The organism is Mesorhizobium ventifaucium (assembly GCF_935822925.1).
Taxonomy (GTDB): Bacteria; Pseudomonadota; Alphaproteobacteria; order Rhizobiales; family Rhizobiaceae; genus Mesorhizobium; species Mesorhizobium ventifaucium.
Map to the genome: position 1 here is coordinate 158,781 of NZ_CAKXZS010000011.1, position 113,062 is coordinate 271,842.

105 protein-coding genes, 1 tRNA gene and 5 pseudogenes (1 of these 111 running past the window's edge) are annotated in these 113,062 nt (G+C 62.5%); 54 read left to right on the plus strand and 57 right to left on the minus strand.

All coding sequences use genetic code 11. The annotated features are described in order from the left end of the window. The first annotated feature begins 202 nt into the window (after positions 1 to 202). Both NMG70_RS32865 and NMG70_RS32870 read left to right on the plus strand, forming a co-directional pair. Positions 203 to 616: an alcohol dehydrogenase catalytic domain-containing protein gene (locus NMG70_RS32865; protein WP_367185509.1), complete on the plus strand. Its 414-nt coding sequence runs from the start codon at positions 203 to 205 to the stop codon at positions 614 to 616. Then, a complete protein-coding gene (locus NMG70_RS32870) occupies positions 529 to 1,170 on the plus strand; it encodes a zinc-dependent alcohol dehydrogenase family protein (RefSeq protein WP_436798362.1) in 642 nt (213 codons plus the stop codon). The genes NMG70_RS32865 and NMG70_RS32870 overlap by 88 nt, the downstream gene beginning before the upstream one ends. A gap of 81 nt (positions 1,171 to 1,251) precedes the next feature. On the opposite strand, the gene NMG70_RS09050 is transcribed toward NMG70_RS32870, so the two are convergent. The 12 genes from NMG70_RS09050 to puuE all read right to left on the minus strand — a co-directional run bounded on the left by NMG70_RS09050 (position 1,252) and on the right by puuE (position 13,603). Then, the gene (locus NMG70_RS09050; protein WP_254024182.1) at positions 1,252 to 2,091 is read right to left on the minus strand and encodes an alkaline phosphatase family protein; all 840 of its coding nucleotides are present in this window, start codon (positions 2,089 to 2,091) and stop codon (positions 1,252 to 1,254) included. 8 nt (positions 2,092 to 2,099) lie between these two features. Next, on the minus strand, positions 2,100 to 3,752 hold the full coding sequence (locus NMG70_RS09055; protein WP_254024183.1) for an ABC transporter ATP-binding protein: 1,653 nt from the start codon (positions 3,750 to 3,752) through the stop codon (positions 2,100 to 2,102). Next, a complete protein-coding gene (locus NMG70_RS09060; protein WP_254024184.1) occupies positions 3,752 to 4,576 on the minus strand; it encodes an ABC transporter permease in 825 nt (274 codons plus the stop codon). Before NMG70_RS09060 ends, NMG70_RS09055 begins: the two co-directional genes overlap by 1 nt. A 10-nt stretch (positions 4,577 to 4,586) precedes the next feature. Then, positions 4,587 to 5,546 (minus strand): ABC transporter permease, encoded by a 960-nt coding sequence (locus tag NMG70_RS09065; RefSeq protein WP_254016287.1) that lies wholly within the window; start codon positions 5,544 to 5,546, stop codon positions 4,587 to 4,589. A 16-nt stretch (positions 5,547 to 5,562) separates the two neighbouring features. Continuing rightward, positions 5,563 to 7,149 (minus strand): ABC transporter substrate-binding protein, encoded by a 1,587-nt coding sequence (locus NMG70_RS09070; protein WP_254016286.1) that lies wholly within the window; start codon positions 7,147 to 7,149, stop codon positions 5,563 to 5,565. Positions 7,150 to 7,305: 156 nt separating this feature from the next. After that, on the minus strand, positions 7,306 to 9,291 hold the full coding sequence (locus NMG70_RS09075; RefSeq protein ID WP_254024185.1) for a CocE/NonD family hydrolase: 1,986 nt from the start codon (positions 9,289 to 9,291) through the stop codon (positions 7,306 to 7,308). An 86-nt stretch (positions 9,292 to 9,377) separates the two neighbouring features. After that, entirely contained in the window at positions 9,378 to 9,803 is a 426-nt protein-coding gene (locus NMG70_RS09080) for a type II toxin-antitoxin system MqsA family antitoxin (RefSeq protein ID WP_254024186.1), read from the minus strand. A gap of 2 nt (positions 9,804 to 9,805) precedes the next feature. Further along, the gene (locus tag NMG70_RS09085) at positions 9,806 to 10,111 is read right to left on the minus strand and encodes a type II toxin-antitoxin system MqsR family toxin (RefSeq protein WP_254024187.1); all 306 of its coding nucleotides are present in this window, start codon (positions 10,109 to 10,111) and stop codon (positions 9,806 to 9,808) included. 53 nt (positions 10,112 to 10,164) lie between these two features. Then, entirely contained in the window at positions 10,165 to 10,758 is a 594-nt protein-coding gene (locus NMG70_RS09090) for a nucleoside deaminase (RefSeq protein WP_254024188.1), read from the minus strand. Next, positions 10,758 to 11,261 (minus strand): ureidoglycolate lyase, encoded by a 504-nt coding sequence (locus NMG70_RS09095; RefSeq protein WP_254024189.1) that lies wholly within the window; start codon positions 11,259 to 11,261, stop codon positions 10,758 to 10,760. Before NMG70_RS09095 ends, NMG70_RS09090 begins: the two co-directional genes overlap by 1 nt. After that, positions 11,258 to 12,106, minus strand: coding sequence for a bifunctional allantoicase/(S)-ureidoglycine aminohydrolase (locus NMG70_RS09100; protein WP_254024190.1), 849 nt, complete (start codon positions 12,104 to 12,106; stop codon positions 11,258 to 11,260). Before NMG70_RS09100 ends, NMG70_RS09095 begins: the two co-directional genes overlap by 4 nt. A 63-nt stretch (positions 12,107 to 12,169) precedes the next feature. Then, on the minus strand, positions 12,170 to 13,603 hold the full coding sequence (puuE, locus tag NMG70_RS09105) for an allantoinase PuuE (protein ID WP_254024191.1): 1,434 nt from the start codon (positions 13,601 to 13,603) through the stop codon (positions 12,170 to 12,172). A 174-nt stretch (positions 13,604 to 13,777) separates the two neighbouring features. Between puuE and uraH the strand changes: the two genes are divergently transcribed. From uraH to xdhC, 4 genes are all read left to right on the plus strand, one after another. Next, positions 13,778 to 14,152 (plus strand): hydroxyisourate hydrolase, encoded by a 375-nt coding sequence (gene uraH, locus NMG70_RS09110; RefSeq protein WP_254024192.1) that lies wholly within the window; start codon positions 13,778 to 13,780, stop codon positions 14,150 to 14,152. A gap of 3 nt (positions 14,153 to 14,155) precedes the next feature. Beyond that, a complete protein-coding gene (gene xdhA, locus NMG70_RS09115) occupies positions 14,156 to 15,637 on the plus strand; it encodes a xanthine dehydrogenase small subunit (protein WP_254024193.1) in 1,482 nt (493 codons plus the stop codon). Next, positions 15,637 to 17,985 (plus strand): xanthine dehydrogenase molybdopterin binding subunit, encoded by a 2,349-nt coding sequence (xdhB, locus tag NMG70_RS09120; protein ID WP_254024194.1) that lies wholly within the window; start codon positions 15,637 to 15,639, stop codon positions 17,983 to 17,985. The genes xdhA and xdhB overlap by 1 nt, the downstream gene beginning before the upstream one ends. Before the next feature lie 76 nt (positions 17,986 to 18,061). After that, the gene (xdhC, locus tag NMG70_RS09125) at positions 18,062 to 19,051 is read left to right on the plus strand and encodes a xanthine dehydrogenase accessory protein XdhC (protein ID WP_254024504.1); all 990 of its coding nucleotides are present in this window, start codon (positions 18,062 to 18,064) and stop codon (positions 19,049 to 19,051) included. Between the two features lie 21 nt (positions 19,052 to 19,072). Here xdhC and NMG70_RS09130 read toward each other — a convergent pair whose 3' ends face one another. Further along, positions 19,073 to 19,993: a LysR family transcriptional regulator gene (locus NMG70_RS09130; RefSeq protein ID WP_254024195.1), complete on the minus strand. Its 921-nt coding sequence runs from the start codon at positions 19,991 to 19,993 to the stop codon at positions 19,073 to 19,075. Positions 19,994 to 20,132: 139 nt separating this feature from the next. Here NMG70_RS09130 and NMG70_RS09135 point away from each other — a divergent pair, with 139 nt between their 5' ends. Genes NMG70_RS09135 through NMG70_RS09150 form a run of 4 tightly spaced genes read left to right on the plus strand, consistent with a single transcriptional unit; the run spans position 20,133 to position 24,507 of the window. Further along, positions 20,133 to 21,350: a urate hydroxylase PuuD gene (locus NMG70_RS09135; protein WP_254024196.1), complete on the plus strand. Its 1,218-nt coding sequence runs from the start codon at positions 20,133 to 20,135 to the stop codon at positions 21,348 to 21,350. A gap of 2 nt (positions 21,351 to 21,352) precedes the next feature. Further along, on the plus strand, positions 21,353 to 22,729 hold the full coding sequence (gene guaD, locus NMG70_RS09140; RefSeq protein ID WP_254024197.1) for a guanine deaminase: 1,377 nt from the start codon (positions 21,353 to 21,355) through the stop codon (positions 22,727 to 22,729). A gap of 12 nt (positions 22,730 to 22,741) precedes the next feature. Further along, positions 22,742 to 23,245, plus strand: a complete 504-nt coding sequence (locus NMG70_RS09145) for a heme-degrading domain-containing protein (RefSeq protein ID WP_254024198.1) — start codon at positions 22,742 to 22,744, stop codon at positions 23,243 to 23,245. Further along, positions 23,242 to 24,507: a glycerate kinase type-2 family protein gene (locus NMG70_RS09150; RefSeq protein WP_254024199.1), complete on the plus strand. Its 1,266-nt coding sequence runs from the start codon at positions 23,242 to 23,244 to the stop codon at positions 24,505 to 24,507. Before NMG70_RS09145 ends, NMG70_RS09150 begins: the two co-directional genes overlap by 4 nt. A gap of 3 nt (positions 24,508 to 24,510) precedes the next feature. Here NMG70_RS09150 and NMG70_RS09155 read toward each other — a convergent pair whose 3' ends face one another. From NMG70_RS09155 to NMG70_RS09175, 5 genes are all read right to left on the minus strand, one after another. Next, positions 24,511 to 25,233, minus strand: a complete 723-nt coding sequence (locus NMG70_RS09155; RefSeq protein ID WP_301555145.1) for a UdgX family uracil-DNA binding protein — start codon at positions 25,231 to 25,233, stop codon at positions 24,511 to 24,513. Positions 25,234 to 25,319: 86 nt separating this feature from the next. Continuing rightward, positions 25,320 to 26,741 (minus strand): glutamine synthetase family protein, encoded by a 1,422-nt coding sequence (locus NMG70_RS09160; protein ID WP_254024201.1) that lies wholly within the window; start codon positions 26,739 to 26,741, stop codon positions 25,320 to 25,322. Between the two features lie 13 nt (positions 26,742 to 26,754). Beyond that, positions 26,755 to 28,137: an aspartate aminotransferase family protein gene (locus NMG70_RS09165; RefSeq protein WP_254024202.1), complete on the minus strand. Its 1,383-nt coding sequence runs from the start codon at positions 28,135 to 28,137 to the stop codon at positions 26,755 to 26,757. A gap of 91 nt (positions 28,138 to 28,228) precedes the next feature. Beyond that, positions 28,229 to 29,203 carry a WD40 repeat domain-containing protein gene (locus NMG70_RS09170; protein WP_254024203.1) on the minus strand — a complete coding sequence of 325 codons (975 nt, stop codon included), beginning with the start codon at positions 29,201 to 29,203 and terminating at the stop codon, positions 28,229 to 28,231. 257 nt (positions 29,204 to 29,460) lie between these two features. Continuing rightward, a complete protein-coding gene (locus NMG70_RS09175; RefSeq protein ID WP_254024204.1) occupies positions 29,461 to 30,510 on the minus strand; it encodes a CobW family GTP-binding protein in 1,050 nt (349 codons plus the stop codon). 197 nt (positions 30,511 to 30,707) lie between these two features. Here NMG70_RS09175 and NMG70_RS09180 point away from each other — a divergent pair, with 197 nt between their 5' ends. Then, a complete protein-coding gene (locus NMG70_RS09180) occupies positions 30,708 to 31,433 on the plus strand; it encodes an intradiol ring-cleavage dioxygenase (RefSeq protein WP_254024205.1) in 726 nt (241 codons plus the stop codon). 220 nt (positions 31,434 to 31,653) lie between these two features. Continuing rightward, a complete protein-coding gene (locus NMG70_RS09185; RefSeq protein ID WP_254016266.1) occupies positions 31,654 to 32,124 on the plus strand; it encodes a MarR family winged helix-turn-helix transcriptional regulator in 471 nt (156 codons plus the stop codon). Positions 32,125 to 32,140: 16 nt separating this feature from the next. Here the strand turns inward: NMG70_RS09185 and NMG70_RS09190 are convergent, their stop codons facing one another. Beyond that, positions 32,141 to 33,019 carry an AraC family transcriptional regulator gene (locus tag NMG70_RS09190; RefSeq protein WP_254024206.1) on the minus strand — a complete coding sequence of 293 codons (879 nt, stop codon included), beginning with the start codon at positions 33,017 to 33,019 and terminating at the stop codon, positions 32,141 to 32,143. Positions 33,020 to 33,054: 35 nt separating this feature from the next. Here NMG70_RS09190 and NMG70_RS09195 point away from each other — a divergent pair, with 35 nt between their 5' ends. The 5 genes and pseudogenes from NMG70_RS09195 to NMG70_RS09215 all read left to right on the plus strand — a co-directional run bounded on the left by NMG70_RS09195 (position 33,055) and on the right by NMG70_RS09215 (position 36,228). Continuing rightward, positions 33,055 to 33,462: a DUF2000 family protein gene (locus NMG70_RS09195; RefSeq protein ID WP_254024207.1), complete on the plus strand. Its 408-nt coding sequence runs from the start codon at positions 33,055 to 33,057 to the stop codon at positions 33,460 to 33,462. 37 nt (positions 33,463 to 33,499) lie between these two features. Continuing rightward, a pseudogene (locus NMG70_RS09200) lies at positions 33,500 to 33,622 on the plus strand (EamA/RhaT family transporter); the annotation flags it as partial. Between the two features lie 122 nt (positions 33,623 to 33,744). Beyond that, positions 33,745 to 34,767 carry a LacI family DNA-binding transcriptional regulator gene (locus tag NMG70_RS09205; RefSeq protein ID WP_077375012.1) on the plus strand — a complete coding sequence of 341 codons (1,023 nt, stop codon included), beginning with the start codon at positions 33,745 to 33,747 and terminating at the stop codon, positions 34,765 to 34,767. Continuing rightward, complete coding sequence (locus tag NMG70_RS09210; protein ID WP_254024208.1) at positions 34,764 to 35,747, plus strand: 2-hydroxyacid dehydrogenase; 984 nt, start codon at positions 34,764 to 34,766, stop codon at positions 35,745 to 35,747. The genes NMG70_RS09205 and NMG70_RS09210 overlap by 4 nt, the downstream gene beginning before the upstream one ends. An 85-nt stretch (positions 35,748 to 35,832) precedes the next feature. After that, positions 35,833 to 36,228, plus strand: a complete 396-nt coding sequence (locus tag NMG70_RS09215) for a hypothetical protein (RefSeq protein WP_254024209.1) — start codon at positions 35,833 to 35,835, stop codon at positions 36,226 to 36,228. Positions 36,229 to 36,249: 21 nt separating this feature from the next. Here NMG70_RS09215 and NMG70_RS09220 read toward each other — a convergent pair whose 3' ends face one another. Further along, positions 36,250 to 37,023 (minus strand): gamma-glutamyl-gamma-aminobutyrate hydrolase family protein, encoded by a 774-nt coding sequence (locus tag NMG70_RS09220; RefSeq protein ID WP_254024210.1) that lies wholly within the window; start codon positions 37,021 to 37,023, stop codon positions 36,250 to 36,252. 287 nt (positions 37,024 to 37,310) lie between these two features. On the opposite strand from NMG70_RS09220, the gene NMG70_RS09225 reads away from it, so the two are divergent. Continuing rightward, positions 37,311 to 38,420, plus strand: coding sequence for a TRAP transporter substrate-binding protein (locus NMG70_RS09225; protein ID WP_254024211.1), 1,110 nt, complete (start codon positions 37,311 to 37,313; stop codon positions 38,418 to 38,420). 61 nt (positions 38,421 to 38,481) lie between these two features. On the opposite strand, the gene NMG70_RS09230 is transcribed toward NMG70_RS09225, so the two are convergent. From NMG70_RS09230 to NMG70_RS09245, 4 genes are all read right to left on the minus strand, one after another. Then, the gene (locus NMG70_RS09230; RefSeq protein ID WP_254024212.1) at positions 38,482 to 39,504 is read right to left on the minus strand and encodes a zinc-dependent alcohol dehydrogenase family protein; all 1,023 of its coding nucleotides are present in this window, start codon (positions 39,502 to 39,504) and stop codon (positions 38,482 to 38,484) included. A gap of 19 nt (positions 39,505 to 39,523) precedes the next feature. Next, the gene (locus NMG70_RS09235; protein ID WP_254024213.1) at positions 39,524 to 41,296 is read right to left on the minus strand and encodes a TRAP transporter large permease; all 1,773 of its coding nucleotides are present in this window, start codon (positions 41,294 to 41,296) and stop codon (positions 39,524 to 39,526) included. Further along, the gene (locus tag NMG70_RS09240; RefSeq protein ID WP_254024214.1) at positions 41,293 to 41,877 is read right to left on the minus strand and encodes a TRAP transporter small permease subunit; all 585 of its coding nucleotides are present in this window, start codon (positions 41,875 to 41,877) and stop codon (positions 41,293 to 41,295) included. Before NMG70_RS09240 ends, NMG70_RS09235 begins: the two co-directional genes overlap by 4 nt. Positions 41,878 to 42,224: 347 nt before the next feature. Further along, entirely contained in the window at positions 42,225 to 43,130 is a 906-nt protein-coding gene (locus tag NMG70_RS09245) for a branched-chain amino acid ABC transporter permease (RefSeq protein WP_254024215.1), read from the minus strand. 100 nt (positions 43,131 to 43,230) lie between these two features. Here NMG70_RS09245 and NMG70_RS09250 point away from each other — a divergent pair, with 100 nt between their 5' ends. From NMG70_RS09250 to NMG70_RS09300, 11 genes and pseudogenes are all read left to right on the plus strand, one after another. After that, positions 43,231 to 43,839 (plus strand): CGNR zinc finger domain-containing protein, encoded by a 609-nt coding sequence (locus NMG70_RS09250; RefSeq protein WP_254024216.1) that lies wholly within the window; start codon positions 43,231 to 43,233, stop codon positions 43,837 to 43,839. Next, positions 43,832 to 44,371 (plus strand): hypothetical protein, encoded by a 540-nt coding sequence (locus NMG70_RS09255; protein WP_254024217.1) that lies wholly within the window; start codon positions 43,832 to 43,834, stop codon positions 44,369 to 44,371. Before NMG70_RS09250 ends, NMG70_RS09255 begins: the two co-directional genes overlap by 8 nt. A 219-nt stretch (positions 44,372 to 44,590) precedes the next feature. After that, positions 44,591 to 48,070 carry an indolepyruvate ferredoxin oxidoreductase family protein gene (locus NMG70_RS09260; RefSeq protein ID WP_254024218.1) on the plus strand — a complete coding sequence of 1,160 codons (3,480 nt, stop codon included), beginning with the start codon at positions 44,591 to 44,593 and terminating at the stop codon, positions 48,068 to 48,070. A gap of 117 nt (positions 48,071 to 48,187) precedes the next feature. After that, positions 48,188 to 50,498 (plus strand): annotated as a pseudogene (locus NMG70_RS09265) (putative bifunctional diguanylate cyclase/phosphodiesterase). Between the two features lie 135 nt (positions 50,499 to 50,633). Further along, positions 50,634 to 51,425, plus strand: coding sequence for an N-acyl amino acid synthase FeeM domain-containing protein (locus NMG70_RS09270; protein ID WP_254024505.1), 792 nt, complete (start codon positions 50,634 to 50,636; stop codon positions 51,423 to 51,425). A 123-nt stretch (positions 51,426 to 51,548) separates the two neighbouring features. Further along, positions 51,549 to 51,698: a DUF3096 domain-containing protein gene (locus tag NMG70_RS09275; RefSeq protein ID WP_065006071.1), complete on the plus strand. Its 150-nt coding sequence runs from the start codon at positions 51,549 to 51,551 to the stop codon at positions 51,696 to 51,698. A gap of 199 nt (positions 51,699 to 51,897) precedes the next feature. Then, positions 51,898 to 52,122: an aa3-type cytochrome c oxidase subunit IV gene (locus NMG70_RS09280; RefSeq protein WP_127315826.1), complete on the plus strand. Its 225-nt coding sequence runs from the start codon at positions 51,898 to 51,900 to the stop codon at positions 52,120 to 52,122. An 84-nt stretch (positions 52,123 to 52,206) separates the two neighbouring features. Continuing rightward, positions 52,207 to 53,478: a Re/Si-specific NAD(P)(+) transhydrogenase subunit alpha gene (locus tag NMG70_RS09285; protein WP_254024219.1), complete on the plus strand. Its 1,272-nt coding sequence runs from the start codon at positions 52,207 to 52,209 to the stop codon at positions 53,476 to 53,478. Continuing rightward, positions 53,478 to 53,903, plus strand: coding sequence for a proton-translocating transhydrogenase family protein (locus NMG70_RS09290; protein ID WP_436798363.1), 426 nt, complete (start codon positions 53,478 to 53,480; stop codon positions 53,901 to 53,903). The genes NMG70_RS09285 and NMG70_RS09290 overlap by 1 nt, the downstream gene beginning before the upstream one ends. A gap of 6 nt (positions 53,904 to 53,909) precedes the next feature. Further along, positions 53,910 to 55,307 (plus strand): NAD(P)(+) transhydrogenase (Re/Si-specific) subunit beta, encoded by a 1,398-nt coding sequence (locus NMG70_RS09295; protein ID WP_254024221.1) that lies wholly within the window; start codon positions 53,910 to 53,912, stop codon positions 55,305 to 55,307. A 157-nt stretch (positions 55,308 to 55,464) separates the two neighbouring features. Continuing rightward, on the plus strand, positions 55,465 to 56,970 hold the full coding sequence (locus NMG70_RS09300; protein ID WP_254024222.1) for a hypothetical protein: 1,506 nt from the start codon (positions 55,465 to 55,467) through the stop codon (positions 56,968 to 56,970). 101 nt (positions 56,971 to 57,071) lie between these two features. Here NMG70_RS09300 and NMG70_RS09305 read toward each other — a convergent pair whose 3' ends face one another. Beyond that, entirely contained in the window at positions 57,072 to 57,989 is a 918-nt protein-coding gene (locus NMG70_RS09305; RefSeq protein ID WP_254024223.1) for a hypothetical protein, read from the minus strand. A gap of 245 nt (positions 57,990 to 58,234) precedes the next feature. Beyond that, entirely contained in the window at positions 58,235 to 60,706 is a 2,472-nt protein-coding gene (gene gyrB, locus NMG70_RS09310) for a DNA topoisomerase (ATP-hydrolyzing) subunit B (RefSeq protein WP_254024224.1), read from the minus strand. 336 nt (positions 60,707 to 61,042) lie between these two features. Between gyrB and NMG70_RS09315 the strand changes: the two are divergent. Then, positions 61,043 to 62,412, plus strand: a pseudogene (locus NMG70_RS09315) (cytochrome P450). A 145-nt stretch (positions 62,413 to 62,557) separates the two neighbouring features. Here the strand turns inward: NMG70_RS09315 and NMG70_RS09320 are convergent. From NMG70_RS09320 to NMG70_RS09350, 7 genes are all read right to left on the minus strand, one after another. Beyond that, on the minus strand, positions 62,558 to 63,532 hold the full coding sequence (locus NMG70_RS09320; protein ID WP_254024225.1) for a complex I NDUFA9 subunit family protein: 975 nt from the start codon (positions 63,530 to 63,532) through the stop codon (positions 62,558 to 62,560). Positions 63,533 to 63,683: 151 nt separating this feature from the next. Continuing rightward, complete coding sequence (locus tag NMG70_RS09325; RefSeq protein WP_254024226.1) at positions 63,684 to 64,136, minus strand: DoxX family protein; 453 nt, start codon at positions 64,134 to 64,136, stop codon at positions 63,684 to 63,686. 232 nt (positions 64,137 to 64,368) lie between these two features. Then, the gene (locus tag NMG70_RS09330; RefSeq protein WP_254024227.1) at positions 64,369 to 65,370 is read right to left on the minus strand and encodes an Ldh family oxidoreductase; all 1,002 of its coding nucleotides are present in this window, start codon (positions 65,368 to 65,370) and stop codon (positions 64,369 to 64,371) included. 35 nt (positions 65,371 to 65,405) lie between these two features. Further along, positions 65,406 to 66,218 carry an ABC transporter permease gene (locus NMG70_RS09335; protein WP_254024228.1) on the minus strand — a complete coding sequence of 271 codons (813 nt, stop codon included), beginning with the start codon at positions 66,216 to 66,218 and terminating at the stop codon, positions 65,406 to 65,408. Next, positions 66,218 to 66,883 carry an ABC transporter permease gene (locus NMG70_RS09340; protein ID WP_254024506.1) on the minus strand — a complete coding sequence of 222 codons (666 nt, stop codon included), beginning with the start codon at positions 66,881 to 66,883 and terminating at the stop codon, positions 66,218 to 66,220. The genes NMG70_RS09335 and NMG70_RS09340 overlap by 1 nt, the downstream gene beginning before the upstream one ends. A 191-nt stretch (positions 66,884 to 67,074) precedes the next feature. After that, on the minus strand, positions 67,075 to 67,869 hold the full coding sequence (locus tag NMG70_RS09345) for a transporter substrate-binding domain-containing protein (RefSeq protein ID WP_254024507.1): 795 nt from the start codon (positions 67,867 to 67,869) through the stop codon (positions 67,075 to 67,077). Between the two features lie 55 nt (positions 67,870 to 67,924). After that, positions 67,925 to 68,737: an ABC transporter ATP-binding protein gene (locus NMG70_RS09350; RefSeq protein ID WP_301555146.1), complete on the minus strand. Its 813-nt coding sequence runs from the start codon at positions 68,735 to 68,737 to the stop codon at positions 67,925 to 67,927. Positions 68,738 to 68,955: 218 nt separating this feature from the next. Here NMG70_RS09350 and NMG70_RS09355 point away from each other — a divergent pair, with 218 nt between their 5' ends. The 3 genes from NMG70_RS09355 to NMG70_RS09365 all read left to right on the plus strand — a co-directional run bounded on the left by NMG70_RS09355 (position 68,956) and on the right by NMG70_RS09365 (position 72,250). After that, entirely contained in the window at positions 68,956 to 69,804 is an 849-nt protein-coding gene (locus NMG70_RS09355) for a dimethylarginine dimethylaminohydrolase family protein (RefSeq protein WP_254024509.1), read from the plus strand. Beyond that, entirely contained in the window at positions 69,801 to 71,381 is a 1,581-nt protein-coding gene (locus tag NMG70_RS09360) for a 5-guanidino-2-oxopentanoate decarboxylase (protein ID WP_254024229.1), read from the plus strand. Before NMG70_RS09355 ends, NMG70_RS09360 begins: the two co-directional genes overlap by 4 nt. 161 nt (positions 71,382 to 71,542) lie before the next feature. Then, entirely contained in the window at positions 71,543 to 72,250 is a 708-nt protein-coding gene (locus NMG70_RS09365) for an SDR family NAD(P)-dependent oxidoreductase (protein ID WP_254024230.1), read from the plus strand. 129 nt (positions 72,251 to 72,379) lie between these two features. On the opposite strand, the gene rpsA is transcribed toward NMG70_RS09365, so the two are convergent. From rpsA to aroA, 3 genes are all read right to left on the minus strand, one after another. Further along, complete coding sequence (rpsA, locus tag NMG70_RS09370; protein ID WP_027151507.1) at positions 72,380 to 74,077, minus strand: 30S ribosomal protein S1; 1,698 nt, start codon at positions 74,075 to 74,077, stop codon at positions 72,380 to 72,382. A 203-nt stretch (positions 74,078 to 74,280) separates the two neighbouring features. Next, the gene (cmk, locus tag NMG70_RS09375) at positions 74,281 to 74,931 is read right to left on the minus strand and encodes a (d)CMP kinase (protein WP_254016239.1); all 651 of its coding nucleotides are present in this window, start codon (positions 74,929 to 74,931) and stop codon (positions 74,281 to 74,283) included. 290 nt (positions 74,932 to 75,221) lie between these two features. Further along, the gene (aroA, locus tag NMG70_RS09380; RefSeq protein ID WP_254024231.1) at positions 75,222 to 76,580 is read right to left on the minus strand and encodes a 3-phosphoshikimate 1-carboxyvinyltransferase; all 1,359 of its coding nucleotides are present in this window, start codon (positions 76,578 to 76,580) and stop codon (positions 75,222 to 75,224) included. Between the two features lie 195 nt (positions 76,581 to 76,775). On the opposite strand from aroA, the gene NMG70_RS09385 reads away from it, so the two are divergent. The 3 genes from NMG70_RS09385 to NMG70_RS32875 all read left to right on the plus strand — a co-directional run bounded on the left by NMG70_RS09385 (position 76,776) and on the right by NMG70_RS32875 (position 78,244). After that, positions 76,776 to 77,162 (plus strand): TIGR02300 family protein, encoded by a 387-nt coding sequence (locus tag NMG70_RS09385; RefSeq protein WP_254024232.1) that lies wholly within the window; start codon positions 76,776 to 76,778, stop codon positions 77,160 to 77,162. Positions 77,163 to 77,333: 171 nt separating this feature from the next. Further along, positions 77,334 to 77,409, plus strand: a tRNA-Ala gene (locus NMG70_RS09390). A 733-nt stretch (positions 77,410 to 78,142) separates the two neighbouring features. Further along, positions 78,143 to 78,244 carry an excalibur calcium-binding domain-containing protein gene (locus tag NMG70_RS32875; RefSeq protein ID WP_367185511.1) on the plus strand — a complete coding sequence of 34 codons (102 nt, stop codon included), beginning with the start codon at positions 78,143 to 78,145 and terminating at the stop codon, positions 78,242 to 78,244. A 264-nt stretch (positions 78,245 to 78,508) separates the two neighbouring features. On the opposite strand, the gene NMG70_RS09395 is transcribed toward NMG70_RS32875, so the two are convergent. Next, positions 78,509 to 79,090: a hypothetical protein gene (locus NMG70_RS09395; RefSeq protein WP_254024233.1), complete on the minus strand. Its 582-nt coding sequence runs from the start codon at positions 79,088 to 79,090 to the stop codon at positions 78,509 to 78,511. Continuing rightward, the gene (locus NMG70_RS09400; protein ID WP_436798364.1) at positions 79,087 to 80,025 is read right to left on the minus strand and encodes an ATP-dependent DNA ligase; all 939 of its coding nucleotides are present in this window, start codon (positions 80,023 to 80,025) and stop codon (positions 79,087 to 79,089) included. The genes NMG70_RS09395 and NMG70_RS09400 overlap by 4 nt, the downstream gene beginning before the upstream one ends. A 252-nt stretch (positions 80,026 to 80,277) precedes the next feature. Here NMG70_RS09400 and NMG70_RS09405 point away from each other — a divergent pair, with 252 nt between their 5' ends. Continuing rightward, positions 80,278 to 80,466, plus strand: a complete 189-nt coding sequence (locus NMG70_RS09405) for a hypothetical protein (RefSeq protein WP_254024234.1) — start codon at positions 80,278 to 80,280, stop codon at positions 80,464 to 80,466. Here the strand turns inward: NMG70_RS09405 and NMG70_RS09410 are convergent. From NMG70_RS09410 to NMG70_RS33250, 3 genes and pseudogenes are all read right to left on the minus strand, one after another. Continuing rightward, entirely contained in the window at positions 80,427 to 80,711 is a 285-nt protein-coding gene (locus NMG70_RS09410; RefSeq protein ID WP_367185512.1) for a KTSC domain-containing protein, read from the minus strand. The two genes, NMG70_RS09405 and NMG70_RS09410, sit on opposite strands and share 40 nt — an antisense overlap. 280 nt (positions 80,712 to 80,991) lie before the next feature. Next, positions 80,992 to 81,240, minus strand: a complete 249-nt coding sequence (locus tag NMG70_RS32880) for a DUF982 domain-containing protein (protein ID WP_367185513.1) — start codon at positions 81,238 to 81,240, stop codon at positions 80,992 to 80,994. A gap of 8 nt (positions 81,241 to 81,248) precedes the next feature. After that, positions 81,249 to 81,365 (minus strand): annotated as a pseudogene (locus tag NMG70_RS33250) (DUF982 domain-containing protein); the annotation flags it as partial. Positions 81,366 to 81,872: 507 nt separating this feature from the next. Here NMG70_RS33250 and NMG70_RS09420 point away from each other — a divergent pair. After that, complete coding sequence (locus NMG70_RS09420; protein ID WP_254024235.1) at positions 81,873 to 82,061, plus strand: hypothetical protein; 189 nt, start codon at positions 81,873 to 81,875, stop codon at positions 82,059 to 82,061. A gap of 1 nt (position 82,062) precedes the next feature. On the opposite strand, the gene NMG70_RS09425 is transcribed toward NMG70_RS09420, so the two are convergent. The 9 genes and pseudogenes from NMG70_RS09425 to NMG70_RS09460 form a co-directional block, all read right to left on the minus strand. After that, positions 82,063 to 82,272, minus strand: coding sequence for a hypothetical protein (locus NMG70_RS09425; RefSeq protein WP_077379297.1), 210 nt, complete (start codon positions 82,270 to 82,272; stop codon positions 82,063 to 82,065). 218 nt (positions 82,273 to 82,490) lie between these two features. Beyond that, positions 82,491 to 82,790, minus strand: a complete 300-nt coding sequence (locus tag NMG70_RS09430; protein ID WP_254024236.1) for a DUF982 domain-containing protein — start codon at positions 82,788 to 82,790, stop codon at positions 82,491 to 82,493. 84 nt (positions 82,791 to 82,874) lie between these two features. Continuing rightward, the gene (locus NMG70_RS09435) at positions 82,875 to 83,105 is read right to left on the minus strand and encodes a hypothetical protein (protein WP_254024237.1); all 231 of its coding nucleotides are present in this window, start codon (positions 83,103 to 83,105) and stop codon (positions 82,875 to 82,877) included. A gap of 74 nt (positions 83,106 to 83,179) precedes the next feature. Beyond that, positions 83,180 to 83,479 (minus strand): DUF1236 domain-containing protein, encoded by a 300-nt coding sequence (locus tag NMG70_RS09440; RefSeq protein WP_254024238.1) that lies wholly within the window; start codon positions 83,477 to 83,479, stop codon positions 83,180 to 83,182. A 465-nt stretch (positions 83,480 to 83,944) separates the two neighbouring features. Next, positions 83,945 to 84,229: a DUF982 domain-containing protein gene (locus NMG70_RS32885; protein ID WP_367185514.1), complete on the minus strand. Its 285-nt coding sequence runs from the start codon at positions 84,227 to 84,229 to the stop codon at positions 83,945 to 83,947. Between the two features lie 346 nt (positions 84,230 to 84,575). Continuing rightward, a pseudogene (locus NMG70_RS09445) lies at positions 84,576 to 84,870 on the minus strand (PRC-barrel domain-containing protein). Between the two features lie 122 nt (positions 84,871 to 84,992). Next, positions 84,993 to 85,289, minus strand: coding sequence for a hypothetical protein (locus tag NMG70_RS09450; RefSeq protein WP_254024239.1), 297 nt, complete (start codon positions 85,287 to 85,289; stop codon positions 84,993 to 84,995). A 68-nt stretch (positions 85,290 to 85,357) separates the two neighbouring features. Next, on the minus strand, positions 85,358 to 85,687 hold the full coding sequence (locus tag NMG70_RS09455; protein WP_254024240.1) for a hypothetical protein: 330 nt from the start codon (positions 85,685 to 85,687) through the stop codon (positions 85,358 to 85,360). Positions 85,688 to 85,760: 73 nt separating this feature from the next. After that, positions 85,761 to 85,907: a hypothetical protein gene (locus tag NMG70_RS09460; protein ID WP_254024241.1), complete on the minus strand. Its 147-nt coding sequence runs from the start codon at positions 85,905 to 85,907 to the stop codon at positions 85,761 to 85,763. A 426-nt stretch (positions 85,908 to 86,333) separates the two neighbouring features. On the opposite strand from NMG70_RS09460, the gene NMG70_RS09465 reads away from it, so the two are divergent. The 9 genes from NMG70_RS09465 to NMG70_RS09505 all read left to right on the plus strand — a co-directional run bounded on the left by NMG70_RS09465 (position 86,334) and on the right by NMG70_RS09505 (position 97,935). Next, on the plus strand, positions 86,334 to 86,933 hold the full coding sequence (locus tag NMG70_RS09465) for an ANTAR domain-containing response regulator (protein WP_254024242.1): 600 nt from the start codon (positions 86,334 to 86,336) through the stop codon (positions 86,931 to 86,933). A gap of 2 nt (positions 86,934 to 86,935) precedes the next feature. Beyond that, positions 86,936 to 88,174 (plus strand): CmpA/NrtA family ABC transporter substrate-binding protein, encoded by a 1,239-nt coding sequence (locus NMG70_RS09470; protein WP_254024243.1) that lies wholly within the window; start codon positions 86,936 to 86,938, stop codon positions 88,172 to 88,174. 355 nt (positions 88,175 to 88,529) lie between these two features. After that, positions 88,530 to 89,846: a CmpA/NrtA family ABC transporter substrate-binding protein gene (locus NMG70_RS09475; protein ID WP_254024244.1), complete on the plus strand. Its 1,317-nt coding sequence runs from the start codon at positions 88,530 to 88,532 to the stop codon at positions 89,844 to 89,846. A 65-nt stretch (positions 89,847 to 89,911) separates the two neighbouring features. Next, entirely contained in the window at positions 89,912 to 90,808 is an 897-nt protein-coding gene (ntrB, locus tag NMG70_RS09480) for a nitrate ABC transporter permease (protein ID WP_254024245.1), read from the plus strand. Between the two features lie 10 nt (positions 90,809 to 90,818). Next, the gene (locus NMG70_RS09485; protein ID WP_077376831.1) at positions 90,819 to 91,616 is read left to right on the plus strand and encodes an ABC transporter ATP-binding protein; all 798 of its coding nucleotides are present in this window, start codon (positions 90,819 to 90,821) and stop codon (positions 91,614 to 91,616) included. Positions 91,617 to 91,620: 4 nt separating this feature from the next. Continuing rightward, positions 91,621 to 94,071 carry a nitrite reductase large subunit NirB gene (gene nirB / locus NMG70_RS09490; RefSeq protein WP_254024246.1) on the plus strand — a complete coding sequence of 817 codons (2,451 nt, stop codon included), beginning with the start codon at positions 91,621 to 91,623 and terminating at the stop codon, positions 94,069 to 94,071. A 5-nt stretch (positions 94,072 to 94,076) separates the two neighbouring features. After that, positions 94,077 to 94,406: a nitrite reductase small subunit NirD gene (nirD, locus tag NMG70_RS09495; RefSeq protein WP_254024247.1), complete on the plus strand. Its 330-nt coding sequence runs from the start codon at positions 94,077 to 94,079 to the stop codon at positions 94,404 to 94,406. A 2-nt stretch (positions 94,407 to 94,408) separates the two neighbouring features. Further along, entirely contained in the window at positions 94,409 to 97,246 is a 2,838-nt protein-coding gene (locus NMG70_RS09500; RefSeq protein ID WP_254024248.1) for a nitrate reductase, read from the plus strand. Between the two features lie 50 nt (positions 97,247 to 97,296). After that, positions 97,297 to 97,935, plus strand: a complete 639-nt coding sequence (locus NMG70_RS09505) for a hypothetical protein (RefSeq protein WP_254024249.1) — start codon at positions 97,297 to 97,299, stop codon at positions 97,933 to 97,935. A gap of 29 nt (positions 97,936 to 97,964) precedes the next feature. Here the strand turns inward: NMG70_RS09505 and NMG70_RS09510 are convergent, their stop codons facing one another. Further along, on the minus strand, positions 97,965 to 98,996 hold the full coding sequence (locus NMG70_RS09510; RefSeq protein ID WP_254024250.1) for a hydroxyacid dehydrogenase: 1,032 nt from the start codon (positions 98,994 to 98,996) through the stop codon (positions 97,965 to 97,967). A gap of 264 nt (positions 98,997 to 99,260) precedes the next feature. Between NMG70_RS09510 and NMG70_RS09515 the strand changes: the two genes are divergently transcribed. Then, positions 99,261 to 100,697 carry an aldehyde dehydrogenase family protein gene (locus NMG70_RS09515; protein ID WP_254024512.1) on the plus strand — a complete coding sequence of 479 codons (1,437 nt, stop codon included), beginning with the start codon at positions 99,261 to 99,263 and terminating at the stop codon, positions 100,695 to 100,697. A 103-nt stretch (positions 100,698 to 100,800) separates the two neighbouring features. Here the strand turns inward: NMG70_RS09515 and NMG70_RS09520 are convergent, their stop codons facing one another. Together NMG70_RS09520 and NMG70_RS09525 are read right to left on the minus strand one after the other, a co-directional pair. Further along, positions 100,801 to 102,144, minus strand: coding sequence for a glucoamylase family protein (locus tag NMG70_RS09520; RefSeq protein ID WP_254024251.1), 1,344 nt, complete (start codon positions 102,142 to 102,144; stop codon positions 100,801 to 100,803). A 50-nt stretch (positions 102,145 to 102,194) separates the two neighbouring features. Further along, complete coding sequence (locus tag NMG70_RS09525) at positions 102,195 to 102,947, minus strand: SDR family NAD(P)-dependent oxidoreductase (RefSeq protein WP_254024513.1); 753 nt, start codon at positions 102,945 to 102,947, stop codon at positions 102,195 to 102,197. Positions 102,948 to 103,368: 421 nt separating this feature from the next. Here NMG70_RS09525 and NMG70_RS09530 point away from each other — a divergent pair, with 421 nt between their 5' ends. Further along, a complete protein-coding gene (locus NMG70_RS09530; protein ID WP_254024514.1) occupies positions 103,369 to 104,631 on the plus strand; it encodes an O-antigen ligase family protein in 1,263 nt (420 codons plus the stop codon). 108 nt (positions 104,632 to 104,739) lie between these two features. On the opposite strand, the gene NMG70_RS09535 is transcribed toward NMG70_RS09530, so the two are convergent. The 4 genes from NMG70_RS09535 to NMG70_RS09550 form a co-directional block, all read right to left on the minus strand. Beyond that, the gene (locus tag NMG70_RS09535) at positions 104,740 to 105,498 is read right to left on the minus strand and encodes a class I SAM-dependent methyltransferase (RefSeq protein WP_254024252.1); all 759 of its coding nucleotides are present in this window, start codon (positions 105,496 to 105,498) and stop codon (positions 104,740 to 104,742) included. 202 nt (positions 105,499 to 105,700) lie between these two features. Then, positions 105,701 to 106,909, minus strand: a complete 1,209-nt coding sequence (locus NMG70_RS09540; RefSeq protein ID WP_254024515.1) for a polysaccharide biosynthesis/export family protein — start codon at positions 106,907 to 106,909, stop codon at positions 105,701 to 105,703. 175 nt (positions 106,910 to 107,084) lie between these two features. Further along, on the minus strand, positions 107,085 to 107,759 hold the full coding sequence (locus tag NMG70_RS09545) for a sugar transferase (RefSeq protein ID WP_254024253.1): 675 nt from the start codon (positions 107,757 to 107,759) through the stop codon (positions 107,085 to 107,087). Continuing rightward, on the minus strand, positions 107,756 to 107,977 hold the full coding sequence (locus NMG70_RS09550) for a hypothetical protein (RefSeq protein ID WP_254024254.1): 222 nt from the start codon (positions 107,975 to 107,977) through the stop codon (positions 107,756 to 107,758). Before NMG70_RS09550 ends, NMG70_RS09545 begins: the two co-directional genes overlap by 4 nt. 297 nt (positions 107,978 to 108,274) lie before the next feature. Between NMG70_RS09550 and NMG70_RS09555 the strand changes: the two genes are divergently transcribed. From NMG70_RS09555 to NMG70_RS09575, 5 genes are all read left to right on the plus strand, one after another. Further along, entirely contained in the window at positions 108,275 to 108,634 is a 360-nt protein-coding gene (locus tag NMG70_RS09555) for an exopolysaccharide production repressor protein (RefSeq protein WP_254024255.1), read from the plus strand. Between the two features lie 424 nt (positions 108,635 to 109,058). After that, positions 109,059 to 110,072 carry a glycosyltransferase family 2 protein gene (locus NMG70_RS09560; protein WP_254024256.1) on the plus strand — a complete coding sequence of 338 codons (1,014 nt, stop codon included), beginning with the start codon at positions 109,059 to 109,061 and terminating at the stop codon, positions 110,070 to 110,072. A gap of 259 nt (positions 110,073 to 110,331) precedes the next feature. After that, positions 110,332 to 110,730, plus strand: a complete 399-nt coding sequence (locus NMG70_RS09565) for a hypothetical protein (RefSeq protein ID WP_254024257.1) — start codon at positions 110,332 to 110,334, stop codon at positions 110,728 to 110,730. A 143-nt stretch (positions 110,731 to 110,873) separates the two neighbouring features. Beyond that, complete coding sequence (gene exoK / locus NMG70_RS09570) at positions 110,874 to 111,743, plus strand: endo-1,3-1,4-beta-glycanase ExoK (protein WP_254024516.1); 870 nt, start codon at positions 110,874 to 110,876, stop codon at positions 111,741 to 111,743. A 61-nt stretch (positions 111,744 to 111,804) separates the two neighbouring features. Further along, positions 111,805 to 113,062, plus strand: partial view of a UDP-glucose dehydrogenase family protein gene (locus tag NMG70_RS09575; RefSeq protein ID WP_254024258.1) — the 5' portion only. 74 nt of this gene lie beyond the right edge of the window; only the first 1,258 of its 1,332 coding nucleotides appear in the window; it begins with the start codon at positions 111,805 to 111,807; its stop codon lies beyond the right edge, outside the window.

Genomic DNA, 113,062 nt, shown 5'->3' on the forward strand with positions numbered 1-113,062 from the left:
GTCCCGATTCGCAACCACAACCCAGCTGAAGAAGCGAATGTCATGACCAACAACAGCTTTGCGGCCGGGATTCTCGTGGATCGATCGCCAATGCCGGTGTTCGACGGCTCAAAGCGTCCGTGCGACTGGTGGGGCGCATGAGGCCTTGCGCGGTCGGAAGGAGCTTTCCATGAGACTGATTAGGCTGAAAGCGCCGGGAGGCTTGAAAAATCTCAAGCTGGTCGAGGAAGATTGCCCGGAACCAGGGCCGGGTGAGTTGCTTGTCAGGATACGGGCGTGTTCGTTGAATTTCCACGACAGCATGGTGGCGCTGGGAAAGAAACCGTGCGCCGATGGCCGCATCCCGCTGTCCGATGGCGCTGGAGAAGTGGTTGCGGTCTCAGACGATGTCCAAGAATTCAAGGCCGGAGATGCCGTCGTCAGCACCTATTGGCCCCGTTGGCTGGCAGGCGAACCGACGCCAGCCAACAAGAGTGGCGAATTGGGAGATGATGTTGACGGCTATGCCCGCGAATATGTGTGCATGCCGTGGCATTCACAAGGGCACCGGCAGACTTCACGCATATGGAGGCGGCAACGCTTACCTGTGCCGGCGTCACCGCCTGGAAAACCCTGATGGTGTGCGGCCAGGTGAAGCCTGGCGACACAGTGCTGGTCCTTGGCACGGGCAGTGTATCGCTGTTCGCGCTGCAGTTCGCAAAGATTGCGGGCGCTCGGGTTATTGCCACCTCTTCATCGGAGGAGAAGCTGGAAAAGCTCAAGCGGTTTGGAGCCGACATTGTCGTCAATTACAAGGCAGTGCCGGATTGGGGCCAGAAGGCAAGGGTTTTGACGGACGGACGCGGCGTCCATCATGTGATCGAGGTTGGCGGGCCCGGCACGTTGGCGCATTCGATAGCGGCTTGCAGGATGGGCGGCCACATCGCACTGATCGGTGTCTTGACTGGCTTTGCCGACAAGTTTCGATCCCGGCCCCTGTTTTCCAATCAGATTAGGGTCAGCGGAATCTCGATTGGCAGCAGGGCAGACCAGGAAGACATGATTCGTGCCATAGAGGCCAACCGTTTGAAGCCTGCTATCGACCGCGGTTTTCCCCTGCAGGAGATCGCCAATGCCTTCAAGCACTACGAGTCCCAAAAGCATTTTGGCAAGGTCTGTCTCGAACTTTGACTGCTGTATCTGGCCTCCATTGGGCGTCGCGCATTCGCCCCTGGGCTTCATGTTCTCCGCAAGCAAGCGCCAGGCACCAAATCAGTCGAGAAATGGTCTGGCCTTCATGGTCGCCGGCACCGGCAAACCGAGGCGCGCAAGCACCGTAGGCGCGAGCTGCAGCTGGTCGAGCAGCGTGTCGGCCTCCGGACCCTTGCCCTGTCCGAAATAATACAGAGCAAAATCCTGCATCTCGTCGTCATGGCCGCCATGATGGCCGCGATCGGTCTGGCCGTGATCGGCGGTGACGATCACCTCGTAGCCGGCTTTCCGCCAGCCCGGCAGGAAGGCGGCCAGCATGCCGTCCATCGCATAGACGGCATGGTCCATCTCGTGGCAGTCGTGGCCGAAGCGGTGGCCCATCGAGTCCAGCGTGCAGGTGTGCAGGATGCCGTAGTCGATGCCGTGGCGTCTGGTCAGCATGGTCAGCGTCGCGAACAGGTCGACGTCGCTCGGCGTCATCTGGTTGCGGGCATTGTAGCCGGTCATGGTGTGGAACCGGCCATGCGTGATCGGCCCGCCCGGCTCGTCGAACTCCATGTCCTCGACCAGATCGAAAGGATAGGCGCGGAAGAATTCGGACCAGTAGGAATGGGTGACCGCGCCGGTCTTGCCACCGGCTTTGCTGACCTCGGAGAAGATATCCGGTTGCTCGACGCGGAACCGGTTCTCGTTGGTCAGGATACCATGCACCTGCGGCGCCACGCCGGTGTGGATCGAGGCATAGCAGCAGGCCGAGGTCGATGGCAGCACAGAACGCATCTTCCAGATGTGCGCTTCGCCCGATTGCACCCAGCCTTCGAGATTGCCCATCAGCCGGCGCCAGTTGCGGTAAGGCACGCCGTCGAGGACGATCAGCAGAAGTTTTGCCTTCAGCGCCACCGGGGTGTCTAATTGCCGGCGCTGGCCATGCGCCGTCCCTTGATCGCCTTTTCCAGCCAGCCGATCTCCATTTCGGGGACTGAGGACAAGAGAAGGTCGGTGTAGGCGTCGAAGGGCGGCGCCAGCACCTGGCTCTTCGCGCCGTAGCGAACCACCTCGCCGCGATACATCACCGCGATCGAATCAGCGATCGACTTCACCGTGGCGAGATCGTGGGTGATGAACAGATAGGCGACGTTTTCCTCCTTCTGCAGCTCGAGCAGCAGCTTCAGGATGCCGTTGGCGACCAGCGGGTCGAGCGCCGAGGTCACCTCGTCGCAGATGATCAGCTTCGGCTTGGCGGCGAGCGAGCGGGCGATGCAGACGCGCTGCTTCTGGCCGCCGGAAAGCTCGGCCGGGTAGCGGTCGATGAAGCCCTTGCCCATTTCGATCTTGTCGAGCAGTTCGGCGACGCGGGCGTCACGTTGCCTTCCACGCAGACCGAAATAGAATTCGAGCGGCCGGCCGATGATGGTGCCGACGGTCTGGCGCGGGTTCATCGCCACGTCGGCCATCTGATAGATCATCTGCAACTGGCGCAGATCCTCCTTGGGCCGGTCGGCAAGCCGGTTGGCGAGCGGCCGTCCGTCGAAGGTGACGGTGCCCTCTTCGGGTGGCAGAAGGCCGGTGATGGCGCGCGCCAGTGTCGACTTGCCCGAACCGGACTCGCCGACGACAGCCAGCGTCTGGCCCGGATAGATATCGACCGAGACGTTCTTCAGCACCTTGATATGGCTGCGGCCATAGGCGGCGGTGATGTTCTTGACCGACAAGAACGGTGTCGTGCCGGGCTTCTGTTCCTGGTGCTCGATCTCATGCACCGAGACCAGCGCATTGGTGTATTCCTGGCGCGGTTCCTTGATGATCTGGCGGGTGCCGCCCCATTCGACCAGCCGGCCATGGCGCAGCACCATGATCTCATCCGAGACCTGGGCGACGACGGCAAGGTCATGAGTGATGTACAGCGCCGCGACATGGGTGTCGCGGATGGCGTCCTTGATCGCCGCCAGCACGTCGATTTGCGTCGTCACGTCGAGCGCAGTGGTCGGCTCATCGAAGACGATCAGGTCGGGCTCGGAACACAGCGCCATGGCCGTCATCACACGCTGCAGCTGGCCGCCGGACACCTGGTGTGGAAAGCGCTCGCCGATGCTTTCGGGGTTCGGCAGGCTGAGCTTCTTGAACAGCGCGATGGCGCGCTTTTCGGCCGCGGCCCGCGTCGCCGTGCCGTGCAGCAGCGTCGCCTCGACCACCTGGTCCATCAGTCTGTGCGCCGGGTTGAAGGCGGCGGCAGCCGATTGCGCGACATAGCAGACCTCGCGGCCGCGCAGCTTGCGAAAGCCCTCCTTGCCGCCCTTGAGGATGTCGCGGCCGTTGAGGATGACCTCGCCGCCGGTGATGCGCACGCCGCCGCGGCCATAGCCCATCGACGCCAGGCCGATGGTCGACTTGCCGGCGCCGGACTCGCCGATCAGGCCGAGCACCTTGCCCTTCTCGAGGGTCAGCGAGACGTCGTGGACAAGCACGATGTTCTTGGGCGCCTCGCCCGGCGGGAACACCGTGGCCTCGATGCGCAGATTGCGGATGTCGAGCAGCATGGACTTTGCTCGCTGGTCAGCCATTACCCGCGCCCTCCCTTAAGGCTTGTCGTGCGGTTGAGCACCCAGTCGGCGACAAGGTTGACGGAAATCGCCAGCATGGCGATCGCCGCCGCGGGGATGAGCGCCGCCGCGATGCCGAAGACGATGCCGTCCTTGTTTTCCTTGACCATGCCGCCCCAATCGGCGCTAGGCGGCTGGACGCCAAGGCCGAGGAAGGACAGCGTCGACAGGAACAGCACCGCGTAGATGAAGCGCAGGCCGAGTTCCGAAACCAGCGGCGACAACGCATTGGGCAGGATCTCGCGGAAGATGATCCACACGCTGCCTTCGCCGCGCAGCTTGGCCGCCTCGACAAAATCCATGACGTTGATGTCGACGGCGACCGCCCGCGACAGGCGGTAGACGCGGGTCGAGTCGAGGATGCCCATGACCAGGATCAGCGTCACCAGATTGGTTGGCAGCACCGAGAGCACGACGAGGCCCATGATCAGCGTCGGGATCGACATCAGGAGATCGACGAGGCGCGACAATAGCGTGTCGAACCAGCCGCCGAAAACCGCCGCCGAGAAGCCGAGGATGGCCCCAAGCGAGAAGGACAGCGCGGTGGCCAGCACCGCGATGAACAGCGTGATGCGCGCGCCGTAGATCATGCGCGAAAGGAGGTCGCGGCCGAGATTGTCGGTGCCCAGCCAATGTGTCGCCGACATCGGCCCCCAGACATCGCCAACGATCTCGCCATTGCCGTAGGGCGCGATCCACGGCGCGAAGATCGCCGCCAGAACGAACAGCGCCGTCAGCACCAGGCCGATCAGCGCCGGGATGGGGATGCGTTTTATGTCGAGCATGCCCGCTCCCCTATTTCGGATGTCTGAGACGCGGATTGGCGACGATCGCCGCTATGTCCGCAATGATGTTCAGGCTGATGTAGACGGCGGCGAAGATCAGGCCGACCGCCTGCACCACCGGCACGTCGCGCTTGGTGACGTGGTCGACGAGATATTGCCCCATGCCGGGATAGACGAAGATCACTTCGACCACGACGACGCCGACGATGAGGTAGGCGAGGTTGAGCATGACGACGTTGATGATTGGCGCGATCGCATTGGGAAAGGCATGCCTGCGAATGACGGCGAATGCCGAAAGCCCCTTGAGCTCGGCGGTTTCCACATAAGCCGACTGCATGACGTTGAGGATCGCGGCGCGCGTCATCCGCATCATATGGGCGAGCACTACCAGCGTCAGTGCTGCCGCCGGCAGCATGATCGCCTGCATGCGCTCGCCGAAAGGCATTCCGTCATAGACCGTCGAGATGCCGGGGAAGATCTGGTACTTCACGGCAAAGAAATAGACCAGCACGTAGCCGATGAAGAATTCGGGAAACGATGTCGAGGCAAGCGCCAGTCCGGAGATCAGCTTGTCGACCCAGCCATTGCGGTAACGCACCGCGATCAGGCCGAGGATGATCGCCAGCGGCACGGCCACGACCGCCGCCCAGAAGGCGAGGAACAGCGTGTTCCACAGCCGTCCCTTGATCGACGTCGCAATATCCTGCCCGCTCGACATGGCAGAGCCGAGGTCGCCGGTCACGACGCCGCCGAGCCAGCGGAAATAGCGGATAAGGGCCGGATCGTTGAGGCCGAGCTGCTCGCGCAGATTGGCGAGCGATTCCGGTGTCGCCGACTGTCCGAGAATGGCTTGCGCGACATCGCCGGGCAGGATCTGGGTGCCGGCGAAGATCAGGACCGATACGGCCAACAAAAGGAGGATGCCCAGCGCAATGCGCTGGGCCACCAGTTTCACGATGGGTGAGGACATGTCCGCAAGGCCGGGCTCAGGCTTCGAGCCAGCACTTTGCCAGCGCGTATCCGTTCATCAGTTCCTGATGCGGATCGTCCACCCAGCCGGCGACCTTGGCACCCGTCGCGTCGATGAACTGATTGAACATCGGCAGGATCAGGCCGCCCTCGTCGCGCACCATGACAGCCATGTCGTGATACATCTGCTTGCGCTTGGCCTCGTCGAGCTCGGCACGCGCCGCCAGCACCAACTTGTCGAAGTCGGGACGCTTGAATCGCGTGTCGTTCCAGTCGGCCGTCGACAGATAGGCGGTCGAATACATCTGGTCCTGCGTCGAGCGTCCGCCCCAATAGGAGGCGGAGAAGGGCTGCTTGTTCCAGACTTCGTTCCAGTAACCGTCGCCGGGCTCGCGCTTGAGCTCGATCTTGATGCCGGCCTTGGCCGCGCTCTGCTGGAAGAGCTGGGATGCGTCGACGGCGCCGGGGAAGGCGACATCCGAGGTCCTGAGCAGCACGGTGCCGTCGTGCCCCGACTTCTTGTAGTGGAACTTGGCCTTGTCGGGGTCGTATTTGCGCTGCTCGATCTCGGTAAACAGCGGATAGGACGCGTTGATCGGGAAGTCGTTGCCGAGCGAACCATAGCCACGCAGGATCTTGTCCAGCATCTCCTCGCGGTCGATCGCCAGCTTCAGCGCCATCCTGAGGTCGTTGTTGTCGAACGGCGCCGTGTTGCAATGCATGATGAAGACGTAGTGGCCGGGTCCGGCATGGTTGCGGATGGTGACGCCGGGCAGGCGCTTGATCAGGTCGACGATCTTCGGCTCGACACGGTTGATCATATTGACCTGGCCGCCCTGCAGCGCCGAGGTGCGCGCCGTGGCGTCGTTGATGACGATGATCTCGATCTGGTCGGCATGGCCCATCTTGTCGCCCTGCCAGTAATTGGCGAAACGCTCGCCGCCATGACGCACGCCAGGCTCGTTGGTGGTGATCTTGTAAGGCCCGGCGCCGATGCCGGCATCGGCCTTGTCCTTGCCGCCATTGGGCTGGACGATCAGATGGTAGTCGCTGAGCAGATAGGGCAGGTCGGCATTCGCTTCCTTCAGCGTCAGCACGACTTCCTTGCCGCTGGCCTTGATGCTCTCGATGCCCTTCATGTAGCCGAGCGCGCCCGACTTCGACTTCTCGTCCGAATGGCGTTCGAGGGTGGCAGCCACGTCCTCGGCGGTCACCGTCTTGCCATTGTGGAATTCGACGCCGTCGCGAATCTTCAGCGTCCACACCTTGGCGTCGTCCGACGAGCCGATCTCCTCGGCGATACGGTTCTCGAGAGTGCCTTCCGGTGAAAGCTCGACGATCAGTTCGCCCCACATCTTGCCGAAGGCGAACGGCACCTGGGTCATGAACAGGGCCGGATCGAGGCTGTTAGTGGACTCGCCGCCGACCAGGCCGGCCTTCAGCGTGCCGCCCTTGACCGGACCCGCGGCGCGCGCCGCACTTGAAAGCAGCGAGTTGGCAAAGGTCGCGGTGACACCGAGCGCTGCCGCCCGGCCGAGAAAATCACGACGGCTCAGTTTGCCGGATGCGACGCGCCGGCTAAGAAATTCCAGTTCGTTCGACATGTTGAGTTCCTCACTCTGTTGGTTTCGACCTTATGGTCTTTTTTATGGTTTCTTGTGGGGAGAATAATGACCGCAAGGGAACGCCGTAAGCAAGACCGAATGCGACATGCCGTGGCGTAAATCGTACGTCGCAATTGGACCAATCCGCATAAGCGCTCAAAGCAGATCGCGCGGAATGCTCTCCTCGAAATTACGCTCGAAAACCAGTTTCTCGCCTTCATAGGCTTCGATTCTGGCGTGAACGATGAAGCTTTGCGCGTCGGACCGCATTTCGGCTGACGTTTCGGTGCGCACCGACCATCCGTTTCGCGACAGCGTCTGCGTCCAATGCGTCTTGCCCGACGCCGACAACGGATCGTCGGGGTGGATCGCCCATGTCTCTCGCGCGATGCTGCCATTGGCGAGGCCATGCTGCAGATCGCGCACCTCGCCGAAATCGTCTGTTATGGAAAGCGTGACGATTCCGGTTTTTTCGTCGCGATCAACATGACGTTCGGAATTGGTGGCGCGGATCGTTTCGGTTGCCCGCGGCGCGGCTGCCTCGGGCGCGGGAAAGGTGACTTCGTCGCCTTGCGCCGGCGGGCGCAACGGCAGCATCAGCGTCGCGGCAGAAAGGTCGAGCCGGACCGGCTCCGGCGATGGCCAGATCATTGGCCAGTAGGCGTTCGAAACGGCAATGCGCAGGCGATGGCCTGATGGCACGCGATAGGCGCATTGGTCGAGCACCACCAGCGCTCTGACTGTTTCGCCCGGCACCAGCGCTTGCGGGAATTCGTGCGAATTGTGGTGCGTCAGGTTGAGCACGCCATAGGAGATCAGCTCCGACGCGCCGTCGGGATGCACGTCGCACAGCCGGATCGCGATGTTCGCCTGCGGTCTGTCAGACGAAACCCTGACCAGCACTTCCGGCGCGCCGACAATGTCGATCGCCTCCGTCAGCACCGGCTGGTCGAAGCACACCGACAACGCATCGTCGGGGCGCTGATCGCCGGGCAATTCCGGGCCGAAGGTGAAGGGAAAATATTCGCCGCCGGTGAGGCCGCAGCTTTGCGGTGAAGCGACGATGGCCGGCTTGCTGCCTTCGGGGATCAGCTCGATTTCCTGCGTCTTGATATTAGGCGACGGCCACACCCGTTCCGCCACCCAGCGGCCCGGCCGTTCGGGATGCCAGCGCGCGGGGCGCACGCTGTCCATGACATACGCGCGGTAGGCGGGGTCGGCCTCAACGCCGGTGTCGATGCCCTTCAGCCAGCGGTCCCACCAGCGCAACGCCTCCTGCAGGAAGCCGATGCGCGGTTCGGGCGCCGCATAATGCGGGTATTTATGGATCCACGGGCCGACAATGCCTTTGACCGGCGCCTCGATATTGGCGGCGAGATGGGAAATGGTGTTGCGATAGCCGTCATGCCAGCCGCCGATCGACAGCACGGCGGATTGGATGGCGGAATAGTCCTCGCAGATAGAGCCGCGCTTCCAATAGGCGTCGCGGTGCTGATGCTTCAGCCACAGCGGCGCCAGGAAGGGCTGGTTCTCTAGCCGGGTCAGCCACAGGTCGCGCCAGCTGTTGTCGCCGGCCAGCAGCGGATCCGGCGGCCGCGACGAGTAGGACAGCATGGTCGAGGCCCAGCCGAAATTCTCGATCAGCAGGCAGCCGCCCTTGTAGTGGATGTCGTCGGCGTAGCGGTCGACAGTCGAGCACAGGCTGATCACCGCCTTCAGCGCCCGCGGCCGCTTGGCTGCCGTCTGCAGGCAGTTGAAGCCGCCCCAGGAGATGCCCATCATGCCGACATTGCCGTTGCACCAGGGCTGGGCAGCCGCCCAGGCGATCACGTCGCAAGCGTCCTGCAATTCCTGCTCGGAATATTCGTCGTCCATCAGCCCTTCGGAATCGCCATTGCCGCGCATGTCGACGCGGATCGAGGCGTAGCCGTGGCCAGCGAAATAGGGATGCGTCAGCTGATCGCGAAAGATGGTGCCGTCGCGCTTGCGGTAGGGCAGATGCTCGAGGATCGCCGGCACCGGATCGTCGCCCGCATCGTCCGGCATCCACACCCGCGCCGACAGCCGGCAGCCATCCGGCATGACGATGCCCATGTCCGGAAACTCGACGACCTTGCGGGGAAATTCAGTGATGGTCTTCATGCGGGATATAACGCCCCGCAGCGAGGCGACTTTCAATCGCCATTCGCGACTGGAGCAAAAAAATGTGCGACCTGTCAGGGAGCGCGCTATCGCAACTCGTCCAGCAGTTCGGGATGTTTTTCCAACAGCGTCATCAACTGAATGGTCGGGCCACTCGGCTCAATCAAACCCCGCTCGTATTTGTCGAAGGCGTACTCGCCGACGCCGACCTTGAACAGGGATCCTGCCTCGCGCTGCGACAGTTTGAGCTTTGTGCGCACGCGACGGATGGTGGCCGGTGCCGGAACGCCGTCGATCTTTTCCTTGAGGATGCGGAGCGCTGCGTCGACGACAGTCATGTCCTCCCCGACGTGCACGCCCTCATCTCCCGACGGCGGATAATACCCCGGCAGATCGACGACCATGCTCTCGCCCTTGTAAGTCACAGTGAACGGACGCGCTCCACGCGTCAGCGTTTCTCCTGTTTCGGGGGAGATCATCGTGTTCGTTTCATTATTTCCCTTCGTCGCCATAGTCACTTTTCCTTGAACGACATGACTGTGAATCCGATCACCACGTCCGCCTGAAATTTCACGTAGAGAACCAGGTCGCGTGCTCGCACGTGATAGACATCTTGCCAGACACGATGGTCGGCGAATGTCGTCATCGACTTTACAAACATCTTCCGAGTGATGCCGCTGATCACCCCGACGACACCGGCGCGATCAAAGCCTAGAGCAATGGCATCCCGCAGAGCGGACGTTTGTGATTGCCAGCGTGTCGACAGAACCCAATTCGGCCTTGATTCATCAAGATCGTAAGTGGGCCTGCCTTTCTCCATAACCACAATATGCCACCATAAAGGGGGCATTCAAGCGTTGAACTTTGCAGCATTCAGCTCAGCGGAATGTCGTTTTCGGCCTTGCTTGCCTGATAGGTGCTGGACAATTCGTCATAGCGCGCGGCGATCTCGCCGATCCGCGTTTCCAGTCGCGGGCGCTCGGTCTCGGGCAGCGACCACACCAGTTTGCGGATCGAAAAACTCTTCCAGTAGGCGTTCTCGGCATTATAGCCGCCGGGGTCGAGGGTGAACACCTCCTTCAGGATCTTCAGGTCGTGCGGGATGGCAAAGCTGTCGCGCGAGTCCTCGTGGCTGAACAAATAGTAGAAATTGTCGAAGCCGGTCCAGGTGATCGCCGACAGACAGAGCGAGCAGGGTTCGTGCGTGGCGAGGAAGATCGCGTCCTTGGTGTCAATGCGCTCGGCCTTGGGCATTTCGTAGAACCGCTTCAGGCAGTGCACTTCGCCATGCCAGAGCGGATTTTCGGTCTCGTTATTGGTTTCGGCGAGCACCAACGAGCGGTCGTCCTTGCGCAGGATCGCCGCGCCGAACAGCTTGTTGCCGTGGGCGACGCCTTCGGCCGTCTTCGGCACAATGTCACGCTCGATGACGTCGAGCAGTCGGTCGATCAGCGAAATGTCGGTCATCATGCGGTCCCGTCGGGGAGATCGATCTCGTAAGCTTGCGAGAAATGGAACTCTTCGAGATTGGAGCCGTCGCCCCCGCCGTCGACAACGAGAAAATCCTGGACCTCGCCGATCGGCGTCAGCACACTATGCCACCGATTGCGCGGATAATTGACGCCTTGCCCGGGCGCGGTGATGAAGGCGTGCGGCTCGCCCGGGCCGTCGTCGCCATCATGGCAAACGATGATCAGGAACGCCCGTGGCGACAGCGGGATGAAAGCCTGGCTGCCGAACGGATGACGCTCGACCATGGTCAGCTTCAGCGGAAAATCGTAAGGCGTGCCGCGCACCATGGAGATCAGCACACGCCCATTCGGCCCCAGCGCCTGCGCCGTGGCGAGGTCATGGTAGCGCTCGGCCTTGCCGCCATTGATCGGGTAGTGGTTGTCGCCGCCCATATCGATGACGTCGCCGAACTCGGCAAAATTTTCGCGGGTCAGCGGCCGCGCCACGATGCGGGTCATCGCGCGCGACCCTCGAAGCCCACCCCGCCGAGCTTGGCGTGCCGGTTGACGTCCTTGTAGAGCAGGTAGCGGAATTTTCCGGGACCGCCGGCATAGCAGGCCTGCGGACAGAAGGCGCGCAGCCACATATAGTCGCCGGCCTCGACCTCGATCCAGTCCTGGTTGAGGCGGTAGACGGCCTTGCCCTCCAGCACGTAGAGACCGTGCTCCATGACATGCGTCTCGGCGAAGGGGATGACCGCACCCGGCTCCAGCGTGACGATGGTGACATGCATGTCGTGGCCCATGTCGGCCGGGTCGATGAAGCGCGTCGTCGCCCAACGGCCCTCGGTGCCGGGCATCGGCGTCGGCGCAATGTCCTGTTCATTGGCAAAGAAGGCTTGCGGGGCATCAATGCCTTCGACGGCGTCGTAAGCCTTGCGGATCCAGTGGAACCGGACAGCAGCACCGCTCTCGTTGCGAACAGTCCATCCGCTGGCCGGCGGCAGAAAGGCAAAGCCGCCCGGCCGCAGGACATGCTTCTCGCCAGTCAGCAAAACGCTGAGCTCGCCCTCGACTACGAACAGGGCGCCCTCGGCGCCGGCATCGGGTTCTGGCCGGTCGCTGCCGCCGCCGGGCGCGACCTCGACGATGTATTGCGAAAACGTCTCAGCAAAGCCAGACAGTGGGCGCGACAGCACCCAGACGCGGGTCTTGTCCCAGAACGGCAGGGCGCTGGTGACGATGTCCTGCATTACCCCCCTTGGAATGACGGCATAGGCCTCGGTGAAGACAGCGCGGCCAGTCAGCAGCTCACTCTGGCCGGGGTGGCCGCCATGTGGCGCGTAATAGGTTTGGTCGGCCATTTTCATCGTATCCTTCAGTTCAAAGCCGTTGCGGAAGCCAGAGCCCATTGCGGAAGGCAAGGCCTATTGCGGGAGCATGTCCTTGAGGCGAAACAGCGCGATGCGCTCGACCTGTTTGCAGGCGGTTTCAAATTCAACGCCGCGGCTGTTGCCGATCCGCGCCTCGAACTCCGCCAGGATTTCCGCCCTGGTTTTGCCTTTCACCGCGACGATGAAGGGAAAGCCAAAGGAAGTAACGTAGGCGGCATTGAATTTTGAGAACAGCTCGCGCTCCTTATCGGTCAGCGCATCGAGCCCGGCGGAAGCCTGTTCTCTGGCCGATTCCGGCGTCAGCCGCTTGGCTTGCGCCAGTTTGCCGGCAAGGTCGGGATGGGCGTTGAGCACCGAGAGCCGCTCGGCCTCGCTGGCGCCGCGAAAGACACGGCACAATGCATTATGCAGACCGCCGGCACTGTCATGCGCCGGACCAAGTTCCAGCCCGTAGGCGCGCTCGGCGATCCACGGCGAATGCTCGAACACGCCGCCGAAAGCCTGGACGAAAGCCTCAAATTCCATTCTCGACGGGCGCAGCGCCGGCGGTCGGAACGGATGGGTCTCTTGCCAGTGTTTGGCAATGTCGATGCGCCGCGCCAGCCATACCCTGTCGTGCGATTTGACGTAATCGACGAAGCGTTTGAGCGCTGCGACGCGGCCGGGGCGCCCGATGAGACGGCAATGCAGGCCGATATTCATCATGCGCGGCCGCCCTGCCTTGCCCTCGGCATAGAGCGTATCGAAACTATCCCTGAGATAGGCGAAGAACTGGTCGCCCGAGTTGAAGCCTTGCGGCGTGGCGAAGCGCATGTCGTTGGCGTCGAGCGTATAGGGGATGATGAGCTGCGGTTTTGCCGACCCGTCCGGCCCAGCGTGCTCGAACCAGTAAGGCAGCTCGTCGTCATAAGTGTCCGACACATAGTCGAAGCCGCCCTCTTCCGCCGCCAGCCGCACAGTGTTGATCGATGTGCGGCCGGTGTACCAGCCGGTCGGCCGCGCCCCGGTCACCTCGTAGTGCAGGCTAACAGCCGCTTTCATATCGCGGCGCTCGTCCTCCGGCGCGTGGTCGCGGTAGTCGATCCATTTCAGCCCGTGCGAGGCGATCTCCCAGCCGGCCTCCTGCATCGCCGCGACCTGGTCGGGCGACCGCGCCAGCGCTGTGGCGACGCCGTAGCAGGTGACCGGCACCTCAGCCTCGGTGAACAGGCGCAGCAATCGCCAGAAGCCGGCGCGCGCGCCATACTCGTAGATCGATTCCATATTCCAGTGGCGCTGCCCGGGCCAGGGTGCAGCGCCGACGATCTCGGACAGGAAGGCTTCCGAAGCCGTGTCGCCATGCAGGACGCAATTTTCGCCGCCCTCCTCGTAATTGACGACGAACTGCACCGCGACATGCGCCCCACCGGGCCATTTCGGATCCGGCGGATTGGCGCCGTAGCCGCGCATGTCTCGTTCGTAACGCATTTTCGCTCCTGCCGGACAGTGTGATCAGAATAGTCGAAAGGGCCGCTTGCGCATTCCCCCGAAAATTTTTGAAAGTGTTTTTGCAGTACTTCGCTCGACCGGGACTTATGCATCGCCTTTAATGGGCGCACAATTCGTCAAACGTGTTCGACCGTACCGGAATGGGAGCAGCCAGTGGCGGAAACGTCGAAAGCCGAAGGCGGACGTCTGACGACCCATGTCCTCGACACCGCGACCGGCCGGCCGGCGGCAGGCCTGTCGATCGAACTCTATCGCATCAACGGCGACATGCGGACGCATCTGAAGACGGCGGTCACCAATGCCGACGGCCGCTGTGACGCGCCGCTGCTTGCCGACGCGGAGTTCCGCACCGGCGAATACGAGCTAGTCTTCGCTGCCGGCGACTATCTGCGCCGGCAGGGGCTGAGACTGCCGGAACCGGCCTTCCTCGACAGCGTGCCGATCCGCTTCGGCATGGCCGAGCCGATGCACTATCATGTGCCGCTGCTCATATCGCCCTACGGCTATTCGACCTATCGCGGGAGCTGAGGCATGGCCACGCTCAAAATACGCAATGAGATACGCTTCATCCTCAATGGCGAGCAAATTGTGCTGACCACGGTAGCGCCCGACGAGACCTTGCTCGACTGGCTGCGGCTCGATCGCTCGCTGCGCGGCACCAAGGAAGGTTGCGCCGAGGGCGACTGCGGCGCTTGCACCGTGCTGGTCGGAAGGCTGTCAGGCGGCCGGCTGGTCTACGAAAGCGTCAATGCCTGCATCCGCTTCCTTGGCTCGCTTGATGGCACGCATGTCGTGACCATCGAGCATCTGCGCGGCGACGGCGAAAAACTGCATCCGGTGCAGCAGGCGCTGGTCGATTTCCACGGCTCGCAATGCGGCTTCTGCACGCCGGGCTTCGTCATGTCGCTTTATGCCCTGTGGATGCGGTCGCCTGAGCCTTCGGATGCAGCCATCGAAAAGGCGCTGCAGGGCAATCTCTGCCGCTGCACCGGCTACGAGGCAATCATGCGGGCGGCACGTGCCATCTCCAGCTACGGCAAGGCGGCAAAGGATCCGCTGGCGGCGGAGCGCAAGGCCATCACGGACAAGCTCGAAGCGATGAAGGATGGTTCGCGCATCGAGATCGGCGCCGGCAAGCAGCGCCTGGTCGTGCCGGTCGATGCCGACGACCTCGCCGCCGTGCTCGACAAGGAGCCGGGCGCCACCATCGTCGCCGGTTCGACCGATGTCGGCCTGTGGGTGACCAAGCATATGCGCGAGATCTCGCCGGCGATCTTCATCGGGAATCTCGACGGGCTGTGCGCGATTTCCGAAGACAACGGCATCATTTCGATCGGCGCTGGTGTCACCTACACCGAGGCTTTCTCGACGCTGGCGAGACGCATCCCGGCGCTGGGGCCGCTGTTTGACCGCATCGGCGGCGATCAGGTGCGCAATATGGGCACGATCGGCGGCAACATCGCCAACGGCTCGCCGATCGGCGACACGCCGCCGCCGCTGATCGCACTCGGCGCGCGGCTGACGCTGCGCCGCGGCAGCAAGCGGCGGACGATCTCGCTTGAAGACTTCTTCATCGCCTACGGCAAGCAGGATCGGCAGCCGGGCGAGTTCGTCGAGGCAGTGCATGTCCCAGTGCCGGGCAGGGATACCAAATTCGCCGTCTACAAGATCACCAAGCGCCGTGACGAGGACATCACCGCAGCGCTTGGCGCGTTTTTCATGACACCGGCTAGCGACGGCACCGTGGCGGATATCCGCATCGCCTATGGCGGCATGGCGGCAACGCCGAAGCGGGCTTTTAGCGTGGAAAAGGCGTTGCTCGGCAAGCCTTGGACGGAGGCGACGGCCGAGGCGGCGATGGCCGAGTACGCCAGGGATTTCACACCGCTGACCGACATGCGGGCGAGCGCCGAATACCGGGCGCTGGCGGCGAAGAACCTGCTGTTGCGCTTCTTTGCCGAGACCAGCGGCACCAAGGCGCCGATCCAGGTATCGCGCCACGAGGCGGCGTGATGACCACGCACGCTCCCAACCTCAAGGCGCAAGAAATCTCCGGTGGCGTTGCCACCGATCAGCGCCATGATTCCGCGCATAAGCATGTCCGCGGCACGGCCGTCTATATCGATGACATGCCGGAACCATCCGGCACGCTGCATGGCTGCCTTGGGCTTTCGACGGCCACGCATGCCACCATCACCAGCATGGACCTGTCGGCGGTGCGCGCCGCGCCCGGCGTCGTCGACGTGCTGACGGCTAGCGACGTGCCGGGCGAAAACGATATTTCGCCGACCGGCCGCCACGACGAACCGGTGCTGGCCGCCGGCAAGGTGCAGTTTTTCGGCCAACCGATCTTTTGCGTCATCGCCGAAACCCGCGAGAAGGCGCGCCGCGCCACAAGGCTGGCCAAGGTCGAATACAAGGAATTGCCTTTCGTCACCGACATCGCCGTCCTCGATCCCAGGAAGGACAAGCTGGTCACGCCGCCGCTAACCCTGAGGCGCGGCGATGCCGCGGCTGCGATCAACGCCGCGCCGCGCCGGCTGAAGGGAAAAATGCGCATCGGCGGCCAGGACCATTTTTATCTTGAGGGCCAGATCGCCATGGCCATTCCCGGCGAGGATCAGGACGTCACGATTTATTCCTCGACCCAGCATCCGAGCGAGGTTCAGCACATGGTCAGCCATGCGCTCGGCGTGCCGAGCCATGCCGTCACGGTCGAGATCCGCCGCATGGGTGGCGGCTTTGGCGGCAAGGAAACGCAAGGCAACCAGTTTGCCGCGCTGGCGGCGATTGCTGCGAAAAAACACCATCGCGCCGTGAAAATCCGGCCCGACCGTGACGACGACATGATCGCCACCGGCAAGCGCCACGACTTTCTGGTCGACTACGAGGTTGGCTTTGACGACGACGGCAATATCCTCGGCGTCGACTTCATGTTCGCGGCGCGTTGCGGATTCTCGGCGGACCTCTCAGGACCAGTGACCGATCGCGCGCTGTTCCACTGCGACAACACTTATTTCTGGCCGGCGATACACGCGCAATCGGCGCCGCTCTACACCAACACCGTGTCGAACACCGCCTTCCGCGGCTTCGGCGGTCCGCAAGGCATGGTCGGGGCCGAGCGCGTCATCGAAGAGGTCGCCTTTGCCGTCGGCAAGGATCCGCTCGAAATCCGCAAGAAGAACTTTTATGGCACCAGCGACCGCAACGTCACGCCTTATCACCAGACGGTCGAAGATAACATCATCCACCGCATCGTCGCCGAGCTGGAGGCGAGTTGCGACTATGCGAGGCGCCGCCGCACCATCGAAGCCTTCAACGCCAACAGTCGCTTCATCAAGCGTGGATTGGCGCTGACGCCGGTCAAGTTCGGCATCTCGTTCACCGCCACCCACTACAACCAGGCCGGCGCGCTTGTGCATGTCTACACCGACGGTTCGGTGCATCTGAACCATGGCGGCACCGAAATGGGGCAGGGCCTCTACGTCAAGGTGGCGCAGGTGGTGGCGGAAGAATTCCAGATCGACCTCGACCAGGTCAAGATCACCGCGACGACGACCGGCAAGGTGCCGAACACCTCGGCGACCGCCGCCTCGTCCGGTTCCGACCTCAACGGCATGGCGGCGCAGAACGCGGCCCTGCAGATCAAGGAGCGGCTGACCAACTTCGCCGCCGAAAAATACCAGGTGCCGCGCGATCAGGTGCTGTTCCTGCCCAACCGGGTGCGCATCGGCAACCAGGAGATCGCCTTCGCCGATCTCGTCAGGCAGGCCTACATGGCGCGCGTCCAGCTTTCGGCAGCGGGCTTCTACAAGACACCGAAAATTCACTGGGACCGTGACAAGGGCGAGGGCCGCCCCTTCTATTATTTCGCCTATGGCGCTGCGTGCTCGGAAGTCTCGGTCGACACTCTGACCGGCGAATATGTCGTCGAGCGTACCGACATCCTGCACGAGACCGGCCGCTCGCTGAACCGCGCCATCGACCTCGGCCAGGTCGAGGGCGGCTTCATCCAGGGCATGGGCTGGCTGACGACGGAGGAACTTTGGTGGGACGACAAGGGCCGGCTGCGCACCCATGCACCGTCGACCTACAAAATCCCCTTGGCCTCGGACCGACCGAAGATCTTCAACGTAACGCTGGCCGATTGGCCGGAAGCGAGCGAGCCGACGGTGCACCGCTCCAAGGCGGTCGGCGAGCCGCCGCTGCCGCTCGGCATCTCGGTGCTGCATGCGCTGTCGGATGCGGTGGCGAGCGTTGCCGACCACCGGATCTGCCCGCGCCTCGACCCACCGGCGACGCCGGAGCGGGTGCTGATGGCGATCGAGCGGCTGAAGCGGGAAGCCAAGACTGGCATGTGAACCCGACCCCGGAAATCCTTGAAAGCGTGCAATTCAGGCCGAAAAACTCTATATTTCCCGATAGGAAATGCGAATGATGAACGCGAAAGTGCAAAGCCTGAAAGCCTTTCTTGCGCGCGCCGGCCGGGTCGCCCTGGTCGAGGTGGCCGGGACCAAAGGCTCGACGCCCCGCGAGAAGGGCGCCTTCATGCTCGTCTCGGGAGCGGCGATTTTTGGCACGATCGGCGGCGGCCAGCTCGAATATATGGCGATCGACAAAGCACGGCAGCTGCTTTTCTCTCCCCTTGAGGGGGAGATGGCCTCGGAGCGGCCAGAGGGGGTCGTCTCAGAAGGCACCGCCAGAGCGTCGAGCACTGCCGCGGCGACCCCACCCGGCGGCTTCGCCGCCACCCTCCCCTCGAGGGGGAGGGATGTCAGCGCCACGCTCGATGTCCCGCTCGGGCCGGAGATCGGCCAGTGTTGTGGCGGCAGGGTCGAGGTGCTGATCCGGCTGGTCGACGCGGCCCTCGAAGCCGAGCTTGTTGCGGCGGCGGAAGCCGAGGCAGCGCAGCAGCCGCATGTCTACATCTTCGGCGGCGGCCATGTCGGCCAGGCACTGGCATCGGCGGTGGCCTTGCTGCCCGTGCACGTGGTCGCTGTCGAGATGCGAGCCGAGGCGCTGGAGGGCATGCCGGAAGCGGTCGAAACCAGTCTTACGCCGATCCCCGAGGCATTGGTACGCAACGCTCCGGCTGGCGCCGCGTTCGTCGTCCTCACTCACGACCACGCACTGGATTTCCTGATCGTCGCCGAGGCACTGAAACGTCGGGATGCCGCCTATGTCGGGATGATCGGTTCCAGAACCAAGAAGGCGACCTTCAGGAACTGGTTCCTGAAGTCGACGGACGGCAGCGAGGCGGAATTTGCCCGCCTCGTCTCGCCGATTGGCGGCGAAACGGTCAAGGACAAGCGACCGCCCGTGATTGCGGCCTTGGCGACGGCCGAGATCATGACGGCGCTGGCCGCCCATGCTGGCGCGCGAGCCGCTCCGCACCCCGCCTCTTGTGGCAAGGCAATGGCCGGCTGACGGCCAGAATTCGAGCAACGCTCACTTGCCGGCCAGAATATCCTTGATCAGCCGTTGGCAGCGCTCGGCCATGAAATCGAGCAGCAGCCGCACCTTCGGGTCCTGCAGCTTCTTGTGCGGGTAGACGGCGGCGAACTGGACCGGCGTCGGAGGCGTGTCGGGCAGGATCACCTTCAGCCGCCGGTCGCGGATGAACGGCTCGACCTCGAAGCGCGGCTTGTTGATGATGCCGCGGCCCGACAGCGCCCAGCCGGTCAGAACGTCGCCATCGTCGGTGTCATAGGGTCCGTGCACCTCGAATTTTCGCGGGCCGTCGGCCGTCTGCAGCGTCCACACATATTCGCGCGCGCCGGAATAGCGCAGCATCAGGCAGTCGTGCTTCTTGCCGATCAATTCCTGCGGCTCGGCCGGCTCACCGCGCGCCTCCAGATATTTCGGCGCCGCCACCAGCACCCGCTCGCATTCCATGATGCCGCGCATTCTGAGGCTGGAATCCTCGATGATGCCCAGCCGGAAGGCGACATCGATGCCTTCCTTCATGATGTCGACATTGTGGTCTGAAAGCCTCAGCCGAACCTCGATATCAGGATATTTGTCGTGGAAATCGGGGATTCCCGACGCTACCAGTCGCCGGCCAAGGCCGAGCGGCGCTGTCACCTTGATGGTGCCGCGCGGCTGGCCGGACAAAGCGCTGACCGCGGCTTCGGCCTCGGTGACCGCCTCGAGCACCTGCTTGGCGCCGGAGTAGAACACCGTGCCGTGCTCGGTTGGCATCAATTGCCGCGTCGTGCGGTTGAACAGCCTGACACCAAGATGTTTTTCGAGCTCCTTGATACGGTTGGACGCGACGGCCGGAGAAATGCGCATGTCGCGGCCCGCCGCCGACAGGTTGCCAAGCTCGACGACGCGGACGAAAACGGCGATGTTGTCGAGGTAGGCCATGCGGCTTAGGGCTCTCATACGGCAGCGTAGGGATAACCCTAGTATTTTCCATTTTTTTTTGAAAGTCATCGTGCAGCTCGGCCCTTTCCGTTTGCGCTCCAGTCCGTAAAGTCAGCCGATCGGCAGGGACGACTTTTCAATGTTGGATTTCGCGATATTCTGGGACTGGCTGAGTTTCGCCGTGCGCTGGCTGCATGTCGTCACCAGCATAGCCTGGATCGGTTCGTCCTTTTATTTCGTCGCGCTCGATCTTGGCTTGCGCCAGCGTCCGGGCATGCCTGTCGGCGCCTTCGGCGAGGAATGGCAGGTGCATGGCGGCGGCTTCTATCACATCCAGAAATATCTGGTGGCTCCGGCCGAAATGCCCGAGCACCTGACCTGGTTCAAATGGGAATCCTACGCCACCTGGCTGTCCGGCTTTGCCATGCTGTGCGTCGTCTACTATGCCGGGGCGGACCTCTTCCTGATCGATCCCAACGTGCTTGCCATGTCGGTGCCTACAGGCATCTTGCTGTCGCTGGCGACGATCGGGGTTGGCTGGGTGCTCTACGATCTCTTATGCCGTTCGCCGCTTGGCAGGAGCGACACCGGCCTGATGCTGGTGCTCTATGGAGTGCTGGTCTTCATCGCCTGGGGTCTTACCCATCTGTTCACCGGCCGCGCCGCTTTCCTGCATCTTGGCGCCATCACCGCGACGATCATGTCGGCCAATGTCTTCATGGTCATCATTCCGAACCAGAAGATCGTCGTCGCCGACCTGATCGCCGGTCGCAAGCCCGACCCGAAATACGGCAAGATCGCCAAGCAGCGCTCGCTGCACAACAATTACCTGACGCTGCCCGTCCTGTTCCTGATGCTGTCGAACCACTACCCGCTGGCGTTTGCTACCCAGTTCAACTGGGTGATCGCCTCGCTGGTTTTCATCATCGGCGTGCTGATCCGGCACTATTTCAACACCATGCATGCGCGCAAGGGTAACCCGACCTGGACCTGGCTGGCTGCCGCCGTCCTGTTCGTCGTCATTATCTGGCTGTCAACGGTGCCGAAAGTGCTGACCGGCGACGTCAAGGCGTCCTCGGCGGCGCAGGTCTATGTCGCTTCGGCGCATTTTCCCGCAGTGCGCGATACGGTGCTAGGCCGTTGTTCGATGTGCCATGCGCAGGAGCCGTCCTACGAGGGCGTCTATCACGCGCCGAAAGGTGTGATGCTCGACACGGACGCCGGTATCGCCGCGCAGGCCCGCGAGATCTACTTGCAGGCCGGCCGCAGCCACGCCATGCCGCCAGCCAATGTCACCCATATCACCGACAAGGAGCGAGCGCTGCTGGTGGCATGGTTCGAGGAGGCAGGGAAATAAGCATGACCAGCACGCTCCTGCGCGGCCGCACGCTGTCATTCCTGCGCTGGCCTGAGACCGTCGACGACCATCCCGCCTGGCGCTACGAGGACGACGGCGGCCTGCTGCTCCGCAACGGCAGGATCGTTGCCGCGGGCGCCTATGCCGACGTCGAGAAAAAGGCTGATGAAGGCGCAAAGAAGATCGACCATCGCCCGCACTTGCTGCTGCCTGGTCTCATCGACGCGCATGCGCATTTTCCGCAGATGCAGGTGATCGCCTCCTACGGCGCCGAGCTGCTCGACTGGCTGAACACCTACACCTTTCCCGAGGAAACCAAATTCCAGAACGCCCAGCATGGCCGCCGCATCGCCAGGCTGTTTCTGGATGAGGTTGTGCGCCACGGCACGACGACAGTCGCCGCCTATTGCTCGGTGCACAGGGAATCGGCCGAAGCGTTCTTCGCCGAGTCGCATGACCGCAACATGCTCAACATCGCGGGCAAGGTGATGATGGATCGCAACGCGCCGGAGGGCGTGCTCGACACGCCGCAATCGGCCTATGACGACAGCAAGGCGCTGATCGCCGAGTGGCACGGCAAGGGCCGCCAGCACTATGCCATCACACCGCGCTTTGCCATCACCTCGTCACCCGAGCAGTTGGAAATGGCGAGCGCGCTGTGCCGCGAACATCCCGATTTGCACATGCAGACGCATCTGTCGGAAAACCACGCTGAGATCGCCTTTACGCTGCAACTCTATCCAAAGGCCAGCGACTATACCGATGTCTACGAGCACTATGGGCTGCTCGGGCGCAAAAGCCTGTTCGGCCACTGCATCCATCTTTCGGAACGCGAGGCGGATGCGCTTTCGGACACGGGCTCGGTCGCCGTGTTCTGTCCGACCTCGAACCTGTTCCTCGGCTCGGGCCTGTTCGACTATCAGCGTTACCGCCGCCGCGAAAAACCACTCCGCATCGCCACCGCCACCGATGTCGGCGGCGGCACCAATTACTCGATGCTGCGCACCATGGATGAGGGCTATAAGGTGATTGCGCTGAACGGCGAGAAGCTCAATCCGTTCCAGTCGTTCTGGCAGCTCACCCGCGGCAATGCCGAGGCGCTGTCGATCGTGGAAAGGATCGGCACGCTCGACCCAGGCAGCGATGCCGACATCGTCGTCCTCGACGCGCGCGCTACGCCGGCGATGCGGCTGCGGATGGAGACGGCGGACACGCTGGCGGAGGAGCTGTTTCTGCTGCAGACGCTGGGCGATGATCGTGCCGTGCGCGAGGTCTACGTCGCCGGGCGGGCGGCCAAGACGGATATGGCGATTTGGCTATCCCACACGTCCCGGCTTGACCCGGCGGCAGCCATCGGTCAAAGCCTGCAGCGAAGTTGACAGGGGAACGACATGGCCTTTGCGGACGACATCGCTCTGATCAAGAAACAGGAAGCCGAGCTTGTCTTCCCCGTCTTCGACGAGGCTGTCGCCTTCAAGATCGGCTCGGCGATCCGCGACCGGGCACTGGCCCAGAACCTACCGATCATCGTCGACATCAGGACCTTCGACCGGCCGCTGTTCTATGCAGCGATGCCGGGCTCGAACGCCTCCAACCCGGACTGGGCGCGGCGCAAGACCAACGTCGTGCGGCGGTTTTTGAGAAGCACCTACCGCCTGGTGCTGGAGCAACAGCGCCCCGACCGCAGCTTCAAGCCGGGCGAGGGGCTCGACATGTCAGACTATGTGCTGGCCGGTGGTGGCTTTCCCGTCACGGTCAAAGGCGCCGGTGTGATCGGTGTGATCGCGGTCTCGGGCCTGCCGGAGCGTGAGGATCACGGCGTCGTCGTCGACGCGCTCTGCAGCCATCTCGGCGTCGACGGCCGTGAGCTGGCACTGCCGCCGGAAGCAAAATGACCGCGCTCGATCCCAAGCCCTTCCTCGCCGCCATCTTCAATGCCGCCGTCGCCGCCGCCGATCCACAGAGGACCATCAGGGATCATCTGCCGGCACCGCCGAAAGGACGCACCATCGTCATTGGTGCAGGAAAAGGCTCGGCGCAGATGGCGGCCGCTTTCGAAAAAGTGTGGGACGGCCCGATTGAAGGGCTGGTCGTCACCCGCTACGGCTATGGCGCGACCTGCCAGCGCATCGAGATCATCGAGGCGGCGCATCCGGTGCCGGATGCCGCCGGACTCGAAGCGTCGCGCCGGCTGCTCGAAAAGGTGCAGGGGCTGACCGCGGACGATCTGGTCGTGGCGCTCATCTCCGGCGGCGGCTCGGCGCTGCTGCCGGCGCCCGCCGAAGTTCTGACGCTGGCCGACGAGATCGCCGTCAACGAGGCGCTGCTCGCCTCCGGCGCGCCGATCGCTGCCATGAACACCATCCGCAAGCATGTTTCCACGATCAAAGGCGGCAGGCTGGCGGCAGCCGCCCATCCGGCGAAGCTGGTATCCTTGGTGGTCTCCGACATTCCGGGCGACAACCCGGCGCTGGTGGCTTCCGGCCCGACCGTTGCCGATTCCGGCAACCGCCAAGAGGCGCTGGCATCGATCGCCGCCTATGGCATGAAACTGCCGGCCTCTGTCATGGCGCATATCAATTCGCCGGCCGCCGATGCGCCGCGCGTCGATGATCCGCGCTTTTCGCGCAACGAAGTGCATCTGATCGCCTCGGCCGGCGTATCGCTGGAAGCGGCCGCAGCCGAAGCCAGGCGCCAAGGTATCGAGGCGGTCATCCTCTCCGATTCCATCGAGGGCGAGGCGCGCGAGGTCGGCGGTTTTCATGCGGCGATCGCCCGTGAAGTCGCGACGCGCAACCGGCCTTTCCGAAAGCCGGTGTTGGTCTTGTCGGGTGGCGAGACGACGGTGACCTTGCGGGCAAAGGGCAAGGGCGGCCGTAACTCGGAATTCCTGCTCGCCTTCGCCATCGGCATCAGCGGCATGGAGGGCGTCCATGCACTGGCCGCTGACACCGATGGCATCGACGGTTCGGAGGACAATGCCGGCGCCTTTGCCGACGGCTCGACGGTGTCGCGGATGCGGGCGGCAGGCGTCGATGCCAAGGCGATGCTTGCCGGCAACAATGCTTGGACGGCATTCAACGCCGTCGGCGATCTCTTCGTGCCCGGCCCGACCGGGACGAACGTCAATGATCTGAGGGCAATCCTGATCAGTTAGGGATCAGGCGGCCATCAGCTTTTTCACCGCCTTCATGTCCTGCAGGAACCGCTCGCGTTCGGCCTGTTTGTCCGCCGGCTCGCGAATACGCAGGATGAAGGACGGGTGGATGGTGACGAACACAGGCAAGCCATCGTCCCGCTCCACGACCGCGCCGCGCATCTTCATGATCGGCACGACCTTGCCGAGCAGCGCCTGCGCCGCCGTCGCGCCGAGCGCCACCGCCAGACTGGGCTTGATCAGAGCGAGCTCCTTGTCGAGCCACCAGCGGCAGGCCTGCACCTCGCCGGCATTCGGCTTCGAGTGGATGCGCCGCTTGCCGCGCGGCTCGAACTTGAAATGCTTGACCGCATTGGTGACATAGACTTTCAGCCGGTCGACGCCGGCATCGTCCAGGATGGCGTCGAAGACCTTTCCGGCCGGACCGACAAAAGGTTTACCGGCCAGATCCTCCTGGTCGCCTGGCTGTTCACCGACGAAAACCACCTTGGCCCTGTCAGGCCCTTCGCCGAACACGGTCTGCGTTGCGTTGCGCCACAGCGGACAGCGGCGACAGGCCTTCGCCACTTCGCTGAGTTCGGAAAGGGTGCTTGCGCCATCGTCTTCCGCCGTCTCAGGCAATTCAGGCTTGGGCCAGCGTCTTGCCTGTACCTTGGCATGGTGTGGAGAATTTGTCTGCATCCTGGCGATCATGGCTGATGCGGCCTTGCCCGCTGCTGCGATCAGATGCGCAATGAGCGAAGCCCCCGAAAGGTTCCTTCAAATAGCCGAGACCCGGCTTTCGCCGAGCGCATGACCGGCGATGCGATGCCTCACACCTCATGCAGATAGAGATGATAATCCAGTTCGCTGACCGTGCGCGCCACCCGCAGATATTCGGATTGCTTGATCGCCACGAAGGTCCGGTGCAGGTCTTCCCCCAGCGCGCCCTTGAGGAATGTCGAGGCCCTTGCCGCCTCGATCGCTGCGCGCCAGTCCACCGGCATGGTGGTGCGCGTGATTGCTGATTCGTAGCCATTGCCGGTGGTTTCGGGGCCTGGATCGAGGCCCTCATCGAGACCTTTGACGATGCCGGCCAGCACGGTTGCCGCGACCAGATAAGGGTTGGCGTCGACGCCCGACGGCCGGTGCTCGATGCGCCGGTTTTTCGCATCGCCCGCCGGCACGCGCAATGCCACCGAGCGGTTGTTGACACCCCAGGTCGGCGCCACCGGCGCATAGGATTGCGAAACGAAACGCCGCCATGAATTGGCGTGCGGTGCAAACACCAGCATCGATTCGGCCATGGTCTGGATGAGGCCGCCCAGTCCGCGCAGCAGCGGCAAGGACCAGGTCTCGCCGCTGGCTTCGGCAAAGACGTTGTTGCCGGCTTTGTCCTGCAGCGAGACATGGAAATGCATGCCGGAGCCGGCATACTTCTCGATCGGCTTGGCCATGAAGCATGCAGTGACGCCGTGGCGGCGCGCCTGTGCCCGCACCAGCCGCTTCAGCATGACGAGATCGTCGGCCGCCCGCATCACGTCCTTGCGATAGTTCAGCGTCAGTTCGTATTGGCCGGGCGCATATTCGGAAATGACCGTCTCGGCCGGGATACCTTCCACGCTGGCCGCGGCATAAATGTCGGAAAACAGCGGCTCCATGCCGTGCAGATGGTCGACGGAATAGACCTCTGTCTTGGCCGAGCGGCGGCCGTCGAGCACCGCGTGCGCCGGCTGCACCTTGCCGTCGGCGTCGCGCTCGTTGGCGAGCAGGAAGAATTCGAGCTCGAAGGCGCCGGCCGGATGCAGGCCCTTGGCCGCCAGTATCTCCACCTGCCGGCCCAGCGCCAGGCGCGGGTCGGAGGACATGGGCTGACCATCGAGATGGTACATCGCCATCAGCACCTGGCCGCGCGGCGGCTGTGTGCCGAACAGCGGCACCAGCGTGCCGGGGATCGGCCATGCCCGCAGGTCGCCGTCGCCCGTCGTCCAGATCAGTCCGGTCTCGTGCACGTCCTCGCCGGTGATGTCGAGGCCTAGGATCGAGATCGGCATATGCCTGCCGCCCTCGAAGATGCTCATCAACTCGTGCCGGCGCACGATCTTGCCACGCCCGACGCCATTGGCGTCGGTCAGCACGATGTCGAACGCTTCGATCTCGGGATGGGCGTCGAGAAAGGTTTGCGCCTCGGCGGGCGTCGAGCCCGAAGGGGAGGCGATGATGGCGTTCAAAATTTGCTTGTGCGCTTCTCTCATGTGCAAGCTTGTCTCATGCCGCGAGCCTTGCCGCAACCGCGCCGAAGGCGGTGATCAGGCGGTTCACCTGGGCAGCGCTGGTCGCCGGCGAGATCAGCATCATGTTGTGGAACGGCGCGATCAGTACGCCGCGATTGACCAGCGCGACATGGATCGCCGCTTCGAGCGCCGGTGCGTGCGCTGTTTCCGCCTCGCCGCCATTCCTCAGCGGGCCTGGCGCGCAGATGAACTCGACGCGGGCTCCGACCCGGGCAACATGCCAAGGCAGGCGGTAACGGTCGATGACGGCGGTCAGCCCGGCGTCGAGCCGCCGCGCCAGATGGTCCATATGGCTATAGTTCTCGTCGGTCATCACCTCTTCGAGCGTGGCGCGCATCGCCGCGAACTGCAGCGGATTGGCTGAGAGCGTCGTGCCCATGCCGGAATAGCCTGGTTCCTTGGTCCTGACATAGTCGGCATAGCGGGTGGCGACGTTTTCGCTCATCCCCCACACACTGGCCGGCACACCGCCGGCGATCGGCTTGCCGAGCACGAACAGGTCCGGCTCCAAGCCGTGTTTCCTGGTGTAGCCGCCGGGACCGGTCGAGATCGTGTGCGTCTCGTCGATCAGCAGCAGGGTGCCGGCAGCGCGGGTGAGACGGCGCAGCGCGTCGTGGAAGCCAGGGTCGGGCAGCACCATGCAGGAATTGGTCAGCACCGGCTCGGTGACGACACAGGCGATTTTCTGGTCCCGGAGTGCTGTCTCAAGCGCCGGCACATCGTTGAACTCGACGACATCGGTCGCCCGGGTCAGGTCGCGGAATTCGCCGGCCAGTCCCGGCCGGTTGGCCGGTCTGCCGTCGACCAGGCGCACCATCGTCTCGTCGACCGAGCCGTGATAGCAGCCGTTGAAGACCAGGATCTTTTCCCGGCCGGTGATGGCGCGGGCGACGCGCAGCGCAAAGCGATTGGCATCGGTCGCCGTCGTCGCAATCTGCCAGAACGGCAGGCCGAAGCGCTGTTGCAGCAGCGGGCCGATGGCGAGTGCATCTTCCGAAGGCAGCATGTAGGTCAGGCCGCGTCCGGCCTGCCTACGGATGGCGTGGGCGACCGGCGGCGGCGAGTGGCCTAACATCGAGCCGGTGTCGCCGAGGCAGAAATCGTCGAGCCGATTGCCGTCGATGTCAGTGATAGTGGCGCCTCTGGCGCTGTCGACCAGGATCGGGAACGGCGTCGGCCAGTCGTTCATCCAGTGCATCGGCACGCCGCCGAAGAAGCCCGGCAGGCCATTGCCGCCCTTCGCTGCCGATTTCGGTCGCGCCTTGCGGAAGGCTTCGGCCTCGGTCTCGCACAGATCGGCGATCCGGGCAGCGCTGATGCCACCTATGGCCGTCTTTGAATGGTCGATTGCATGCATGAAGAGCCCTCTCATGCGTTACTCGAATAGGGGAATAAGGGAAAAGGGGAATAGGTGCCCTACTGCCCTACTGCCCTACTCCCGTACTCCCCTAGGCCGAAATATCAATGACGCCGCAATCGCCGGCGGCACTGCCGAAGGCAACGCGGCGTTCTTGCCTGTCCCACATCATCGAGGTGATGGCGCCCTTGCCCGGTCGGCGCAGAAGAACTTCCTTGGCGTCGGCGAAACGCACCGCCATCACCATGCCGTCGTCATAGCCGACGGCGACGACATCCTGGCTCGGGTGGCAGGCGACCGAGGTCACCATGGCGTTGCCGCGCGTGCCGAGTTCCAGCGGCGCCTTGCCCATCGGCCCGTCCTTGCCCGAAAACGGCCAGACGATCGCCGCCGGGGCTCCGGAACTGGCCAGCCATTTTCCCTTGGGCGCCCACGACAGGCTTTTGACCTTGCCGGGATAGCCGCTCATCCGCATGTGCTTGCCATCGGCGAGCTTCCAGCCATGCAGCGCGTTCTCCTGCATGGTGGTGACGAGGAAGGCGCCATCCGGCGAGAAGGTGATGCCGGTGTGGGCGCCGGCCCATTCCAGCTCGACCGGCTTGCCGTCGGTTGCCGGGAAATGCAGCGTCGCGCCATTGTAGCGGGCGACGCCGAAGCGCATGCCCTTGGGCGAGAACGCCAGCCCCTCGACCGAACGCGGATGCAAGAATTCCCTGGTCTTGCCGTCGGCGAAATGCACGAAGGCGATCTTGCCCGAGGCATAGGCGACTGTGCCTTGTGGTCCAGCGGCGACGCTGGTGATCCATTTCTTCCCGGCGCTTGCCAATTCTGCCGCATTGCCGCCGGCGGTAACCGAAAAGATCTTGCCGTCCTCGCCGCCGGTGATCAGCCGGTCGTTGGCCGCATCGTGGAAGGCGGCGAGCAGCCCGTCATTGGCCTGCGCCGTCTTGTGGCCATGGTCCAGCCGATGGATTGTGCCGTCGGCCAGCGCGAAATGCGGCACGTCGCCAAGGAAGACGGCGGCGACGCAATGGCCATCGAGATCAAGCGGGGCGACTGTGGGCATGGGAGATTCCATTCAAGATCGGTGTGGTCGCCCTGCCGCTGCGGAGGAATCGTTAGCGGCTAGCTGCGACGCGACCTTTTCCCCTTGTGGGAGAAGGTGGATTGGCGCGTAGCGCCAAGACGGTTGAGGGGTGTTGGACGAAGCGCGGTTGGCGCCAGGCTGGAACACCCCTCATCCGACCCAGCTTCGCTCGGCCACCTTCTCCCACAAGGGGAGAAGGAAAGAACGTGCAGCGCTAGCGTTACAAGGCCCGAAAATCAAGCTGCCTGGCAGGCCTCAAAACTCTTCTTCAGCCGCTCGGCGTCGAGCTCGCGACCGATGAACACCAGCCGGCTCTCGTGCTTCTCGCCGTCCTTCCAGGCGCGCTGGTGGTCGCCCTCGATAATCATGTGCACGCCCTGGATGACGTAGCGCTCGTCATCGCCCTTGAGCGCAATGATGCCCTTCAGCCGCAGGATGTTCGGGCCTTCCATCTGGGTGATCTTCTCGATCCACGGGAAGAATTTCTTCGGGTCCATCTCGCCGCCGCGCAGCGACACCGACTGCACCGTCACGTCATGGATATCGGACGGGTGCGCGTGATGATGGTGGTCATGCCCGTCATGGTCGTGATGGTCATGATCGTGGTCGTGATGGTCGTGGTCGTGATGCGCCTCGAGGAAATGCGGGTCGTTCTCCAGCGCCCGCGAAAGATCGAAGGCGCCGCGGTCGAGCACCTCGGACAGCGCCAAGCCTGCGCGCGTGGTGCGATGGATCCGGGCCGCCGGGTTGATCGCGCGGATCGTCGCCTCGACCTTGCTCAGTTCCTCCGGCGTGACGAGATCGGTCTTGTTGAGCACGACGACGTCGGCAAAGGCGATCTGGTCCTCGGCTTCGCGGGAATCCTTCAGCCGCAACGGCAGGTGCTTGGCGTCGACCAGCGCCACCACCGCGTCGAGCCTGGTCTTGGAGCGCACGTCGTCGTCCATGAAGAAGGTCTGCGCCACCGGCACCGGATCGGCGAGGCCGGTCGTCTCGATCACGATGGCGTCGAAGCGGCCTGGCCGGCGCATCAAGCCCTCGACGACGCGAATCAGGTCGCCGCGCACCGTGCAGCAGACGCAACCATTGTTCATCTCGTAGATTTCCTCGTCGGATTCCACGATCAGCTCGTTGTCGATGCCGATCTCGCCGAACTCATTGACGATGACGGCGTAGCGCTTGCCGTGGTTTTCCGAGAGGATGCGGTTTAGTAGCGTCGTCTTGCCGGCGCCAAGATAGCCGGTGAGAACGGTTACGGGGATCTGCGTCGTCTGTGCATCGCTCATGTTGGGCCTCGAAAAGGATTGTTGGCTCCATATAGGATGCACGCCGTGCTTTTGCACGTGGCAACCGATGGGCCAAACAGGTCGCCAGCATTGCCGGGCTTTCCCAACATTGCCGCGTTTTCATTGGCGTTGGCTGGTCTCACTGCCTAGATAAGACCAAGGCAGCTTGCTCGAAAGAAACCGAAAAGATGCGCCGAATGTCCGATAAACCATTCCCGTTGAGCCGGCGCCAGGCGCTCGGCCTCATTGCCGTCAGCGCGGGCGGCGGTGTCTTTCTGCCGGGCATCGCGCTGGCTCAGCAGGCCTCGCCCTATGCCGGGCTTGCCCTGTTCGATAGCGGCGCCGGCGTCTGCGCGATCACGCCGGAGGCGACCGAGGGCCCGTTCTATTTCGACCCGAAGCTCGAACGCGCCGATATCACCGAAGGCAAAGCGGGCATTGCCCTCAATGTGCGGCTGCAGGTGGTCGACGCGGCCTGCCGGCCGCTTGCCGGCGCGCGCGTCGACATCTGGCATTGCGACGCGCAAGGCCATTATTCGGGCTATCCCGGACAAGGCGACGGCCAGGATGTCGACACCTCAGGCCAGAGTTTTCTGCGCGGCTGGCAGAAGGCGGATGACACCGGCATCGTTTCGTTCGCCACCATCTATCCCGGCTGGTATCGCGGCCGCACCACCCATATCCACTTCAAGGCCTTCCCGAACGACAATTCGGTGATGACCGGCCAGCTGTTTTTCCCCGATGGCCTGAGCGAACAGATATTCACCACTGTCGCGCCCTACGCCGACCGTTCCGGTAAGCGGGATACGTCGAACGCCAGGGACGGTATCGCGCGGCGCGCCGGGCCGCTTTCGCAGGCGGCGCTGCGCGAGGTGGCGGACGCCTACCAGGCCTTGATGATCGTCGCGGTGAGGGCTGATTGAGTCCCGCATCGGGTGTGCGGCGCTCCTGCCGAACGCGTCCACCTGCGCTGAAAAGTCGTTTGTCATCTAACTGAAATAAACATCTGGCATTAGCCACGGCGGACACCGCATTGCTTGCCGGCAAAGCTGTTTTGCAAAGCCGGATCTTTTTGATTGTCGATTGCCAACCGGGCGGCGGCCTCTATGCTGTCCACACCGGTTCGGCCGATGAGGGATAACCATGGCCAAGGCGGACAAGACTGCGACAATGAGCCGGCTGCATTCGGCGGCGCGGCTAGCGCGTACGGCACTCGCGGCGCGGCTTTTGGCGCACGGCTTCTATGCCGGCCAGGACCAGATCATGCTGGCGCTCGACCGTGAGGACGGGCAGACGCCCGGCAATCTCGCCGGTCGCCTCGGTGTTCGCCCGCCGACCATCACCAAGACCATCAACCGGCTGCAGGCGCAGGGTTTTCTGGAAAAACGCGCCTCTTCCGCCGATGCCCGCCAGGCCCATATCTTTCTGACCGACACTGGCCGCGAAATCATTCATGCCATCGAGAGATCGGTGAAGAAGACCGAGAAGCAGGCGCTGAAGGGGCTCGATAAAAAGGACCAAAAGGCGTTGTTCAAGCTGCTCGCCCGCGTTGAGGCGAACCTCTCGAACGGAGAGATGGTTCTCGTCGATGATGAGATCGACGCCGACGAATGATCCGCGGCTGACGCCATCAGGCAGCGGCTGCTGACGATCCATGGACCAATTCCGACCAGCGGCCCGGCGTGACGCCGAACGCCCTCTTGAAGTGCCTGCTGAAATGACTTTGGTCGTTGAAACCGGCCGCTATTGCGATCTGTGCCAATGGCTCGCTTGCCTCGATCATGCGGCGTGCTCGTTGAAGCCGGCGCATCAGGAGAAAGCGGTGCGGACTGGTGGAGAAAGCGGCACGGAAATGCCGCGATAGAGCGTAGCGATCCAGCCCGGTGATTGCCTCCAGCTCCTCCGAACGGACGGTACGGAAAACATTTTCTTCCAGATAGTCGCGTGCCAGGCTGGCAGCCCGCCACGCTGTCCTTGGGATCGGTTTCGCCGGCAGGCCTGAGTGCCGTGCCAGGCTTTGCATCAATTGCGCCACGAAGTCGGCGACAAACAGATCGTCAAGCTTCTGGTCCAACGGGCTCAGCGCCGAAAGCAGCCGCGTGCGGAAAACCGGATCCGTCACCACGGCATTCCTGACGAAAGGCAGCGACGCGCCTATGTGACCGAGGCAGTCCAGCACGATGGACGGCTCCAGATAAAGCATCCTGTAACGCAAACTGTCTTCAGTGCCGGCGCCGCCATCGTGCAATTCGTCGGGATGGAGTACGATAATCTGGCCGGGCAGGCTGTGATGTGTCGCGCCGCGATAACGGAAGGTTTGGACGCCATGCAGCGTCACGCCGATGGCGTAGGTATCGTGACGATGGAGATCGAAGACGCTGCCGTGGAACCGGGCCTCGATACGCTCCATTCCGACGCAGTCGGGCGCCGAGATGACGCAGTTCTCAGCCGCGTCAACGCACAAACGTCCAAGACCCTGAAAGGCCTCGCGATCTAAACCGTGTGACATCGCTTCATTCACAAACCCCGAATGGCAAATGTCTCATGTTCGACACGAAATTTGCAATCGTGCTGCAGGACGACCTTCCCGTCTGGCAAAAGCTCAACGTCACCGCGTTCCTGACCAGCGGCATCGTGGCGCAGCATAGCGACATCATCGGCCAACCCTATCGCGACCGCGCCGGCAATATCTACAATCCGCTCTCGATCCAGCCGATCATCGTGCTTTCGGCCGATCGCCCGACGCTCAGTGCGATCCACCGGCGGGCGCTGGAGCGCGGTGTGACGATCTCGCTCTACGTCGACGAAATGTTTTCGACCGGCCACGATGCGGCGAACCGCGCCGTCTTTGCCGAATTCGCACCCGACGACGCGAAGGTCGTCGGCATCGCGCTGCGCGCCGAAAAGAAGCTTGTCGACAAGATCACCAAGGGTGCCCGCATGCATCCCTGATGCATATCGACACTGGTTCATCCTGTTGATGCTTGGTGTCCTCGGCGCTGCCGTCATCGTCGCCGGCGGCTTTTATATCGTTCATCGCGAGCACCGACTTCGCGTGCGCAACGGCGCTGCCATCGACGTCGAGGTGGAGGCGCTGGCAAAAAAACCTTGATTTGTTTCGGAAGGGTGGCATAAGGCCGCGTTTAAACTGTTTAGACCATGATCCCGAAAACTGCATCCGGTTTTCGCTGGAGATCGTGGATCAGCTCTAGATCGTCGGGGGAGCGCAAGGCGCTGGCACAGAAGATCAAGCTTTCGACGATCGCGGATGCGCTCGGTGTGTCCACGGCCACGGTTTCGCTGGCCCTGCGCGACAGCCCGCTGGTTGCTGGAATCACCCGCGACCGCATCAAGGAACATGCCCGCGCCATCGGCTATATCTACAATCGCCGCGCCGCCAGCCTGCGCACCTCGCGTTCGGGCATCGTCGGCGTCGTCGTCCACGACATCATGAATCCCTTCTTCGCCGAGATCCTGCGCTCGATCGAAAGCGAGCTCGACCGCAGCCGGCAGACCTTCATCCTGTCGAACCATTACGACCAGCTCGAAAAGCAGCGCACCTTCATAGACACGCTTCTGCAGCTTGGCGCCGACGGCGTCATCATGTCGCCGGCCATCGGCACGCCGCCCGAAGACATCTTCATGGCCGAGGAAAACGGCCTGCCGGCGGTGCTGATCGCACGCACCGTCGAAGGCGCTGACGTGCCGGTGTTTCGCGGCGACGATGCCTATGGCACCGGGCTAGCCACCAACCATCTGATCTCGCTCGGCCATAAGCGCATTGCCATGATCGGCGGCACCGACCAGACCTCGACCGGCCGCGACCGCTACCAGGGCTACCTCAACGCCATGGAGGCGGCAGGGCTGGAGGTCAGGCCGTCCTGGCGCATCCCCGGCCCGCGCACCAAACAGGCTGGCTTCGAGGCCGCCGGCCAGTTCCTGGCGCTGAAGGACAAGCCGACTGCGGCCTGCTGCTGGAACGACCTCGTCGCCATTGGCCTGATGAACGGCATTGCACGCGCCGGGCTGGTGCCGGGCATTGACATATCCGTGACCGGCTATGACGATCTCGAGGAAGCGGCGATCGCGACGCCGGCGCTGACCACCGTGTGGAATGGCCAGCGTGAAGTCGGTCGCCGCGCCGCCAGCGCGCTGCTCGACAAGCTCAATGGGCAGATGGTGCGGCCGTCGCAGGAACTGATCAAGCCGGAACTGCATGTGCGCCAGTCGACCGGCAAACCAGTGGAACGTGCATGACAAAAGCCGAACAGCAGCAAGCAGTCGCCATTCTGGTGCCGGGCCAGTTCAACGACCACGCGGTCGGCCGCATCGACCGGACGTTCAGCCGCGTCTGGATCGAACGGCCTGATGCGTCGCTGGTCACCGACGAGATGCGCCGGGCGGTGCGCGGCATTGCCGCCTTTGGCGGGATCAACGCAGCCCTCATCGACGCGCTGCCGAATCTCGAGATCATCGCCAATTTCGGCGTCGGCTATGATTCTGTCGATGCCCGTCACGCAGCACAGCGCGGCGTCATGGTCACCAACACGCCGGATGTGCTGACCGAGGAGGTCGCCGACACGGCGATCGGGCTTTTAATCAACACCGTTCGCGAGTTGCCGCGCGCCGAGACCTGGCTGCGCGACGGCAGTTGGGCACGCAACGGCAACTATCCGCTAAGCCGGCTGACCTTGCGCGGCCGTCGTGCTGGCATTTTCGGCATGGGCCGCATCGGCCTTGCCATTGCGCGCCGGCTGGAGGCCTTCGGGCTGCCGATCTCCTATCACAACCGGCGCCCGGTCGAAGGCCTGCCCTACGAATACCACGGCACGCTGAAAGGCCTTGCCGAGGCGGTCGACACGCTGATCTCGGTGGCGCCCGGCGGCGCCTCGACCGAAAAGGCGGTCAACGCCGAGATCCTGTCGGCGCTCGGCCCGAATGGCGTCTTCGTCAACATCGGTCGCGGCAGCACGGTGGACGAGACAGCTCTTGCCGCGGCGCTTGCCGGCGGCACCATCGCCGCTGCCGGGCTCGACGTCTTCGCCGACGAGCCGAACGTGCCGCCGGCGCTGCTCGCCGCCCCCAACACCTCACTGTTGCCGCATGTCGGCTCGGCTTCGGAACATACCCGCCGCGCCATGGCCGATCTGTGCGTCGACAATCTGATTTCCTGGTTTTCGGAACGGAGGGCGCTGACGCCGGTGCCGGAAACGGAAAAGGTCAAGGCGCGCAGCTGAGCGGCACGTTTCCAATTTGTTAACGATTAACGACGGCTTAACGTTTTGAGTTCAGTCTTCATCGCCAAACATGCGGAGAACGCAGATGAAAGTACTCGCTGCATTGATAGCAGTGGCCGCGCTGTTCGGCAGCGTTCAGCTGTTTTACAGCGGCGGAGGCGAAGGCGGCACAGCCGATGAGTCAGCGCGGTCGCCCGGCGACTACCGGCTGGTGGCCAATGGCGACGAAGCGTCCTGCGCGGTCAAGCGCGGCACTGAGGTTGCGCATGGCCTGTCGCTGTTGACGGTCACTGCGAATTGCCGCCGGGTCTTGCCCGGCATCGAGCGCGCGAAATTCTGGCGTGAGCAGGATGACGGAACGGTCACCTTCAGCGCGAACGGCATCGACCCGATTGTCACTTTCGGCGTCGCCGACGGCGACGGTTATGAATCCTACGCACCAGCCCTGCCGCTGCTGTCGCTGGCGGCCAGCAGCGATTGACGTTGACGTCCGACGGCTGAACTATTCCGCGGCGGCCCGCGCGCAGGATTTCGCCGCGGCGTGCAGGCGCACCGCGTCGCCGAAGGCGCGGAATATCCTTGCTGAGACGCTGTCCGACTTGACCCAGTATTCGGGATGCCACTGGACGCCGACGGCGAAAGCGCGGGCGTCGTGTACCGAAACCGCCTCGACCGTGCCGTCGGTGGCGAGCGCCTCTATCTGCAGCTTCGGGCCGAGTCGGTCGATGGCCTGGCGGTGCACCGAATTGACCATGATGTCGCCTGCCCCAAACACGCCGGCGAGGCAGCTTCCGGGCTTAATCGAAATGGTCTGGCGGATGGCGAAGCGTTCGTCCTGATTGTCGCTCGCCGGTGCGCGATGGTCCAGCGATCCCTCGCGCTCCTGGATTTCTGTGGCCAGAGTGCCGCCCAGCGCCACATTCATCTCCTGGATGCCGCGGCAGATGGCGAGTAACGGCACGCCGCGCTCCACTGCTTTGCGGATCAGCGGCAGCGTCGTGGCGTCGCGGGCCGGATCGTAGGGGCCGTTGGCCTCGCCGGCATCGCCGCCATAGAGCGAGGGATACACATTGGACTTCGAGCCGGTGATCATGACGCCGTCGACCGATGACAGAAGTTCATCGAAATCGAGCCGGTCGCCGAAGGACGGCACCAGCACGGGGAACACGCCGGCGGCCGAAAGCGCCGCCTCCAGATATTGCTGCGGAGCGGCATGCCAGGTGTAGTTGTCGAACGGGCGGACGTCGGTCGATATGGCGACTAGCGGCTGCTGCATTTTGATCCGGGTCCATTCAGTGCAAGGATATATTCTACCTTTAAAATAGGCGATCCGAAGGCGCTTTGCCATGACAGGTTCGGCATGTCGCATGGGCCACGGAAAGGGCGTTAGACTTAAGTTGTAGGAGGTGCGTTCGCGCCGCGTATTTCGCGAAAACGCCGCCGGCAAAACCGGCTCCGATGGCTGGACTCGACTCCTTGCCCGTGTATTGTTTGCCGCGAAGCCGATCCGGGGCACAGAGCATCTCCCGAACGTCGGTCTGTTGATCCAATAGGGAGGACTTCATGGATCGTCGATCATTCATCCGCAAGGCCGGTGTGACCGGTGTGGGCGCTGCGGCGGCTACGGCGGCGCTTGCCGCGCCGGCTATCGCCCAAACCAATCCGAAAGTGACATGGCGCCTGGCGTCGTCCTTCCCGAAATCCCTCGATACGATCTATGGTGGCGCCGAGGTCTTTTCCAAGATGCTTTCGGAGGCGACCGACGGCAACTTCCAGGTTCAGGTCTTCGCTGCCGGTGAACTGGTGCCCGGCCTGCAGGTCGCGGATGCCACCACCGCCGGCACCGTCGAGGCCTGCCATACGGTGGCATATTATTATTGGGGCAAGGACCCGACATGGGCTTTGGGTGCCGCGGTTCCGTTCTCGCTTAACGCGCGCGGCATCAATGCCTGGCATTACCACGGCGGCGGCATCGACCTGTTCAACGAGTTTCTGGGCACGCAGGGCCTTTTTGGCTTGCCGGGCGGCAATACTGGGGTGCAGATGGGCGGCTGGTTCCGCAAGGAGATCAACACCGTCGCCGACCTTTCGGGACTCAAGATGCGCATCGGTGGCTTTGCCGGCAAAGTAGTGCAAAGGCTCGGTGTCGTACCGCAGCAGATCGCCGGTGGCGATATCTATCCAGCGCTGGAAAAAGGCACCATCGACGCCGCCGAATGGGTCGGCCCTTATGACGATGAGAAGCTCGGCTTCTACAAGGTCGCGCCCAATTATTATTATCCCGGCTGGTGGGAAGGCGGGCCGACCGTCCATCTGATGTTCAACAAGGCGAAATACGAAGAGCTTTCGCCGGCCTACAAGTCGCTGGTGCACACCGCCGCGCAAGCCGCCGACGCCAACATGCTGCAGAAATACGACCTTCTGAATCCGGCGGCCGTGAGGCGGCTGGTGTCCGGGGGCGCCAAATTGCGCCCCTTCAGCCCGGAAATCTTGGCAGCCTGCTTCGAAAAGGCGAACGAGGTCTACGCCGAAATGGAAGCCTCGAACGTGCCCTTCAAGAAGATCTGGGACTCGATCAAAGCCTTCCGAAAGGAGCACTATCTCTGGGCGCAGGTGGCCGAGTACAATTACGACACCTTCATGATGGTCCAGCAGCGAACCGGCAAGCTCTGACAACAGTTGCGGCGCCACGCATTCTTCGGACGCGTGGCGCCGTCACACTTCGGTTTGCCGATCAGCGCGGCACCACCAGCACCTTGACCTCGCCTGGCGCAGGCGGGTTGGCGATCACCGCAGCCGCCTCCTCAAGCGTCACCTGCCGGGAGATGAGCTTGTCGATCTCGATCGCACCCGAGGCGATGAGATCGGCAGCCCGGCGATGCGTAAACGGATTGAGGAAAGAGCCCAGCACCCTCAATTCCCGGAACAACAGGTCGAAAGGTTCGAACTCGGCCTTCATGCCTTGAGGCATCACGCCGACGACGACAACCGTACCGCCGGCTTTGGCCAGCCGCATCGATTGCTCGACCGTCTCTTTTACGCCAGCACATTCGAACACCACATCGACGCCGCCCGGCATCAGGCCCAAAGGACCGACAACCGTGTCGGTGATATCGCAAGCGCGGGGATCGACCGTCGCCGTCGCGCCCAATTCTTCGGCGAGGGCGCGCCGAGAGGCCTGGCGCGTCGACAGGATGATTGTCGTCGCGCCCGCAAGCCTCGCCAGTTGCACGGTGAGCAGGCCGATAACGCCGCCGCCAAGCACAGCGACCGAGGAGCCGGGTCTGATCTGCGCCAGGTCCAAGCCATGCAGGCAGCAGCCAAGCGGCTCGCAGAACGCGCCATGCGTCGGCTTCAGGTCTTTCGGAAGGGAGAAGGCCTGCTTCTGAGGCAGCACGACATATTCGGCGAAGCCGCCGTCGCGGCGGATGCCGATGGCAATCAGATTATGGCAAAGATTGATGCGACCGGCATGGCAGTGCGGACAGCGCCCGCAGGCGATGTTGGGATCGCCGGTGACGCGATCGCCGACCGAAAAGCCGGACACAGCAGTTCCAATCGCCTCCACCATCCCGGAGAATTCATGTCCGAGCGTCACCGGTGGCGTACAGGGAAATTCGCCATGGAAAAGATGCCGGTCGGTGCCGCAGACGCCGCATGCTTCGATCCGCACCAGGAGATCGTCCGGCCCGGCCACGGGCTTGTTGACCTCCCGAAGGACGATGCTGCCCACGCCCTCCAGCCGCACCGCTTTCATGTCTGTTGAGCCTCCGGCATCAATTGAAACTCGGTGGTTGGGACAGATCGGGTGCTGGCGCTGCTGGCTTGGCAGGCGGCGTTTCACCGAAACTCGGCGGCTGCGATAGGTCCGGTGCAGGCGCGGTCGGCGCCGTGCCGCCATCCGCCGGCGGTGTGCCAAGCGGCGACAGGCCCGGCGTTTCCGGTACCTGGTAATCGATCGTGCCCGGATCGACTGGCGTGCCCTTGTAATGCATCACCATCTGCGGGAAGGCGATGGTCAACCCGATCATGATGACCTGGATGCAAACGAAGGGAACCGCGCCCCAATAGATCTGGCCGGTGGTCACCGGCGCGATCTTCTTGCCGGTGAGGCGATCGAGATAGGGCACCCGGGCGGCGACCGAACGCAGATAGAACAGCGCGAAGCCGAAGGGTGGATGCATGAAGCTGGTCTGCATGTTGACGCCGAGCAGCACGCCGAACCAGATCAGGTCGATGCCGAGCTTGTCGGCGGCCGGCGCCAAAAGCGGCACGATGATGAAGGCGAGCTCGAAAAAATCGAGGAAGAAGGCGAGCAAGAAGACGAGGATGTTGACGCCGATCAGGAACCCGATTTCGCCGCCCGGCAGCGATGTCAGGAGGTGTTCGACCCAGATCTGGCCATTGACGCCGTAGAAGGTGAGCGAGAACACCCGCGCCCCGATCAGGATGAACAGCACGAAGGATGACAGCCGCGTCGTCGCCGCCAGCGCCTGCTTGACCACGTCCAGCGACAGCCGTCCCTTCATCGCCGCCATGATCAGCGCGCCGACAGCGCCCATGGCGCCGCCCTCGGTCGGCGTGGCGATGCCCAGGAAGATGGTGCCTAACACCAGGAAGATCAGCGCCAGCGGCGGGATCAGCACGATGATCACCTGCTGCGCCAGCCGCGACATCATGTTGATCTTCAGACGCTGGTCGGCGATTGCCACGACGTAGATGGAGATCACGCCGATGGTGGCACCGAGAATATCGGCGTTTTGGCCCTGCGAGGGCGCAAGATAGCGATACGCCGCGTAGGAAACCACGACTGCCGCCAACACCGCGAACAGCAGCGACAGGACACCGTGGCCGAGCGTGCGGGCCTCCAGCGGCAGCGCCGGCATCGACTTCGGCCGGACGATCGACATGATCAGGATGTAGAGCGTATAGAGGCCGGTCAGAACCAGCCCCGGGATCAACGCGCCCGCATACATGTCGCCGACCGAGCGGCCGAGCTGATCGGCCAGAACGATCAGCACCAGCGACGGCGGAATGATCTGGGCGAGCGTGCCCGACGCTGCGATGACGCCGGACGCTACACGGCGGTCATAGCCGTAGCGCAGCATGATCGGCAGCGAGATCAGGCCCATGGCGATGACAGAGGCAGCCACCACACCCGTGGTTGCGGCAAGCAGCGCGCCGACGAAGATCACGGCATAGGCGAGGCCGCCGCGGATCGGTCCGAACAATTGGCCGATCGTGTCGAGCAGGTCTTCGGCCATGCCCGATCGTTCGAGCACGATGCCCATGAAGGTGAAGAACGGGATGGCCAGTAGCGTGTCGTTCGACATCACCCTGCTTCCATAGAAATTTTCCGGAAGCGCATAGAGAAGTGGCCAGGCGAGGTTGATCGATCCGCCCGAATAGGGTGACAGCACAACCCCGATGAAGAAGAAGACCAGGCCATTGGCGGCGAGCGAGAAGGCGACCGGATAGCCGATCAGCAGGAAGATAACCAGCGAGGCGAACATGATCGGCGCCATGTTCTGGGCGATGAACTCGATCACGAGCGCACCTCTTCGGCGAGCGCCTTCGCTTCGAGTTCGGCCTGCTCATGCACCGATATGAATGGCGTCGGATCGTCCATGTCGCCTCGCATGATGGCGATCTTCTTGATGATCTCGGAGATGCCCTGGAGCGCGAGCAGGAAAAAGCCGGCCAGCAGGATTGCCTTTGCCGGCCAGATGATTAGCCCGCCGGAATTGTTCGACATTTCGCCACTGCGAAACGACAGCGACACATAGGGAACGAAATAGATCACCATCAGCGTCACGAACGGCATCAGGAAAAAGAGGTGACCGAGAAGGTCTATCCAGTGCTGCAGACGGCGCGAGAACATGCCGTAGACGATGTCGATGCGGATATGGTCGTTCTGCCTCAGCGTGTAGGCGGCGGCCAGCATGAAGGCGGCGCCGAACAAATACCACTGCAGTTCCAGCCAGGCGTTCGACGACATGTCGAACGTCTTGCGGATGACGGCATTGGCGGCACTGACCAGGATTGCCAGCAGGATCAGCCACGACACCCATTTGCCGATGAATTCGTTCATCCGGTCAATGGTTCTGGATAGAGCGAGCAGCCCTGCCATGCATTCCTCCCTTTACGCATCGCCCCGAAAATCGGTGTCGATTTTCGGAAAGCACGATGCTTGACTCAAAGTATCAGCGGCGCGCCAATTCCCGCTTGTTTTCCGCCGCTTCGATGTGGCCCAACGGTATGCCGTGCGTGGCCCGGCGGGTCAACACAGGGCAGACCGAGTAAAACAATCTTCTTAAGTGAGGAAGGGGGCTTGTGAAGTGAGGAAGGGGCCAAACAGCGCCTGACGCAGCGCATGGACCCCGACGATCGGAATCGATTTTCGCTGCGATCATCCGCAAAATCAAAGTGCTACAGCATCCTTTACGTGCAACCAAAGCCTATCCAGGTCTGATGCAGTCAGGCAATCTTGCTCTGGTCTCGCCCGCCGCCGATCAGCACCAGCATGGCGACGAGAAACAGATACATCCAGGCGTCGCGCCACTCGACCGGGAAATAGCCGGCCCACAGCGATTCGGCTATGCCGAAAGCGGCAGCGCCAAGTGCTGCCCGCAACGGCGAGAGATAGCCGCCCACCGCCGTCACGAACAGGATTTTCAGCCCGTAGACCAAGCCGGAGCCGAAGCTGATGTTGCCATAGTAAAGGCCGGCGAGGACACCGGCCAGCGCGGCGCAAAGGCCGCCGGCGAGCACCGCGTGCCGAAACACCGCGCGCACGTCGACGCCGCACATGGCGGCGGCTTTGGGGTCGTCGGACACGGCGCGCCAGCGCCGGCCGAAACTCGAGCGGGCGAACGCCCAGGAGGCGAGCGCAATGGTTGCCACGGCGATCCCGCAGTCGAGCAACTGGATGAGCGTCAGCGTGGCATTGAAATTTGCCCCCCGCGCGAAAATGATGGGCTCGGCCAGCATTGGCGGCAGCCACAGATCATGCGTGTCGGCGGCGATGCGGCTTGCCTCCGACAGCAGCAGCAATATGCCCAGCGTTGTCACCACGATCGCATTGGGCGTGCTGCCGGCCAGCGGCTCGAAGATGCTGCGCGACAGGACATGGCTGATGAACCCCGCATACAGGAACGCCGCGACAATGCCGAGCGCGACGGCCGCCAACAGGGTCAGCCACAGGGCCTGATAGCCGAAGGCCGCGGTGAGGATCATCGTCTGTCCGCAAAAGGCGAACAGCGCGCCATAGGCGAGGTTCGTCCGGTGCAGGATGCCGTTGGTCAGCACATAGCCGAAGGCGAGCAGGGCATAGAGCGCGCCGGAATGCAGCCCGTTCAGGACCTGCTGGAAGAAATAGAGCATGCGAATGTCCTTGGATCGCGGAGAACCGCGTCCGTGCGGAGCAGATTTGCATCGGTAATCTAACTTGTCAAACGCGCCTTAACGGTTAGAAATGGCGCCCATGACGGTTTCCTGGACCCCGCACCGCTTCACCGGCGGCCTTCTTGCGCTCGACACGGCGAACACCGTCGTGCTGCGCGGCGATCCCGAGAAAACCTTCGACCGGTTCAAAGATTTGGCGGAGATCGCCCGTTTCGCCGACGCGGCAAGCGTCTCTCGCGCCGCCGAACTTGGCGGCAGGCGGCTCCAAGCGCCGTTCCCGGACAAGATCGCGCCGGTCGTGCTGGCGATCCGCGAGACGACAGACCGGCTGTTTCGTCGTGCGGTGTCGAAGGGCGCGGTCACCACAGGCGATCTGCCTGGCTTCCTGAAGGCCTGCGCCGAGGGTCTCGCGGACAGCCGCACCGAGATCGGTGCGCCGGGACGGCCGTTCGGCGATCCGGCGACGCCCATCGCCTTCGAGGCGGCACTGGCGGTTTCCGCACTGTCGCTGCTGCAGGCTGACACCGTCGCAAGGCTGAAGATCTGCCCCAATTGCACCTGGTTGTTTCTCGACCGAAGCCGCAATTCCAGCCGTCGTTGGTGCGACATGGCGGTGTGCGGCAACCGCCAGAAGGCAAGTCGCCACTATCGCCGCCGAACGGCAGCCAGAGGGACCGCCAATGTCTAGGAAAATCTTGTGCCTGGTCGTTGTCGGCGCCATGCTCGTCGCCGCGACAACGCTCGGCGCCTGCCGCGATACCGGCAAGGACGGCGAGGGCAGATTGTTCGAGATTTCCGGCAAGCTGGTCGTCTTCAATTATCGCCTCGCAAGGGCAACCTTCGTCGTCACGCTGAGACCGTTGCAGCCGATGGGAGAAGGACAGGTTGCGGTCGCCAACTTCCAGAATCCGGCAGGCGGCGAGCCGCTGATCGTCGAACAGAAAGTCTGGCCGAAACTCGGCAAGGTGTCGCTGGAGAGCCCGGCGCTTTCCTGCATCGCTAGGGACAAGCCCTATGCGATATCAATCAGCATCAACGATATCCACGGTGCAATCCTCCAGAAGATCGACACCACGCTGATGTCGACGCAGGACCAATCGGTCCTGCCCGACCGGCCGCTGGTCATCGATCAGCTCTATACGCCCAATCCAGAGCTTGCCGGCCATCCGGACGGCAAGCTGCCGGGCGCGCCAAAGCCCGACTGTTCGAAGGCCGGCTGACGCGACATCGCCGGTATCGGTCGCGGCCGGATTTTTCGTACGCTGACGGACCAACGGGTGCACGTTTCTTACACCATCGGGCGTGGACCGGATCGTTTGTTGCGCCTCGCCTGGCATCTTCGATTTTGTTTGACCTGCCCGGCAAGGGGAGAAACACTGCAGCCTTCAACTCCGACGTTGGCTGCGCTCGAACTGCGGCCTCCGCAGAGGAAATGCCTGATGACACTGCATGATGTCGCGCTCGACGACAAGTTCGACCTCCGAAAGGAGCGTATCTTCCTTTCGGGTGCGCAGGCGGTCATCCGCATGCTTTTGATTCAGCGCGAGCGCGACCGCCGGGCTGGCCTGAACACCGCCGGCTTCGTCTCCGGCTATCGCGGCTCGCCGCTTGGCGGCCTCGACATGCAGCTTTGGAAGGCCAGGAAGCAGCTCGCCCGGTCGGACATCGTCTTCCAGCCCGGCCTCAACGAGGAACTCGCGGCCACCGCCTGCTGGGGATCGCAGCAGGCCGAATTGCTGGGTGAGGGCACACATGACGGCGTCTTTTCGGTCTGGTACGGCAAGGGACCGGGCGTCGACCGCTCCGGCGACGTGTTCCGCCATGCCAATCTCGCCGGCTCGTCAAGACATGGCGGCGTGCTCGCCCTGATGGGCGACGACCACATGGCCGAATCCTCGACCAACGCGCACGCGACCGAGTTCCTGTTTGTCGACACCATGGTGCCGATCCTCAATCCGGCCGGGGTCCAGGAGATCATCGACTATGGGCTCTACGGCTTTGCCATGTCGCGCTTCGCCGGCACCTGGGCGGCGATCAAATGCGTCAAGGACAACATCGAATCGACGGCTTCGGTCGATGCCGCGCTCGAACGGCTTGATATCGTCAACCCGGACTTCGACATGCCGCCCGGCGGCCTCAACATCCGCAACGAGATCGACATGCTCGGCCAGGAGGAGCGACTGCATGAATACAAACGCGCCGCCGCTTCGGCCTTTATCCACGTCAACGGGCTGAACCGGATCATCTATTCCGGCGGCAGTGGCCCGAAGTTTGGCATCGTCACCATCGGCAAGAGCTATCTCGACGTCCGCCAGGCACTGGAAGACATTGGCGTCGACGAAGCCGCCGCCAACCGCATCGGTATAAGGCTGTTCAAGGTTGGCTGCCCGTGGCCGCTCGACCTGCAGCACATCGCCGACTTCGCTCGCGGCCTCGACACCATTGTCGTCGTCGAGGAGAAACGCTCGCTGATCGAGGTGCAACTGCGCGAAAACCTTTATGGCACCGCCATGCAGCCGGTCATCGTCGGCAAGAGGGACGAGCGCGGCGACGGGCTGTTCCCGGCCAAGGGCGCGCTCGATCCCAACGACATCGCCATCGCGCTCGGCGAGAGAATCTTGCGGACGATCGGTCCGTCGGACGAGATCGCCGCGCGGGTGGCGAAACTTCGCCAGTTCCAGGCGATGCTCGCCGAGACAACAGACATCGCCTCGCGCACGCCCTTCTTTTGCTCCGGCTGCCCGCACAATTCCTCGACCAAGGTGCCCGACGGCTCGCTCGCCGCCGCTGGCATCGGCTGCCATTTCATGGCGCTGTGGATGGATCGCAACACCGTTGGTTTCACCGCCATGGGCGGTGAGGGCGCGCAATGGGTCGGCCAGGCGCCGTTCTCGAAGCGCGACCACATCTTCCAGAACCTCGGCGACGGCACCTACAACCACTCCGGCGCGCTGGCGATCCGCTTCGCGCTGTCGACTGACGCCAACATCACCTACAAAATCCTCTACAACGACGCCGTCGCGATGACCGGCGGCCAGCCGCACGAGGGTGGCCTGACCGTGGACATGATTGCCAGGCAGGTGCGGGCCGAGGGCGTCGAGCGGATCGCCATCGTCACCGACGAGCCGGCCAAATATACCGGCAAGGTCAAATTCCCCGCCGGCGCCACCATCCATCACCGCGACGACCTCGACCTCGTGCAGCGCGAATTGCGCGCGGTCAGGGGCACATCCGTGCTGATCTACGACCAGACCTGCGCCGCCGAAAAGCGCCGCCGCCGCAAACGCGGCACCTTCCCCGATCCCGACAAGCGCGTCTTCATCAACGAACTGGTCTGCGAAGGCTGCGGCGATTGTGGGGTGCAGTCGAATTGTGTGTCGATCCAGCCGGTCGAGACCGAATTCGGCCGCAAGCGCAAGATCGATCAGTCGAGCTGCAACAAGGATTTCTCCTGCATCAACGGCTTCTGTCCGTCCTTCGTCACCGTGCATGGCGCCAAGATCAGGAAGGCCGAGGGTATGGCCGGCACGACCGATCCGCTCGACGGCGTGCCCGCGCCCGCGGAATTCCCGCTCGGCGACCAAGGCTGGGCGGCGATCATCGACGGCGTCGGCGGCACCGGCGTCGTCACAATCGGCGCAGTGCTTGGCATGGCGGCTCATCTCGAAGACAAGGGCTGCGGCATGATCGACATGGCAGGCCTTGCCCAGAAGGGCGGCTCGGTGTTCACCCATGTCCGCATCGCGCGCAGCCCGGGCGATATCCATGCCATCCGCGTTTCGGCCGGCAAGGCAGACCTTGTGCTTGGCTGCGATCTCGTCGTGTCGGGCGCCCAAAAGGTGCTCGCCGCGGTGCGCGAAGGCCACACGATCTTCCTCGCCAACACCGCCGAGATCATGCCCGGCGAGTTTACCCGGTCGGCGGATTTCTCGCTGCCTGTCGAGCGGCTGAAAAGGGCGATCCGCACTGCCGCCGGCGACGACAAGGCGCATTTTTTCGACGCCACCCGCACCGCCACCGCGCTGTTCGGCAGCTCGCTCGGCGCCAACATGTTCATGCTCGGCTTCGCCTTTCAGCATGGCGGCTTGCCGCTGTCGGCCGAGGCAGTCGAAAAGGCCATCGAGCTCAACGCCCAGTCGGTGGCGATGAACGTCTCAGCCTTCCGCTGGGGCCGCCGCGCCGCCCACCAGCCGGATTTCGTGCGCGCCCTCGTCGTCCAGCCGGGCACGGCTGCACAGAACGCCGCTGTCGCCGAAACGCTCGATGACGTCATCGCCCGCCGCGTTGCCTTCCTCACCGCCTATCAGAACGGCGCCTATGGCAAGCGCTACGCGGACAGGCTGGCAGCGCTGCGCAAGGCCGAAGACAGGGCAGTGCCCGGTTCGACTGATGTGACCGAGGCCGCTGCGAGGAACCTGTTCAAGCTGATGGCGATCAAGGACGAATACGAGGTGGCGAGGCTCTACACCGACGGCTTCTTCGCCACCGAACTGGGCAAGCAGTTCCAGAGCTACGACAAACTCGAATTCCATCTCGCGCCGCCGATCATGGCCAGGCGCGGCAAGGACGGCAAGCCGAGGAAGTCGAGCTTCGGTCCCTGGATGATGAAGGGGTTCCGGCTGCTGACAGCTATGAAAGGCTTGCGCGGCACGGTCTTCGATGTGTTCGGCTACAGCTCCGAAAGGCGTATGGAACGGCAACTTCTTGCACAGTACGAGGCGGATCTGGAGCTTGTCGCCGACGCGCTGGCGCCAGGCAAGGTCGAGGCCGCGGCAGCGCTTGCCTCGGTGCCGGCGCTCATTCGCGGCTATGGTCACGTCAGGCAGGCCAGCGCCGAAAAGGCCGCCGGCGAGCGCCTAAGGCTGCTCGATCGCCTGGCGAAGACACCGGCTCGGCCGGAACTCCAGGCCGCCGAGTGATCGATGCGGCTTATCTGAAGAAGCTCAACAGGCTTGACGCAGGCCTCAAGATGGCCCTTCTAAACCTTTCTTAAGGCGGTTGTGACATGACTGCGGTTCGCGCGACACCGCAAGGTCATGAACATAGATCGACCCGACGACATATCCGAGGACGTATACGTTGGCTTCGTTCGCTCGCTGTTTCGCGACGCAGGCATCTTGCTCGTTGGCGCCTTCACGCAAGGCGCTATGGGCCTGCTCGTGTATTGGAAAACGTCTGCGGCAATCTATGTCGCGCTCGCCATCCTGATGGTTGCCGCTAGCATCGGCCGTTATCTTGCGATCCGGAGGGTCAGTCCCGACACCATCGTCACCTACGAATCCGCGCTTGCCTGGGAACGCTACTACATCGTTGCCGGGACGATTCATGGGTCGGCGGTCGGACTTTTCGCGTTCGTATGCCTCCACGTGGTTCCGGACCTGTTTGGCGAGATTGCAGCGGTGTCGCTGGTGTTGGCAAGCACCATCACCATCGCCGGCCGCAATTTCGGCTCCCGAAGGATGGTCGCCATCCTGTCCGTGTCCGTGGTCGCGCCGATTGCGGTCGGCTTGATGCTGAAGGGCGACGTCTACAACGTCATTCTGGGCCTCTTTGTGATCCCGTTCATGTTCACTATCAACAAGATGGCGCATCTTGTGCGAAAGGTGCTGTTTACAGCAATCAGCGAAGAAAAGAAGGCGAACCGCATCGCCCAGCGCTTCAATCGCGCCCTGAACACCATGTCGCATGGTCTTGTCATGCTCGGCCCCGACGGCCGGGTAGCGGTGGCCAATGCCGAAGCCGCGCATCTGATGTCGCTCAAGTCGCCCGACGCGCTGCTCGGGCGATCGATCCACGGCCTGCTGATGCGCGGCGTTGCCGGCGGCATGCTGGCGCCGAAGGACTGCCGCTACATCGAAGCCCAGCTTACGCGCGCCCTGCGCGAGGGCCGCGATCGCAAGGTTCTCGTCTCGCTTGCGAACGGTCAGCACTATGAGTTCTCGGCACGCGAAGGGAGCCAGGAACTGGGTGTCATCACCTTCGAGGATGTGACGGCCCGCGTCGAGGCGGAGGACAAGATCCGCTTCATGGCGCGTTATGATAGCCTCACCGGCCTGCCCAACCGCGCCTATTTCCAAGAGTTGATCGGAGAGGCGATGGCATCCGGTGACCTCGAGCGTCTCTGCGGGCTCACCGTGCTCGACCTCGACGACTTCAAGAGCGTCAACGACACGCTTGGCCACCCGGTTGGCGACGGATTGATCTATGCCGTCGCTGAACGGCTGGCGGCGGTCACCGGACCAGGCGTCACCGTCAGCCGTTTCGGCGGCGACGAGTTCATGATCTTCTTCGACCGCGTCGAAGACGAGAGCCATCTGACCAGCCAGATCGACGAGATTTTTCATTGACCTGCAGGGCGAGGTCGACGTCGCCGGCCATGGGCTGCGCATCCAGGCCAGCGGTGGCGCGGTGCTGTCGCGGGTCAGGGACGCCGATGTCGACACCATGATCGTCAAGGCGGACCTCGCGCTCTACAAGGCCAAGGAACTCGGCAAGAACACTTGGCGGCTGTTCCAGGCATCGATGGATGCGGCATTTCGCGACCGTCAGCTGATGAAGGCGGATCTGCGCACCGCGGTGGAAAGCAAGGGGTTGCGGGTGGTCTATCAGCCGATCGTCGCGATGAACACGATGCGGATCGCCAGTTGCGAGGCGCTGTGTCGTTGGGATCACCCCGATCTCGGACCGATCTCGCCCAGCATCTTCATTCCGCTGGCGGAAGAAATGGGCATCATTTCCGAGATCAGCACGTTTGTCCTGCAGGTGGCATGCGCCGAATGCGTCAAATGGCCCGACCCGACCAGCGTCTCGGTCAACCTTTCGGCCAAGGATTTCCGCAGCAGTGGCATTGTCCAGAAAGTCCGTGATGCGCTAGCCGGTTCCGGCCTCGCCGCCGGCCGCCTGGAAATCGAAGTCACCGAGACCGCGCTTCTCGACGACAAATCGCTAACGCGTCAGTACATCGAAGAGTTGAAAGCGCTTGGCGTGCGCATTGCGCTAGACGACTTCGGCACCGGCTATTCGAGCTTGAGCTATCTCCACAAGCTGCCGCTCGACAAGGTCAAGATTGACCGCTCGTTTCTGATGGACGTCACCCAGAACCCGAGTTCGCTCGCACTGTTGAAGGGCGTGGTCGAACTGATCAGGGTTCTCGGTCTCAACGTAACTATCGAGGGCGTTGAGACTTACGAGCAGCTCAAGATTCTGACGCATTCTATCCAACCGGATATGGTCCAGGGCTTTTTGTTTGGTTCAGCGCTGACAGCATCCGGCATCGGAACGATGGCTACCACGGTCTGGCCATTCGCCACCGATAAGAAGCCTGCGGGCAAACGTGCTCTCAGCTGATTTCCGCGCTTCATTTTCGACCAACTCGACCAGACGTGCCGCGCGGCGGCAAGTTAAGGTTAATATTAGGTAAACGACGTCGATTGGATTTCCATCTTTTATGCCACGACCGCACACGATAGGTTTGCAGTGAAGATGGCAGAAGGGAATTGTATTGTGGCGGTATCCGAAGGGGTTGTTCATGTGGATGACCGACTGACCGACCTCAGCGGGATGTCTTCCTTCTCGCGCAATGTTTCGACCCTTCTTGAGCGCGTGGAATACAGGCGCTGCGAAAGCGGTGAAGACATGGAGGCGATTTACCGGCTTCGCTACAAGGCTTACCGGCTGAACGGCTTTCTGCCTGAATCCAGCGACCAGATGATGACGGATGCGCTCGACGACACGCCGAACTGTTATCGCTTTGGTGTCTTCGTCGACAATTCCCTTGTGTGTACGCTCCGTATTCATCATCTGACACCGAGCGAACCTTACGCGCCCGCAATGACCAGATTCCGCGATCTGCTTCATCCGCGCCTGCTTCGCGGAGAATCCTTCATCAATCCGACGCTTCTGGCAGCCGACCCGGACTTCATATCGATGCATCGTGCCCTGCCTTACGTTACGTTGCGGCTAGCAATTATTGCCAGCATCCGCTTCCACGTGACTGCCTGTCTCGGCGTGATCCGCAAGGAACACACGGCTTTCTACCAGCGGATTTTCGGTGCCGTGCAAGTGGGGCAACCGAGAGACTATCCTCCATTCACCGTTCCCGTGGTACTCTATGACGCGAACTACGAGATCAATTTGGAGCGGGTACTCCAGCGTTTCCCATTCTTTCGTTCGACGCCGATGGAACAGCGCATGCTGTTTGAGACACCTGGTGCCGGTGAACTCGCGCCGCTGACCATCCTGCCGACCGCCAAATACTACCGCGAAGCCGCCTGACATCGGCAAATCTGGAGCGCGGCTGGAGCTTTCAGGCCGCTTCGGCGTTCTGGGAGGCGCGCCGGTGGCGCGTCGACTCAATCTACATCGCTTCGGCGGCAATTCTATCGAGAGGAACCCGACATGACCATTTCCACGCTCGCGCTCACTCCGCTGATCTCGCTGATTGCCGGCGTGCTGATTCTGGTGATGCCGCGACTGCTCAACTACATCGTTGCGCTGTATCTGATCGTTGTCGGCCTGCTTGGTCTGTTTCCGCAGCTCGCCGGCTGAAAATGCCGGCAGGTGCGGCGCGTTAGCAAGCAAGCAAGCGCGAGGCGGCAGCCGCGAGCGCCTCCGAAACGTCATCCTGCATCTGGCAGCTTCAACGTTCCTTTGATGCTGATGTCTCCAGCGATGCGGCAATAGCGCCATTGCCCTCGGCCTGGCTTTTCGCTATGTGCCTGAAAGATGTCTTCGAAGGGGTATTCCTATGGCTGATCACTCGCCGACCGGTCCTGTCGAACTAGGCGCGAAGATGGACTATGCCGAGCACGACCGCACCTATGCCGGCTTTGTCATGCTCGCCAAATACGGATCGCTGTTTTGCGCCGCCGTGCTTCTGGCAATGGCTTTCGGCTTCTTCGCGGGCGGCTTCTTCTCGGCGTTTGTCCTGTTCGTTCTGATCCTCGCCGTCGGCGCTTTCATTCTCCGGTAAATTCTTCAAAACCCTTGCCCGCGACATCGCCGGAAGTCCGGCCGGCGTCCTGCGCAGACAGGTTCCAGCCGAAAGGATCATGCGGTGGGACAGACGGTTTTCATCCCTCGTGAGCTCGATACGAACGAGCCGCGCGTTGCTGCCTCGCCCGACACGGTCAAGCGGCTGGCGGGGCTGGGGTTCGACGTGATCGTCGAAAGCGGCGCCGGCACGGCATCGCGCATTCCCGACGAGGAGTTCGCCAAGGCCGGCGCTGTGATCGGCAAGGCCGGCGATGTCGCCAAAGCCGATGTGGTGCTTAAGGTGCGCCGGCCTGATGAGATGGAGCTGAAGGCCTATCGCCCGGGCACCGCCGTGATCGCCATAATCGATCCCTATGGCAACGATGCTGCGGTCGATGCTCTGGCAAGGGCCGGCGTCACCGCCTTCTCGATGGAGTTCATGCCGCGCATCACGCGCGCCCAATCGATGGACGTCCTGTCCAGCCAGGCGAACCTCGCCGGCTATCAGGCGGTGATCGACGCGGCTGCCGAATATGACCGGGCGCTGCCGATGATGATGACCGCCGCCGGCACGGTGCCGGCGGCGAAAGCCTTCATCATGGGCGTTGGCGTCGCCGGCCTGCAGGCTATCGCGACGGCGAGACGGCTTGGCGCCGTCGTCACCGCCACCGATGTGCGCCCCGCTGCCAAGGAACAGGTTGCCTCGCTGGGCGCAAAGTTCCTGGCCGTCGAGGATGAGGAGTTCAAGGCGGCCGAGACGGCTGGCGGCTACGCCAAGGAAATGTCTAAGGAATACCAGGCCAAGCAAGCGGCACTGACGGCCGAGCACATCGCCAAGCAGGACATCGTCATCACCACGGCGCTGATTCCTGGCCGTCCGGCGCCGAAGCTGGTCTCGGCCGCTATGGTCGCCTCGATGAAGCCGGGCTCGGTGATTGTTGACGTCGCGGTCGAGCGCGGCGGCAATGTCGAAGGCGCTGTGCCCGGGCAGGTGGTAACCACGGCCAACGGGGTGAAAATCGTCGGCCATCTCAACGTGCCGGGCCGCGTCGCGGCCTCCGCCTCGCTGCTCTACGCCAGGAACCTCTTTGCGTTCCTCGAGACACTGGTCGACAAGACCACCAAGATGCTTGCCATCAACCGCGACGACGAATTGGTCAAGGCGACGATGCTGACCGATGGCGGTCAGGTCGTGCATCCGGCCTTCGTCGGCAAACCGGCGGTGATGATCGCCTCCAATGAGCCAGCGAAGCCCGCTGCCGCAGAAAAACCGGCCGCGCCAAAGAAAGCTGCCGCATCCAGGAAACTTGCCGCACCCAAATCGCCCGCCAGCAAGCCGAAAGGGATCGCGTGATGGACCATACCTTGCAGAAAGCCCTTGACCAGCTCGACCAGGCGACCGCCGCCGTCCGTCTCGCCGTGCAGGATCTGGCCACGGCTCCAGGCGGCACCGGTGCGGCGGGCGACGCCGCGCACGCGCTGTCCGGCGGGGCGATCGATCCGTTCGTCTTCCGCTTCGCCATTTTCGTGCTGGCGATCTTTGTCGGCTATTACGTCGTCTGGTCGGTCACACCGGCGCTGCATACGCCACTGATGGCCGTCACCAACGCCATTTCCTCGGTCATCGTCGTCGGCGCGCTGCTTGCCGTCGGCATCTCGGCGTCCGGCATCGCCACCGGCTTCGGCTTCGTCGCGCTGATGCTGGTGTCGGTCAACATCTTCGGCGGCTTTCTCGTCACCCAGCGCATGCTGGCGATGTACAAGAAGAAGGACAAGTAGAGCGCCATGAACGCCAACTTCGCCTCCTTCCTCTATCTGGTCTCCGGCATCCTGTTCATCCTAGCATTGCGCGGCCTGTCGCACCCGACCACGAGCCGCCAGGGCAACATGTACGGCATGATCGGCATGGGCATCGCCATTGCCACCACGCTGGCGCTGGCGACCCCTTCGGCGGGAGGCTTCGGCCTCATTGTGCTCGGTCTTTTGATCGGCGGCTCGGTCGGCGCGGTCACCGCACGGCGCATCGCCATGACCTCGATGCCGCAGCTGGTCGCCGCCTTCCATTCGCTGGTTGGGCTTGCCGCCGTCATGGTGGCGGCTGCCGCCGTGTATGCACCGGAAAGCTTCGGCATCGGCACGGTCGCCGATATCCACGCCCAGGCGCTGATCGAGATGAGCCTCGGCGTCGCCATCGGCGCCATCACCTTCACCGGCTCGGTCATCGCCTTCCTCAAGCTCGACGGCCGCATGTCGGGCAAGCCGATCATGATCGGCGGCCGCCATTTCATCAACGCCGCCCTCGGCATCGGGCTGGTCGTGCTGATCGTGCTGCTGGTCACCACCGAGTCCAAACTGGTGTTCTGGCTGATCGTGGCGGCATCGCTTGTCCTTGGCGTCCTTCTCATCATCCCGATCGGCGGCGCCGACATGCCGGTGGTCGTCTCGATGCTGAATTCCTATTCGGGCTGGGCCGCTGCAGCGCTCGGCTTCACGCTCGGCAATCTGGCGCTGATCATCACCGGCGCACTGGTCGGCTCGTCCGGCGCGATCCTGTCCTACATCATGTGCAAGGGCATGAACCGGTCGTTCATCTCGGTCATCCTCGGCGGCTTCGGCGGCGAGACTTCCGCCACAGCCGACGACGGCATCGAGCGCACGGTCAAGCAGGGTTCGGCCGACGATGCCGCCTATCTGATGATGAACGCGCAGAAGGTCATCATCGTGCCTGGTTACGGCATGGCGGTCGCCCAGGCGCAGCATGCGTTGCGCGAGATGGCCGACAAGCTCAAGGCCAATGGCGTCGACGTGAAGTACGCCATTCATCCGGTCGCCGGCCGCATGCCCGGCCACATGAACGTGCTGCTGGCCGAAGCCAATGTGCCCTACGACGAAGTGTTCGAACTCGAGGACATCAACTCCGAATTCGCGCAGGCCGACGTCGCCTATGTCATCGGCGCCAACGACGTCACCAACCCGTCCGCCCGCGACGACAAGTCGTCGCCGATCTACGGCATGCCGATCCTCGACGTCGACAAGGCTCGCACCTGTGTGTTCGTCAAGCGCTCGCTCGGCTCCGGCTATGCCGGCATTGACAATACGCTGTTCTACAAGGACGGCACCATGATGCTGCTCGGCGACGCCAAGAAGATGACCGAAGAGATCGTCAAGGCCATGGATCATTGATCCGGGTTGGCGGCCCCGATATCGTTAGTTGCTCAACAAAAGCCTGGCCCCGCGCCGGGTTTTTTCTTGTCCCTGAGCATCCGGCGTCCTTAGCTCACATGCCGGGTTCAGAGCTACGATGGGTTCTGTTCCGGGATTGTCACCAATGGAGGCACTGGTGTCCGACCCTCATCCTGTTGCGTCGCCGGCCAAGACCAGTCCGCCGGCCTCCGGAAAGGCGCCGCGCAAGCTCGGCCAGGCCGTGGTTATCGTGCATGGCATGGGCGAACAGCGACCGATGGGCACGCTGAGGGAATTTGTTCAGGCTGTTTGGAGTCATGATCCCGCCCGCGCGCCGTTTTATGCCCATGTCGCCGATCCGGGCGGTCCCGCCGGCGCGAAGATCAACCAGAGCTGGATCACGCCCGACAGCCGGACGAACTCGCACGAGCTTCGCCGGATCACCACCCCTTACGATGTCGATGGCCGCCGCACCGATTTCTACGAGCTTTACTGGGCCGACATCACGCAAGGCACGACGCGGGGCCGGCTTGCGGCCTGGGTGACAAATCTGCTCTGGTGCAAGCCCGCCGACATTCCGCGCGACGCCCGCGGGCTCTATGTCGTCACGCTTCTGGCCGTCATAGCAGTCTTGGGCGCGGCGCTTGTGCTCGCCACGTCGGCCTTGCAGGGAGATATTTCCTGGACCACGGGCACGCTCGCCACGATCCTGGCCTCGTTCGTCATCTGGTCGGTGGACCGGTTCGGTCTTCCTTATTTCGGTGATGTGGCCGCCTATGTGCGTGCTGAAGCGGCAACGGTCGAGAAGCGCGCGCTTGTCCGCGACCGCGGCCTGACGCTGCTGAGGCGCCTCATGATGGACGACGGCTACGACCGCATCGTGCTGGTCTCGCACAGCTTGGGATCGATTATCGCCTATGATCTGCTGCAGATATTGTGGGCCGATTTCAGGCCTCGAAAGCTGGAAGCGGTCCGCGACAGGGCGAGACTGAAAGCGATCCGCGCCGTCGACAAGGCTACGCTCAACGCCGATGGTTCTGCGTGGCCCGACAAATTGGATGATCTTTCCGGATTCCGGCGCGCCCAATGGGAGCTCTACCGCCAGCTCCGTACCAGGGACACCGATCATCCATTGCCGTGGAAGATCAGCGATTTCGTCACGCTCGGCAGCCCGCTGACCCACAGCGAATTTCTGGTGACCTACAATCTCGCCGAATTCAGGCGCGGCATCGCTGAGCGGCTGTTCTCGGCATGTCCGCCGATCGCCGACACGGCGGCCGGTGGAACCGTCCTCTATCAGGAAGGGCGCAGCCGTTCGGGCAAGCCGCAGCGCGCGGTGCATCATGGTGCGGTGTTTGCCGCCACGCGCTGGACCAACATCTTCGACAGGGGCAATGGCTGGCTGACCGGCGACCCGATCTCCGGACCGATGGCGGAAAATTTCGGCCCGGGCGTGGAGAACATTCAGGTCGAGCTGCGCAGTTCGCTTGGCCGCATCTTCACCCACAGGCTCTACTGGTCGCTGAACGCGACCGGCGTCGAGGTCGCGGCGGCCGCCGGCACGCCGCCGCGTTCGCATATCGGCGTGCTGCGTGACGCCGTCGATCTCGGCCGCAAACTGGAGCCAAGCCAGGCCGCGCCGACGACTTCTGCGGGAAGATAGGCCCGCTCGTTTGGGCGAACCAGCGTGCAATCCGTGGCGATGACGTGTGAACACAACCGGTCGATGCCGGGGCACAGTCCCGTCATCGCCCTCAGCACCGATCAGCGGTTGGTCAGGAAGACCGCCTCCTCGTCGTCGCGTTGCCTGCCGCCAAGTGCCGCCGCGGCGCTCGCGATGAAGGCGCCGACGACCAGCGACAGTGCGCCAAGCAGCGCGAAGGTGGCACCGGCTTTCCTGGCGGTATCGGCAGCCTGCTGGGCCTGGACCTTCGCCTCCTCGACACGGGCAAGCACCGCATCGACACGAGCCCTGGCATCCGGTTCCGACAGCCCGGTTCGGGCAGCCACCAGCTGCGACAGATAGGTCTTGTCGTCGGCAGACACTTCGCCTGCTGCGGCGCTCGCGATCAAAATGCGCGAAGCCTGCGCCGTCGCCGCTGCATCGCTCTCCGGGTTGGCGGCGGCAAGCCTGGCCGCATCGGCCTGGCGGAACAACGCATCGACGAAGTACGACGTTGCGTTGTCGGTCGCGGCGCCTCCGGCGTTAGCAGTAGCACCGGCCGAAGCGCCCATTGCCGCGCCCGACGCGACTGTCGAAGCGGCTTGGACGCCGGTTCCGACAGCTGCGGAAAGCGCCGAGCCGAGAACGCCGGCTACGAGCAACGTTGCAAGCGCCCAGGCGAGGAAGCCGTGTGCGGTATCGCGGAAAAAGACCTCATCGGTGTGGACGCCGACCCATTTGGTGCGCAGGCGCCCGGCAAGATAACCGCCGACGGCCGACGACAGCCACTGCACGATGATCAGCCACGCGGCGGTGGAGGCCGCGAAAGTTGTGACCGAGGTGCTCAAGCCGGACCACGGCGAAACCATCGTCAGCCCGAGCCCGGAGCCGAGCAGCATCAGGATCAATGTTAGCGTCGAGGCAGCAAAGGCGCCGGCCACGATTGGCCCCCAGCTGACAGCGGTAGAAGAGGATTCCGTCGGTGCGGAAACGTCGACAGCCGTTAGGGTTGACTGCATGTCAGCCCCCTAACGTGCGAAAAGCATGATGAGAATAATGATCGGAATCGGGACTCCGAGAAGCCAGAGCAAAATGCCACGTCCCATGAGTGCCTCCTGCGGCGATTGTGATCGATTACAATGCCTTGGATGCTCTTCCGTTCCGACCGGCCCTCATGATCCTTTGTTGCGACGCAGCAGGGATCGTTGGTGGGCCTGGGCCTACCAATAGCTTAAGTGTCCGAAGCTGAGCAGCTGCTTGGGCTTTAAATATCCAGATTGGCCACCGACAGCGCGTTTTCCTGGATGAACTCGCGCCTGGGCTCGACCTCGTCGCCCATCAACCGCGAAAACAGCGAGTCGGCGTCCGTTGCGTCATTGACCTTGACCTGTAAGAGCGAGCGCACATTCGGGTCGAGCGTGGTCTCCCAGAGCTGCTCGGCGTTCATTTCGCCGAGGCCCTTGTAGCGCTGCATGGTCAGGCCCTTGCGGCCGGTGGCAAACACGGCGTTGAGCAGCGCCAGCGGTCCCGAGATAGTTTCTGATACATCCTTGCGGCGAAGCACCGGCGGCTCTCCATAGACTTCTGCAAGGCGCGGCGCATAGCGGTCGAGTTGGCGGGCGTCGGCCGAATTGATCAGCGCGAGATCAAGATGCGCGAATTCCTTGACGCTGCGCACCGTGCGCTCGAACACATAGCCGCCGACCCCTTCGTTCGAGGTCGACATGCGGCCGGTCCAGCCGCGTTCGGTGTCCTCGGCGATGATGTCGAGACGCCGGGCGACACGCTCAGCCATAGCGTTGGCCTGGCCGAGATCGGCGAAGACGTCCGGATTGAGCGCGCCGGCGATCGCCGCCTGTTCGACCACGCCCCTGTTATAGCGGGTGTGCAGCCCGTTGATGAGCTGGCGCACCGCCAGCGCATCGTCGATGGCGCTGCGCAGGTCCTGCCCGGCCCGCACCTCGCCGGTGCTGAGCGCAAGCGACGCCTCTTCCAGCCCTGAGCCGATCAGGAATTCCTCGAAGGCGCTTTCGTCCTTGATGTATTGCGAGCTCTTGCCGCGCGTCACCTTATAGAGCGGCGGCTGGGCGATGTAGAGATGCCCGCGCTCGATCAGCTCCGGCATCTGCCGGAAGAAGAAGGTCAGCAGCAAGGTGCGGATGTGGGCGCCGTCGACGTCGGCGTCGGTCATCAGGATGATCTTGTGGTAGCGCAATTTGTCGGCGTTGAACTCGTCCTTGCCGATCGAGGTGCCGAGCGCTGTGATCAGCGTGCCGATCATGTCGGAGCCGAGCATACGGTCGAACCGGGCCCGCTCGACGTTGAGGATCTTGCCGCGCAGTGGAAGAATGGCCTGGTTCTGGCGCGAACGGCCGCCCTTGGCCGAGCCGCCGGCGCTGTCACCCTCGACGATGAAGATTTCGGACTTTGCCGGGTCGCGTTCCTGGCAGTCGGCCAGCTTGCCGGGCAGCGAAGTGACGCCGAGCGAGCTCTTGCGTGTGATGTCGCGCGCCTTGCGCGCGGCTTCGCGCGCCGCTGCCGCCTGGATGACCTTCTCGATGACTACCTTGCCCTCGGTCGGGTGTTCTTCGAGCCAGGTGCCGAGCGCCTCGTTGACGAGCCCTTCCACCACCGGACGGACTTCGGACGAGACCAGCTTGTCCTTGGTTTGCGAGGAGAATTTCGGGTCGGGAACCTTGACCGACAACACCGCCGTCAGCCCTTCGCGGCAATCGTCGCCGATCAGCGCCACCTTCTCCTTTTTGGTGAGGCCCGTGGATTCGCCGTAGCCGGTGATCTGGCGCGTCAGCGCGCCGCGGAAACCGGCAAGATGCGTGCCGCCGTCGCGCTGCGGAATGTTGTTGGTGAAGGCCAGCACGTTCTCGTGGTAGCTGTCGTTCCACCACATGGCGACTTCGACGGTGATGCCGTCGCGCTCGGCCTTGATTGCAATCGGCTTGTCGATCAGGGGCTTCTTGACGCGGTCGAGATATCTGACGAATTCCTCGAGCCCGCCATCATAGTGCAGCTCATGGCGCACGACGTCGGCATGGCGGGCATCGGTCAAAATGATGCGCACGCCGGAATTCAGGAAGGCGAGTTCGCGCAGCCGGTGCTCCAGCGTGCCGAAGTCGAACTCGACCATGGTGAAGGTCTCGGTCGACGGAAAGAAAGTGATCTCGCTGCCGCTGCGCCCCTCATAGGTGCCGGCAACCTTGCGCTGCTCATAGCTGCCGGTGACCCTCAGCGGCCCGTCGGCATTGCCATGCGAGAAGCTCATCTCGTAGATCTGGCCGTTGCGGCGGATTTTCAGCTTCAGCCAAGCCGACAGCGCGTTGACGACCGAGACGCCGACGCCGTGGAGGCCGCCGGACACCTTGTAGGAGTTCTGGTCGAACTTGCCGCCGGCATGCAGCTGCGTCATGATCACTTCGGCCGCCGAAATGCCTTCGCCGGTGTGGATATCGGTCGGAATGCCGCGGCCATTGTCGATGACTGTCACCGAACCGTCGGGATTGAGCGTCACCGTGACGAGGTCGGCATGGCCGGCCAGCGCCTCGTCGATAGCGTTGTCGACGACCTCATAGACCATGTGATGCAAGCCCGAGCCGTCGTCGGTATCGCCGATATACATGCCGGGCCGCTTGCGGACGGCGTCCAACCCCTTCAAAACCTTGATGGAATCGGCGCCGTATTCGGCCTCAGCGCCGTTGGCGTTGTCGATCTGATCGCTCATGAAAACCTGTCTGATTGATGCCGCACATCCAGCGCAAAAATCGGCTCCGAATCGCGCGTCCTTGATGTTCAAGATATAGGTGCAAAAGGCGGTTTTTCCAAGGTTTGCAAGCATTTCCGAATGGAAGAAGAGCACGCTTGGCCGGCCAGAACAGCGGACCCAAATGTGGAACCAATTTGAGAACTGAGTGGCGGCAACAAGAGCAGGCCGGCCTGTCGACGATCATGTACGGTGCCCGGTCACATTTCCGGAGAGCGGGCGCTTCGCCCTTGCCCTCCGGCGACATGGACGCTGGCATTGACAGCCACTACATTGGGATGACCAGCGGAGCACGCCATGGACAGTCAGCCCGCCCCCTTCGTCCCGCCGGCGCCGAAGCCGCGCACGTCGCCGCCTTCGACGCTGGAGATGATCCGCATCGTCTATCGCAACCCGCTCGAACTGTGGGGCGAGCCGACCTACAACGAACCCTGGATTTCGGTGACCGGCATCGGCGGGCCTCTGGTCATCGCCAACGACCCCGGCCTCATTCGCCACGTGCTGGTCGACAATGCCAAAAATTACAAGATGGCGACGGTGCGCCAGATGATCCTGCGACCGATCCTGCGCGACGGCCTGCTGACCGCCGAGGGTGAGGTCTGGCGGCGTTCACGCAAGGCGATGGCGCCGGTGTTCACGCCGCGCCACATCTTCGGTTTTGCCGAGCCGATGCTGAGGCGCACGCGGGAGTTCGTCACGCGCTACGAGGATGGCGGCACGTCGGACATCGCCCACGACATGACGCTGCTTACCTTTGATATCCTGGCCGAGACGCTGTTTTCCAGTGAGATATCCGGTGAGCCGGGCAGCTTCGCCAAGGAGATCGACCGGCTATTCGAAACCATGGGCCGGGTCGATCCGCTCGACCTGTTGCGGGCGCCAGATTGGCTGCCGCGCCTGACCCGCATCCGCGGCCGCAAAACCATGGCCTATTTCCGCAAGATCGTCACCGACACTGTCAAAATGCGCGAAGAGCGGGTCAAGCACGATCCGGACAAGTGCCGCAGGATTTCCTCACGCTTTTGCTCAAGGCGGAGGGACCGGACGGGCTGACGCGCGCCGAGGTCGAGGACAACATCATCACCTTCATCGGGGCCGGCCATGAAACCACGGCGCGTGCGCTCGGCTGGACGCTCTATTGCCTGGCCGAAGCGCCTTGGGAGCGCGAAAAGGTCGAGCGCGAGATCGACGCGGTTCTAGCGCGAGAGCTCGACCCGACAAAGTGGCTCGACGCCATGCCGTTCACCCGCGCCGCCTTCGAGGAGGGGCTCAGGCTTTACCCGCCGGCGCCGTCGATCAACCGCGAGCCGATCGAGCCTGAAACCTGGAACGGCCTCTACATACCGAGGCGTGCTGCGGTGCTGGTCATGCCGTGGGTCGTCCACCGCCATCGCAAGCTGTGGGACCGGCCCGACGCCTTCATGCCCGAACGTTTCCATCCGGCAAATCGCGAGAAGATCGACCGCTTCCAGTATTTGCCGTTCGGCGCCGGTCCTCGCGTCTGCATCGGCACCAGCTTTGCCATGCAGGAGGCGATCATCGCTCTGGCGATCATGCTGTCGCGCTTCCGCTTCGATACCACCGCCGAGACCAAACCGTGGCCGGTGCAGAAACTGACGACGCAACCGCAGGGCGGCCTGCCGATGCAGGTCACGCGGCGCCTTTAGTGCATGTCGCGCAAAAGCATGCCCTCGGGCTTGACCCGCGGGTGTGCAGCGGTTTTGCGATAACGACATGCATAAAACAACAGCCTAAAGCGCGTCGCATGAGGCCGGGTCAAACGCGACGCGCTTTAGTGAGCGGCCTGATTGGCTATTCCGCCGTCTTGCGCTGGAATTGGCCGGCGGGCCGGTAGCGCCAGAGATAGCTCGGCAGGATGCTGCCGATCGACTGTGGCTGGATATCGAGACCGGCCAGCGTCCTGTTTTCCCTGACGGCCGCATCCGACACAATGTTGTGTTCGCGCAGCTGCAGGACCTGATCCTTGGTCAGCAGCGGATTGGGCAAAAGCCCGAGGATCGATGCCTGCATGTTCGCCACCCACCACGGCACCGACACCAGGAGCCGCTTGCGGTCGATCATGGCAAGCAGTTCCTGCATGCATTGCTTGAAGGTGAGCACCTGAGGTCCGCCAAGCTCGTAGATCCGGCCGCCCTGGACTTTGCCGTCGACCGAGCGCGCCACCGCCTCGGCGACATCGCCGACATAGACCGGCTGGAATTTGGTCCGCCCGCCGCCGATCAGTGGCAGCACCGGCGAATAGCGCGCCATATTGGCGAAGCGGTTGAAGAAACTGTCCTCCGGGCCGAAATTGATCGAGGGCCGCAAGATGACGGCATCCTCGATCGTCTCTAGAACCGCCTTTTCGCCGAGCGCCTTGGTGCGCGCATACTCGGATTGTGCGTTCAGATCGGCTCCCAGCGCCGAGATATGGGTGAGGCCGGCGCCGACGGCGCGCGCCGCTTCGGCGACCGTGCGTGCGCCGAACTCGTGGACGGGCGTGAACTTTTGCCGGCCGCTCTCATGTAGGATGGCCACCAAATTGACGACATGGTCGGCGCCCTGCACGGCGCGTTCGACCGACCAGCGCACGCGAATATTGGCCTGCACCGGCTGGATCTGGCCGACATTGCCGAGCGGCTGCAGATGGCCGGCGAGATCGGGCCGGCGGCAGGCGACCCTGATGCGGTAGCCGCGCCTGGCCAGCGCCCGCACCACATGGCGGCCGACAAAGCCGGAGCCGCCGAACACGACGACGAGCTTTGGGGTCTGCAGGATTTCGGTCATTGCTGGCTCCGGCGCAGTTTTTCCAGATTTACTGGTGCCCAGATTACTGGTGCCCAGATTTACTGGTGCTTGGCTGAAGCCGTTCATAGTCCGTTTAGCGCCGAAGGCAAAGGGCGTTCCTTTGTCGCCGTTTGCCGCGGTGTCGGCTGGTTCAGAACGCCTTGCCGATGCGCGCGTCGACCGATTGGCGGTTGCCGCCGCGAATCACAAAGAAGAACAGGATCGCCGCCCATAGCAGCGATTTTTCAGCGCCCGAAAAGCCCTCGCCCATGGTGACCCAGTGGAACCAGACGGTGACCAGAAGCACGAACATTCCGGCGAAGGCGGCAGGGCGGGTCAAGAGACCGATGGCGATGAAGATGCCGCCGAAGAACTCGGTGCAGGCCAGCAGCACCGACCAGAACGCGCCAGGATAGAAGCCGAGGCCTTCGACCATCTCGGCGGCGCCGAGCGGGTCGGTGATCTTGCCAGAGCCATGGATGGTGAGGAAGATGCCGGCCACGGCGCGCAGGATGGTTTCAGAGGTGGTGTGCAGCGCCGCATAGAGGCTGCCAAGGGCCGGAACGAAAAGATTGGTGCTGGGATTGTCGGTGCTTGCGGACATTTGGGGCTCCTCTTTTGCTGCTTCGCGCAAACACCCGTCCACCTCGGTCAAAGTCAAATGAACAAAAGTTGACCACACATGTTAACTGATCAGATGCGAGAGAACCTGGAAAACCCAGCCGACGCGGGGTTCTCTGGGTGACTTCTGTTTCCGAAACGTGGTTCGACGAGGCAGCCTGGGCGTAACGGCAAGTACGCCCGCTTTCGCGCGATCAACTATCCGAAGGACGTCTTCAGGAAGAATACCGGGCGGCGAATTCGGAGATGCGCTGCACCACGGCTTTCGGAGCCGTTATGCCCCGTGCCGCTGCCTTCTCCGCCGCTTCCGCTCGGGCACGGCCGGGGACATGCACGCCGTAGCGGCGGCGCAACCGGTCGAGCTGATCTTTTATGCGCTTCTCGAAATTCGGATCGAGCAGCTTGGGCTCGACAGCCAGCACGAAGAGGCCGGTTCCGGGACTATCCGGGCCGTCGGTGAACCATGGCGCATCGAGGGACCAGTTGGCGCCTGACAGGCCCGCCGCCAGCACTTCGACCATCAGTGCGATGTTGGCGCCGCGCTGGCCGCCAAAGGCAAGCATCGCGCCTTTCATGGCGGCGGCGGGATCGGTGGTCGGGTTGCCGCTCGCGTCCAGTGCCCAGCCTTCTGGAATTCTCTTGCCGTCCTCGGCCGCCTTGCGGATGTTCACAAAGGCGGTCGCGCTCGATGACTGGTCGATCACCAGCGGCGCTCCGTCGGCGGCGGGCGCGGCGAAGGACATCGGGTTGGTGCAATAGACCGGCTTGACCGAGCCGGAGCCGGCAAGCACGGCCGGTCCATTGGTCGCGGCGAAGGACACCAGCCCCTGCGCGGCCAGCCGTCCGGTGAAATAGCCGAGCGCGCCGCATGTATAGGCGTTCTTCTGCGAAAAGATGGCAACGCCGAACAGGCGCGCCGCCTTGGCGAGATCGTCGATGGTGCGGTCGAAGCCGGTATGCGCCAGACCGCCGCGCGCGTCGGAGAGATAGATCGCCAAAGCCGGCCTGGTGATGACCGGCTCGGCCTTGCCGTCGATGCGGCCGGCCTCCAGCGCTTCGAGATAGTCGATGAAATGCGACAGTCCGACCGTCGACAGACCTTCTGCCTCGGCCGCTACGATGGAGGCTGCGAGCGACTGCGCCGCTTCCTCATTGGCGCCGGCGCCGAGCGCCGCCATCCGGCACAGCCCTGTCGCCTGGTCGAGACTGAGTTGCATTTCGTAAGTCCTGAATTCGTGAAACTGTCTCGATGTCAGCCGAGCCGGTTCGGAATCCGCGCCTCGAGCCGGCGGAAGCCGAAGACCAGGATACCGGTGATGGCCATATAGACCAACGCCAGAAGCAGCAAGGGTTCGTAGGTGACGAACAGATCCTGACGCACCCTCGAGGCTACGGCATAGATGTCGACCATGGTTATGGTCGCCACCAGCGGTGTTGCCTTCAGCTGGAGAACGGTTTCGCCGGCCAGCGTCGGCAGCGCCCGGTGGATCGCCTGCGGAAGCCATACTCGCCTGAACATTTTCCAACGGCTCATGCCGAAAGCTCGGGCCGCCTCGAGTTGACCTTTCGGTACGCCTGCGAAGGCGCCACGCATCACTTCGCCTTCGTAGCCAGCATAGGAAATCGTCAGCGAAAGAACCGCGTAGGGCCATGCCTGCCTGAGAATGGGCCAGAGGAACGACTCGCGTATCCACGGAAACTGTGGAAACAGCGAACCGAGTCCGAAGTAGAGCAGCCAGAGCTGGAGCAGCAGCGGCGTACCACGAATAACCGTGCAGAACACCTTGGCCGGAACGCTCAGAATCGGCGGGCCGATCGCCTGCGCGAGGCCGAGGGGGATAGCGAGCGCGATGCCCAGAGCCGACGTCACCACCAGCAGCCATATGGTCCGCCATATGCCCTGCAACGCCAGCGGCAGATAGGTGGGCAGCCAATCCCAGCGCATGAGGAAAATCGACGCCAATATGATAACCACCGCGATCAGGATCAGGGCTATCCGATGTGGCTGCATCCAGAGCGAAGCTCGGGCGGCGGCGTTAATGACCGGGGTTTCGGCAGCCGCCATCAGTGAGATCCCGCGATCGATGGCATGCCGCGTCGCGCCCAGCGCTCAACACGCCCGATGACGACGTTGGAGACGAGGGTCAGAGCAAGATAGAGCGCGCCCGCCGCCATGAAGAAGGTGAAATAAGCCTTCGTCGCGCCGGCTGCCGTCCGTGTGGTTTGCGTCAGTTCATTGACGCCGACGATCGCGAGAAGCGCGGTGTCCTTGGTGGCGATCAGCCACAGATTTGCCAGCCCTGGGATGGCGAAGGGCAGCATCGCAGGTAGCGTGATACGCCTGAGAAGCAGGCCGGGGGGCATTCCATATGCCCGCGCGGCTTCGATCTGGCCCTGCGGAATGCCGAGAATCGCGCCGCGCAAGACTTCGGTAGAGTAGGCGCCCTGGACGACCCCGAGCACGCCTATCCCGGCGACAACACCGTTGATATCGATTGCGGCATGGCCGAGCGCGGTGAGCAGCTGGTTGATGAGGTCGGTACCAGCGAAATAAAGCAGCAGGATCAGCACCAGTTCGGGCACGGCGCGGACCACGGTGGTGTAGACTTCCAGCAGGTCACGGACCACCGGCCCGCCATAGAGCTTGCCATAAGCGCCGCCGACGCCGATCACGAGACCGACTCCAAAAGAGCCGAAAGCAATTCCGACGGAGTTTGCCAGCCCATGCAGAAGGCTGAGACCCCTGCCGTTCGGCGGCTGGAGGGAGAGCAATTCCAGCGAACTGGCTCCGAAGATGGTGGCGAGAACGTCGCTCAGCTTATGTCCCCTGGACTTCCGGGTTGAGCCGCCAATGATGTATCAAGCCGGACGTGCCATCGCGACGATGGCGGCTAGGCATGCCCGGCTTGATGCCGCTGCCGTCAGTTGGACTGCGACTCTTCGCCGTAAATGTCGAAGTCGAAGTACTTCTTGGTGATTTCGGCATACTTGCCATTGGCGCGGATGGCCTTGATTGCGGCATTGAGCTTGTCCTTGAGCTCGGTGTCGCCTTGGCGTACGCCGGCGCCGACGCCAGGCCCGAGCACTTCAAGGTCCGGTGCGACATAACCTTTGAGGTCGCAGCACGCTTTGCCTTGATCCGACTTCAAAAATGCGTCGAGCGCGATCGAATCGGCCTGAGTGGCATCGATCCGGCCGGCGGCGAGATCCTGATTTGCCTCGTCCTGCGTCTGGTATTCTTTGATCTCGGCAGCATCGGTGAAGTGCTTCTTGGCGTAAGCAGCGTGCACCGTGGACGCCTGAACGCCGACTATCTTGGCTTTCAGCCCCTCTGGCGTCGCATCGAATTTCTGATCCTTGGCGCCGATCACCGCAGTCGGCGTATTGTAGTATTTCTCCGAAAAATCGATTTCCTTCTTGCGTTCGTTGGTAATGGACATCGAATTCATGATCGCGTCGATCTTCTTGGTTTTAAGCGCCGGGATAAGGCCGTCCCACGGGATCGGCGTCAATACGCAATCCAGCTTGGCTTCGCCGCAGATGGCGTTGACGATGTCTACTTCCCAGCCACCCCAGTTGCCGGAAGCATCCTGCGAGTAAAACGGCGGATAGGCTTCGGGCGAAAAACCCACCTTGATCTGTTCGGCGCTTGCCGAAAATGCGCCCGACAACGCGATCAGCGTGGCCGCGAGCGCCGTTTTGAGAAAAGGTTTCATTTTTTCAGTTCTCCCGTTTTTTGGTTTTGACGTTCCCGTCTGCTCTTCTCGCAAGTCATCCAACATTGCGCAGAAACTGCTTCAGCCTTTCGGATTTGGGCGCACCGAAGATCTGCTCCGGCGGCCCTTCTTCCTCGACCAACCCGTTGTAGAGGTAGACGACATGCGTCGCGACTTCGCGGGCGAACTTCATCTCGTGGGTCACCAGCACCATGGTGCGGCCCTCGCGCGCCAGATCGCCGATCACCTTCAGCACCTCGCCGATCAGTTCCGGGTCGAGCGCCGAGGTCGGCTCGTCGAACAGCATGACGCGCGGATTGATGGCCAGCGCCCGGGCGATGGCCGCACGCTGCTGCTGGCCACCCGACAGAAAGGCCGGATAGACATCGCGCTTTTCGGCCAAGCCGACGCGGGCGAGCAGCTTTTCGGCCTCCGCGGTGGCCACGTCGCGCTTGACGCCCAGAACATGCACCGGAACCTCGATGACGTTCTCGATCAGCGTCATGTGGCTCCACAGATTGAAATTCTGGAAGACCATGCCGAGCTTGGAGCGGATGCGCTCGATCTGCTTGCGGTCGGCGGGGACGGTGTGGCCGTGACTGTCGGCCTTCATCCGGATCTCCTCGCCATTGACGCGGACGATTCCGCTGGTCGGGTTCTCCAGGCAATTGATGCAGCGCAGCAGCGTCGACTTGCCCGAGCCGCTGCCGCCGATGATGGCGATGACCTCACCGTCGCGCGCCGACAGCGAAACACCCTTCAGCACATGCAGTTCGCCGAATCTTTTGTGCAGGTTCTCGACATGGATGGCTTCGGCGGCGTCGTTCTGCGCCGTGTACTTCAGGGCGGGGGCCGTGCCTTGCGCTATCACCTTTGGGGTGCCTTACGAAGTGGCTGGACCCGTCGCTGCTGGAATTTTTTACCCATTACCATCACTGGACAGACTTCTTATTCTCAAGATGGACCGTTCCGCTTGCCTCCGTCAACCATGCTTTTTGGACCATTGATCGCGGCTCGCTGAGTGGCTATTGGCTGGGTGGCATGGTTCAGGAGCACTTGGTGGGTAAAGCATACGGGTCGCAATCCATGGCCGGGGCCCTGCAGCGCGTGCTGATGCGGTCCGCGGCAAGCGCCATGCACCGCGCCAAAGCATCGGAATGGCACTATGGTCCGGGCTTCGATCCGCAAAAGGCCGCTGCCCAGCATGAGGCGCTGACGACGCTGATTCTGGCATCCGGCGCCGAGATCGAATGGCTGACCGACGCCGATGACGGGCTTGCCGATTCGGTCTTCACGCACGATCCTTCGTTGATGACCGACCACGGCGCCATCATTCTTGCCATGGGCAAGGCGCTGCGCCTGGCTGAGCCCGGCCTGCACGAGGCGGCCTACAAGCGCATGGGCGTGCCTATACTCGGCCGCATCGAGCATCCCGGCCAAGTCGAAGGCGGTGACTGCGTCTGGGTGGATTCTCGGACGCTGGCCGTCGGCCGCGGCGTCCGCACCAACCAGAATGGCATCCAGCAACTCGCCAACCTGCTCACCCCCAAGGGTATCCAGGTCTATGGTTACGACCTGCCGCTCTGGCATGGCGAGGAGGCCTGCCTGCATCTGATGTCGGTGGTCAGTCCGCTCGCCGACGATCTGGCGCTGGTCTATGCACCGCTTTTGCCGGCTGCCTTCTACCAGATGCTTCGGGCGCGCGGCATTCGCCTGGTCGAGGGCGACGCCGAGGAGTTCTTCGCCTCCAACGGCCTCAGCCTCAATGTGCTGCCGACTGCGCCGCGCGAGGTGATCGCCGTTGCCGGCTTCCCGAAGACGGCGGCGGCCATGGCGGCCGCCGGCTGCAGGGTTTCGATCTTCGAGGCGGACGCGCTGTGCATCGCCTGCGAGGGCGGCCCGACCTGCCTCACGCGTCCGGTGCTCAGACAATGACGACAGTCGGCGAAGCCCTCATCACTTTGCTCGAAGCCCATGACGTCGACACGGTCTTCGGCATTCCCGGTGTGCATACGGTCGAACTCTATCGCGGGCTGGCGCGCTCGAAGATCCGCCACGTCACCCCGCGTCATGAGCAGGGCGCCGGCTTCATGGCCGACGGTTATGCGCGCGCCAGCGGCAAGCCTGGCGTCGCCTTCGTCATCACCGGACCGGGGCTGACCAACACCATAACCGCAATGGGCCAGGCCCGCGCCGATTCGGTTCCGATGCTGGTGATCTCAGGCGTCAACGCCACGCCGACGCTGGGCAAGGGCCTCGGCCATCTGCACGAACTGCCTGACCAGCGCGGCATGATGGAGAAGGTGGCGCTGTTCTCGCACCGTGTCACTGACGCCGACGAACTGCCGGGCGTGCTTACCCGCGCCTTCGCCCTGTTTTCGTCATCGCGCCCCGGTCCTGTCCATATCGAGATCCCAACTGATATCATGGTCAAGCCGGCCGACGGCATCGCGGCTTTGCTGATGAATGTCGCGCCGCCCGAACCGGATGCGGCGGCGATAGCAGAGGCGGCAAGGCTTTGCGCGGCTGCCCGCCGCCCGCTGATCCTTGCCGGCGGCGGCGCCAAGAGAGCCGAAGCACCGTTGCAGCGCCTTGCCGAAAGGCTGGGAGCGCCGGTTGTCCAGACGGCCAATGCCCGCGGTCTGCTGCATCGCCATCCGCTCGGCGTGCCGGCGAGCCCCAGCCTGAAGGCGGTGCGTGCATTGATGGCCGAGGCCGATCTGGTCATTGCCGCCGGCACCGAATTCGGCCCGACCGACTATGATGGATATAGCGACGGTGGCTTTGTTCTGCCGCCCAATCTGATCCGCATCGACATCGGCGCCGACCAGCTTGCCCGCCGGCCGGCCCGGATTCCGATCCAGGCCGATTGTGGCGTAGCACTCGAGGCGCTGCTTGTCGAAATTGGCACGGACCAGCCGCCATCGGGCGACGGTCAGGCTCGCGCCGCTGCGACAAGGCAAGCGGCCTTTGCCGAAATGGCCCCGGCCCTCCAGGCGCAAACGCGCGCCGTCGAGGTGATCCGCGATGCGTTGCCGGGCTCGATCATCGTCGGCGATTCGACCCAGCCGATCTACGCCGCCAACCTCTATTACGATCACGACCGTCCGGGCGGCTGGTTCAACGCCGCCACCGGCTTCGGCGCCCTGGGCTATGGTCCGCCGGCGGCGATCGGTGCGGCCCTTGCCGTGCCTGATGCGCCGGTGGTTTGTCTCACTGGCGACGGTGGTTTCCAGTTCACGCTGCCGGAACTGGGTGCCGCGCTCGACGCCGCAGCGCCGGTGATCTTCGTCGTCTGGAACAATCGCGGCTATCGCGAAATCGAAACCTCGATGCTCGAGGTCGGCGTCGAGCCGATCGGCGTATCGCCGGCGCCGCCTGATTTCTGCAAGCTGGCCGAGGCCTATGGCATTGCCGCCGAGCGGCTCGCCGGCATCGGTCATCTGGCAGACGTACTCAAGCGCGCGCGGGCGACCGGACTGCCGTATGTCATCGAGATCACTGTCAATTGAGTGCTGTGGCAGCGTCTGCCTGGGGATGCGATCCTCGTCGGATGGCCGCCGGTTTGACGCGCGCAAACGACGCTGCGTTATCGAGATTTCTGTTGAGTGATTGCGCGAAAGGCGCGACCTTCTGCGGCGGCGCGGCATATGAGTGACTGGAGCGGTCGAAGATGACGGATACACTGGACGGCAGGCATGTTGTGGTGACCGGCGGCACCGGAGCGCTCGGTGGCGCGGTTGTCGGCAAGCTGCTGGAGCAGGGCGCGGTCTGCCATGTGCCCAATGCCCATGCCGCCGCGCCCGCGAATTTTCCCTTCCCGGCACATGAGCGCGTCAGGCTGGCGCACAATGTCGATCTCGCCGACCCCGCCAAGGTCGATGCGTTCTACGCTAGCGTTACGGATTTGTGGGCATCCATCCATCTGGCCGGCGGCTTCACCGCCGCGCCGGTCGAGAAGATCGAGCCCGCGTCATTTGCCGAAATGATGGACACCAACGCCCGCACCACCTTCCTGTGCTGCCGCGCGGCGATACGCTCGATGCTGGAATCGTCCGTGTCGGGCCGCATCGTCAATGTCACGGCGCGCGCCGGGCTCGATCTGCGGCGCGGTTCCGGCATGGTCGCCTATGCCGCCAGCAAGGCAGCGGTCGCGGCAATGACGGTGGCGATGGCGGAAGAACTCAAGGGCAAGGGAATCCTGGTCAACGCGGTCGCGCCCTCGACGCTCGACACGCCGGCCACCCGGGCTGACATGCCGGCCGCCGATTTCGGCAAATGGGTCAGCCTCGAAGCGGCCGCGGAGGCCATTGCCTATCTCGCTTCGCCGGCCAATCTGGCGATGAGCGGCACGCTGGTGCCGCTTTACGGCAGGGCTTGATTTACCTCTTTGTTTGAGCGCGGATCTCCCAAAATTGGTCCGATGCTCTGGCCATGGCCAAACAAAAACCCCGCCGGATCGCTCCGGCGGGGTTTTTAACAGGCCGCGCGAGGCGCGGCGTAAGTGGACTTAGCTGCCCTGCTTCTTCAGCGCGGCACCCAGGATGTCGCCCAGTGAAGCGCCGGAGTCGGTCGAGCCGTACTGGGCAACCGCTTCCTTCTCTTCGGCGATTTCCAGGGCCTTGATCGAGACCTGCAGCTTGCGGGTCTTCTTGTCGAAGGCGATGACGCGGGCGTCGACCTTCTGGCCGACCGTGAAGCGCTCGGGCCGCTGCTCGTCGCGGTCACGGCTGAGGTCGGAGCGCTTGATGAAGGTCTCGATGCCGCTGTCGACCAGCCGCACTTCCAGGCCGCCATCCTTGACGCCGGTGACCTCACAGGTGACGACCGCGTTCTTGCGCAGTTCGCCTGAAGTCGCCGCCTCGCCGGCCGTGTCCTTGGCCAACTGCTTGATGCCGAGCGAGATGCGCTCCTTGTCGATGTCGACGTCGAGCACCTGCGCCTTGACGATGTCGCCGCGATTGTACTCCTCGATCACCTGCTCGCCCGGACGGGTCCAGTCGAGGTCGGAAAGATGGACCATGCCGTCGACATCGCCTTCCAGGCCGATGAACAGGCCGAATTCGGTCTTGTTCTTGACTTCGCCCTCGACCTGGCTGCCGACGGGATGGCTGCTGGCGAAAGCCTGCCACGGGTTCTCGAGCGTCTGCTTGAGGCCGAGCGAGATGCGGCGCTTGGCCGGATCGACCTCGAGCACCACCACGTCGACTTCCTGCGTCGTCGACAGGATCTTGCCGGGATGCACGTTCTTCTTCGTCCACGACATTTCCGAAACGTGGATGAGGCCCTCGATGCCCGGCTCCAGCTCGACGAACGCGCCATAGTCGGTGATGTTGGTGACGGTGCCCTTGATCTTCTTGCCGATCGGGAATTTCGTTCCGATCTCGGACCACGGATCGCTCTCGAGCTGCTTCATGCCGAGCGAGATGCGGTGGGTTTCCTGGTTAATGCGGATGATCTGCACCTTGACCGTCTGGCCGATGTTGAGGATTTCGGTCGGATGGTTGACGCGGCGCCATGCCATGTCGGTGACATGCAACAGGCCGTCGATGCCGCCGAGATCGACGAACGCACCATAGTCGGTGATGTTCTTGACGACGCCTTCGACCACCTGGCCCTCTTCGAGGTTCTGCACGATTTCCGAACGCTGTTCGGCACGGCTCTCCTCGAGCACGGTGCGGCGCGACACCACGATGTTGCCGCGGCGGCGATCCATCTTGAGGATCTCGAAAGGCTGCGGATTGTGCATCAGCGGCGAGACGTCGCGGATCGGTCGGATGTCGACCTGGCTGCGCGGCAGGAAGGCCACGGCGCCGTCGAGATCGACGGTGAAGCCGCCCTTGACCTGGTTGAAGATGACGCCTTCGACGCGCTCGCCCTTGGTGAACTTCTCTTCGAGACGGACCCAGCTCTCTTCGCGACGGGCCTTCTCACGCGACAGCATCGCTTCGCCAAGCGCGTTCTCGATGCGCTCGACATAGACTTCGACCGTGTCGCCGACCTTGAGCGTCGAGTCCTTGCCCTTGACGCCGAATTCCTTCAGCGGCACGCGGCCTTCGACCTTGAGGCCGACATCGATGATAGCCATGTCCTTTTCGATCGCGGTGATCGTGCCCTTGACGACTTGGCCTTCGCCGGAATGGCCGGCGGAAAATGATTCTTCGAGCAGGCTCGCGAAATCATCGCGAGTGGGGTTTGCAACTGACATAGGTTCTCCTGGAATGCCCCGCATCTCAAGCGGGACGGGCGCCGTGGGTTAGCGTTGCGTTGGCCTGCCGGCGTTCCGGGCTTAAAAAAGCCCTTGGCCGCCTAAGCGGCAATTCCGGCGCATGAAGAATGCTGGCAGGCTGGTTCGTGCCCGATATGGGTACCTTTTCGCCGCCGGCAATCGGCAACGGCAGGAAACCCGGCTCAGGCGTTGTTTCTCTTGGCCAGAACGTCGTCGATGATCGCCTTGGCCGCCAGGAACGCGGCTTCTATAGCCATTTCCGACGTGTCGAGCAAGTGCGCGTCGGCGGCCGGCTTCAGCGGCGAGTCGGCGCGACCCATGTCGCGCTCGTCTCGGCGCAGGATATCGGCGAGGATTTCGTTGAAATTGGCGGTGCCGCCGATGCTCTCGATCTCGGCCAGCCTGCGTTGTGCCCGCACCTCGGCGCTCGCCGTCACATAGAGTTTTATGTCGGCGTCGGGACAGACGACGGTGCCGATGTCGCGGCCGTCGAGCACGGCGCCCGGCGGCGCCTTGGCGAATTCGCGCTGCTTTTCGACCAGTATGCGCCGCACCGAAGGGATGACAGCCACTTTCGAAGCCGCTTCGCCGACCGCATGCGCCGACAGCACCGACCGGTCGAGCTTGGCCAGGTCGACCTGACGGGCAGCGGTTTCGGCGGCCGAGACATTGTCGAGCGGCAAACCCAGCCGAAGCAGCGCGTGCGCCACTGCGCGATAGGTGAGGCCGGTGTCGAGCAGGTTCAGCCGATAGTGGTCGGCCAGCCGCCGCGCCAGGGTGCCTTTGCCGGCGCCTGCCGGCCCGTCGATGGCGATGGTGAAGGTCGAAGTCATTCGCCGCCCACCGTACCCGAAAATTGCAATGATCCAGACAGGCGTGGCGATCCTTCGGGCCCCCCTCTGTCCTGCTCTCTTTGCCAGAACTTGGCATCTCCCCCACTTGGGGGGAGATCGGCCGTCATCGCGGCTTTCGCCAATTGTCTAAGTTGCAGGGTTGAGCGGAGCGGCCAAGCCGCCAATCTCCCCCCTTGTGGGGGAGACGTCCGGCAGGACAGAGGGGGGCGCTGTCCCGCCGACGTTCCAATTTGGTCCCACGCTCCAAGGCTATTGATTGCCATCAACTGTCACTCGATTTCCGCGCCCAGCCCCTTCATCAACCCCATGAACTCCGGAAAGCTCGTTGCGATCATCGCCTGGTCGTCGATGGTGACGGGTTTTTCCGTTGCCAGCCCCATCACCAGAAAGCTCATGGCAATGCGGTGGTCGAGATGGGTCTGGACGATGGTGCTCTTTCCGTTCGGATGTTGGCCGAGCCCCTTGCCGCCGGGCCTTCCACGCACGGCCAGCGAGGCCTCGCCTTCGGTGCAGTCGACGCCATTGACCTTCAGTCCATTCGCGACCGCCGACAGCCGGTCGGATTCCTTCACCCGCAGCTCTTCCAGCCCCTGCATCAGCGTCTCGCCCTCGGCGAAGCTCGCCGCGACAGCAAGCACCGGATATTCATCAATCATCGTCGGCGCCCGTTCGGGCGGCACGGTGATGCCCTTCAGCTCGGAATAGCGTACGCGCAGATCGGCGACATCTTCGCCGCCTTCATTGCGCGGGTCCACAATTTCGATCCTGGCGCCCATTTCCTGCAGCGTCAAAAGAAGACCGGTGCGGGTCGGGTTCATCAGCACGTTTTCGATTGTAATGTCCGAGCCCGGCACGATCAGCGCCGCCACCAGCGGGAATCCGGCCGAGGACGGGTCGCCCGGCACAGCGATTGTCTGGCCGGCGAGCTTCCCCTGGCCCTCAATGAAGATGTGGCGCACGCCGCGCTCGTCGGTCTCGACTGACAGATTGGCGCCGAATCCCTTCAGCATCTTTTCGGTGTGGTCGCGCGTCATCACCGGCTCGATGACGGTGGTGATGCCGGGCGTGTTCAGTCCGGCGAGCAGCACCGCCGACTTCACCTGGGCCGAGGCCATCGGCACGCGGTAGGTGATGGGCGCGGCGTGTTTGGGGCCGCGCAGCGTGATCGGCATGCGGTCGCCAGGCGTCGCCTTCAGCACCTGCACGCCCATCTGGCGCAGCGGCTCGAGCACACGGCCCATCGGCCGGCCGGACAGCGAGGCGTCGCCGATGAAGGTCGTCTCCATGTCGTAGGTGCCGACCAGGCCCATGGTGAGGCGCGAGCCGGTGCCGGCGTTGCCGAAATCGAGCGGGCCTTCCGGCTGCAGCAGCGCGCCGTTGCCGGTGCCGCTGATCACCCATTCAGTGCCGCGCTTCTCTATATGCGCGCCCATTGCCTTCATCGCGGCGCCCGTGCGCATCACGTCCTCGCCTTCCAGCAGGCCGGTGATGCGGGTTTCGCCGGAGGCGAGGCCGCCGAACATGAACGAGCGGTGCGAGATCGACTTGTCGCCGGGCACCCGTGCTGTACCTGAAAGCGCTGGCGATTTGCGGGCGGTGGCCGGTTTCGGGGCGGCAGTATGCGACATGGGTTTTCCTTGGGTGAAAAACGCCGGTGGCCGGCTTTTTCTTCTGGTTTGCGCGGTCTCGTATCACGGCGGACGGAAATGGTCATCCCCTTGCAAGAGCTCGCTCAACGCGGGGATTTGTGACGCTGGCTTTAGGCTTTGACAGCGCCGTAAACTGTGGTTATGGGGACCAAACTTTCATCGACGAGGCTTGCTGTGAGAAAACCCGAACTTGGCACCAAACGCATCGACCCCGAGACGGGTCAAAAATTCTACGATCTGAACAAGGATCCGATCGTCTCGCCCTATACTGGCAAGAGCTATCCCCGCTCTTACTTCGAGGATGGCAAGATTGCCGCCCTTGAGGAGGAAGAGGAAGTTGCCGAGAAGGAAGTCGACGCCGAGGAGGAAGAGGGCGTCGAGGTCGTCTCGCTCGAAGAGGCGGACGAGGATGCGAAACCCGACGATCTTCCCGATCTCAGCGATGACGAGGACGATGTGGACCTCGGCGACGACGACGATACCTTCCTCGCCGACGAAGAGGAAGAGGACGACGATGTCGCCGACATGATCGGCGTCGGCGACGATGACGACGAAGTCTGATCCGGCCTCTCACACAGCGCCCGCCGACTTTCGCGGGGTCTTAATAAAAAGCGGCTCTTAAAGGCTTGATATTGACGGAAGGCGGGGTTAGAAGCCGCCTGCACTAACGGCGCGGTCTCAACCCGCGCCGGATCTCTTCGCCGGCAACGGCGCCGGTTGACTGCCGGGAGTGGGGCCATAGCTCAGTTGGGAGAGCGCTTGAATGGCATTCAAGAGGTCGTCGGTTCGATTCCGATTGGCTCCACCAAAATTTTTATAATGATTTCAGTTGATTAGCGTTCTCCCCCTCGGGGGCCTGTTGCCCTGAAATCGTTCGGGGCACCGCCGGGGCACCCCGAGGCGCTTTTGGGAGTCGCAAAATTATTTTTTGCCTAGTCTCCGTTTTCCGCCAGATTTGCCGAAAGGCGAGGGGATGGGATATGTTCGGACTTTTTAGTGGAGCGCCTTATCGCTCGTAAGCGACAAAGCTCTTGACTCTCTCCGGCTGCAAGTTCTTTGTTTGCGGCATGGGGGGAGTACACGGGTACGCTCAGCGCGGGCCTAGGTCCCTGAAGTTAGATTGGCTTGAGGCACGATACGCTTGCATGTTCCGTATGCCGACGAGCGCAGCCCTTGTGTCGCCGTGTAGCGTCAACCGGCTGAAGCCCGGCGGTGCTTTCTCAGCCGAGTGATTGCCGACCTGTCGACCGTAATCACGCCGCCGCAGTCAATCCGCACGGTGAGTTTGTCCGCTCCGCGATCGATGCGGGTGACGTCCCCAACAAGAACTACTCGGTCGCCGGCCCGGGCTTTGGGTGGCGGCTCTAGCGTGTAAGGATGGTCATAGGACGGAATGCTCACTCTGGCTCGGCCGCTAGGGAGAATGGTGATGACGGTACCTGCTAGCGCAACCTCATCGCCGACCTCAAATTCGCCAGGCATGTTAAGGTGCAGCATGGTCTTCCTCCCGATGCTTTCCTATTTGATGCTTTGCTAAATTAATGCCCGGCCACCGCGTTGGTTGCGTGCAATCGCTTCGTATCCGGCACATTTCCAAGCTGGATCGCGATGGCGACGGGACCCCGTGCGAAACGCTGTGTTAGCGGAGCCAGCAACCAGCGGGTCTTCCGATCAAACTTCGCGGAATAATGATGGACCTGAGACGTTGTCGATAGAGAACACTCTACCTACCATAGGGAGAATCGATGTGCGCCTTTTCATCCTGTTTTCGGTATTGCTTTTGACTGCCTGCATGACAGCCCCACGCGCCGAGGCTCCACCCGCACGGCCAACCGCGTCTACATCGAGCGGGAGCAGCGGCAGTGCCGGCGGTTCTGGCGGTGGCGGCTACTAAAGACGCGATCGACTCAGTTTTGGAAAATCGCAGAGAACCTTAATCGCGCCGGACTGTCCGCCCCAGCAAAAAGCCCGCCACCGTGAGGCAGCGGGCTCAGGCAGTTGTTGCCGGGGTTCAGTGCTGGTCGCTCCGCCCACGTTTTTTTACGGGGTTGCTTCGTGATCGGATGCGCTGCAAGAAATGCCTCGTCCCCCGCGATGAGCTTGGCGACTTCGCCCTCGCCGATCGGCAGATAGCGATCCTTTGCGGCTTCTCGCTTCCACTGGACCGCCATTAGATCGGGCGCTGGAACTCGGATTTGATCGGCCACAGCCTGCCGGTTCCTGTCGACGCTGAGCATCCGTTTGTCAGAATAGGCGCTAGATCGATCCTCGTCCTCTAGGACGTACATCGCGTGAATGCTTTTCGCGTGCCAGTAATCCATTTCCGCTGTTGTGAGGCTGGTGGCAGCATCAGCCTTGCGCCAAGGAAGTCGGCGCGCCTGGCGCATGAGCTGATTGTGGTGCGTGTCGATGAGGACGGCATCGGGCAGCGGATCAAGGCACTGCTGCACAAATGCAGCCAGCGCCTTCGTCTTGACGGCGGCGCTCATGCTGATGCGTCCCCTTCCGAAGCCAACTGGAGAACCGATGCCAGCTGTGCAGCCCAAAGCTCGCCATCCAAGGGGTATTTGCGCGCAATCGCCTTGTTGAAGGTGGTGACCGCCTGCGCCTTGATCAGCATCCCCTCCATGGTCGTTCCGCGCAGATGCTTCACGCGGGCTTTGATCCCCGGCTTGACCCATTGCGTTGCCGGCCGCTTTGGCATTTCCTTGGGCGGTGGCCCGGCATGTTCCTGGACCCTTTTCCAAAGCCGCTCCCGCATCTCGCGATTTACACTGGCAAACGCGCTGCCGACATATTTCCGGGTGCCTGGGTCGGCCATTAGAGCAAACGCCGGCTTGCCCCTCTCGCGTTCAACTCCGAGAAGTTCAAACTCGCTTTCGGTGAAGGATTTTGTCTTCAGCCAATTGGTAGTCGGGCCGCTGCGATATTTGCTGTCTCGACGCTTCGACATCATCCCTTCAAGGCCGGCCGCGTTGATCAGATGATAGATCGCATTAGCCTCGCCCGGCATCGTCTCACTGAACTGGATTCGGCTGTCAGGCCCTAATAAGGCCGGCCAGGATTTCCCGTCGATCCTCAGTGCCATGTCGCGCAAGTCGTGGCCGTTGAGGTGCAGCAGATCGAACGCGACGAAATAGAGGTCGTGCTGGCGCCTGGTGATTGCCTTGCGCAGCGCGGCAAAATCCGAAAGGCCAGCCTCATTTAAGACGACGACTTCGCCGTCGATGATGGCGTTCTGTACGTTGAGACCTTTGGCTGCCTCGACCAGATCGCGGTATTTGGATGTCCAGTCGAGACCGCGGCGGGTGAAGATCCGCACACCGCCGGCGTCGATGATGATCTGGGAGCGGTAGCCGTCGAATTTGGCTTCATGCATCCAGTCATCGCCTTGGGGCGGCTTGGCCACCAAGGTCGGCATCATCGGAGGAATAAATTCTAGCCGGCCGCCGGCACTCACTCTTTTAGGCACCAAATTGACTCTAGGCTCATCCGATTTGACAGCCAGGGGAACGGAACGTGACCATTTTACTAAATTAGAAATGATGCATGAAACGGCTTATTATTCGTCCCAGCCGGCTGGACACGCCCACACCCCCGCCGGTTAGGCCCGGCGGTCGGTTGCCTACCCCGCAGCGGCTGTCGGGCCGTCCGTATCACAGTTCGGACAATCAACGTGAGCCGAGATAGAACCAACAACCCCGCAACCGGGATCAAGGGCAAGCGCCACGGGCCGCCTGCCAAGGACGAAGCAGAGCATTTCGAGTTCTGCCCCGTCTGTGGCCAGACGTTCGATAAGCGAAACCTTGGCGAGGTGCTGCATCATTATCTTCCCGACCATGAGTCGTTGAAGCTCGATGGATAAGTGAACCGTCGTTCGCACGGATTAGGGTCATCCAGGATCGTGACCGGTCCCAACCAGCGGTACCGGAAGTTATTGCGAATGTGGTCGTTGAAGAAGCGACCCTTGGCGAAGGCGGCTCGGAACTCGGCGAAGGTCTCCGGCGGCACGTCCTCAAACTGGTAGCATTTGCCGCTGGCCACGGACCACACCGAGAGGGTCCTACGGTCCGGATCATATTCCGTTTTGCGTATCGATGTGGAAGGCATGATGGTTCACGCCTTAATTCGGCGCGGGAGAGCGCCAGCTTAAGAGTCGACGTCTGCGGCAGACGAAGCTCATTCGTCTCGGGCGATAGTCGGCTGTGCCCTGGTCTCAAGAACGGCCATGCAGGTCCTCGACCGCCTTCTTCAACTTAGGGCCCCGCACTTAGTCCACTTCATGAGTTCTGCGGCTGCACCCTCGACGTTGTTGCAGCCGTAGGTGAGCCAGGTCGGTCCGTCTCGATGTTGACCGGAGGATGAAACTAGTGGAGGGCCATGATACCTCCTACTCGGGCGAGAGATACATCTCCGCCTCCTTAGCGGCAGCCACGAAAGCCTTTCGGATCACGTGAGGGTCAATCGGATCGCCCTCCAGTGCTGACAGGCAGAGGGTCCACGCCTTTTGCCAGTGAGGTCCTCTCCGGGTCCACCTCTTGAGCTGCTCAAGGGCTGCCCTCGCATTGTTGCAGCTATGCCTGGCACCTTCCGTTTCAGTCTTCACGAACACCGGAGGGACGAACCAAAGGGTTGCCATAATACCTCCTACTCAGGCGAGACGCTCGCCTCCTTGGCCGCCGCCTCAAAGGCTTCACGGACCTCTTGGTGGGACACTCTGCCCTCGAACGCGTCAACGTATGATTGGACCGCTTTCGTCCACCTCGGCCACTTTTGTGTCCCACTTCATGAGTTCTGCGGCTGCACCCTCGACGTGGCTGACCCCATAGCGCGTCCCGACGGCCGCCGAAGCAAGGCCGCGCCCCGAGGGGATGGGGGAGGACGCGGGCCCATCGGATCGGAGGGAGCAATCCGATCTCTCAGCACGAAGGACGAGGGCTGTGCGATGCGAACGTACCTGCTCGGCCAGGGTTCCCGGACGGAAGACAAAAAACCCGCCGCACCCTCTCGGCACGGCGGGCAATCAGTCGTTCACCAGGCACGAGGGGTGGGCGGGGGTGTGCCCGGATCGTGAAAATCCTACGCTCGCCAGCTGCGTCGCGTCCACCAACCGCCGGTTGGCACCTTTAGCCATGGCGGGCTTTCGGCTGGCGAGTGTATGGTGGCGGTTTGCCCTTAAGAAAGAGTAGGGTTTCCCGGTCGCCCATACCTTCCGGCAATTGAGCGCCTGAGAGCGAGCAACGTGCTTTCGCCTTATCAGGGAGAAGTGCGATGCAGCAGCTATATTCCAACCTCGTCACTCACTATGAGAAGGCGGTGTCCTTTCAAGACAGAGTTGTAGAGCAAGAGCGCCGGTGCGGACATATCCTCCCGGAAAGCGAAGCCCTGCTAGAGATCCTGGCCGAGAATTTGGCCGAAGCCCGCCGCGCCCTCGATCGTGTGACTCACAGTCATCACTAGCTCACCGCCCCAGCGGCAGTTTGGAAACCGAGACAAGCTCGTCCTCATCCGTGATACCAGCCAAATAGTTTGCAAGAATCCGGGATGCGAGTGCTTCGCGCCGCTGTTCGGATTGCCCCTCGATCTTGAGCCGGTCGAACACGCGGCCAAGCAAGGCGACATCGGACGGATTGAAGACCCCAGCTTCTTTAGCTTTTCGATAGATCGGCATGGCACTCCCACCCTTCGCAAGCCGGTTGTGCGCCCAACATAGGTTCACTTGAGGGCTCCCCGAACAAAACCCAAGCGCCCATTTGTTGGTCCAATGAAGGAAGTATCAAGATCGATCCGTGCGGAGATAATCGGCTCAGAATGCTTGGCATCTGAGCGTGGGATCGGATCACAGGCACGCGCGGCAACCCGGTGGTGGGGTCCGATCCGCACAGAGACCTAATCAGAGGAACGAAGCACATCCTCCTCCTTGGCAGCAGCCTCGAAGGCCTTTCTTACATCGTCGGGCGTGCGCTCGCCTTTAATGAGAGCGACGCAGGCCTCGATGGCCTCCTTCCACTTAGGTCCCCGCTTGGTCCACTTCATGAGTTCCGCCGCGGCGCCCTCGACGTTGGTACATACGTAGGTGAACTCAGGTCGGTCGGTTCCGATGTAGACCGGAGGGTGAAACCAATGGATACCCATGAGGGTGCCACCGCCATTTTCGCCTGAGTTAAGAACGATTGGATCGCCAGCCATGGCTACCTCTCCTACCCCTGAATTATCATTGGCCGGCAAATGGGAAGGGGAGAATAGGTTGAGAGAGAGGGACATTGCAGCGTGTCACTTTCTGGAGAGATTGAAGCCGGGTTGGTTGTCCAGCGCCTCGACGACAAAGGCTACGGCAATCAAATCATCGGCAGGGATTCTGCCCTTGCTGTCCTCCATGACGGCTGCGACCTTTTGAAAGGTCTTCAGTTCACTTTCGGTAATCCGGGCGCCGCGCATCCTCTCATTGAGGTCGGCCACGCGCATTCGCAGCGCCTGGGACGCTCCAATCTCACGGTTCGACATGATGATCAATTCCTCCCTTGATGGCTTCCCGCCGCACCTTTCGGCACGGCGGGCTGTCCTCCCAGTCGCGTTGGTCATTCGATGATTTTGATGATCTTGCGTGTGCCCGGGTCAACGACAACGGTTCGGTTGTCGACGACAACGGTACGGTATTTTGTGTTGGGGACTTCATGAAGTTCGACGGTTTCGGGCAGGGTTGAGCCGATATTGAGCTCCACTTCAGGGATTTTCACCGATGCGAGCGGCTGCTTTTTCACATATTCCCTGATGACCGTCTCCTGTTCAGGCTCGATGATTACGTCCTGAGCAGCAGCGGCGCCGATGCCTGCCAGCAGCAGAAATCCCGCGGCGAAAGTTGAAAGATGCATTCTCATAATGGGCTCCTTGCGTGAGTTCCGCTGAACGGCTCGTCGCGCCAGCCCCACCCAACCTCAGGCGGCCGCAAACGTTCCCTGATTGGGCTTCGGTCTTCTCAAAGGTCGGACCTAAGTCTGACCTTGCTGTCGCATAGGGCTAGGACGGGGCGCAGCCCGGAACCGGGACTGCCAGCACTCGTTGCTCGCCATGTGCTCACAGGAGAGAGACCATGGAGAATAGTATCCACCAAGCCCGCTGGTTACTCGCTCCGGTGTTCGCCGTATCGATCACGTTCCTGGCGATAGGAATCATCGTTAGCTAGGTAGGGCCACCCCACTTGAGATCTGCGCAGCTAAGTCCCTTCCTGCGCTGATAAGCGACCACCCGCCATTCCTCGATTGGCGGGTGGTCCGCCAATCATGGCCGGCCAGTCCGGGTGGGCGAGGCCTGTCAGCGATCAAGGTCGCGAGGGCGGCATCACCTCACAGCAGGTCTTCGGCAACCCCGTCGAACTTCCTGAGGCCTACGCTTGGAGGCTTTTGCTTGAGAAGGCCCTGTTCAGATGCGGCCGCCTCGAAGGCAGCGAACGCAGCTTGGTGACTGCAATGTCCAGCCAGGCATTCCTCGATCATTCGGATTGCCTCAAGTCGGGACGGCTTGTCCATGAATGGCCATGGTTGCTGAAGCGCTTTCGCAGCGTCGGCTATCGACACGATCGCCATCGATCTGTCATTCAGGTGGATCGTAATCGGTATAAACGCCGGCATCTTTGTCGCTCTCCAGAATTGAAGTGGATAAACGCGAAGACATGGCGGGGTTGCATGAACGTTCGCCGGGCAGTGGTGCTCTTATTTCGCCGGCCAGTGCCGCGTTGCTCGGTGCCAGAGGCTGGACGTCCGAAGAGCCCTTGATCGTTTCGGTTCCCTGAACGGAGAAGCCCGCGCCTCACGGAGGTGGACGCGGGCTGATCGGAGGGTGCAATCCGAACTCGCAGCAGGATCTGTTAGATGCTGCAGAAGCCGAACTTTCGCTCAAGCCAAGTTGTTCCATACGGAAACAAAAAGCCCGCCGCACCTTTTCGGCACAGCGGGCGAGACACCGTAGTCGTTCACGTCAGTCAATATGCTCGGGCAAGTCCTTCAACTGGTCGGTGGTCATTTGCGTGATGGCATGCACATTGCCGTCTTCGTCCCGCATAAAATCGAGCTGACTGGCATACAGCGCCACGCGCTTTGAGCCGATGCCGAGGAAACCGCCAACATCGAAAACGACCTGGGCGTCGTCCCCGGTTCCATGGACGTGGTCTACCGAACTGATTTCCTCATCATCGCGACCGTAGATGGTCGCTCCTTCAATCTATCAGCGCGCAGTTCGGCATTCGTAAGCCGTACGTGATGGTGTGGTCCATTGTAGGGTCTCCTCTCACTTGGTCTGAGGTAACCCCCCGACCGGCCAACTGTTCCGAACGATTATTTGCGGCTCTATGGAGAGTAACAGATGCCTACTGTGCGTAACGGAAACTGAAAGGCGCTATAGAAAATACCAACCAGCGAGGGCGTACCCTGCCAAGCCCAACATAGAGAGCGCATACAGAACCAGGAACAACGGAACCACGGACGGCTGGCTGTCGAGGGCGGGGTCAGCTTTTTCCAGTTCCTCGACCAGATTGCGATCCCGCCTGGCCTTCGTGACCACCAAACCGTTCGGCCCAATTTTACTCTCGGTTTCTCTCGAGATTCTTTTCGCGATATCGGCTCGGATGACTGGATCATCTGGCAGGTTGCCCGGAAACCACTCGGGAGGATTGTCGCCATCGTTCTTGTCCATGGCGCCAACAATGTTTCTGCCTCACTTACGTTCCAAGTTTCTAATGTAAAATTTTGACCAAGACCCGGTCACTTCAACGGCGTGGGAAGGAAAGGCGGCTGTCGGGGAACGACACAATCAACCGTCAACCAGCGAACCCAAAAGCCTGCATCTGCCAAAACGGCCATTTCGCTGAGAGTTTGCTTCATGCCGGCGAAACCCGCACCAGCGCCCTGTGTATTCCGTGCGAGTAATAAGCCCGCGCCTCTGGCGGAGAGCGCCATGATTGAACGGGCCTTGTCCTTGTCGCCGCCTTTCAGTGCCTTCTCCGCCTGTTTCTTGGCTTCCTTGCTGTTCAGGGTGGCCAGGGTCTGGTCTATCCTCGCGGACCTAGTCTCGCCCTCCCATTCCTTGCGCATGGCGTCCTGAAGCCGTAGACGCTGGCAGGCCCGACAACTCGCGTGGGTCCCTGAAAAATTCGCCGTAATTCGGCTAGTCTGAAGCTGAAAACCCGGCAACCACCGGGATTTTCAGCACACTAGCTGCTAATAATACCAATCCCAGACCCAAACACGCCTGCGACGGCACCGAACGCGCCGATAGCCATTTCGCCAGTAACGACGGCAGATCCTTCTCCAAGCGCGCCGCCTGCGCCGCCGCCTGCGGTGCCAGCTCCGATGGCGGACCGGCTCCGCTTGCGTATCTTCATCCTCGAAGGCTTCCATAACAGGCGCGTCGAGTTCATCGAGAATGCCATTTCTGGCGCCCGGTACGCCGGCTACCGCGTTGATTGGCCGAACTGTGCTCACAAGGGCTGCTGCGCCAGCAACGCCAAGCATTCCTGTCAAAAATAATCGCCGATCCATGGAAACCTCCAATCTTCAAGCCAGCGAGACAAGGTTCGCAACTTGAAAAATAGCGCGTTGGATACAAAAGCAAAGTTAGAGCCATTTAAAGAAAATTTGCTGGTCGGCCCCGCGAACATATGACCGCACGCGAAGCGGTAACTGGGTCGATTCTCACTATGCCGCATTGCACAATCACGCTGCGTGCGCAAAATGCGGCATGATCCGGAAATCCCTCACCGTCCTGGTGATCGACGAAAACCACATCCGCGCCTCCATCATCGAGGCGGGATTGCGGGAGGCCGGGCATGAGCAGGTCACGGTCGTTCACGATGTTGCGGGAATAGCGCGGCGCATTGCCGAGATCGAACCAGACGTAATCGTCATCGATCTCGAAAATCCCAACCGCGATATGCTTGAAAACATGTTCCAGCTTTCGCGCGTGGTGAAGCGGCCGATCGCCATGTTCGTGGACCGGTCGGATCAGGCTTCAATCGAAGCTGCGGTGGAAGCGGGAGTCTCCGCCTATGTCGTCGACGGGCTGCGCCAGGAGCGCGTCAAGCCGATCCTCGACATGGCAATCAGCCGCTTCAACGCGTTCTCGCGGATGGCGCGCGAACTGGAGGAAGCCCGCAGTGAATTGGAGGACCGCAAGCTCATCGACCGCGCCAAGGGCATCCTGATGCGGTCGCGCGGCCTGTCTGAGGAGGCGGCCTATGCGCTTTTGCGCAAGACCGCCATGAACCAGAACCGCAAGATAAGCGAAATCGCGCAGAGCCTGGTGACGGCGGCAGGCCTTCTGGATCCCGGAGAGAGTTGAGCATGGCGGCCGAACACCAGATCAATGCCGGTTTCATGCCGCTCTTCGACAGCGCCGTTCTTGTCGCAGCGAAGGAGATCGGCTTTGCCGCGCGCGAAGGCGTCGACCTGACGCTTAGTCGCGAAACGTCCTGGGCCAACATCCGCGACCGCATCGCGATCGGGCATTTCGACCTGGCGCATATGCTGGGGCCGATGCCGATCGCCTGCAATGTGGGGCTCACCCCACTCGCCTCCGACACGATCGTGCCGTTCTCGCTGGGGCTGGGCGGCAACTGCGTAACGGTTTCGACCACGCTCTGGGCGGGCATGGCCGCGCACGGCGCTTTGCCCGATCTCGATCCGGCGCGCGCCGGCAAGGCCTTGGGAGCGCTGATCCGTGAACGGGCAAATGCCGGTCGCGACCCGCTGCGCTTTGCGGTCGTGCATCCGCACTCCGGACACAATTACGAACTGCGCTACTGGCTCGCCGCCTGCGGCATCGATCCGTCGCGCGAAATAGAAATCGTCATCGTGCCGCCGCCCTTCATGGCCGACGCACTCGCCGCCGGCAGGATCGACGGCTACTGCGCCGGCGAACCGTGGAACAGCGCCTCGGTCGTCGCCGGAACCGGCCATATCGCCACGGTCAAGGCGACCATCTGGAAGACCAGCCCCGAGAAAGTCGTCGGCGTGCGCAAGGCCTGGGCCGAAAAACACCCGGAAGCCCTTTCGGCGCTGCTGCGCGCGCTCCATCACGCCGCGCGCTGGTGCCAGGATCCGGCAAACCGCGGCGAACTGGCCGCCTTGATGGCGCAGCCTTCCTTCCTCGGCCTTTCGCCGGCGCTGCAGATGCCGATCCTGACCGGACATCTTGCGCTGGGCGGCGGCGCGGAACTGACCGTCGAGGACTTTTTTCTGCCTTTCGGCAAGGCGGCAAATTTTCCGTGGAAAAGCCACGCGCTGTGGTTCTACACGCAGATGGTCCGTTGGGGGCAGGTCAAGCACAGCGCTGCCCACATGGCGCTCGCGCGCGACACCTACCGGCCCGACCTCTATCGCGCAGCGCTGAAGCCGCTCGGCGTCGCCCTGCCGGGGGCCAACGCCAAGGTCGAGGGGGCGCTCACCGCTGCCACCCCGGTAGGCTCGGCCGGCGCCAGCCTCGCCCTTGGTCCGGATGGTTTCTTCGACGGCCGTATCTTCGATCCCGACAGGATCGACGACTATCTCGCTATCCGCGACTGGGCGATGCCGACGAGTTGAGCATTCCTTGCGCACTACCGTGCACTGCACAATTTTTGTGCCACTGCACAATGAACGTGACTGCTGCGTGAGCATCGACAATCCGGCGGCCCAGTCTTCGCGCCCACGCTATCGATTGTTTTCATTGCCGAATTTGCCGTAAGTCTAAACTGGCACGGTTCCTGCATAGTAATCCATAGGCCTTCAGGCCACGGGATACGGCGTCCAATGGCGGGCGCCACAGGCAAAGCTGCCGCTCAGGTCAACACGCGATCCGGATCAACGGACGCAGTGGCCTGGTCGGCGGCTTTTTTGTTTTTGGTCGAACACGCAAATCGACGGCGCAGATCCCAAGCCGCGCCCAACGGAGATAACGATGACGAAACGCATCAAAACCCAATCCGCCCTCAAGGGCGTCACCCGCCGCGATTTCCTGATGATGAGCGCGGCCACTGCGGCAACGCTGGCGGCGGCGCGCGCGCTGCTGCCGTCCGGCGCCTATGCCGCGACCGCCACGCCGGAAGTGACCGGCGCCAAGCTCGGCTTCATCGCGCTGACCGATGCCGCACCGCTGATGATCGCCAAGCAGAAGGGCCTGTTCGAAAAATTCGGCATGCCCGATGTCGAGGTGCTCAAGCAGGCCTCCTGGGGTGCGACACGCGACAATCTGATGCTCGGCGGCGAAGCCAACGGCATCGACGGGGCCCATATCCTGACGCCGATGCCTTATTTGATGCACACCGGCAAGGTGACGCAGAACAACCAGCCGATGCCGATGGCGATCGTGGCGCGGCTCAACTACGACTGCCAGGCGATTTCCGTCGCGCAGGAATATGCCGGCACCGGCGTCGGCCTCGATGCCTCCAAGCTGAAGGACGCCTTCGCGGCCAAAAAGGCCGAAGGCAAAGAGGTGAAGGCCGCCATGACTTTCCCGGGCGGCACCCATGATTTCTGGTTGCGCTACTGGCTGGCTGCCGGTGGCATCGATCCCGACAAGGATGTCTCGACCATCGTCGTGCCGCCGCCGCAGATGGTCGCCAACATGAAGGTCGGCAACATGGACGTGTTCTGCGTCGGCGAGCCGTGGAACGAGCAACTCGTCCATCAGGGCGTCGGCTTCACCGCCGCCACCACGGGCGAACTCTGGAAAGGCCATCCGGAAAAGGCGCTCGGCCTGCGCGCCGCCTTCATCGACAAGAACCCGAACGCCTCCAAGGCGATCCTGATGGCCGTCATGGAAGCCCAGCAATGGTGCGAAGCCATGGAAAACAAGGACGAGATGGCGGCCATCATCGGCAAGCGGCAATGGATGAACGTGCCGACCGCCGACATCATCGGCCGTCTCAAGGGCGACATCAATTACGGCAACGACCGCGTCGCTACCGGCACCGACCTCTACATGAAGTTCTGGAAGGGCGGTGTGTCCTATCCGTTCAAGAGCCACGACAGCTGGTTCCTCGCCGAAAACATCCGCTGGGGCAAATTCGCGGCGACCACCGACATCAAAGAGCTGGTCGATCAGGTCAACCGCGAAGATCTGTGGCGCGAGGCGGCGAAGGATCTCGGCGTCGCTGCGGCAGACATCCCGGCGTCTTCATCGCGCGGTGTCGAGACCTTCTTCGACGGCAAGATCTTCGATCCGGCCAATCCGTCCGCCTATCTCGACAGCCTGAAGATCAAGGCATCGGCCTGACGTCGCCGGCAGCGACGCCACTTGGCGCCGCCTGTCACTCCAATGCTCAAGGAGCTTTTTGCGAAATGTCTATCCAAGCCATCAAGGACCCCAACGTGAAGGCGTTCCCCACGCCTGCCAAGCCTGCAGAGGTCATAGCTTTCACCGCCAAGGTGAGGCGCCGCTTCGAACCCGGCGCGATCGCCGGCAAGCTGGCGAGCACGCTGGTGCCGCCGGCAATCGTCATCGTCGTCATGCTCGTCATCTGGCAGATCGCTTGCTCGTCGCCCAACGCCAGCTTGCCGCCGCCTAGCCAGGTATGGACCGAGGCCTACGATCTGATCGCCCATCCGTTCTTCGATTATGGTCCGCAGGATATCGGACTGGCCTGGCGGGTGCTGATCTCTCTGCAGCGCGTCGCCATCGGCTTCGGCCTGGCTGCAATCGTTGGCGTTGCGCTTGGCGCGCTGGTCGGCCAATCGATCTGGGCGATGCGCGGCCTCGACCCGGTGTTCCAGATTCTGCGCACCGTGCCGCCGCTCGCCTGGCTGCCGCTGTCGCTGGCCGCTTTCCGCGACTCCAGCCCGTCGGCGATCTTCGTCATCTTCATCACCTCGATCTGGCCAGTGATCATCAACACCGCCGTCGGCGTTCGCAACATTCCAGAGGACTATCGCAACGTCTCGCGCATCCTCAGGCTCAACCAGCTCGAATTCTTCGTGAAGATCATGGTGCCGGCCGCGGCACCTTACATCTTCACCGGCCTGCGCATCGGCATCGGCCTGTCCTGGCTTGCCATCGTCGCCGCCGAAATGCTGACCGGCGGCGTCGGCATCGGCTTCTTCATCTGGGACGCCTGGAACTCGTCGCGGCTGCCCGACATCATCGTTGCGCTCGCCTATATCGGCGTCACCGGCTTTTGCCTCGACCGCCTGGTCGCGGCGGTCGGCGCCTTCGTCACCCGCGGCACAACGGCAAAGTGAGGAGAGGGCAATGACGGCCTATCTGAAACTCGACCATATCGACAAGTCATTCGCCCGCGGCGGCCAGGTCAGCGAGGTGCTGAAAGACATCCGGCTGACCATCGACAAGGGCGAATTCGTCTCGATCATCGGCCATTCCGGCTGCGGCAAGTCGACCTTGCTCAACCTGATCGCCGGGCTGACGAAAGTGACCGCCGGAGCCGTCCTGCTCGAAAATAAGGAGGTCGACAGCCCCGGTCCTGAACGCGCCGTGGTGTTCCAGAACCACAGCCTGCTGCCATGGCTCACCGTCTACGAAAACATCAACCTGGCGGTGTCGAAGGTGTTCGGCCGCACCAGGAGCCGAGCCGAACGGCACGACTGGATCATGCGCAATCTCGACCTCGTGCAGATGGCGCATGCCAGGGACAAGCGGCCCGCCGAGATTTCGGGCGGCATGAAGCAGCGCGTCGGCATCGCCCGCGCGCTGGCCATGGAGCCGAAGATCCTGCTGCTCGACGAGCCCTTCGGCGCGCTCGACGCGCTGACGCGCGCGCATCTGCAGGACGCGGTGATGGATATCCATTCGAGGCTTGGCTCGACGACGATCATGATCACCCACGACGTCGACGAAGCGGTGCTGTTGTCCGACCGCATCGTCATGATGACCAACGGTCCGGCGGCGACCATCGGCGAGGTGCTTGCGGTGCCGCTGGCCCGGCCGCGCCGCCGCGTTGAGTTATCCTCCGACCGGACTTTCCTGCGCTGCCGCGAGGCGGTGCTGAAATTCCTCTACGAACGCCACCGCTTCGTCGAAGCCGCGGAGTAGCTCAATGACCGAAAAACTCGTCATCATCGGCAACGGCATGGCGCCCGGGCGGATGCTGGAGCATCTTTTCGAACAGGCGCCCGGTCTCTACCAGGTCACCATCTTCAACGCCGAGCCGCGGGTCAATTACGACCGAATCATGCTGTCGCCGGTGCTGTCGGGTGAGAAGGCTTTTGAGGAAATCATCATCCATGGCGACGGCTGGTACATCGCCAACGGCATCACCCTCTACAAGGGCCATAAGATCGTCGCCATCGACCGGGCGGCGAAGACCGTCATCTCCGACCACGGCGTCACCGAACCCTATGACAAGCTTGTCATCGCCACCGGCTCGGTGCCGTTCATCATTCCGGTACCCGGCCACGATCTGCCGGGCGTGCTCACCTATCGCGATCTCGACGATGTCCAAGCCATGCTGCTTGCCGCCCAGTCGCGAGCCAAGGCCGTGGTCATCGGCGGGGGGTTGCTCGGGCTGGAGGCAGCCGCGGGCTTGAACTCGCAAGGCATGGACGTCACCGTGCTGCATGTCATGCCGACGCTGATGGAGCGTCAGCTCGATCCGGCCGCCGGCTATCTGCTGCAGCGAGCTGTCGAGCAACGCGGCATCAAGGTCATCACCAAGGCCAACACCCAGGCGATCACAGGCAAGAGTAAGGTCGAGCAGGTGGAACTCGCCGACGGAACCATCATCCCGGCGACGCTGGTCGTCATGGCGGTGGGCATCAGGCCGAATGCGACGCTGGCGAAAGACGCCGGCATTGCCGTCAATCGCGGCATCGTCGTCGACGCCGGCATGCGCAGCAACGATCCCGATATCTATGCGCTCGGCGAATGCGCGGAGGTCAACGGACAGGTCTACGGGCTGGTGGCGCCGCTCTATGAGATGGCGCGTGTCGCGGCCAGCCAGCTTGCCGGCAACGAGGCGGCGGCTTTCGTCCATATGGACACGCCGACCAAGCTCAAGGTCACCGGCATCGAGCTGTTCTCGCTCGGCGACTTTGCCGAGGGCGAGGACCGCCAGGAGATCGTGCTGCGCGATGCCGCCGCCGGCGTCTACAAACGGCTGGTGCTCAGGGATGACCGCATCATCGGCACCGTGCTTTACGGCGAGACGGCGGACGGCGCCTGGTTCAACGACCTCAAGAAGAAGCAGACCGACATATCGGAAATGCGCGACACGCTTATCTTCGGCCAGTCATACCAGGGAGGCGCCTCCCTGGACCCTATGGCGGCCGTTGCAGCCTTGCCGGATGATGCGGAAATCTGCGGCTGCAACGGCGTTTGCAAGGGAAAGATCACTGGCGCGATCACGGCTAAAGGCCTGACCTCGCTCGACGACGTGCGCGCTCACACCAAGGCGTCCGCCTCCTGCGGCTCCTGCACCGGGCTGGTCGAAAAGCTGATGGTGCTGACCATCGGCGACAAATATAATCCGGCGGCGGTGCAACCGATGTGCGGCTGCACCACGCTCGGCCATGATGAGGTCCGCCGGCTGATCAAGGCCAAGGACCTGAAGACCATTCCCGCCGTCATGCAGGAACTGGAATGGACCACCTCCTGCGGCTGCGCCAAATGCCGGCCGGCGCTCAATTACTATCTCGTCTGCGACTGGCCGGATGAGTATGCCGACGACTACCAGTCGCGCTTCATCAACGAGCGCGTCCACGCCAACATCCAGAAGGACGGTACCTATTCGGTGGTGCCGCGCATGTGGGGCGGCGTCACCAATGCCGCCGAACTGCGCGCCATTGCCGACGTCGTCGACAAATTCGAAATTCCAATGGTCAAGGTCACCGGTGGCCAGCGCATCGACATGCTCGGCATCCGCAAGGAGGATCTGCCGGCGGTGTGGGCCGATCTCGGTCAGGCCGGCTTCGTCTCCGGCCACGCCTATGCCAAGGGACTGCGCACGGTGAAGACCTGCGTCGGTTCAGACTGGTGCCGCTTCGGCACGCAGGATTCGACGGGGTTCGGCGTCCGCATCGAGAAATTTATGTGGGGCTCGTGGACGCCGGCCAAGGTCAAGATGGCGGTGTCGGGCTGTCCTAGGAACTGTGCGGAAGCAACCTGCAAGGATGTCGGCGTGATCTGCGTCGATTCAGGCTACGAGATCCATTTCGCCGGGGCAGCCGGCCTCGACATCAAGGGAACCGAGGTGCTCGGCCTGGTCAAGACCGAGGACGACGCGTTGGAGCATATCGTGGCGCTGACGCAGATGTATCGCGAGCAGGGCCGCTATCTCGAGCGGATCTACAAATGGGCCAAGCGCATCGGCATCGCCGAGATCAAGCGCCAGATCATGGACGATGGCGAGAAGCGCAAGGCCTATTTTGACCGCTTCGTCTTTTCGCAGAAATTCGCGCAGGTCGACCCGTGGTCGGAACGCGTCTCCGGCAAGGACAAACACGAATTCCGGCCGATGGCTTCGGTCGGCTTCGCGCAGGCGGCGGAGTGATCATAATGAATTGGATTGCTGTCGGCACGCTCTCAGACGTCCCGCGCCGCGGCGCCCGCTGCGTCGCCACGCCTCAAGGCAAGATCGCCGTCTTCCGCACGGCAGAGGACCAGGTCTTCGCCATCGAGGACCATTGCCCGCACAAGGGCGGACCGCTCTCGCAGGGGATCGTCCATGGCGCGGCCGTGACCTGTCCCTTGCACAATTGGGTGATCTCGCTGGAAACCGGCAAGGCGCTTGGCGCTGACGAAGGTGCGGTGCGCACCATTCCGGTGCGGATCGAGGGCGAGCGTCTATTCATTGCGCTGGAAGCGCTGGCCAGTCGCGCGGCTTGAGCATGAAGATCGACGAAGCGCGCGAGGTGAGGACCACCTGCCCCTATTGCGGGGTGGGCTGCGGCGTGCTGGCGAAGGTCGCCGCGGATGGCCAAACAGCCGTCCGCGGCGATCCTGACCATCCGGCGAATTTCGGCCGGCTGTGTTCCAAGGGCTCGGCGCTGGCCGAGACAATCGACCTCGACGGACGGCTGCTCTATCCGGAGATCCACGGTCGCCGCACCGACTGGGACGAAGCGCTCGACCTTGTCGCCTCGACCTTCTCGCGGACCATCGCCGAGCACGGTCGCGACGCGGTCGCCTTCTACGTCTCCGGTCAGTTGCTGACCGAGGACTATTATGTCGCCAACAAGCTGATGAAAGGCTTCATCGGCTCGGCCAATATCGACACCAATTCGCGCCTGTGCATGGCCTCGTCGGTTGCCGGCCACCGCCGCGCCTTCGGCTCTGACACGGTGCCGGGCAGCTACGAGGATCTGGAACTCGCCGATTTGATCGTGCTGGTCGGCTCCAATCTCGCCTGGTGCCATCCCGTGCTCTACCAGCGCATTGCCGCTGCCCGGGAAAAACGGCCCGACATGAAGGTGGTGTTGGTCGACCCGCGCCGCACGATGACCGCCGATATTGCCGACATGCATCTGGCGATCGCGCCGGATGGCGACGTCGCGCTGTTCACAGGGCTGCTCGCTTATCTCGGCCAGCACAACGCGCTGGACCGCACCTATATCACGGCGCACACGAGCGGCTTTGGGCAAGCCCTTTTTGCCGCCTCGGCGCTCGACCTTGCCGGTGTCGCCGCTGCCACGGGCCTCGGCGAGGACGAACTTGTCCGCTTTTACAGCCTGTTTGCCGCGACGGCGAAGACGGTGACCGTCTACAGCCAGGGGGTAAACCAGTCGTCCTCGGGCACCGACAAGGTCAACGCCATCATCAATTGTCATCTCGCCACCGGCCGCATCGGCAAACCCGGCGCCGGGCCGTTTTCGGTGACCGGTCAGCCCAACGCCATGGGTGGCCGCGAGGTCGGTGGCTTGGCCAACATGCTGGCCGCCCATATGGAGATCGAAAACCCTGAACATCGCGACCGCGTGCAGCGTTTCTGGAGTGCGCCGACCGTCGCCGAAAATCCCGGCCTGAAGGCGGTCGAGATGTTTCAGGCGGTAGCCGACGGGCGCATCAAGGCGCTATGGATCATGGCGACCAACCCGGTCGACTCGATGCCGGATGCCGATGCCGTCGAGGCGGCGATCAAGGCCTGCCCGTTTGTCGTGGTTTCGGACGTATTGGCCAAGACCGACACGGTCCGCCACGCCCACGTCCGGCTGCCCGCCGCCGCATGGGGCGAGAAGGACGGCTCGGTCACCAATTCGGAGCGCCGCATCTCGCGTCAGCGCGCCTTTTTGCCAGTGCCCGGCGAGGCAAGGGCCGACTGGTGGATCGTCGACGAAGTCGCCAAGCGGATGGGTTTTGCCGAAGCGTTTTCGCATCCGTCTCCCGCGGAGATCTTTGCCGAGCATGCAGCGCTGTCGGCATTCGAGAATGACGGCGCCCGCGATTTCGACATCGGTGCGTATGCCGGGGTCGATGCAGAAGACTACGACGCGCTGGTGCCTTTCCAGTGGCCAGCGCCGAGCCCGGGCACCCCCCTCTGGCCTGCCGGCCATCTCCCCCTCAAGGGGGGAGATCGGATGTCACCGCCGATTTCGCCAATCGCCGACGTCGCCGAAAAGGCGCTCCAGGGGAAGCTGCCAATCTCCCCCCTTGAGGGGGAGATGGCCGGCAGGCCAGAGGGGGGTGCCTGGCGCCGACCGGAGGTTAAAAGCAGCCGTTTCTTCGCCAGCGGCGGCTTCTACACGCCCGACCGCAAGGCGCGCTTCATCGCCATCCGCCCAACCATTGAAACCCGCACCAGCCCGGATCATCCGCTGGTGCTCAACACCGGGCGCGTTCGCGACCACTGGCACACCATGACACGAACCGGCAAGAGCCCGCGGCTGTCGCAGCACCTGGCCGAGCCGTTCGCCGAAATCCATCCGCTGGACGCGCAGCACTTTGGCATTGGCGATGCCGACATCGTGAGCGTCTCGACCGCGGATGGCGAGGTGCTGGTTCGCGCGCTGGTGACAGCGCGGCAGCGGCCAGGCTCGGTCTTCGTGCCGATGCATTGGACAGACCAGTTTTCCGCGCGGGCTCGTGTCGATGCGCTGGTGGCGCCTATCACCGACGCTGTGTCAGGGCAGCCGGCCTCGAAGCATGTTGCCGCCCGCGTGGAACGCTTCGCTGCCGTCGCTTTCGGCTTCGCGATGCTTGCCGAACGGCCAGCCTCGATCGACGCAGACTATTGGAGCCTCGCCCGCTGCACCGCCGGCTGGCGCCTCGAGCTTGCGTTGAAGGCTGGTCGGGACTGGCCGGGTTTCGCGGCTTCGCTTTTCGGGGCGGACGCGCTAGGCGAGACGCTCGCCTATCATGACGTTGCCGGCGGGCACTATCGCTTCGCCCGCTTTGCCGGCAGCCGGCTGACTGGCGCGCTCTATCTGGCGCCCAGGCCGGTCGCGGTGTCGCGCAGCTGGGCGGTGGAGCAGTTGAGCGCTGACCATGCCGATCGGCGCGGGCGGCTGGCGATCGTGGCGGGGCGGCCGGGTGGCAACAGCGTCGATCGTGGTGCCGTTGTCTGCTCCTGTTTCGGGGTCGGCGCCAATCAGATCGCCGAAGCGGTGCGCGGAGGTTGCGTAAGCGTCGAAGCGATCGGCGCCACCTTGCATGCCGGCACCAATTGCGGCTCCTGCCGCGCCGAGATCAGGACCATCATCGAGGCGCGACGCCTTCACGCGGCGGAGTGAGGGCGTCTAAAGCGCGTCGCGTTTGACCGCCTCATGCGACGCGCTTTAGGTTGTTGTTTTATGCATGTCGTTATCGCAAAACCGCCGCACACATTTGCGCGACATGCATTAAAACTCTGTCACGCCGGGCCTCGGCGCTTACCAGCAATTTACAAACCGTGGGCTACCAACGTCTTATTCGATTCGTTCCGAGCAGGACCCTTATGAGCAAAGCCCTCACTTCATTCGCATTGGTGGCCATATTGACGGCTTTGCTGATGGCTCTCAGCCTGGCGGTGGCCAGGCATGGCTATCCCTTTGGTGCGATCGGCGCAGAACGCTTGGACGGCGTCGCCGATGCCGGGACGTTTATCCCGCTCGCGGCCGTGTACTTCTTCAGCGCGCTGCTGATGATGATCCTCCCGATCAGGGTCGCCGGCATCGTCCTGACACATGCTGCGGATGCGATCTTCTGGACAGTCATCGTGTTGTTCGCGGCCATCATTGGCGGCCTCGCCGCCAGATGGGCTTTTGACCGAAGCAATATCTTGCCGACACTGCTGAATTGGCGGTTCCTGTTTGTCGTAGCCGTCGTCGGCTGCCATCTCTTCATGAACGAGCTGCGCCGCAATATCCTGCTGAGAAGCCTGTTCTTTGTCGTCTTCGCTGCAGCGACGCTCGCCTGCCTGTTTTGGTCGTTCACCATCTGAGTATCCCGCGCAGGCGCTGGATTGACGGCTTAGTTCTTGTCGACCGGCTTCGAGCGCATGCGCGAAACGGTCTCGCGTTCGGCCCGCTTCGAACGCATCGGCGGCAGGCCGCGGTCGATCAGGTCCATGTCTTCCAGCACCATGTCGCCCATGCGCTTGAAAGCGATGTCGAGCGCGCCGGCCCGGTGGGCGGAGCGCAGGAAGCCGGGCAGCGTGCGGACAGGATGGTCCTGCGCCAGCGGCTCTTGCGGAAACACATCGCTGGCGGCGACGATGTGGCCGCTGCGAACTGCATCCATCAGCGCCGGAAAATCGACCACGCCGGCACGGCTGAGCAGGATGAAGGCGGCTCCTTTGCGCATCCTGGCAAAGGCCTCAGGGCCGAGAAAACCCTGGTTTTCGCTGGTCACCGAAGCGACGACGAAGACGAAATCGCTACTCGACAAAACCGTGTCGAGGGAAGCCGGCTCGACGCCGTTCTCGATCAGGATCGAGGGCGGCAGCCACGGATCGAAGACCTTGGTCCGCGTGCGAAAGCCCGACAGCAGCCGGTTGAGCGCACGGCCGAGATCGCCGAAGCCGATGATACCGACATCCGCGCCGAAGAGAAGCCGCGCCGTCCGGTTGCCGTCGCCGCCCCACAGCTCCTTGCCCTGCCGGAAGGCGAGATCGGCGTCGACGATGTCGCGGGCGAGGTTGAGCGCCATGGCAAGGCCGAGCTCGGCCACCGGCTCGGCGAAGACCAGGCCGGTGGTGACGACATGGATGCCGCGCGAAAACAGTGTCTCATACGGCATGTTGTTGATGAGGTTGCTCTCGACATTGAAGACGCAGCGCAGCGCCGTCATCCTTTCCAGCGTCTCCGGCGCGATCGGCGGCTGGCCGACAATGTAGCGCGCCTCGGCAAGCACATCGTGTGGCAGGCCCACGACGCCTTCTGGCGACGTTTCGACGATACGGTATCTGGCGCGGAATCTCGCCAGTGCCTCGGGCGTGAAAATCAGGTCGAGCGTGCGTGGCTCGGGCGCGCTGATCACCAGCGGCAAGACGCTGTCGGACATGACGGTTCCTCCTGGCGCGATCCGCGTCGCACCACATTAGAATCATGGTTTACCACCTCGACACCCAAGCAGGCTTGCGGGGCTTCGCTTGCTGGGTTTTTGTTTGTCGCAGATTTTTATCGGAAAACCATCGAACACTTTTCCGAAACCTGCTTAGCACATGCCTGTCGAGGAGCAGAACATTGCCGCTGGCGGCCTTGCGGTGTGGCCGCCGGTGGTCCAGATAGACGGCAATCGAAGGACGACAAGGAAGACAGCGATATGATCCCGTTTCGAAAGAACCTCATTGATGGCGAGTGGGTGGGCGATGCCGGCTCCCGCAACATCAATCCTTCCAATCTCGACGACGTGGTCGGCGAATATGCGTCGGGGGACGCCGAGCAGGCGCGGCAGGCCATCGCGGCGGCGAAAGCGGCATTTCCGGCGTGGTCCCGATCGGGCTTGCTGGCACGCCATGCGGTGCTGAGGAAGGCGTCGGACGAGATCACTGCGCGGAAAGATGAAATCGGCCGGGCGTTGGCGCGCGAGGAAGGCAAGACGCTGGTCGAGGGTATTGGCGAAACCGTGCGGGCCGCCCAGATCTTCGATTTCTTTGCTGGTGAGACGCTGCGCCTGTCAGGCGAGCTGGTTCCAAGCGTGCGGCCCGGCGTCGGTGTCGAGATCACGCGGGAGGCGGTCGGCGTCGTCGGCATCATCACGCCGTGGAATTTCCCGATCGCCATCCCGGCGTGGAAGATCGCTCCTGCCCTGGCCTATGGCAACACCATCGTCTTCAAGCCGGCCGAGCTGGTTCCGGAGAGCGCCTGGACCATTGTCGACATATTGCACCGCGCCGGCCTGCCTAAGGGTGTGCTCAATCTCGTCATGGGCAAGGGTTCGGTGGTCGGCCAGGCCATGCTCGACAGCCCTGACCTGAATGCCATCACCTTCACCGGCTCGGTCGGCACCGGCAAGCGCGTGGCTGCGGCCAGCGTCGAGCACATGCGCAAGTACCAGCTCGAAATGGGCGGCAAGAACCCGCTTGTCGTGCTCGACGATGCAGATCTTGCCGTCGCCGTCGACTGCGCGACCAATGGCGCATACTTCTCTACCGGCCAGCGCTGCACGGCGTCGTCCCGCCTTGTCGTGACGGACGGCATCCATGACCGCTTCGTCGATGCGATGAAGGATCGCCTCGCCAAGCTGGTCGTCGGCGACGCTCTTGATGCCAAAACCCAGATCGGACCCGTCGTCGACCAGAGCCAGTTGAAACAGGACGAAGACTATATCGCCATTGGCCGCCAGGAAGGCGCCGATCTCGCCTTCGGCGGCGAGCGGCTCGATCGCGAAACCCGCGGCTTCTACCTGCAACCAGCGCTGTTCACGCAAGCCACCAACGCCATGCGCATTTCACGCGAGGAGATTTTCGGACCAGTCGCCAACGTCATCCGCGTCAAGGACTATGACGAGGCCCTGGCAGTAGCCAACGACACGCCGTTCGGGCTGACGTCGGGCATCTGCACCTCGAGCCTCAAGCACTCCACGCATTTCAAGCGCAACTCGGAAGCCGGCATGGTGATGGTCAATCTGCCGACGGCGGGCGTCGACTTCCACGTGCCTTTCGGCGGACGCAAGGGATCGAGCTACGGCCCGCGCGAGCAGGGCCGCTACGCAGCGGAATTCTACACTACGGTAAAGACCGCCTACACGTTCGCCGGCTAAGTAAATCAAGCAGACGAAATCGAAAGGCCCTCCCAGCAAGCGCGAGTTGCTGGGAAGGCGAACGTCTTCGTACCGAAACGACAGCGACCACTGGGCGTAGCCGTCATTCAGCGGGGTCCTTGCGAGGAGGGCTCGCCGGCTGCGACAGCCAGCCGCCGCTGAACCCGGCCTTGCACAGGCCGCGACGGATATGCGGGCTCGACCGCATCAGGTCCCAGATCAGGCGCGAGCGGTGGTTTTCGATCATCAGCACGACGATGCCTTGGTCCAGTCCATAATGCGCATCCGATATCCAGCCACTCGGCCCGAACTTCCGCCGGTTCGCCACCGTCGGGTTGAAGCCGCTCGGCATCCTGAAACCGTCGATCACCTCGGGGTGGCGTTCTCTGAGATGGCGCAGCGCCGGCAGGCAGATTTCCGGCGCGAAAGGCAGCGATGCAAGATACGACCACGGCGCGATCGTTCCGTCATCGGGGCCGAACGGTGCGCCGCGCGCCGCATAGCCGGCAAATTTGCGCGATCGCCGCTCGATCTGCGCGCGGAACTTGCCGGGTCCGTCACCCGCCGAAAGTCCCCAAAGTCCTTCGCCGTAGCCGTCATAGCCAGAGGGGTTGTGCCGCGCATAGTCCCGATGAAGGTAGGTCGCGCGGCGGCTGTTTTCGAAATAGTCCGAGTTCTTCTCCCGCATGAACGCATCCCGGATGCCGTCGAAGTCAATCCAGGCATGCGAGAACTGGTGCATGAACAGCGGGCCGCCATAGAGCACGTCGTAGCCGTAGATGTTTTCCCACTGATATGTCGCCGTCCAGCCGGCATAGCTGTCGTCCGAGGCTGGCTTGTCCGGGGCGGCCATTGCCAGGACGTAAAGGATCGTCGCTTCGTTGTAGCCTTCCCAGCCATAACGCAGAAAGCCGCTCTTCGGCTTCCAGCCCTGTCGCAAGGTCGGTCTGCTGCCTTGCATCCATCGCCAGTCGACGCGCCGGTACAGCATTTCCGCCAGCTCGCGAATTTCGGTTTCGTCGTCAGTGTCGCCTGTGAAATAGGCGCCAGCCGTGAGCACGCCGGCCATCAGCAGCGCCGTGTCAACTGCCGACAACTCGCATCGCCAGGCGCGCAGGCCGGTCCGCATGTCCAGGAAATGGTAATAGAAGCCTTTGTGGCCGGTGATGTCGTCGCCGTTGCCTTGCCGGCTGTTCCAGAAGAAGCGCAGTGCGGCAAGCGTCAGCTTAACGGCTGCGTCGCGCGTCATCCAGCCGCGCTCGACTCCGACCGGATAGCAAGACAGGGCAAAGCCGACGACCGCGATGCTTGCCGGCCAATTTGGCCGCGACGTGTCGGCAACCAGTCCGTTCTGCGGATTCACGGTTTCCAGAAAATAGCCAAAGGCGGCGCGCTGGAAGCGGTCGAGCAGGTCTTCGTCGGACAGTGGAGGTTCGACCCTATGCAAGCGACGTGAACTCCAGTCTGGCGTCCCTGGTTGCAAATCGGTCCAGTGCTTCAATAGGTGGCCCGGCCGCCGGAAATGTCGAAAACGGCGGCCGTCGTAAAGGAACATTCCTCGGATGCGATCCACGAGATCAGCGCCGCCACCTCCTCGACCTCGCCGAACCGCGCCATCGGTATCTTCGACAGCATGAAATCGATGTGCTGCTGGCTCATCTGCTGGAAGATCGCGGTGCGCACCGCCGCCGGCGTGACGCAGTTCACCGTCACCTTGGTCTTGGCCAGTTCCTTACCCAGCGACTTGGTCAGGCCGATCACCGCCGCCTTGGAGGTGCTGTAGGCAGAGGCATTCGGGTTTCCCTCCTTGCCGGCGATCGAAGCGATGTTGACGATCCTGCCGTAATTGCGCTCGAGCATGTGCGGAACCAGCGCCTTGTTGCAGAAGAAGACGCCATTGATGTTGATATCGATGACCCGGCGCCAATCCTCCACCGAATAGTCCCAGGTCGTCATGTTCGGTCCGGTGATGGCCGCACTGGTGACCAGGATATCGACCGCGCCAAGGGCTTGGATCGTCTGCCGGGCGGCTTGTTCAACAGCTACGGGATCGGCAACATCGACAGTCACGCCGTGCAGGTCGGCAATGACAGCCTTGGCCTGCTCGATCTGGGTGGAGTCGCGATCCCAGACACAAACGCGCCCGCCCTCTTCAACGATTCTTTGCGCGACGGCCAGGCCAATTCCCGACGCGCCGCCGGTGATCACGGCCGACCGCCCGCCAAACCGTCCCGCAAAACTCATCGTCATGTGCTCGTCCTCCCAGTCGGCGGCGAATGTGAAGTCAACGGCGGACAAGTTCAAGCCAGAGTCTGGAGCCTCCGAGCAGGTTCATGGTGGGCTGGCCGTGGCTACACGTTCTTGGTCCGGTGCTGAAAGAACTGGTGCCGAGGCGCTCGGTGATCTCGCGGGGATGGCCGGTGAGGATGAGCTGGACGAGTTTTCGCTCCCGCAGCGAGAGTACCGGCACGAGCCGGCCGGAATGCTCGGTGCTGCCGCATGGCCCGTCGTGGCATTTTACCCCCTTCCGGGGCGCCCTATGGCTGTTTTCGCCTCATTTGGGTGACAGGCTGTCGGGGATGGCTTATATTGCACTGCACAATGGAAGCGTTGGCGCATGGCGCGGCGGCAGATCGGCATTGAACTGCATGGACGGGAATTCGTTACCGAGATGAAGATTCCAAAATCTCTGTTGATCGACCCCGAGAAGAACACGGTCTACGGTAGCTTTGCTGTTGCCATCTCCATTTGGGCGTTCTCCTACTCCTCGGTTTTTGGACCGATTCTGATCCTGGCCTATTATGCGGTCTGGCTTCCCCTGATCATGGTAGATTATCGGCGGCTGTTGCGACATGCCTCCAGTGCGTGGCTGCCGCTGGCGTTTGCAATCTACGTCTGCCTCTCGGTGTTCTGGTCGGATGCCCCCGGCATCACGTTGCGAACGGCAATCCAGTATTGCTCCCATATCGCCTGCGCCTACATCGCCGCGCGCACCGTCAGCGTCCGGACGTTGACGATAGGCTCGCTGATCGGGATTTTTCTCGTGCTGCTCTATTCGCTCAGCGTCGGGAGTTATTCCTATGATGTCCTCGACGGGACGTATAATTTCGTCGGCGCTTTCAGCTCCAAGAACCAGCTCGGCTTTGTCGCCTCCCTTGGCATCTATTTTTGCGTTGTCTTCCTGGCCTTTCTCAGGCGCGGCCGGATAAGCTTTATCCTGACGGCGCCCATCCTCGTCCTATCGGCCTATCTTCTGATCATGGCACATTCCGCCACCTCGACGGCTTCGATACCGGCAGTTCTCGCTCTGGTGGCTCTGCTTGCCGTGGCCAAGAAGCTTCCACTCCGCTATCGACGGGTGATTTTCGTGGTCGGCGCATGCGGGCTGGTCGTGGTCACCGGGGTTGCCTTTGCAGGACTTCTGGATTTCGTCCTTGGCGCCTTCGGAAAAGATTCCACGCTCACCGGACGGACCTATCTCTGGGAGCAGGGCTGGGAAGCGGCGCAGCAAGCGCCGATCCTCGGCGTCGGCTACGCGGCCTATTGGGTGCAGGGGTTCGCCGAGGCCGAGCGGCTTTGGAACGAGTTCTACATTACCACCCGAAGCGGCTTCCACTTCCACAACACCTATATCGAAGCCCTCGTCGAACTAGGTTATGTCGGGGCGACGCTGATTTCGCTGATCATCCTGCGCACGCTATGGGGCCATATATCGGCCCTGATATTCAGGGCGTGGCAAGCCGAGTCGGTGATTCTTGGCGGCGTGACGGTGCTTCTGTTGATCCGGTCTTTCGTTGAGATCGACACCTTCAACCCCTACATCATGGGCTCCTTCCTCCTGTATTACAGCTACTTCAAGCTGGTCAGGGTGCATGTCGCCCGTCCCCGATGGACCGCGGCCGGCCTCGCGGAACCAGAAACCGCAAGGCGCTAAGCAAAGTGGCGCGCACAAAAACGCCGCCTGACAGCGCTAAGGCCAAGCAATCATCTCATCTCACAGCAGCAGGCGAGCCTCGCCCGAGTTGGGTTTGCTGCCCATTGATCAGGCCCTAAGGGTCAGGAGCGCATACCATGCGAACCGCTTCACAAAGGGAAGCGTCAAAACTACTGAATCAACAGCTTTGCCAACTGTGTAGACGGCCTCCGAGATGGTTCGCGGCATCAGCGCGCTTCCTACGGAGCACAGGCCGAAATAGTCCACCTGGACATTGCTGAAGTAGCGGCGGGCCAAAGCGAAGTCCGAAATTAGCAAGGGATGTTCATCAGCGGTGCGGATGAGGGGCGTCCGCTTTCTGTAGGCATTCAGGAGAGGATTGTGTCCCATCGGCTCGTAGAAGGACGCCACGCCGTTCGGCTTCAGGACACGGACCACATCGGAAAAACACCGGTCCAGATCCAGGTGATGGATGATCCCGCGTCCATACACCAGGTCGAACTTGTTGTCCTCGAACGACATGGCTTCCGCATTCATCGCCAGGAATGTAGCGTTCGTGCTTCCAAGCGCACTCGCCCGTTCGTTCGCCTTGTTTACTGCTACATCCGAAATATCGATCCCCGTCAGAGATCGGCAAAGATCGGGCAGGTGCAGGGAGTCCAGGGACCACCCGCCATCGGAGCAACCGTACTCGAGCACGTCTGCGTTTTTCGAAAGCCGTTTTATCTGCTCGTCTTGACGTTCAGCGCCGTGGCGAATTGTTCGATACCACTTGTCCAGGCTTCCTCTTGGATCCTCCTCCTGACTAAATCTGAGATTGTGAAATTCTCTTTCTCGACTGACGATTACGTCCCTTTCACTGTGCATGACGAAGTCCTCCTCGGGTTTAACTTGCAACTAAAGCACAACATCTCCTTGCGCTGTAATTACTCACGTCCCGAGTTGGCGGTAGGCTGGCCTGTCGGGCAGCGAGCACAGTGTCGACGAGTGCAAGGTCGAACTCGTCCGGGTCGAACTCTTGCCGATCGAATCGGTTCGGCGTGATCGGATCGGGCGATCGTTTGAAGGCCTATTGGCTAGCCATTGGCACCAGCTTCACCTTGATCACGTCCCCAGGCAGCACGGGCGTATCTTCGCTAGCAGCGATTTCGCTGGTCTTGCCGTCGACAACCCGAACCAGGCCAAACGACATCGTTGGCTCTTCGCCGTCGCGATAGCGTTGTAGCGCCGGGCTCCCCGACATGGCTTCGGCCATCAGGCCGGTGTGCATGTTCATCTTGAGCATTGTTTCGCTGAGATCGGCTTCTGCCTGTTGCCGGCCGGTGGCGAGATCCGCATTCTGGGTGTTCTCCAGGTCGATGGCGTCCTGGTCGGCCTTGCTGATCGACTGCCTGGCGGTGAGGATAGCCGTTTCGTAATCCAGGATTTTTCCTTCCAGGTCGGCGATCGTTTGCTGCGAAGTCAGAACCCGAGTGTTGACGACAAGGCCCTTTTGCGCAAGCGAACCGATGCCGCTGAGCTGTTCCTTTGCCAGGTCGACCTGCCGCTGCTGGTTGACGATCTTTTTCTGCAGCGAATCGATCTCGCTCTGCAATAGCTTCTTCAAATCGTCGAGCGCCTGAAGGCGCAGTTTGAGATTCTTTTGATCGGCCGTCAGGATCGCCATCTCGTCGGCAACGATGCTTGCCAGCTTCGGATCCTCGGCCACCTCCTTCGGCACGTCGAATGTCGGCTTGTCGGCGATCTGCGCTTCGATGCGCGCGCGCCGAACGATCAGTCGGACCCGTTGGTCCTGGAGAACGTCAAACTCGCCCTTGGCGTTGATCATGTCGCGGGCGTACCGCTGCCCTTCGGGGGCCCGCCGGACGCCGCCGGCGATGCTCATCGCCCTCAGGACGGTCAGGCCGGGCACATAGGGATACTGGCCCGGCGTCTGGACCTCCCCGGAAATGTAGAACGGCCTGTACTGCGCCATTTCGACGGAGGCTTCCGGCCGGTCCGCCAGAGCGAGCTTGCGCTGGAGCGCCTGGCTGATCGCTGCCGCGATCTCGGATGTAGTCTTGCCGGATGCCGGCATTTCGCCGACGAACGGCACGGACAATGTTCCAGACGGGCCGACCGTGTATTCTCCGTTGACGGCCGTCCAGTCGCGGAACGTGCCTTCAACGGTCTGCCATTCGGCCACGCGGATGGTCAGCTTGTCCTGCGATCCAAGCCGGTACTCGTCGGCCGCGGCGAGTTGGGGAATGGCGAGCGCCAGCGCGAGGCAAGTGGTCATAAGCCGCATTCGTCGCATGCGATTGCTAACCGTGCCGGCCCAGGAGATTTCGAAGATGTCTGTTTTCAACTGTACGTTTTCCGATTCGCTTTAGGCCGGCCCGATGAAGCTTGCTGCAGATGCTTGGCGTCTGGACAGTCACTCCTCCACATACAACCGGCCCCCGGCCGGTCGGTCAATAGCAGCCCCGCGACATCCAGACGGCAGGCACGGTCTTGATGATGATGCGAATGTCCTCGAACAGCGACCAGTTCTCGACATAGTGGCGATCGAATGCGACGCGGCTGTCATAGGAAACGTCGTTGCGGCCGCTGACCTGCCAGAGCCCGGTCAGGCCAGGGCGTGATTTCAGGTAATAGACGGCCGAACTGCCATAGATTTCGAGCTCGTCGCGCACCACCGGGCGAGGACCGACAAGGCTCATGTCACCCTGAAGGATGTTGATGATCTGCGGCAGTTCATCGAGGCTGAGCTTCCTCAGCACGGCCCCGACGCGCGTGACGCGTGGATCGTTCTTGAGCTTGCGGGTGGCTACCCATTCGGCCTTGGCTTCCGGGTTGGCGGCAAGATATGCCGCCAGCACCTGTTCGCCATTCTGAACCATAGTGCGGAACTTGAGGCACGGGAAAATCCGTCCTCCCCGCCCGATCCGGCTGTGACCGTAGAAAATCGGCCCGCCGTCGGAAAACTTGACAAGCAGCGCGACCATCACAAACAGCGGACTGAGAGCAACCAGGCCAATCAGTGAACCGGCGATATCGAAGCTGCGTTTAAGCAGGCCGCCGATTGGTGGAAAGTCGATACCGGCCTGCGGAAAATCCGCGTCAGCCGGCTTGGCTACGTCCCTCATGCGTAAACTCCATACGTTGAACGGATGGTTTGCCGCACGATACCAAAAAAATGCTGCATCGCAACACACAATTCCTTGAGCGCCTGAAATAATCGCGTCATGAATTGACTAAATAATAAACCGATCCTGCGCAAATTTTGGCCTTTTGTGGCGCGTTCGTGACAAATTATGGGCAACCTTGGAAAATCTAGTGCCTTTTTGAGGCTGATTTTGGGCATATCGCTCTTCGGGCCAGGGGGCTGAGAATTATCCTGCTGTATCCTTGTAAAAATATAGAACGCTTTTAGAGTAAAATACTGATTAATGTTATAGCCCTTACTGAAGTGAGTCCATACCGGGTGGTTGGTTGTGATACCGGGTGTGCATCGCAACATGGCAGAGTCGATTCCCCGAGCCTATCCAAAATAATTTGCGGTTGGCCTTGCCCGCTATTGCACACCTTAATAGAGTTGCAAATTGTTTCTGTCAGAGTATGGACGGCGTGGGAAGGCCGGAAGCAACCGGCCAGAAAGCGAGTGGCCTCAACGAGCTCGCATGGCGAAGGGAGGCTCGGGGTGGGTCAATCATCGATTTTGCCCGAGCAGGTTGACGGGCTGTCGGGTATGTCGCTACCAAAATTCATTGTTGGCATGATTTTCGCGCTGGCGATCGTGGTCGCCTGGTCTTATCTCGACGGCGCTTCGCTAGGCACAACGCTCTTTCGCGCCATAGCTTGCGCCATTGTCATTCAACTGGGCTACTTCCTGCTGGTTTTCGTCATGATCGCCAGGAATACCCCGACGTCGGCTGACAAGATTCGCGACGCCGAACGAAAGCTGAGTTCGACTGAAGCGGCCGATGGCGAGAAGTTCAGTGCCGGGAGAAGCCTCCACTGACCTGACGGCAGGGATGCGTCGGCCAGGCTACCTGGCGGACGGCTCGCCCGACAGCATCCTGGGCAACCGACTTGCGGATTTTCCCTTCAGCCTCGGATCCTCTGACGCAGCCACCATTGCCTTGACTCTGTCGATCGACCTGGTGATCAGCGGTTCGAGTGCGCTGACACCCCATCCAGGATGAGCATCACAGTGTGCGAAGCGGCCCGCCTATCCGCTGGCATTTCACCGCCCACCGATGCGACACCGAAAGGAAAGACTGGACGGAGCGAATGATTTTAACGATGCTTTGCTTCGCAATTGCAGCATAAGCGCCGGCCAATGTTTTTCGTACAGCCGGACAGTCAGTGAGAACGAGAGCTGCGTTGGACATCAAAAGGGGGCAGGAAATTCGGAGCTACCTGTGCAGTCGAGAGGCGAATTGATGACAGAACCGGAAGTCTGCGTGATCATCGCCGCCCGCAATGCGGCGCGGACAATTCCGGTTGCCGTCGCATCGGCCTTGCGCGAGCCGGAGGTGGCCGAAGTCGTCGTCGTCGATGACGCCTCCACTGACGATACCGCGAAAGTCGCTCGGGCGGCCGACGATGGCAGCGGCAGGCTTTCCGTCATCCGGCTCGACGTCAACGGCGGTCCTTCCTTCGCCCGCAACGCCGCGATCGCCAGCTCCAAATCGCCGTTCATCAGCATTCTGGACGCCGACGATTTTTTTCTCGAGGGCAGATTTCGCGAGTTGTTCGCCAGCGCCGATTGGGATTTCGCTGCCGACAACATCATGATGATCAGGGACGATGCGGCGACCGACGTTTCGAAAATCACCGCTCCGCGGTTTTCGGCCGATCCGGAATTTCTCGATTTCGAGCGCTTCATCGAAGGCAACATCTCCAGTCGTCGTGTGCAGAGAGGTGAACTGGGTTTCCTCAAACCGGTGATCAGCCGCGCTTTTCTTGACCGGCATGGGCTGCGCTATGACGAAAACCTGCGGCTGGGCGAAGACTATGAACTCTACGCGCGCGCGGTCGCTTGCGGGGCGCGCTTCAAGGTCATCAGGTCTTGCGGCTACGGCGCGATCGTTCGCGCGGATTCGCTGAGCGGCCAGCACAAGACGCAGGATCTCAAGCGTCTGGCCGACGCGGATCTGGCGATGCTGGCGATCGACAGTTTGCCGGAAGGCTCCAAGGCCGTGCTCAGAAGGCACGAACGGCAGGTGCGCGACAAATATCGGTTGCGAAACTTCCTCGACGTGAAGAACGAGAAAGGGCTGACAGCGGCTGCGGCCTACGCCCTGGCCAGCCAATCCAATCTCATCCCTATCGTTCGCGGCGTGGCCGCCGACAAGCTGGATGCGCTATTTCGCCGCGCCGGCTTTGGCTCGAAACAGCCTGTGCCGCCGCGGCGCTTTCTCATGGCCGCAACCAGCCCGGCCGGCGAGACTTGAGCTGGTCCGCCGGCGCCATGCCGATCATGTCAACAGGTGCTTACCCTGCCTCAAAGCGATGCGAATTTCCGATTCGCCGCACTAGGTGGTTGCCTACTCGCTTTGGGGATGGCATGTATGTTGCGGTGCAGCAATTTTGGCTGTTTGAATCGGCCGAAAATGTCCGCCCGTCAGAGGAGCTGGACGATGCGACAAGAACTTTTTTTGCCCGGCCGGGCACAGGGGATTGCTTAGGCCGGCTATGACAGGAACTGAGCGCATGGCCTCGATATTTGGCTTCAGATCAAGGGATCCGGCTCGAGACAGGCAGACCGATATCTCGCGCCTTGACCGCCTGGCAAAGCTGCTTGACCAGATCGCGGCCGAGATCGAGGCGGAGAAAAACGGGCTTGAGAATCGCTACCGGACAAAGGCCGCCAACGCCGCCTTCCTGGTCGAGGCGATGGAAAATGGCGCGGCCTCCTCCAGCAGATCCTCCGAGGTCAGCGAACTGACGAAGTCGATCCTGAATTACGAGCGGCGCATCGCGGCGCTAGCCCGCCAGAACGAATTGATGAAGGGTCTCCGTCATTCGCTGGATGCTATCTTCGACGAAGGCGCCGAGCGTAGCTCGACCACGAAGGCTGATTTGGCCAACCCGGCCGCCGGCACGGGGTGAAATTTCAAGATCCTGGGTGGTGCCACTGGGCAAGAAGGAGGCAACACCGGAAGTACCGGCAGAAGGTCAAGATCAGATCGTTTCGTCATGGTTTTGAACATCGACTTTGGGTTGGGGGCGCACAGCACAAAGGTGAGTTTGGTATGAACTCGGATCCGAAAAGCACGTCTATCCCAGCCGTCGGCGGCAGGCCGGTCACGCGCTCGATCAGGCAAGGCAACCTGAGGCAGCTATGTTCGCGCGGCTCGTTTCTGCTGGTCGCACTCGGCAGCCTCATTGCAGGCCCGACCCCTTCCCGTTCGCAGGACATCCCGACTGCGCCGTCGTTCGTCGATGATTTCACCAGCTTCGACCGGGCGCGTTGGTACATTGCCGACGGCTGGGCGAACGGCAAGTATCAGAACTGCATCTGGTCCAAGAGCCAGGTCCGTCTTTCCGATGGCATCCTGACGCTCGGTTTCGAAAAGCAGAAACTAAAGGATCGCGACTTTGCCTGTGGCGAGATCCAGACCAAGCAGCGCTTCGGGTATGGTACCTATGAGGCGCGGATGAAAACCGATGCGGCCTCCGGCATCAATGCCGCCTTCTTCACCTACATCGGCCCTACCGATAAGCAGCCGTGGGATGAAATCGACTTCGAGGTGCTGACCAAGGACACCTCCAAAGTGCAGATCAACGCCTACATCGCCGGCAAGGGCAATAACGAGAAAGTGGTGGATGTAGCTGGCGGCACCGACAAGGCTTTTAACGATTACGCCTTCGTCTGGGAGAAGGACCGGCTGCGCTGGTACGTCAATGGCGAGTTGGTGAACACGATCACCGATCCGGCAAAGCTGCCCACCCATGCGCAAAAGATATTCTTCAGCCTCTGGGGCAGCGACACGATGAAGGAATGGCTGGGGCCGTTTTCGGATCCGGGTCGCAAGCTTGCCTTGCAAGTGGATCGCGTCGCATTCACGGCGCTCGGCCAGCCATGCCAGTTTCCGCAATCGCTGGCATGCAGCATTAAGTAAAGGCTAATCTGAACCGGCCGGGCCGAAAGCGCTCCGAAATCTTGAACAGGAATGAAATCAAATGAATTTGACGGTCTTTGGGATTGGCTATGTCGGTCTGGTGCAGGCGGCGGTGCTTGCCGAAGTCGGCCATCAGGTAGTATGCGTCGACATCGACGTGAAAAAGGTCGAGCGGCTCAATCAGGGCCTCATCCCGATTTTCGAGCCCGGGCTCGAAAACCTCGTCAAGGAGAACCATGCGGCCGGCCGCATCAAGTTCACCACCGACGCCGCGGCCGCCGTCAAGCATGGCCAGATCCAGATGATCGCTGTCGGCACGCCTCCGGGCGAGGATGGTTCGGCCGACCTCAAATATGTGCTGGCCGTTGCCGAGGCCATCGGCCGGGAGATGGCCGCGCCCAAGATCGTCGTCGGCAAGTCGACCGTGCCGGTCGGCACCTGCGAAAAGATCAAGGCCAGGATCGCCGCGACGCTGAAGGCGCGGGGCCGCGAGGATCTGACTTTCGACGTCGCCTCCAATCCGGAATTCCTCAAGGAAGGCTCCGCGGTGGCCGACTGCATGAAGCCCGACCGCATTATCGTCGGCACCGGCAGCGAGGACACCGAGGCGGTGATGCGTGAGCTTTACGCTCCATTCAACCGCAACCACGAGAAGATGATTGTGATGGATGTGCGCAGCGCCGAGTTCACCAAATACGCGGCCAATTGCATGCTGGCGACCAAGATCAGCTTCATGAACGAAATGGCCAATCTGGCCGAGGAACTCGGCGCCGACATCGAGGAGGTCCGCAAGGGCATCGGCAGCGATCCGCGCATCGGCTACCATTTCATCTATCCGGGACTCGGTTATGGCGGCTCGTGCTTCCCCAAGGATGTGCGCGCCCTGATCAAAACCGCCGAAGGCGTCAAATTCGATGCCAAGCTGCTGCGCGCCGTCGAAGAACGCAACAACGAGCAGAAGTCGGTCCTGTTCGACAAAGTGAACCGCTATTTCAAGGGCAATCTGAAGGGCAAGACCTTTGCGCTGTGGGGCCTGGCTTTCAAGCCCAATACCGACGACATGCGCGAGGCGCCGGCGCGTGTCTTGATGGAAGCGCTCTGGAAGGCCGGTGCCAAAGTTCAGGCTTACGATCCCGAGGCGATGCAGGAATGTCAGGCCATCTATGGACTGCGCGAGGATCTGCTCTTGTGTGGAACCAAGGAGGCAGCGCTGCGTGGCGCCGATGCGCTCATGATCGCCACCGAGTGGAAGACCTTCCAGGCACCTTCGTTCGACGCGATCAAGGATGCGCTGTCCACGCCGATCATCTTCGACGGCC

Bases quoted from the DNA above. Each gene is read 5' to 3' on its own strand.
- NMG70_RS09055 (WP_254024183.1), bottom strand. From the start codon at position 3,752: ATGGCTGACCAGCGAGCAAAGTCCATGCTGCTCGACATCCGCAATCTG.
- NMG70_RS09060 (WP_254024184.1), bottom strand. From the start codon at position 4,576: ATGCTCGACATAAAACGCATCCCCATCCCGGCGCTGATCGGCCTGGTG.
- NMG70_RS09065 (WP_254016287.1), bottom strand. From the start codon at position 5,546: ATGTCCTCACCCATCGTGAAACTGGTGGCCCAGCGCATTGCGCTGGGC.
- NMG70_RS09070 (WP_254016286.1), bottom strand. From the start codon at position 7,149: ATGTCGAACGAACTGGAATTTCTTAGCCGGCGCGTCGCATCCGGCAAA.
- NMG70_RS09075 (WP_254024185.1), bottom strand. From the start codon at position 9,291: ATGAAGACCATCACTGAATTTCCCCGCAAGGTCGTCGAGTTTCCGGAC.
- NMG70_RS09080 (WP_254024186.1), bottom strand. From the start codon at position 9,803: ATGGCGACGAAGGGAAATAATGAAACGAACACGATGATCTCCCCCGAA.
- NMG70_RS09085 (WP_254024187.1), bottom strand. From the start codon at position 10,111: ATGGAGAAAGGCAGGCCCACTTACGATCTTGATGAATCAAGGCCGAAT.
- NMG70_RS09090 (WP_254024188.1), bottom strand. From the start codon at position 10,758: ATGACCGACATTTCGCTGATCGACCGACTGCTCGACGTCATCGAGCGT.
- NMG70_RS09095 (WP_254024189.1), bottom strand. From the start codon at position 11,261: ATGACCCGCATCGTGGCGCGGCCGCTGACCCGCGAAAATTTTGCCGAG.
- NMG70_RS09100 (WP_254024190.1), bottom strand. From the start codon at position 12,106: ATGGCCGACCAAACCTATTACGCGCCACATGGCGGCCACCCCGGCCAG.
- puuE (WP_254024191.1), bottom strand. From the start codon at position 13,603: ATGCGTTACGAACGAGACATGCGCGGCTACGGCGCCAATCCGCCGGAT.
- xdhA (WP_254024193.1), top strand. From the start codon at position 14,156: ATGGCCACGCTCAAAATACGCAATGAGATACGCTTCATCCTCAATGGC.
- xdhB (WP_254024194.1), top strand. From the start codon at position 15,637: ATGACCACGCACGCTCCCAACCTCAAGGCGCAAGAAATCTCCGGTGGC.
- xdhC (WP_254024504.1), top strand. From the start codon at position 18,062: ATGAACGCGAAAGTGCAAAGCCTGAAAGCCTTTCTTGCGCGCGCCGGC.
- NMG70_RS09130 (WP_254024195.1), bottom strand. From the start codon at position 19,993: ATGGCCTACCTCGACAACATCGCCGTTTTCGTCCGCGTCGTCGAGCTT.
- NMG70_RS09135 (WP_254024196.1), top strand. From the start codon at position 20,133: ATGTTGGATTTCGCGATATTCTGGGACTGGCTGAGTTTCGCCGTGCGC.
- guaD (WP_254024197.1), top strand. From the start codon at position 21,353: ATGACCAGCACGCTCCTGCGCGGCCGCACGCTGTCATTCCTGCGCTGG.
- NMG70_RS09145 (WP_254024198.1), top strand. From the start codon at position 22,742: ATGGCCTTTGCGGACGACATCGCTCTGATCAAGAAACAGGAAGCCGAG.
- NMG70_RS09150 (WP_254024199.1), top strand. From the start codon at position 23,242: ATGACCGCGCTCGATCCCAAGCCCTTCCTCGCCGCCATCTTCAATGCC.
- NMG70_RS09160 (WP_254024201.1), bottom strand. From the start codon at position 26,741: ATGAGAGAAGCGCACAAGCAAATTTTGAACGCCATCATCGCCTCCCCT.
- NMG70_RS09165 (WP_254024202.1), bottom strand. From the start codon at position 28,137: ATGCATGCAATCGACCATTCAAAGACGGCCATAGGTGGCATCAGCGCT.
- NMG70_RS09170 (WP_254024203.1), bottom strand. From the start codon at position 29,203: ATGCCCACAGTCGCCCCGCTTGATCTCGATGGCCATTGCGTCGCCGCC.
- NMG70_RS09175 (WP_254024204.1), bottom strand. From the start codon at position 30,510: ATGAGCGATGCACAGACGACGCAGATCCCCGTAACCGTTCTCACCGGC.
- NMG70_RS09180 (WP_254024205.1), top strand. From the start codon at position 30,708: ATGTCCGATAAACCATTCCCGTTGAGCCGGCGCCAGGCGCTCGGCCTC.
- NMG70_RS09185 (WP_254016266.1), top strand. From the start codon at position 31,654: ATGGCCAAGGCGGACAAGACTGCGACAATGAGCCGGCTGCATTCGGCG.
- NMG70_RS09190 (WP_254024206.1), bottom strand. From the start codon at position 33,019: ATGTCACACGGTTTAGATCGCGAGGCCTTTCAGGGTCTTGGACGTTTG.
- NMG70_RS09195 (WP_254024207.1), top strand. From the start codon at position 33,055: ATGTTCGACACGAAATTTGCAATCGTGCTGCAGGACGACCTTCCCGTC.
- NMG70_RS09210 (WP_254024208.1), top strand. From the start codon at position 34,764: ATGACAAAAGCCGAACAGCAGCAAGCAGTCGCCATTCTGGTGCCGGGC.
- NMG70_RS09215 (WP_254024209.1), top strand. From the start codon at position 35,833: ATGAAAGTACTCGCTGCATTGATAGCAGTGGCCGCGCTGTTCGGCAGC.
- NMG70_RS09220 (WP_254024210.1), bottom strand. From the start codon at position 37,023: ATGCAGCAGCCGCTAGTCGCCATATCGACCGACGTCCGCCCGTTCGAC.
- NMG70_RS09225 (WP_254024211.1), top strand. From the start codon at position 37,311: ATGGATCGTCGATCATTCATCCGCAAGGCCGGTGTGACCGGTGTGGGC.
- NMG70_RS09230 (WP_254024212.1), bottom strand. From the start codon at position 39,504: ATGAAAGCGGTGCGGCTGGAGGGCGTGGGCAGCATCGTCCTTCGGGAG.
- NMG70_RS09240 (WP_254024214.1), bottom strand. From the start codon at position 41,877: ATGGCAGGGCTGCTCGCTCTATCCAGAACCATTGACCGGATGAACGAA.
- NMG70_RS09245 (WP_254024215.1), bottom strand. From the start codon at position 43,130: ATGCTCTATTTCTTCCAGCAGGTCCTGAACGGGCTGCATTCCGGCGCG.
- NMG70_RS09250 (WP_254024216.1), top strand. From the start codon at position 43,231: ATGACGGTTTCCTGGACCCCGCACCGCTTCACCGGCGGCCTTCTTGCG.
- NMG70_RS09255 (WP_254024217.1), top strand. From the start codon at position 43,832: ATGTCTAGGAAAATCTTGTGCCTGGTCGTTGTCGGCGCCATGCTCGTC.
- NMG70_RS09260 (WP_254024218.1), top strand. From the start codon at position 44,591: ATGACACTGCATGATGTCGCGCTCGACGACAAGTTCGACCTCCGAAAG.
- NMG70_RS09270 (WP_254024505.1), top strand. From the start codon at position 50,634: ATGGCAGAAGGGAATTGTATTGTGGCGGTATCCGAAGGGGTTGTTCAT.
- NMG70_RS09275 (WP_065006071.1), top strand. From the start codon at position 51,549: ATGACCATTTCCACGCTCGCGCTCACTCCGCTGATCTCGCTGATTGCC.
- NMG70_RS09280 (WP_127315826.1), top strand. From the start codon at position 51,898: ATGGCTGATCACTCGCCGACCGGTCCTGTCGAACTAGGCGCGAAGATG.
- NMG70_RS09290 (WP_436798363.1), top strand. From the start codon at position 53,478: ATGGACCATACCTTGCAGAAAGCCCTTGACCAGCTCGACCAGGCGACC.
- NMG70_RS09295 (WP_254024221.1), top strand. From the start codon at position 53,910: ATGAACGCCAACTTCGCCTCCTTCCTCTATCTGGTCTCCGGCATCCTG.
- NMG70_RS09305 (WP_254024223.1), bottom strand. From the start codon at position 57,989: ATGCAGTCAACCCTAACGGCTGTCGACGTTTCCGCACCGACGGAATCC.
- gyrB (WP_254024224.1), bottom strand. From the start codon at position 60,706: ATGAGCGATCAGATCGACAACGCCAACGGCGCTGAGGCCGAATACGGC.
- NMG70_RS09320 (WP_254024225.1), bottom strand. From the start codon at position 63,532: ATGACCGAAATCCTGCAGACCCCAAAGCTCGTCGTCGTGTTCGGCGGC.
- NMG70_RS09325 (WP_254024226.1), bottom strand. From the start codon at position 64,136: ATGTCCGCAAGCACCGACAATCCCAGCACCAATCTTTTCGTTCCGGCC.
- NMG70_RS09330 (WP_254024227.1), bottom strand. From the start codon at position 65,370: ATGCAACTCAGTCTCGACCAGGCGACAGGGCTGTGCCGGATGGCGGCG.
- NMG70_RS09335 (WP_254024228.1), bottom strand. From the start codon at position 66,218: ATGGCGGCTGCCGAAACCCCGGTCATTAACGCCGCCGCCCGAGCTTCG.
- NMG70_RS09345 (WP_254024507.1), bottom strand. From the start codon at position 67,869: ATGAAACCTTTTCTCAAAACGGCGCTCGCGGCCACGCTGATCGCGTTG.
- NMG70_RS09355 (WP_254024509.1), top strand. From the start codon at position 68,956: ATGGCCGGGGCCCTGCAGCGCGTGCTGATGCGGTCCGCGGCAAGCGCC.
- NMG70_RS09360 (WP_254024229.1), top strand. From the start codon at position 69,801: ATGACGACAGTCGGCGAAGCCCTCATCACTTTGCTCGAAGCCCATGAC.
- NMG70_RS09365 (WP_254024230.1), top strand. From the start codon at position 71,543: ATGACGGATACACTGGACGGCAGGCATGTTGTGGTGACCGGCGGCACC.
- rpsA (WP_027151507.1), bottom strand. From the start codon at position 74,077: ATGTCAGTTGCAAACCCCACTCGCGATGATTTCGCGAGCCTGCTCGAA.
- cmk (WP_254016239.1), bottom strand. From the start codon at position 74,931: ATGACTTCGACCTTCACCATCGCCATCGACGGGCCGGCAGGCGCCGGC.
- aroA (WP_254024231.1), bottom strand. From the start codon at position 76,580: ATGTCGCATACTGCCGCCCCGAAACCGGCCACCGCCCGCAAATCGCCA.
- NMG70_RS32875 (WP_367185511.1), top strand. From the start codon at position 78,143: ATGCCCGGCCACCGCGTTGGTTGCGTGCAATCGCTTCGTATCCGGCAC.
- NMG70_RS09395 (WP_254024233.1), bottom strand. From the start codon at position 79,090: ATGAGCGCCGCCGTCAAGACGAAGGCGCTGGCTGCATTTGTGCAGCAG.
- NMG70_RS09400 (WP_436798364.1), bottom strand. From the start codon at position 80,025: ATGATGCCGACCTTGGTGGCCAAGCCGCCCCAAGGCGATGACTGGATG.
- NMG70_RS09410 (WP_367185512.1), bottom strand. From the start codon at position 80,711: ATGCCTTCCACATCGATACGCAAAACGGAATATGATCCGGACCGTAGG.
- NMG70_RS32880 (WP_367185513.1), bottom strand. From the start codon at position 81,240: ATGGCAACCCTTTGGTTCGTCCCTCCGGTGTTCGTGAAGACTGAAACG.
- NMG70_RS09420 (WP_254024235.1), top strand. From the start codon at position 81,873: ATGCAGCAGCTATATTCCAACCTCGTCACTCACTATGAGAAGGCGGTG.
- NMG70_RS09425 (WP_077379297.1), bottom strand. From the start codon at position 82,272: ATGCCGATCTATCGAAAAGCTAAAGAAGCTGGGGTCTTCAATCCGTCC.
- NMG70_RS09430 (WP_254024236.1), bottom strand. From the start codon at position 82,790: ATGGCTGGCGATCCAATCGTTCTTAACTCAGGCGAAAATGGCGGTGGC.
- NMG70_RS09435 (WP_254024237.1), bottom strand. From the start codon at position 83,105: ATGTCGAACCGTGAGATTGGAGCGTCCCAGGCGCTGCGAATGCGCGTG.
- NMG70_RS09440 (WP_254024238.1), bottom strand. From the start codon at position 83,479: ATGAGAATGCATCTTTCAACTTTCGCCGCGGGATTTCTGCTGCTGGCA.
- NMG70_RS32885 (WP_367185514.1), bottom strand. From the start codon at position 84,229: ATGCCGGCGTTTATACCGATTACGATCCACCTGAATGACAGATCGATG.
- NMG70_RS09450 (WP_254024239.1), bottom strand. From the start codon at position 85,289: ATGGACAAGAACGATGGCGACAATCCTCCCGAGTGGTTTCCGGGCAAC.
- NMG70_RS09455 (WP_254024240.1), bottom strand. From the start codon at position 85,687: ATGCGCAAGGAATGGGAGGGCGAGACTAGGTCCGCGAGGATAGACCAG.
- NMG70_RS09465 (WP_254024242.1), top strand. From the start codon at position 86,334: ATGATCCGGAAATCCCTCACCGTCCTGGTGATCGACGAAAACCACATC.
- NMG70_RS09470 (WP_254024243.1), top strand. From the start codon at position 86,936: ATGGCGGCCGAACACCAGATCAATGCCGGTTTCATGCCGCTCTTCGAC.
- NMG70_RS09475 (WP_254024244.1), top strand. From the start codon at position 88,530: ATGACGAAACGCATCAAAACCCAATCCGCCCTCAAGGGCGTCACCCGC.
- ntrB (WP_254024245.1), top strand. From the start codon at position 89,912: ATGTCTATCCAAGCCATCAAGGACCCCAACGTGAAGGCGTTCCCCACG.
- NMG70_RS09485 (WP_077376831.1), top strand. From the start codon at position 90,819: ATGACGGCCTATCTGAAACTCGACCATATCGACAAGTCATTCGCCCGC.
- nirB (WP_254024246.1), top strand. From the start codon at position 91,621: ATGACCGAAAAACTCGTCATCATCGGCAACGGCATGGCGCCCGGGCGG.
- nirD (WP_254024247.1), top strand. From the start codon at position 94,077: ATGAATTGGATTGCTGTCGGCACGCTCTCAGACGTCCCGCGCCGCGGC.
- NMG70_RS09500 (WP_254024248.1), top strand. From the start codon at position 94,409: ATGAAGATCGACGAAGCGCGCGAGGTGAGGACCACCTGCCCCTATTGC.
- NMG70_RS09510 (WP_254024250.1), bottom strand. From the start codon at position 98,996: ATGTCCGACAGCGTCTTGCCGCTGGTGATCAGCGCGCCCGAGCCACGC.
- NMG70_RS09525 (WP_254024513.1), bottom strand. From the start codon at position 102,947: ATGACGATGAGTTTTGCGGGACGGTTTGGCGGGCGGTCGGCCGTGATC.
- NMG70_RS09530 (WP_254024514.1), top strand. From the start codon at position 103,369: ATGAAGATTCCAAAATCTCTGTTGATCGACCCCGAGAAGAACACGGTC.
- NMG70_RS09535 (WP_254024252.1), bottom strand. From the start codon at position 105,498: ATGCACAGTGAAAGGGACGTAATCGTCAGTCGAGAAAGAGAATTTCAC.
- NMG70_RS09540 (WP_254024515.1), bottom strand. From the start codon at position 106,909: ATGACCACTTGCCTCGCGCTGGCGCTCGCCATTCCCCAACTCGCCGCG.
- NMG70_RS09545 (WP_254024253.1), bottom strand. From the start codon at position 107,759: ATGAGGGACGTAGCCAAGCCGGCTGACGCGGATTTTCCGCAGGCCGGT.
- NMG70_RS09550 (WP_254024254.1), bottom strand. From the start codon at position 107,977: ATGCCCAAAATCAGCCTCAAAAAGGCACTAGATTTTCCAAGGTTGCCC.
- NMG70_RS09560 (WP_254024256.1), top strand. From the start codon at position 109,059: ATGACAGAACCGGAAGTCTGCGTGATCATCGCCGCCCGCAATGCGGCG.
- NMG70_RS09565 (WP_254024257.1), top strand. From the start codon at position 110,332: ATGGCCTCGATATTTGGCTTCAGATCAAGGGATCCGGCTCGAGACAGG.
- exoK (WP_254024516.1), top strand. From the start codon at position 110,874: ATGAACTCGGATCCGAAAAGCACGTCTATCCCAGCCGTCGGCGGCAGG.